This is a genomic window from Pseudomonas sp. PvP009, from assembly GCF_017832995.1.
GTDB lineage: Bacteria > Pseudomonadota > Gammaproteobacteria > Pseudomonadales > Pseudomonadaceae > Aquipseudomonas > Aquipseudomonas syringae.
The window spans coordinates 5,226,967-5,342,309 of record NZ_JAFIBG010000001.1 but is presented as its reverse complement, the minus strand read 5'-3'; the positions used below and the strand labels follow the sequence as shown (position 1 = coordinate 5,342,309).

Genomic DNA, 115,343 nt, shown 5'->3' with positions numbered 1-115,343 from the left:
AAAGTGTGCTGGGCTTTCGTGTCGCGGGGCGCATTGCCCGACGCGACGTTGACGTAGGTGCTGAGGTCAAGAAAGGCGATTTGCTCGCAACCCTCGATCCGACCGATCAGCAGAACGCCGTGCGTGCCCGGCAGGGCGACCTGGCCAATGTTCAGGCGCAGTACATCAACGCCCAGGCCAATGCCCGCCGTCAGCAGGAGCTGTTCGATCGCGGCGTCGGTGCCCAGGCGCAACTGGACATCGCCCTGACCGATCTGAAGACCGCCAGTTCGTCGCAGGAGCAAGCCAGAGCCGCGGCTCAACAGGCCCGCGACCAATTGAGTTATAGCGAGCTGCGCAGTGATCACGATGCGGTGGTCACCGAATGGAAGGTCGAAGCCGGGCAGGTGGTGACAGCCGGTCAGGAAGTCGTGACCCTGGCGCGGCCGGACATCAAGGAAGCGGTGATCGACCTGCCCGATACGCTGGCCGAGCAATTGCCTGCCGACGTGGTATTCACCGTCGCCAGTCAGCTGAATCCGGAAGTGAACACCACTGCCACCATTCGCGAAATCGAACCCCAGGCCGACCGCACGACACGTACTCGCCGTGCGCGTCTGTCGCTGGCGCAAACGCCAGCGGCGTTCAGGCTGGGCACGGCCATCAGTGTGACGCTCAGCTCGACCATCACGCCGCGCATGCGTCTGCCGATCAATGCCCTGCAGGAAGTCGATGGCAAACGCCAGGTCTGGATCGTCGACTCGCAGAGCCAGACGGTGAACCCCAGAGCGGTGACTATTGCCAGCCGTGACAGCGACTCCTTTGTGCTGACCGATGGCGTCAAAGCAGGTGAAAAAGTGGTGAGCGCGGGCGTCAACAGTCTCAAGCCGGGCCAGAAAGTCAAAGTCGATGAGGAAAGCCCGCGATGAAAGGGAATTTCAATTTATCCGAGTGGGCCATCAAGCATCAGTCGTTCGTCTGGTACCTGATGTTCGTCGCGCTGTTGATGGGCGTGTTTTCCTACATGAAACTGGGGCGCGAGGAAGACCCGTCCTTCACCATCAAGACGATGATTATCCAGACCCGCTGGCCGGGCGCGACGGTGGACGAGACCCTCGAGCAGGTCACCGACCGCATCGAGAAGAAGCTCGAAGAGCTGGACTCGCTGGACTACGTGAAGAGCTATACCCGACCGGGTGAGTCCACGGTTTTCGTGTACTTGCGTGATACGACCAATGCCAAGGCGATACCGGAAATCTGGTATCAGGTGCGCAAGAAAGTCGATGACATCCGTGGCCAGTTTCCGCAGGGGCTGCAAGGCCCGTCGTTCAACGACGAGTTCGGTGATGTGTACGGCTCGATCTATGCGTTTACCGCAGACGGTTTCTCGATGCGTCAGTTACGTGACTACGTCGAGAAGGTTCGCGCCGACATCCGTGACGTGCCCGGCCTTGGCAAAGTCGAGATGATCGGTCAGCAGGACGAAGTGCTGTACCTGAACTTCTCGACACGCAAACTCGCGGCACTGGGCATTGACCAGAGCCAGGTGGTGCAAAGCCTGCAATCGCAGAACGCGGTGACGCCTGCCGGGGTGATCGAAGCCGGGCCGGAGCGGATTTCGGTGCGTACCTCCGGCCAGTTTGCTTCCGAGAAGGATCTGGCTGCCGTCAATCTGCGCATCAATGATCGTTTTTACCGTCTGAGCGACATTGCTGACATCTCTCGTGGTTACACCGATCCGCCCAAGCCGCTGTTCCGCTTCGATGGCAAACCGGCGATCGGCCTGGCCATCGCGATGCAGAAGGGTGGCAATATCCAGTCGTTCGGCAAGGCGCTGCATGAGCGTATGGACGCTACAACGGCGGAGCTGCCAGTCGGCATTGGTGTGCACAAGGTATCGGATCAGGCCGAGGTGGTGAACAAGGCCGTGGGCGGCTTCACCAGCGCGTTGTTCGAGGCGGTGATTATCGTGCTGTTGGTCAGCTTCGTCAGCCTTGGGTTTCGTGCAGGGTTGGTGGTCGCGTGTTCAATTCCGCTGGTACTGGCGATGGTGTTTGTATTCATGGAATACAGCGGCATTACCATGCAACGGATTTCCCTCGGCGCGCTGATCATCGCCCTCGGCCTGCTGGTGGATGACGCCATGATTACCGTGGAAATGATGGTCACACGGCTGGAAATGGGTGAATCCAAGGAGCAGGCGGCCACGTACGCCTACACCTCGACAGCGTTCCCGATGCTCACCGGTACGCTGGTGACCGTGGCCGGCTTTGTGCCGATCGGTCTGAACAACAGCTCGGCGGGGGAATACACGTTCACGCTGTTTGCTGTCATCGCCGTGGCGATGCTGGTGTCGTGGGTGGTTGCCGTTCTGTTTGCGCCGGTGATCGGCGTGCACATTCTGAGCGCCAACATCAAACCGAAATCCGAAGAGCCAGGCCGCATAGGTCGGGCATTCAACGGCAGCATGCTCTGGGCCATGCGTCATCGCTGGCTGGCGATTGCCATCACGGTAGGGTTGTTCGCCGCGTCGCTGTTCTCCATGCAGTTCGTGCAGAACCAGTTCTTCCCGTCTTCGGACCGCCCGGAAATTCTGGTCGACCTGAACCTGCCGCAGAGCGCCTCGATCAACGAAACGCGCAAGGTGGTTGATCGTTTTGAAGCGAGCCTCAAGGACGACCCGGACATCGAGCGCTGGAGCACCTACATTGGCCAAGGCGCGTTGCGTTTCTACCTGCCACTCGATCAGCAACTGGAAAATCCGTTCTACGCCCAGCTGGTCATTGTCAGCAAAGGCCTGGAAGAGCGTGGCGCGTTGACTGCCCGTCTGCAAAAACGCCTGCGTGATGACTTCGTCGGCATCGGGTCGTATGTGCAGGCGCTGGAAATGGGCCCGCCGGTGGGTCGTCCGTTGCAGTATCGTGTCAGCGGCGAGAACATCGACAAGGTGCGTCAGCACGCCATCGAGCTGGCCACGCTGCTCGACCACAACCCGCATGTGGGCGAAGTGATCTACGACTGGAACGAGCCGGGCAAGGTCCTGCGCATCGACATCAATCAGGACAAGGCCCGGCAGTTGGGGCTGTCGTCGGAAGACGTCGCCAAGCTGATGAACAGCGTGGTCAGTGGTTCTACCGTGACTCAGGTGCGCGATGATATCTATCTGATCAATGTGGTCGGGCGTGCCGAAGATGCCGAGCGCGGCACACCGGAAACCCTGCAGAACCTGCAAATCGTGACACCGACCGGTACGTCGATTCCGCTGCTGGCGTTTGCCACGGTAGGTTACGAGCTGGAGCAGCCATTGGTCTGGCGCCGCGATCGCAAGCCGACCATCACTGTGAAAGGCGCCGTCCGCGACGCGATTCAGCCAACTGATCTGGTCAAACAGCTGCAACCGGAAATCGACAAGTTTGCCGCAGGCCTGCCGGTCGGCTACAAGGTGGCAACCGGCGGTACGGTCGAAGAAAGCAGCAAGGCACAGGGGCCGATTGCCAGCGTTGCGCCGCTGATGTTGTTTCTCATGGCGACGTTCCTGATGATTCAGTTGCACAGCATTCAGAAGATGTTCCTGGTAGCCAGTGTCGCGCCTCTGGGGCTTATCGGCGTGGTGCTGGCGCTGATCCCGACGGGGACGCCACTGGGGTTCGTGGCGATTCTCGGGGTGCTGGCGCTGATCGGCATCATCATCCGTAACTCGGTGATTCTGGTGACCCAGATCGATGCCTATGAAAAAAGCGGTTATTTGCCGTGGGACGCCGTGGTCGAAGCCACCGAGCATCGCCGTCGTCCGATCCTGTTGACGGCTGCAGCGGCCAGCCTGGGCATGATCCCGATTGCTCGCGAAGTATTCTGGGGGCCGATGGCCTACGCCATGATCGGCGGTATCATCATCGCCACGCTGCTGACCTTGCTGTTCCTGCCAGCGCTATACGTGGCCTGGTACCGCATCAAGGAGCCAACCGACGAACAGCGTCAGGAAGCCGAAGAAAAGAACGAAGATGAAAACGCGCAGCCTGCGCATTGATGATCGTTCCAACGCTCCGCTTTTGATGATCGTCCCCACGCTCTGCGTGGGGATGCATTTCTCGACGCTCTAGCGCCGCCAGACACTCGCCAACCACGGCTGCTGCTCTCTCGGCAATCCGGCGGGGCGGTAGTAATGTTCCAGTTCGACAAAGCCTGCTTCGGTCAGCAATTCGCGCCATGATTCCAGGTCGTGATAAGCGCCGTAACGTTCGCCGTTCCAGCCTTCCTGATTCTCACCGCGCGGGTTGGAGCTGAACAGCACGCCGCCCGGTTTGAGCGTGGCATGCAACTGACGCAGAACGCGTGGCAGTTCCTGTTTGGGGATGTGGAACAACACTGCGTTGGCGAAGAGGCCATCGAAGCGGCCGTGCGGCAGGTCGAGTTCGAGGAAGTTCTGCTGCAGCACTTCGCAACCGGTCTCGGCACGGGCCATCTCGGCGAAACGTTCGGAGCCGTCGAGTCCGACCGCCACATGGCCCATCGCGGTAAACGCTTTCAGGTCGCGGCCCGGCCCGCAGCCAAAGTCGAGAATCTGCCACGGTGCCGGTCCTTCGATATGCCGCAGCAGGGCGTCGATATTCTGGCTGACGTCGTGGTCGCGGGTGCCTTCGCGGAAGTCGTCAGCCACGCTGTTGTAATTGCCGAGGGTCGCGGCGGTGATCTGCGCAAGGGTCTGTGGGTCGAGTTTCATCAAGGGCGGTCCGGTAAAGGAAGACCGCCAATATACCCTCGCTGCGTTGCGGCTGCTTAGCGCCTGTCGAAGCTGCGTGCCAATCGGTCGCCGCCCAGTTGCACCAGCGCTACGACCGCAACCAGCAAGACGATCACTGTCAGCATCACCTGCGTGTCGAAGCGCTGATAGCCATAGCGATAGGCAATATCGCCCAATCCGCCTGCACCGATGGCACCGGCCATGGCCGATGAGTTGATCATGGTCACCAGGGTAATGGTGAAGCCACCGACGATACCGGGGCGCGCTTCCGGCAGCAGCACATGCCAGATGATGTGCCAGCGCCGACAGCCCATCGCCTGCGCGGCCTCGACCAAACCATGATCGACCTCGCGCAGGCTCACTTCAGCGATCCGCGCAAAGAACGGCGTGGCGGCAATGGTCAGCGGCACGACGGCTGCCCATACGCCATAAGTGGTACCGACGATCATCCGCGTGAACGGAATCAGCGCGACCATCAGGATCAGAAACGGAATCGAGCGAAACAGGTTCACGAAGCCGCCCAGCACCCGGTTGATCCCCGCTGCTTCGTAGATGCCGCCTTTGGAACTGGTCACTAGGATCACTGCCAGCGGAATGCCCAGCAACAGTGCGATCAATGACGACACACCGACCATCAGAAATGTGTCGAGGGTGCCTTGTAGCAAGCGATCAACCCACATAACCCAATACCTCCGCGCGTGGCGCCAGTGTGCGGGCGCGCGTCAGTAGCTCGTCCCGGCTGTGCGGCGAGCCGGCAACCGACAGAATGAGATGCCCGATGGCGCGCTCCTGAATCCGCTCGACCCCGCCCTGCAGCAATTGCACCTTGCCGCCCAGCGCGGCAAACAGCGCAGCCAGATCCGGCCCTTCGTCACTGACACCGGTAAAATGCACGTCCAGCAGCAGGGCCGCATCGTGTCGTTGCGGCTGATCGCTCAGGCGCTCGGCCCACTCTTTAGGCAGCCCGGTTTGCAGCGGCGCCAGCAAGGTTTTGCTGACGTCGTGCTGCGGGTCGCCAAACACCTGCCATACCGGCCCCTGCTCGACGACTCGCCCCTGTTCCAGCACCACGACGCGGTGGCAGATGTCACGGATCACCGCCATTTCATGGGTGATCAGCACGATGGTCAGGCCCAGGCGCTGGTTGATCTCGCGCAGCAGGCCGAGGATCGACTGGGTGGTTTCCGGGTCCAGTGCCGAAGTGGCTTCGTCGCACAACAGAATCGCCGGGTCGTGCACCAGCGCGCGGGCGATGCCGACACGCTGTTTCTGCCCGCCGGACAGCTGCGCGGGATACGCCTTGTGCTTGTCCTGCAAACCCACCAGCTCCAGCAACTGCGAGACCTTGCGCGCGCGTTGCTCCTTGGGCACGCCGGCGACCTTGAGTGGCAGTTCGACGTTCTGCCAGACGGTCTTGGCCGACATCAGGTTGAAGTGCTGGAAGATCATGCCGATGCGTCGGCGCAGCTCCACCAGCTTGTCTTCGTCGAACTCGCCGATGTCCACCTGATCGATCAATACGCGACCGCTGCTGGGTTGTTCCAGGCGGTTGATGGTGCGGATCAACGAGGATTTGCCTGCGCCGCTGCGACCGATAATGCCGAAGATCTCGCCGCGCTGGACGGCCAGATCGATATTGCCCAGCGCCTCCACCGGGCCTTGCTTGCCATGATAGGTCTTGCCCAGGTTGATGAAGCGTACATGCGCGCGATTCAGCTCCGGGTGCAGTTCGGCCTGTTGCGCCCGCTGACCTGCGCCCGCTATGTCGAGTGGCCGTTGGCGTTGCGCGGTTGCGGTCATTCTTTCCACCCGGCCTGGTAAAGCTTGCCGTTGACCTTGTCCAGTGAGGCGCGGACGACGGGCGAGTGCTGGTAAATATCGACGAATTTTGCCAGACGCGGGTCATCCTTGTGATCAGGCTTGATCACGAACTGAATCACGTATTCCGGGTGGTCCATGCCGTCGAACAGGATCGCCGAGTCAGCGGGAAAGGTCTTGGCCAGACGGATGTAGGCGGGGTAGCCCTGCACCAGATCGGCATCGTCGTAGGCTCGCACCAATTGCACGGCTTCGACCTGAATGAGCTTGAGTTTTTTCGGGTTGGCCGTGATGTCTTCCTCGGTGGCCTTGTAACCAACACCTTCCTTGAGCGTGATCAGCCCGGCCTTGGCCAGCAGTTGCAGGCCTCGTCCGCTGTTGATCGGGTCATTGGCGATGGCCACGGTAGCGCCGGTCGGCAGTTCGTCGAAGCTTTTGTACTTTTTCGAGTACAGACCTACGTTGTTGATGATCCCCGGTGCGTAAGGCACCAGACCGAAGCCGGCGGCTTCGTTGGCGTTGGTCAGGAACGGGATGTGCTGAAAGTAGTTCACGTCGATATCGCCGGCAGCGAGGCTGACATTGGGCGCGATCCAGTCGGTGAACTCGACCAGCTCGACCTTCAGGCCCTGCTTGCCAGCCTCTTCGACAGCGGCTTCGAGCGGTATGGCGAAGGCTGCCGTGGTCCCGACTTTCAGGGGTTTATCGTCGGCGTAAGCGGTCAGGGTCAACAGACCGAGGGCCAGTGCAGCGAGGGTTTTGCTCATGATGCGGTCCTTTTAAAAATCCCTAAGTCTCGTCCCCACACCTTGTGCTTATTGCTCCCACAAGACCTGTGTACAACGCCAAGCGCTTCAGCGTGGGGGCGCATGTCGTCATCAAATACGGCGGCGTGCCGTCCCCGGCAGCGCCTCGCTCCCACAAGATTTGTGTACAACGCCAAGCGCTTCAGTGTTGGGGCGCATGTCGTCATTAACTACGCCGGTGTGCCGTCCCCGGCAGCGCATCGGTCCTGTGGGAGCGAGCTTGCTCGCGAATAGGCCAGTGCAGACACAAAAAACAGGGCGTCTGGACAATCGCTTTCGCGAGCAAGCTCGCTCCCACAAGATTTGTGTACAACGCCAAGCGCTTCAGCGTGGGGGCGCATGTCGTCATCAACTACGGCGGCGTGCCGTCTCCGGCAGCGCATCGGTCCTGTGGGAGCGAGCTTGCTCGCGAAGAGGCCAGTGCAGCCACAGAAAACAGGGCGTCTGGACAATCGCTTTCGCGAGCAAGCTCGCTCCCACAAGATTTGTGTACAACGCCAAGCGCTTCGGCGTGGGGTGCATGTCTTCATCAAATATGTCGGTGTGCCGCCCCCGCATGCCGTTGCGGTAAACGGTCGGTGCCTTGCGGAAACAGTTTTTTGCGCAAGCTGCCGTCCTGGTAAGCGGTCTTGTATGAGCCCCGGCGTTGCAGCTCCGGGATCACCAGGTCAATGAAATCCTCGTAACTTTCCGGGGTGACGATGCGGGTCAGGTTGAAGCCGTCCAGGCCGGTTTCCTCGATCCAGGATTCCAGTTCGTCGGCGACCTGTTCGGGCGAGCCGATCAAGGTGATGTAGCGGCCGCCCAAGGCGTGCTGGTCGAGCAGTTTCTGGCGCGTCCAGTCGTTGTTTTTCAGGTTTTTGGTCGCGGACTGAATCGCGTTGTTTTTCACGTACTGAATGGGTTCGTCCAGTTCGTATCGGGAAAAATCGATGCCCGTCGAGGCTGCGAAGTGCGCCACGCCGGCTTCGGCGCTGGCATGGCGGCGGTATTCGGCGTGTTTCTCCCGAGCCAGTGCTTCGGTGGCCGCGACGATCACGTTCAGGCCCATGAACACCTTGATGTCCTCCGGATTGCGCCCGGCCTGCACGGCACTGGCGCGCACCTTGTCGACCTGCTCGCGGGTCGCTGCCTTGTTCTGCCCGCTGATGAACACGCATTCGGCGTTCTGTCCGGCAAACTGCAGGCCGCGCTCCGAACTGCCGGCCTGAAACAGCACCGGCGTGCGTTGCGGCGACGGCTCGCAGAGGTGATAACCCTCGACCTGATAGAACTCGCCCTGATGCCTGACCTTGTGGACCTTGCCCGGCTGGGCGTAGACGCGCTGTTCGCGGTCGTTGATCACGGCATCGTCTTCCCAACTGCCTTCCCAGAGCTTGTACAGCACCTCCAGGTACTCGTCGGCTTGATCGTAACGGCGGTCGTGTTCGTTCTGCTCGCTGAGGCCCATGGCCCGCGCCGCGCTGTCGAGGTAGCCGGTGACGATGTTCCAGCCCACCCGGCCACGGCTCAGGTGATCCAGCGTCGACATGCGCCTGGCAAACAGATAGGGCGCGTCGTAGGTCAGATTGGCGGTCAGGCCGAAGCCCAGATGTCTGGTGACCCCGGCCATGGCCGAGACCAGCAGCAGCGGATCGTTGACCGGCAACTGGATCGCCTCCTTGAGGGTGACGTCCACCGAGTTCTGATAGACGTCATACACGCCCACGATGTCGGCGATGAACAGGCCGTCGAACAGTCCGCGTTCCAGCAGTTTCGCCAGGTCAGTCCAGTATTCCAGGCTGTTGAATTGCGTCGAGGTGTCCCGTGGATGGGTCCACAGGCCATGGTTGATATGGCCGATGCAGTTCATGTTGAACGCGTTGAGGAGGATCTTTTTACGCGCCATCAGATCGTCCCTCGCAAGGGAGGATTAGTGTCGTTGAGGTAGTAATTGCCGATGGCATGAAACTTCCAGCGTACCGGGTCGTGCAGGGTATGAACGCGCGCATTGCGCCAGTGGCGATCCAGGCCGTGTTCGGCCAGTGTGGATTGACTGCCCGCCAGTTCGAACAGCGTGCTGCCGGCTGCCAGGGAAATCTCCGTACTGATGGCGCGCGCTTCGGCCACGGCGATCGACGCAGCGGCGACAGTCTCGGCATTGCTGTCGGCCTGAGCGACATCCAGAAACTCACCGGCGCGCTCAAGCAGTGCTTCGGCGGCATGCAGGCGAATACCCAGCTTGCCGAAGCTGTGCAGCGTCAACGGGTCGTCCACAGCCTTTTCGATACCCGAATCGATCCATGGCCGGGTACGCGTCTGCACGAACGCCAGGGCGTCCTCGAAGGCAGCACGGGCAATACCGGTGTCGATCGCGGCGTGGAGAATCTGCGCCAGCGGCCCGACCGTGGTGGGGCGCTGGAAGGCGCTCTGGAACGGCACCACATCGCGGGCGCTGACATACACATTGTCGAACACCACCGAGCCACTGCCCGTGGTGCGCTGCCCGAAACCGCTCCAGTCATCGATGACACTGAGACCCTCGCTGTCGTGCGGCACGAACACCAGTTGCTGCACACCCTCGTCGTCAACGACCGAGGTGGGAATACGTTGCGCATACAGCGCGCCGGTGGCGTAGAACTTGCGGCCGTTGATGCGATAACCGTCCCCGTCGCGGCTCAGGCGAGTGGTGCGGTCATGTGCGGTTCTGGTCCCCAGTTCGGCCAGCGCATTGCCGAAGCGTACGCCTGCCAGTGCCTCGGCGTACAAGCGCGCCTGCTGTTCCGGACTGCCGTTCACACGCAGCACTTCCAGAGCGTAAAAATGGTTTTGTGGAATCTGGCCCAGCGAGCCATCGGCTTCGGAAATCAGCTGGATCACCTTGGCCAGGGTGATGTTGGAAACACCCGCGCCGCCAAAGGCTTGCGGCACACTGATGCCCCACAGACCGGACTGGCTGAACAGCTCGAGTTCGGCATGCGGCAAACGGCGCTCGCGATCGCGATGTGCGCTGTCGGTTTTCAATTGCAGGGCCAGTTCGCGGGCTACATGCAGGGCCTGAGCGTCACTGGTGATCAGCGCCGCGTTATCGCGCGCTTTTGGGTTGGAACTCATGAAGGGGTTTCTCCAGTGGTCTGGTTCAGATCCAGGAATGGCGAGCAGGCAGGGTGCCGTTCAAATGCCAGGTGCCGACCGCGTGGTATTTCCAGCGCACCGGGTCATGCAGGGTGTGGACCCGCGCGTTGCGCCAGTGGCGATCGAGATTGAACTCGGCCAATGTCGCGCGGCTGCCTGCCAGTTCGAACAGCTTCTCGCTGGCCAGCAGCGAGATCTCGGTGGTCAGTACCTTGGCTCGCGCCACCGCGATGGAGGCGCGGGCTGCCGAGTGCTCATCGATAGGCGCAGCGCTGATCTCGTCGAGCTCCTGGCCCGCCTTGCGCAGCAGGGCTTCTGCCGCGTGCAGTTCGAGTTTCAGCTTGCCGATGTCGGCGATCACGTAGAGGTCATCGCTGGCGCGCTCGACGTTGGCGTCGATCCATGGACGGGATTTCTCGCGTACAAAAGCAATCGCATCGTCGATGGCGCCGCGCGCGATACCCGCGTCGATCGCGGCCTGGATCAGTTGCGAAACCGCGCCCTGAATGTTCGGCGTCAGTGACAGGCGCCAGTTATCGACCACCAGCGCAGCGTCCACCGGCACGTTGTCGAGCAGTACCGTGCCACTGGCGGTGGTGCGCTGGCCAAAGCCCGACCAGTCATCAACGATGCGCAGGCCCGGAGTGCCACGCTGGACGAAGGCCATTATCTGCCGCCCCTGGTCATCCAGCGCCTTGACCGCAACCCAATGTGCGAACAACGCACCCGTGGAATAGAACTTCTGTCCGGTGATGCTCAGACGGTCACCGTTGGTGGTGATCCGTGCCTTGAGTTCCAGGGTATTTTTGGTGCCACGCTCGGGCCCTGCGTTGCCGATGCGCCAACCGTTCAGCACGCTCTGGAACAGCGTTTTCTTCTGCTGCTCGGTGGCGCTGCTCTGCAGCAAGTGCAGAATGCCGAACTGGTTTTGCGGAATCTGTCCCAGTGCCGGGTCGGCAGCAGAAATGATCCTGAAGACTTCGGCTACCGTGACGAACGACACTTGCGGGCCGCCGTACGCGCGCGGGATGGAAATACTGCCCAGTCCACTGCGGGTGAACTGTTCGATTTCAGCCCATGGCAAGGCGCGTTGTCTGTCGCGATTGGCGGCATTGATCTGCGCGGCCGCCGCCAGGTCGTGGGCTGCTGCAATGGCTTGCGCGTCGTTTTGCAACACGGTTGCCTTCAGCAGGCGGGGGGCAACGTCAGGTTCTTGTGGAGCCTCGACGCGGTGGGTCGCTACCGTTGCCGGATCAGACTCGCGTCGCTCACCGTCAATCGATACGACCCTGGGTTTGTCCACAGGGGTAGTTGTGAAAGGGACCATCGGAACCTCGTAGCAGTAGGCCGCATCAGGTGCGGCTGGAAAACATCACGATGTCCGGTGGTCCGGTGCATATACCCTAAGCGTGTATAAAAGTTTTTAAAACGTGCTTTTTGGAATAAGCATAGATGGTTATTGTCAGTCGCCAATGCCTGTTTATGTACTCACCTTGCGTAACACAACCTGTTAGACGCCTGCGCAGAAGCAAGTGTGGATGAAACATGGCGTATGCCGAAGCGACGTTGAACTTTCTTACCCGCGTGGCCAATGTTTAATACACGTAATGAGCGTGAATAAATAACGCTGCGTTTTTAGAGTGTTCCGTGCGGTGCTGTCCATTGAACAGTATCGTGGAGTGACGCGGTTTATCCGACTGGCCGTCGTCAGGTATTCAATGCCCCAGCGGTTGGATCTTTATTATCCGGGGCGGTGCCCAAAGCGAGTTGTTGCCCACCCGGTCGATGACACAGTAACTCACTTCCAGCCGTTGCTCGTCTCCGCCTTCGCGTATCAACTCAGGCGGTACAACCAAATCGACCGGCTCACCGACATCGTCGGCGGTGAGCGGCGGCAGGTCCATACGCAGATCGCCCCAACGTATGGTGATCTCGTCGTGAACAGCCATGTTCAGATAAGGCTCGATGGTCATCGGCAAGCCGCCCTCCAGGTGTCTGCGCGAAAGGCCGTGGCGTATGACCGAAGGCGCCACATAGAGTGGCGCCAGCCCCTGGTTTTCTTCCGTATTGGCGCTGACCAGCTGTCCTCCCGGTGCGTTGAGCTTGACCCATAGCTTGCGGCAGGGCGAGGTCACGGGTACTCCGCCTATCTTCATGACCCGGTAGTAGGTTCTCGCCTTGCCATTCTGCAGAAAGCTTTCCGGCACACGTAGGATGACCGGCTTGCCGACGTCGGATGCCTTCAAAATTGTTGACGCGACGTAACAACCGTCCCAAAACAGTTCGATCAGATCGCCTTCTTCCATGCTGCCGTAGGGATCAACATGAACAACGAGTTGAGAGGCGTTCCTCACGCCTATGCCATGCCGGCTCGCCAGCGGTACAGAAGGGATCGGCAAGCTCAGGGGGTGGGCGTTGCACGTGCTTTGATTCATGTCGGGGTGCTCCTGATAATCAATAGTTCAAGTAAAGAATCGTCATAAGTTGTCATGTTCAAGTAATAAAGTGTGCGGTTCAGGCAGGGGGATAAGTACCTTAAATATCCAAGTTATGGCAAACATTACAAACGGTATGAATTGTGTACTTGAAACTTTGCTGCCTCACTGGAATGTGTGAAGTAGATGAGCTAATGGGCTTTGCGGGCGCTTGTCAATGTGCGAAGTGCATTTAAGGCTTGTTTACTTGAAAACCGGATACTTCCTACGCTGTATGTTTGGAACCGTTGACTCCCCACTAAACAACTGTCCTACCACAAAGTATCAATGGCAACAGACTGTAACCGACGGGATTAAGGCTGTAAGGGAACGTCTGGCAAGACGGGCACGCAACGGCGCAGCCGGCCACGGATCAGGGCGCAGAACGGACGTACGCTAATTTTATTATTTCGATGATTTTTCGGAAAATTACGCGGGAATTCAGCAAGGATATTGAACGATCAATCCTTCCAGAAATGTAAGAAAAAAGCAGCGCGACTGAATACACGCTGCTTTTTGCGCAGGCTGATCTTCCTGATCAGGAGCGGGTACGCTCAAGAAACTGCCTTGTGCGTTCTTCTTTCGGGTTGGCAAACAGCGCTTTGGCTTCGCCTTGCTCCACGATCACTCCCTTGTCGATGAAGATCACCCGGTTGGCGACGTCCCGGGCAAAGCTCATCTCGTGAGTGACGATGACCATGGTGCGGTTCTCTTCAGCCAGAGCGCGAATGGTGGTCAGCACCTCGCCGACCAGCTCCGGGTCCAGGGCCGAGGTCGGCTCGTCGAACAGGATCACTTGCGGCTCCATCGCCAGCGCCCGTGCAATCGCCACGCGCTGTTGCTGCCCGCCGGAAAGGCGTCGCGGGTAAGCGTCTTCCTTGCCGCTGAGGCCTACCTTGGCGAGCAGCTTTCTGCCCAGCGCCTCGGCGGCTTCGCGGGCCACCTTCTTCACCACCACCGGGCCTTCGATGACATTTTCCAGTGCGGTGCGATGCGGAAACAGATTGAAGTTCTGAAACACGAACCCGACCTGCTGACGCAACTGGCGGATCAACCCCTGCTGCTGGTTCATGGAGCGAGTGCCATCAATCTCGATGTCACCGACCTTGATTCTGCCACTGTCAGGGGTTTCCAGCAGGTTCAGGCAGCGCAGCAGGGTGGTCTTGCCCGAGCCGCTGGGCCCGATGATGGCCACCACTTCCCCGGCTGCGATACGCAGATCAATGCCCTTGAGCACCTGATTGCCTTTGAATGCCTTGGTGAGTTTTTCAACCACTATCATGTGTCAGGTCTCCAGATCGTGCCGGTTGACCCTGGCTTCCAGCTTGTTTTGCAGGTGCGAGAGCGCCGTTGCAAGGATCCAGTAGATCAGTGCAGCGGCCAGGTACATGGTGAATATTTCGAAGGTGCGTGCGGTGATCAACTGCGCCTGACGGAACAGCTCCGGGACCTGGATGGTGGCTGCCAGCGCCGTGTCCTTGACCAGCGAGATAAAGCTGTTGCCCAGTGGCGGCAATGCGGTACGTGCGGCCTGCGGGAGGATCGCCCGACGCATGGTCTGCCAGCGGGTCATGCCGATACTGGCCGCTGCCTCCCACTGGCCGCGCTCCACCGAACTGATGGCCGCGCGCAGGATTTCGCAGGCGTAGGCGGCCATGTTCAGGGAAAAACCGATCAGTGCGGCGCTCAGCGGTTCGAGCTGGATACCCAGCTCCGGCAGGCCGTAATAAATCACGAACAGCTGCACCAGCAAGGGCGTGCCGCGAAAGAACGACACGTAGATACGCGCTATCCAGTTCACTGGTTTGATACGCGAGAGGCGCATCAACGCCAGACCGAAGCCCAGCAGCAAACCGAAAAACATCCCGCCAATACTGAGGAAAACCGTGTAGTACGCGCCCTTGAGCAGGAAGGGCGCGGAGTCCAGCGCGAGCTGAAGGCTCTCTTCAATCATTTGGTGACGTCAGCGTTGAAGTACTTTTCCGACAACTTCTTCAGCGTACCGTCGGCACGCAGCTTGTCGATTGCCTTGTCGATGGCCGCCAGCAATTCAGGCTCGCCTTTACGCAGGGCAATGCCCGATTCCTGGCGGGAGAATGCGTCGCCCGCCGGGACGAGTTTGTTTTTTGTCTTGGCAGCCATTTCCAGAGCGGCCAGACGGTCAACGAGGATCGCATCAATACGACCGACACTCAGGTCCTGGATCTTGCTCGGGTCATCGTCATAGGTTTTGACGATTGCGCCCGGAACGTTTGCCTTGAGCCATTCCTCGTAGTTGGTGCCCAAACCTACACCGACCTTTTTACCCGTCAGGTCTTTGGCGGACTTGATCGCGTCTTCGTTCTTCTTCAAAACCAGCGCCTGAATACCGGACACGGTGTAGGGCTCGGAGAAGTCGTACTTCTTCTTGCGCTCGTCGGAAATGGTCACCTGGTTGATCACCACGTCCAGACGCTTGGAATCCAGAGCGGCCAGGATGCCATCCCATTTCGACGGCTGGATCTTGGCCTTCACACCCAGTTCCTTGGCCAGCGCTTCGGAAAACTCGACTTCGAAGCCGGTGAGCTTGCCGCTCTCATCCACAAAGCTGAACGGTGGGTAAGTGCCTTCCAGGCCGACATTGAGCGTACCGCTGTCCTTGATTTTCTGCAGTTGCTCGCCAGCCATGGCTTGCCCGGCGATACCGGCACTGAGCATCAAGCCCATTGCCGAGAAAAGAAACGTACGACGAATAGCGGAAATGTTCATGCGAGCCCCTTGTTGGTATGGAAGTGTCTGGCCATTTTCTGACCCGACTCGAGCAACTTCGTGCTGATTATTCAGCTTTTTTTCAGGCAGTTACGTCAGGTGTAAGGTTAAGCGTTGTGGTCTGTCGGGCGCGACTATATAGCCATCTACTTATGAGGAAAAATAACAAAAAAAGTTATTTTCCCTCTGGAAAGGCATAAAAGCCGCGTGGGCTAGAACGTCACTGGTCGAACGCATCCGGATAGGCAAACAGCGCTGGCGCACCGCCGGTGTGCAGGAAGATCAGCGGGCCGTCGTTGAAGCGTTGACGGCCAATGCCATCGAGCAGCCCGGACATGGCCTTGCCGGTATAAACCGGGTCGAGCAACAGCCCTTCGTGGCTGGCCACCAGCTTGATGGCTGACAGCGTGCCGGCGTTCGGTTCGCCGTACCGTGGGGCGAAATACTCATCCCACAGTTCGACCTTGAAGTGGTCAGGCAGCGCAACGCCGAGCAACTCTGCGGTGCGCTCGGCCAGGCCCTGCACCTTGGGCAGCTGTGCTTCTTCACTGCGCGATACGGTCACGCCGATGACCGGCAATTGCGGCAGTTCGTGAGCCAGTGCCAACGCCAGACCACTGTGCGTGCCGGCACTGCCGGAGGCCAGAACGACAGCCGCAAAATCGATACCGGTCTGTTTGATCTGCTCGGCCAGTTCCAGCCCGGCGCGCACATAACCCAGCGCACCTACCGGGCTTGAGCCGCCGATGGGGACCAGATAAGGCTTTTTGCCGCTGGAACTCAGGCGCGCAGCCAGGGCCTGGAGTTGCTCGTCGGCGTTGTCGAGGTTTTCCACCAGCTCTACCTTGGCATCGAACAACTCCAGCAGCAGGCGATTGCCGTTTTTCAGGTAACTGGGGTCTTCGGTGCCGATAGGGTTTTCCAGCAGCGCCACACAGCCAAGGCCCAGGCGCGCGGCCAGTGCAGCGGTCTGGCGGACATGATTGGACTGGATGGCGCCGGCGGTGATCAGTGTGTCGGCACCTTGGGCCAGCGCATCGGCGGCCAGGTACTCGAGTTTGCGCACCTTGTTGCCGCCCAGGGCCAGCGTGGTGGTGTCATCCCGCTTGATGTAGATATCACGATCTGCCCACACCGACAGGCGCTCGAGCTTTTCCAGAGCCGTTGGCGCGCTGATCAGGTCCAGGCGATTGAAGCGGGCAAGCTGATTTTTGATCATGGTCGTCGATAAGCCGTGTAAAGAGTCACCGGACTATAGGCAGACGTTTCTCGCACGGCAACTTATCTGTGCGCACGGCGCTCTTCGCGTATTCCGACAGAAATTGTTGTTTTTTTCGTCTGAATGTTTGCCGTAGAGTGGTAACAGCAGCGGCCCTTACTGTCGGTCGCCACCCTTCACATCAAGGAGAGTCAAGCGTGAGCGATATTCCAGAAGCGTCCGCCGACGGCCGCTCCAGCCATTGGCAGTTGCAGCGCATCGTCAGCCAGTTGCGTGGCGCGCGTGAAGACTGGCGGGCTCGCAACAGGCGGGTGAGCGGTGAGCACGGTGGACGTGAGCTGCCTTCGCGTGCGGCCATGGGCGAGATTCTTGAAGCCTTGAGCGGTGCACTGTTCCCGATGCGCCTGGGCCCGGTGGACCTGCGTGAGGAAAGCGAGGACTTCTATGTCGGCCATACGCTCGATGTGGCGCTCAATGCGCTGCTGGCCCAGGCCCGGCTTGAATTGCGCTACGTGGCCCATCAGCAGGGTGGTGACCTGAACAGCATCGATGCGCGAGCGCTGGAGCTGATCCAGGGTTTCGCCATGGCCCTGCCCGGTATTCGTTTGCTGCTGGACACCGACGTGCTGGCTGCCTATCACGGCGACCCTGCGGCGCGCAGTGTCGATGAAGTGCTGCTGTGCTATCCCGGCATTCTGGCGGTGATCCACCATCGGCTGGCGCATTATCTGTATCGCGCCGGTTTGCCGTTGCTGGCGCGTATCAGCTCGGAAATCGCTCATTCAGCGACCGGTATCGATATTCATCCGGGTGCGCAGATCGGCCCGAGCTTTTTCATCGATCACGGAACAGGCGTGGTCATTGGCGAAACCGCGATCATCGGCGAGCGGGTGCGGATTTATCAGGCCGTAACCCTGGGCGCCAAGCGCTTCCCGTCGGACGAGGACGGCCAGTTGCAGAAAGGTCATGCACGGCATCCGATCGTTGAAGACGACGTGGTGATCTACGCTGGCGCGACGATTCTGGGGCGTATCACCATCGGCAAAGGTTCTACAATCGGCGGCAATGTCTGGCTGACGCGCAGCGTACCGGCAGACTGCAACCTGACCCAGGCCAACCTGCTGCAACAGGACGACTGCAGCCGCAAGTAATCTGCCTTTGCGTCAGATCACCTTCACCGCCCGGCCGATGAACTGAATCGGCCCGGTGGGTTTGCCGATTGGCGAGCCAGTGGATTTCTCCAGTGTCAGCTCGAACAACTGATTGGGTTGCAGCGGCGGCAGTTTATCCAGCGGCACATGCAGGCTCTCTCCCGGCTTGACCAGGCCAAGCGAAACCGGGCCTTGCCAGTCGTCACCCTTGGTCCAGAACTCCAGCGCCCTGTCGGCCGGAACCTCGAACACCCCCAGCGGGATAAGCTGTATTTCCTGCGAGTTACTGGCCTGCACGACCCAGCCGGGAGCCTTGTCCTGCGGTCCTACGAGGACCACCAGATAAGACGGTTGCGCCGGTGCGCGGGTCAGCAGCGTCATGCCCAGTACCAGCGAAGCAGCCAGGCCTGCTCCGGCGAGGCCGCGCCAGATCGACAGGTTGTCCCACCAGCGAACGCGCGGTTTTTGCGGCGTGCTGGCAGGCGTGGTCATGTCCAGCAGGTTACGTTCGATGCGATCCCACAGGCCAGGCGATGGCGTCACCGGTTCGGCCAGCTCGGTCAGGGGCAGCAGACGCTGCTCCCAGGCATTGACGGCAGCCTGCAGGTCGGGCTCGCGCGACAGGCGACGCTGTACGTCGAGCCGCTTCTGCGCCGAGAGCGTGCCGAGTACATACTCGCCAGCCAGCTCGTGAATGTTGTCGTCTAAAGGCCGGGTCATCCCATGCACTCCCGCAAAGCCGTCAGGCTGCGCTTGATCCAGGCTTTGACCGTACCCAATGGCGCGCCAATTTTCTGCGCGATTTCCTGATGCGAATAACCGTCTACGTAAGCGTGAAAAATACAGTTTCGTCTTACTGGTTCCAGTTGCTCCATGCATGAAGTAATCCGTCCTGGATTGACCCGCCAATCGAAGGCATCGCCGATTTCCTGCCAGCCTTCCAGTGTCGCCTGTTCCTGATGATCTTCACTGCCGTCGTCTTCGACACGCACCTCGCGAGCCGTGTTGCGCAACGTGTTGAGCGCCAGGTGGCGGGTCACGCTGAAGATCCAGCCACGTGCCGAACCACGCGAGGCATCGAAGCTGGCCGCGTGGGACCAGATTTTCAGGAACGCGTCATGCACGATGTCTTCGGCCAGCGCGCGGTCACGCACCAAGCGCTGAGCGACGCCGAGCAACCGGGCGCTTTCCTGTTGATAGAGACGCTGCAAGGCCTGCTTTTCACCGCGAGCGCAGGCCTGCAACGTGGCTTCGTAATCAAAGAGAGATTCGTGCGAAGACAAGATGATCCGCCATCAATGGAAGACTGCTGCCTCGTTGATATCACGAGGCTCCCGCCCAGCAGCATAGCTTAATGCTGAGCGGTCACCCGGTTAGTGATGGCTATCAGCTTGCGGTCCAGAACAAGTAGTCGGCCTGATACTTGACCACTTCCTTCGCGCCCTTGTTGCTCTCTGCGCAGGCTTTGGCCGGGGCAACGCCGCCTTTCAGGGCCACACGCTGAATGTACGTGACGCCGGTCATTGCGCCCTTGCCTTCGGCCGGGTTGGCCTTGACCAGTTGGTACGGCAGGTTGCCAGCGCTCGAAGGGGCCACGGCAACCTGGGTGCCGGTTATTTTGGAACCGTCTTTGGCTTCCCAGGTAGCAGGCGGGCCGTAGTAGGTGCCGACCTGTTTGCCGCTCTTGTCGTTGAGCACTGCTTTGGGGCCGACGAACGCCCACTCCATTTCGTTGGGCATGTTGGCCTTGGCGCGGCACTCGTAGGTGATCTCGCCAACCCCGGTGGTTTGCATGCCGACCTTGTTGCCAGCCGGCACACGGACGCTTTCGGGGAGGTCGGTCTGAGCCATGGCAACAGACGACAGGCAAGTGAAGGCCAGGGTGGTACCAGCAAGGCAGAGCAAGCGTTTTGCGTTCATGCAGAAATCTCCAGAAGGTTTGACCGCGCTCAGCAACTCGAAGTGGCTGCTGAATGTACTACCCGCGAGAAACCCATCTGGATGCAGTGATTTGAAAATATTTTTTCAGGCCCGACTGAAACGGCTGCGCAGCAGCACAATTCCGGCAATAGCGGCCAGCCCCGAGCCGATCAGTACGCCGACCTTCACCTCGTCGATCAGGTGTTGCGAGCCGGGGAACGCCAGGTTGCCGATGAACAGGCTCATGGTGAAACCGATGCCGCACAGAATCGCCACGCCGTACAGCTGCACCCAGTTGCTGCCCTCCGGCAATACTGCCAGCCCGGCGCGGATGGCCAGCACGGCGGCGAGAAACACGCCGATCTGCTTGCCCACGAACAGTCCCAGCGCAACGCCCAGTGGCACAGGATCGATCAGGTTGCCCAAGGTGATGCCGGCCAGCGACACGCCAGCGTTGGCAAAACCAAAGATCGGCACCACGGCGAAAGCCACCCAGTAGTGCATCTTTTCTTCGAGGAACAGCAGGGGCGAGCGGGCTTCTTCCTCGGGCTTGCCCATCGGGATGCACAGCGCCAGGGCGACACCGGCCAGCGTGGCATGCACACCCGATTGCAGGACGAAGAACCACAGCAGCGCGCCGAGCAGCAGATAAGGCAGCAGACGGCGCACGTTCAAACGATTCATGACGATCAGCACCGCCAGCGTCACGAAGGCGGCGGCCAGCATCGGCAGGTTCAGACCGGAGCTGTAGAAGAAGGCGATGATCGTCACGGCGCCCAGATCGTCGAGGATCGCCAGCGCGGCCAGAAACACCTTCAGCGAGGTCGGCACCCGATTGCCGAGCAGCGACAGCACGCCGAGGGCGAAGGCGATGTCGGTGGCTGCCGGGATCGCCCAGCCGCTCAGGGTCTGCGGATTGCCCCAATTGATCGCGATGTAGATCAGCGCAGGCACCAGCATTCCGCCTGCGGCTGCAAAGCCGGGCAGGGCGCGTTGCCCCCAGGTCGCCAGACCACCGGCGAGGACTTCACGTTTGATTTCCAGGCCGACCATCAGGAAGAAGATCGCCATCAGCCCGTCGTTGATCCACAGCTCGACCGAGAGGCCCAGCCAGACGCTGTGCAGGATCGAGAAATAGCCGGCAGACAAAGGAGAGTTGGCAACGATCAATGCCGCCAGCGCAGCGGCCATCAACACGATGCCGCCGGCTGATTCGGAGGCGAGGAAGCCGGCGAGGATGGCAATGCCTCTGGGCGTTTCCCGGTTCGGAACTTGAGTCATGGTCGTCCTTGAACGAAAAGCTGTTTTTATCAGATGTGCAGATAAGCGCTTACTGGCCTGTGGCGGTGAGCTCGATCAGGCAGCAACGGCTGGCGCGAGGTGATTGCAGTTCGACTTCAAGCAGACCGCCAGCGTTGTCCACCTGAGCGCAATCGTGTTTGCCGAGGACTTCCCACGGCTGACTGTCGACGCTGATCGCCACTTGCTCGGCCATGCTGAACAGCACCAGGGTGCTGGCTGAACTGAACAGGCGTTGCGGGTGACGCACGTCTATCCAGTGCAAGCGTGCAGTGTAGCGGTGTGGGGCATAAATCAGGTTGAAATCGCGAATCGGCCCGTCCAGCAAGGTGCAATTGACCTGGCTGTCACCGCTGAATGCAAACGGGTCCGATGGCAGCAGCGGACGACTGCTCAGCCCATCCACGTCCAGCGTCATGCCCGCGCCCTGAAGGACCGTGATGATGCGCTGATAACCGGCAAACACCGAAAAATCGCCCGAGGTTTCGATGTCGGCAATCGACAGCCGCCAGCCGAAGCCGTCCAGGTCCTGGCCTGCGTCGCGAGCGATTTCTTCCGTGCTGCCTCCGCCGTTCTTCCACGGCATGCGCGGGTAGTCGACGGCGCGCAAAATGCGGGTCTGGCTCATTTGGTAAAGCGTCCTTCCAGGCGATGGCGGGAGCCGGGGTGGATCAGGCGCGCGGCGGTGACCGGCTGACGGCCTGACCAGGTACGGCGGCGAATCAGCAGGCAGGGTTCTCCCGCCTCTATCTGCAACAGCCTGCATTCATCGGCTTCGGCGAGAATCGCCTCGACCACATGCTCGCCTTCGGTGAGCGGCGCAACCTGCGACAGGTAGGCGTAAGGCGTTTGCAGGGTAAAGTCCTGCCGGAGGTAGTCCGGAGCGACCTGGGCGTTCACGAAGCGGTCCTCGATCTGCACCGGGATGTCGTTCTCGTAATGCACGATCAACGAGTGGAAGACCCGCTGGCCTTCACGCATGTCCAGCGCCAGGGCGCGCTCGGAGCCAGCGGCTTCCTCCTTGAGGACCATGACCTTGCAGGTATGGCGATGGCCACGCGCGGCGATCTCGTCGGCAATGTTGTGCACTTCGAACAGCGCCGACTGGCTCTTGGGTTCGGCGACAAAGGTGCCGACGCCCTGCATGCGTACCAGCAGGCCCTCGGCGGTCAGCTCGCGCAGTGCCCGGTTTATGGTCATGCGGCTGAAGCCCAGTTGCGTCACCAGTTCGCTTTCCGACGGCACACGGTGGTGCGGCGGCCAGGTGCCGTTCTGGATTTGCAAGGCGATCATCTGTTTCACGCGGGCGTACAAGGGTGCAGGACTTTCGCCCATCTGGGCTGCCAGGGAAGAAGCGGCGGGCGGAGTCGACACGTGGGAGTCCTTGTTGTTCGAGACGGTGTTTTCGAGAGCATTCAGACGCTGCAAAGCGTCCACGCTAACCATTAACCAGCTGCTCGGCAAGCATGCAGAAGGTTTACCGGTCACTCAAACGTCTGTATATGTATATACAAATTACAGTGATGAGGTGTGAAGTCAATGTCAGCCTTCTTTGCCGAGCGCGCGTTACTCTCCGACGGCTGGGCCAGCAACGTTCGCCTGGAGGTCGGTCAGGACGGTATTTTGACCCGCGTCGAGGCCAATGCCGAGCAGCAGGGCGCCGAGAAGGTTCACGGACCTTTACTGCCTGGCATGCCGAACCTGCACTCCCACGCGTTCCAGCGCGCAATGGCCGGGCTGGCGGAAGTGGCGGGTAACCCTAACGACAGTTTCTGGACCTGGCGCGACCTGATGTATCGCCTGGTGGGGCGCATCAGCCCGCAGCAACTGGGCGTTATCGCTCGCCAGCTGTACATCGAGATGCTCAAGGGCGGCTACACCTCGGTTGCCGAATTTCATTACGTGCATCAGGACAGCGATGGCAAACCCTATGCCGACCCTGCCGAGCTCGCGCTGCAGATCAGCCAGGCAGCCGGTTCGGTCGGTATCGGCCTGACCTTGCTGCCGGTGCTGTACAGCCATTCCGGTTTTGGCGGGCAGGCTCCCAACGAGGGCCAGCGGCGTTTTATCCACAGCACCGACAGCTATCTGGATCTGCAGGCTCGTTTGCGTCCGGTTCTGGCGGCTCAGTCTGCGCAGCAGCTGGGGCTGTGCTTCCACTCGCTGCGCGCGGTGACGCCGCAGCAGATCAGTGAGGTGCTGGCGGCCAGTGACCGGCAGTGTCCGGTGCATATTCATATCGCGGAGCAGCAGAAGGAAGTCGATGACTGCCTGAGCTGGAGTGGTCGACGCCCGCTGCAATGGCTGTATGAAAACGCGCCAGTGGATAACCGTTGGTGCCTGGTCCATGCGACCCATGCCGAGGCGGATGAAGTGGCCCTGATGGCGCAAAGCGGCGCGGTGGCAGGGTTATGCCTGACCACTGAAGCCAACCTCGGCGACGGGATCTTTCCGGCGGTGGACTACATTGCTCAGGGCGGTCGCTGGGGGATCGGTTCGGACAGTCACGTCTCGCTCAGCGTAGTCGAAGAACTGCGCTGGCTGGAATACGGCCAGCGTCTGCGCGATCAGCGCCGTAACCGGCTATATCGGAGCGATCAGCCCATGGTTGGTCGCACGCTATACGACGCTGCACTCGCCGGTGGCGCGCAGGCATTGGGGCAGCAGATGGGTACGCTGCAAGTGGGGCAGCGCGCGGACTGGCTGGTGCTGGATGGCAACGACCCGTACATCGCCACGGCTTCGGACGACGCCATCCTCAACCGCTGGCTGTTCGCCGGCAGCGATCGGCAGATCCGCGACGTGGCGGTCAACGGGCGGTGGGTCATACGCGAAGGGCGACACGCCGCAGACGAACAAAGCAACCGCGAGTTCGCGCAGGTGTTGAGGGAGTTGCTGGGCTGATGCAAGGGAGGACGCAGAGCACTCGGCGTTATCCACGAGTCCGCTTCTGCTTCTGGCCGAAGGCCGTGCGAGCGGACTTGTTCGCGAAGGGGCCGGAAAGCGTTCTGAAATTTATCGTTTGAACGACCGTCTTCGCGAACAAGTTCGCTCCTGCCGGGCTTAGCCAGAATCCCGATTCGGTTACTTCTCGCCTTTGCCGATCTTCGAGTCATCCTCACGCCAGATCAGGCGTGAGGTGTCGTAGCCTTGCTGGCGGGCCTTGCTGAGCATGTCTTCTCTGACCGAGGCAGACACGGTCGGTGTACGCGACAACAGCCACAGGTACTTGCGATCCGGGTTGCCGACCACGGCGGTACGGTAGCCTTCGCTGACGTCCAGAATCCAGTAATCACCCTTGGCAACGCTCGGCAGCAGGCGCGAGAACCAGTTGTCGAACACAACCCACAGCTTGTCGGTCTTGCCTGGAACCTGCGGTGAGGCGGTCCCGGTGGCTTCTTCCCACTTGCCTTCAATCGTGCGGCAGCGGTTGGTCACCGCGATGTTGCCGTCGTCCTTGAGCGTATAGCGTGCCTCGGACTGAGCGCACTTGCGCTGGAAGAACATCGGCAGGCGGGCGATCTCGTACCAGGTGCCCTGATACTGCTTGAGGTCGACGCTGTCGACAGTCTTGGGCTCGAGATTGTCAGCCGAGTGGGCAAAACCGATGGCCAAAAAGCTGGCCATGACACAAATTCCAAAACGTACCAGTACCTTGATCATGTGTTATTTCAGACCCTGGCCCGAGAACAGCACAACCTTGTCCGCTGCGTACTGCACGCTGATAAAGGTGTTCTGGTCGCCCCAGGTGCAGCTCGACATGCCCAGCGCACCGGAACATTCCGTCGGGCTGCCGAGCAAGGACTCGACTTGAGCCTTAGGCATGCCAGCGGACAGTTTGGAGTAGTTTTCCTGAGTGATCTTGCTGCAGGCAGCCAGCAGGACGCAGAACGAGATTAACGCGACAGAACGCAAGGACATGGATGTAGCTCCTGAACGGAAGGGGGTCGCGTCGCAGTGCAAGCCGGTGCAGTCTGGCGCTGGCGCAATACCGCAAGCTTAGAAGAGAAAAAGGGAATCTGGTTCCCGCACGGCGCAAGGATTTATGCCGTGGATCAGACAGTTGGCCCGCAGAAGGGGCTGGCAGAAGGGCGGACTGCTGGTTTTTTCAAGTATCTGTTCACTCGGTAGTGATCGAGCATGGCCCGATCACTACTGGTGCAGACGACGTCTTATGCCTTGTGATACGCGGTGGCGCGCTCGACTTCTTCCTTGGAACCCAGGTACACCGCAACGCGCTGGTGCAGGCCTTCAGGCTGAATGTCGAGAATGCGCTGATGGCCGTCAGTGGACGCACCGCCAGCCTGTTCGACCAGGAAGGACATCGGGTTGGCTTCGTACATCAGGCGCAGCTTGCCCGGCTTGGAAGGCTCGCGGCTGTCGCGCGGGTACATGAACAGGCCGCCACGGGTCAGGATACGGTGTACGTCGGCCACCATCGCCGCGACCCAGCGCATGTTGTAGTTCTTTTTCAGCGGACCGTCTTCACCGGCCAGCAGCTCGCTCACATAGCGCTGTACCGGGGCTTCCCAATGGCGCTGGTTGGACATGTTGACCGCGAACTCCTGAGTGGACTCCGGGATGGTGATGTCTTCGTGGGTCAGCACGAAGCTGCCCATCTCGCGGTCCAGGGTGAAGCCTTTCACGCCATCGCCCAGGGTCAGGACCAGCATGGTTTGCGGGCCGTAGATGGCGTAACCGGCGGCGACCTGTTCGGTGCCTGGCTGCAGGAAGGCCTTCTCATTCAGCGCTTCGTTCTGGCTCAGGTATTCGTTCGGGCAGCGCAGTACCGAGAAGATAGTGCCGACCGGTGCGTTGATGTCGATGTTCGACGAGCCGTCCAGCGGGTCGAAAACCAGCAGGTAGGCACCCTTCGGGTATTTGCCCGGGATCTGGTAGGCGTTGTCCATTTCTTCGGATGCCATACCGGCCAGGTGACCGCCCCACTCGTTGGCTTCGAGCAGAATCTCGTTGGAGATTACATCGAGTTTTTTCTGCACTTCGCCCTGAACGTTTTCGGTGCCCATGCTGCCCAGTACGCCGCCCAGCGCGCCCTTGGAGACGGCGTGACTGATTTCCTTACATGCGCGCGCCACAACTTCGATCAGGAAGCGCAGATCGGCAGGGGTGTTGTTGCTGCGAGTCTGCTCAATCAAGTAACGACTTAGTGTGACGCGGGACATGGATAGCTCCGAAAATAGGGGGTATGAAAACCCGCGCAGTTTAACGCGAGTGGCGACGTAATACTGCTATGAGACTGGCTTAAGACTGTTTCAGTTCAGATGTCAGGCGAACCGCGCCTGACAGGCCGCCTGTTTCAGCGTTTTGCAGCGCGCAGCGTGCTGAACGCCATCCAGCCAAGGAACACCACGCCAAGCAGCAGCACGGCCCAAAGCCCCAAGCGTTTGAAGTCAGTACTTTGTTGCACGGCGATCGGCGCAGCGGACATGTTGGCCACAGCCGCTGTGGCTGGGCTCGCCGTGCCGAGAGTCGCGAGCTTTTCCGCACTCAGGTCAGGAATCAGCGTGGCCAGCGACAGGTTGGCAGCCTTGACGCTCGGGTTGCCGATTGCCAGGGTGAATGGCCCGTTACCGCGCGCCAGGAACACCACCTCCGTGGCAGGCACGGCCACACTCAACTGCGGCGCTTCACTGCCCAGTCCGCCGCCACGATCATCCACCACCAGCTTGAGCTGCTGAACGATGCGTCCGGACAGTTGCAGCTGGTCCTGCAAAACGTCGCTGTTGTTCTGCGACAAGCGATACAGCAGGCCGCTGCTGATCGGCTGCCAGGGCTTCCCGGCATCGAGCCGGCCGTAGAGCGTCGCCGGTGCCAGGCTGTTGGGCTGGGTGATGTCGATTTTGACGCGGCCTATCGGCAAGCCGGTGGGCAGTTGCCAGACATACTCGTTGGGGCTTTCGACGCTGCCCTTGACCGGTGGCGACCAGGTCAGCGGTGTGGCCGGAGTGTCGCTGCTGGCGCTCAGCAGGTGCGCAGAGATCAGCAGCGGCGCGCTGTGCGGGGAACGCCACAGCAGGCGCAGATAGCGGGCGCTCTGGCCGGGCAGGCCGACTTCGCGCTGTTCGACCACTTCGTCGGCAAACGACAGCCGCGCAACCTGTCCTTCGCCCCAGTTGCGCCAGTGCTGCAGGTCGTCACTGGCTTCGATACTGAAATTCTGGAAGCCCTCCCGCTCGGTGCTCCAGTCGATGACCAGTTGTTCAAGCGGTGCCTTGATTGCGCTGGTGTCCAGCAACCAGCCGCGCAGCACTTCTTCGCCTGCTTCGATATCGCTTTGTGGCTGGACCTCGATCACGGCGCCGTTGCTGGAGCGCTCGATACGGATGACCGGTGCGGTGTCGCCTGCCTCCTGTGTGCTGTACAGGGCAAACCAGTTGACCTCGATCGGCGTCGGCTCCCGTTCGGGGGCGGGCTGGCGCGGCGTGATCGAGTAAGCCTGCGGCTGGCCCTCTGCATTGAACACGCGTACATCGCTCAGATCGGTCTGCCGGGCATTCAACTGGACGGCAAGCGGCAACTCGATGCGATACCACGGTCCTTCGCCGCTCAGGCTTAGCGGCGTCTGGCTGGCGAAGTCCGCCGGTTTGTCCTGGGCGAGGGCGGTTATCGCCGTGCACAAGGCCAGGCCAAGCACGGCGATCTTCATGGCAGGATGACTCAAGAACGGTTTCCTCATAGCGTGTCCGGTGCGGCAGTCGGGCCTGGGCCGGGTTTTTCGCCGACCTCTGTGACAGAGTGTTTCGGCGGTAAAGGTGCGAAATATCCCACCACCAATAGCAAAATGCCAACGCCGATGAACGAGACGATGCGCTCCATGCCGCCGCGATTGCTCAGCTCGACGAAGAACAGCTTGACCACCACCACCCCGATCAACGCTGCACCGCCCAGCCACAGCTGGCGGTTGGAGCGCATGTGACCGCCGATCATCAAGGCCAGTGCCATCAGCGTCCAGACTATCGACAACCCGGCCTGAACGCGCATGGAGTCGAGCAGCGCCCCGGTGTTCCATGGCACATCAGCCCAATGATGCGCCGTGCGCATGACCATTGCCGTAACCAGCGCGAAGAGTGACGCGCCAGCCACCAGCAAGGCAGCGTTACCAAGGCGCATGACGTGTTTGCGTAGCCACAGGCAGACCCCTGCCAGTGACAACAGCAAACCGATTTCCAGCGGGTTGAGCAGCGGAATATACGGCAGTGGATCCGCCGCGCCGTCGCTGAAGGTATTCGCCAGCCAGAACCACGCCATCATCAACACCGCCAGCGGCGCAGCGGCCCCGAGGTGATAGGCCTCGGGGCAGGCGTTTACCGGCCACGGCCATTGGCGCGTCGAGCTCATCGCCAGCAGGAACAGGCTCGGCACAATCGCCCAGCCCAGCCAGCGCCAGGCGTTGTAATGTTCGGACAGTTGCAGCAGGCCGAAGCGCAGTTCCAGTGCCAGCACGGCGATGATCAGCAGGCAGCCCACGGTGTGAGCGACGCGTCGGGCGAGGATGGATTGCATGCCGGTCAGAAAGCGCAGGGTCAGCAGATGCACGGCAAACACCAGCAGCCAGGCCAGCCAGCCCAGGCGCCCTGCGGGATGGTTGTGCAGGTCCACCGAGATCATCAGCAAAGCGGCGCTGAGTGGCGTCAGTACGCTGCACAGCGCGGCGAGATCCGGCCAGCGCAAACGGATGGCGATTGCCGCCCAGAGCGCCACGCTGAGCGCAAGGGCTAGCAAAAACGCTGCAGCCAGATAGGCCTCTGGCGCGTGCAGCATCACAGCGCTGGTCAGTGAGACCATCCACCAGAACGCGCCCCAGATGATCAGCAGTGTTCGAGCGGTGCGCTGATCGATGAGGGTCAGCGAATTGAGGCGGAACACGCACCAGGCACTGACCATGGCTGCGACCGCCAGGATCATCGGCGTCCAGTAATCGTTGGCAAAGGCTTGCGGCGAGCTGTCGGTACCGCCGCTGATCAGAATCGCGCTGGCGCCCAGTTGCAGCAGCAGGCCGAAAGCCTGTGCCAGCCTGAGCTGTTGGCGCAAGCCCAGCCAGAAAATCGCCGCGCCTTCCACGGCCCACGCGCTGGTTGTCCACTGCGAACCCAGGCCCAGCGGGATCGCCAGCGTGGCAAACACCACGCCCAGCGCCAGGCAGGTTTCCATCAGCAAGGCGGTTTGGCCTGGCGCACGTGCTGCCAGCCAGCGTGCCAGCGCCATGTAGATCAGGCCGAGCGCAAGCGCGCTGAACGCAGCGCCGAATTCCAGATGCTCGACCAGCGCATATTGCAGGCCGAACCCGGCTATCGGCGTGCCCAGCAACAGCGTGCCGTCGACGTAATCGCACTGGCGGGCAGCCCAGCGCAGCATGGCTTCGCGAGTGTGGTCGGGCGGCGCGCTGTCCAGCTCCAGCAGTTTGCGGCGGGCAAACAGCAGACCGATGGCCAGATACATCAGGAAGAACACCATCAGAAAGGGCTCGGTGCTCCAGAACAATGCCGGTGTGTAAGCCTGCAGGCCCCAGGCGAAGCCGATGCCGAAGGTGCCGAAGAAGCCGATCAGGTTGAGAATGCGCCAGGCCTTGAACCAGGCGATGGCGATGATGCCTGCATTGAGCAGGGCAAAATAACTGAACAGCGAGATATGGCTGCCTTGCCCGGTCGAAGCCAGCAACGGTGCCGCAAAGCCGCCCAGCGCTCCGGCGCATGCCAAGGCCAGTGAATTCTGCGTCAGCGCCAGAATGGCCGAGAAGCTGGTGATTGCGACCAGCAGCGCGAAGCCCAGCGTCGGGTCCAGCAGGGTGTGCAGTTTCATCGCGGCGAACACGGTCAGGTACAGCACCCCAACGCCGGTGCCTTGCAGCATCAAGGCGTAAGGACCGTTGCGCATCCGCAGCCACCAGCCCAGACCGAGCAGAGCCATGGCGCTCGCGGCCACTGCGGCGTAGCGCGCTTCAAGCGGCACGACCATGCCTTCGGTGGCATAGCGCAGCAAAAACGCCAGGCCGAGGAACAGCACCACGACACCCACGCGCAATACGGTATTACCGCCCAGCAGCCAGTCTTTTGCGGCGTTGATCGCGCTGTCCAGCGGATTGGCTTTTGCTGTCCTGGTTGGCTGGAGTATCTGTGGTGCGGGCTCGGCAGGCGTTGTTGTCTGCGGCGCTTCGTCCGGTAGGTCCCAGATCAGTTCGGGGCCGTCGGTGGGCGCTTCGACGATGACTGCATCGAGTGGAAGCGGTGCAGGGGCCTGCGCAGGCGGCACGCCGGGCGCGGACTGACGTTCGAGTGCGCTCAGGCGCTGCTGAAGGACATCGAGGGATTCGCGGGTTGCGAGCAGTTGCTGCAGCTGATCGGCGGATTGCCTGCCAAGCAGACGCACGCGAATGCCGGCCCAGAAAACCCAGCCCATGACTGCACCCATCAGCGTACCGGCCCACTCGTCATAACTGAGCGAGTAGCCCAATAGCGCACCGCCCACCACCAGACAAATCCAAAGCACGCGACGACATCCTTTTCGGTGTGTAAAGGTTTATCAGGCGCAGTATATAGGGGCGGGCGGACATCGCTTGTAATGTTTTGAGCCGGGGGCACCAGAGTCTCTGCAGGACTGAGACAGATCCTTGTGGCGCTTGTGGGAGTGAGCTTGCTCACGAAGACGTTGGTTCAAACGCCTTCTTTTCCGAGGCATTACTGGCCTCTTCGCGAGCAAGCTCGCTCCCACACTGCGTTTTTTCGAACTTTAACGTCAGTCCAGCGCCTTCCAGATGTCTCCGGCGTACTCGCGGATGGTCCGGTCCGAGGAGAACCAGCCCATACGTGCGGTATTGAGGACCGCCGAGCGCCACCATTCCTTGGAGTCGTGCCAGCGCTCTTCGACCTTGGCCTGGGCCGCCCAGTACGAGTCGAAGTCAGCGCAGACCAGGAAGCGGTCATAATCCAGCAACTGATCGATGAGGCCCACATAGCGGTTCGGATCATCCGGCGAGAACACACCACCCCGGATCGCCTGCAGCACATCGTTCAAGCGTCCGGAAGCAGCCACATCGTCATGCGCGCTGAATTCACCTGCCTGCTTGCGGGCTTCGACCTGTTGCGAAGACATGCCGAAGATGAACATGTGCTCCAGCCCGACCTGCTCGCTCATTTCCACGTTGGCACCGTCCAGCGTACCGATGGTCAGTGCGCCGTTGAGGCCGAACTTCATGTTGCTGGTCCCGGACGCTTCCAGGCCTGCGGTGGAAATCTGCTCGGACAGGTCGGCCGCCGGAATGATGCTCTCCGCCAGGCTGACGTTGTAGTTGGGCATGAACACCACTTTCAGCAGACCGCGTACGGTCGGATCGTTGTTCACGGTTCGCGCGATGTCGTTGGTCAGCTTGATGATCAGTTTGGCCGAGTGATAGCTGGCCGCCGCCTTGCCGGCGAAGATCTTCACCCGTGGCACCCAATCGGTACCTGGCTCGGCCCGAATGGCCTGATACAGGGCGACGGTGTGGAACAGGTTCAGCAACTGGCGCTTGTACTCGTGGATCCGCTTGACCTGAACGTCGAACATCGCGGCAGGGTTGACGGCAATGCCCAAACGTTCATGAATGATCGCCGCCAGCGCACGCTTGCTGTGCAGGCGTTGATCGGCCATCTGCTTGCGGAACGACGACTTCTCGGCGAACGGCTCGAGCTCTTTGAGGCGCGTCTCGGCGTTGTCCAGAACATCCTCGCCGAGCGACTCGACAAGCATCTCGGTCAGCTTCGGGTTGGCCTGGAACAGCCAGCGGCGGAAGGTGATGCCGTTGGTCTTGTTGTTGATCCGCTCTGGATAGATCTTGTGCAGCTCGGCGAACACGGTCTTGCGCATCAGTTGCGTGTGCAGCGCCGAAACGCCGTTGACGCTATGCGAGCCGAGGAACGCCAGGTTGCCCATGCGTACCCGACGACCGTTGTCTTCTTCGATCAGCGACACGGCACGCAGCACGTTGACATCGTCGACGCCCTTGGCACGCAGTGTGTCGATATGCTGCGCGTTGATCAGGTAGATGATCTGCATGTGGCGCGGCAACATCCGCTCCATCAGGCCCACCGACCAGGTCTCCAGTGCTTCAGGCAGCAGAGTGTGGTTGGTGTAGCCGAGGGTGCCGACGGTGATTTTCCAGGCGGTGTCCCACGGGATGTTGTGGTTGTCGATCAACTGACGCATCAGCTCGGCCACGGCGATCGAGGGGTGCGTGTCGTTCATCTGAATCGCCGCATGCTCGGACAGATCCGTCAGTGTGGCGTGCTGGTTCAGATGGCGGCGCAGCAAGTCCTGCAGCGACGCGGAAACGAAAAAGTATTCCTGACGCAGACGCAGTTCCTGACCCGCTTCGGTCGCATCGTTCGGGTAAAGCACGCGGGAGATACTTTCGGCGCGCACCACTTCGGCAACCGCGCCGAAGTGATCGCCGGCGTTGAAGCGCTCCAGGTGCAGGTCTTCTACCGCACGGGCGCGCCACAAGCGCAGGGTGTTGACGCTCTTGCCGCGCCAGCCCACCACCGGGGTGTCATAGGCGATGGCCCGAACGGTCTCGCCCGGACGCCATACCTGACGCGAGTCGCCTGCTTCGGTCGGGACGGTGTCGACACTGCCGCCGAAGCCGATGGAGTACACCACCTCAGGGCGTTCGAATTCCCATGGGTTACCGAAGTCCAGCCAGTTCTCGGTCTGCTCCTGCTGCCAGCCATCGACGATGCCCTGACGAAACAGGCCGTGCTCGTAACGAATGCCGTAACCATGACCCGCAATGCCCAGGGTCGACATGCTTTCCATGAAGCACGCAGCCAGACGACCCAGGCCGCCGTTACCCAGTGCCGCATCCGGTTCAAGCAGGCGGATACGCTCGATGTCCACACCCAGCTCGGTCAGCGCCTCGCGAGCGACTTCGAGCAGGCCCAGGTTACTGAGGCTGTCGTACAGCAGCCTGCCTATCAGGAATTCGAGAGACAGGTAGTAAACGCGTTTCTGAACCTTGCGATAGATCTGCCGCGTATGGTCCATCCAGTGTTCGACCATATGGTCGCGGGCGGCAAGGGCGACAGCTTCAAACCAGTCATGCTCAAACGCATGGTCGGGGTCCTTGCCCACCGAGTAGGTGAGTTTGGCGAGCACAGCGGCGCGAAAAGCGGCCACATCAGCGTCACGAACAAGTGGTTCCTGAGACATCGGTAAAACCTCAAGTAGTCTGACGAATGGAAAACGGGATTCTTAGACTGTAGGCGTGTCGTCAATTATTTCCTGAAAAAAAGCGAAATAATTCATGGCATAGCTCTCGCTTCGACCCAGCGCAACGGCTCTGGTTCGCGCACCGGTGAAATTGGCAAAACGCTTGCATCGTTCGTTCCATCCTGATCAATGACGTGCAGCATGCTGATTCTTCGTTTCGGGTTTATGATGCCCCACGGCAGAATAATAGAAGCCTCTGAACTGGACTTATGGAGCACTTATGCAGACTTTGTACCCGCAGATCAAACCCTACGCCCGGCACGATCTGGCCGTGGAACAACCGCATGTGCTTTACGTCGATGAAAGTGGCTCGCCAGAGGGGTTGCCGGTGGTGTTCATCCACGGCGGCCCGGGTTCTGGGTGCGACGCGCACAGTCGCTGCTATTTCGATCCCAACCTGTACCGCATCGTCACCTTCGATCAGCGCGGTTGCGGCCGTTCCACACCGCATGCCAGCCTTGAAAACAATACCACCTGGAAACTGGTGGAAGACCTCGAAGCGATTCGCGAGCACCTCGGGATCGATAAATGGGTGCTGTTCGGCGGTTCGTGGGGTTCGACCCTCGCTCTGGCCTATGCACAGACCCATCCCGATCGCGTGCACGCGCTGATCCTGCGTGGCGTATTCCTTGCCCGGCAACAGGAAATCGACTGGTTCTATCAGGCGGGGGCCAGCCGTTTGTTCCCGGACTATTGGCAGGATTATGTCGCGCCGATCCCGCTGGACGAGCGTGACAACATTCTGGCTGCCTTCCACAAGCGACTCACCGGTCCGGATCAGATCGCCCAGATGCACGCCGCCAAGGCCTGGTCGACCTGGGAAGGGCGTTGCGCAACCTTGCGCCCCAATCCGCAAGTGGTGGATCGCTTCGCCGAGCCGCACCGTGCGTTGTCTATCGCGCGCATCGAATGCCACTACTTCATGAACAACGCTTTTCTGGAAGACAACCAGCTCATTCGCGACATGCCGAAGATCGCGCACCTGCCGGCAATCATTGTGCACGGTCGTTACGATGTCATCTGTCCGCTGGATAATGCATGGGAGCTGCACCAGAACTGGCCTGGCAGTGAGCTGCAGGTGATTCGCGAGGCCGGGCATTCGGCAGCCGAACCGGGTATCGCCGACGCGCTGGTACGGGCCGCTGCAGAAGTTGCGCGCAACCTGCTCGACCTGCCGCCCGAAGAAGCGTAACAGTCATCCGGTATTGGTTTTGAGTCTGGAAAGGCATCTATGAAAGGTTTGTTGCAGCGCGTGCGAAGTGCGCGCGTCGAGGTCGGCACCGAGGTCGTGGGTGCCATTGAACAGGGCATATTGGTGTTGGTGGGAATAGAGCCTCAAGACACCCGCGCCAGTGCCGATAAGTTGCTGCACAAGTTGCTCAATTATCGAGTGTTCAGCGATGCCGAGGGCAAGATGAATCTGTCTTTGCGCGAGGTGGGGGGCGGCTTGTTGCTGGTTTCCCAGTTCACACTGGCTGCGGACACCAAAAGCGGGTTGCGTGCGGGCTTCTCTAAAGCCGCACCTCCAGCGCTGGGTGCCGAGCTGTTCGACTATCTGTTGAGTCAGGCCAGAATCGCGCATCCTACGGTAGCTGCGGGCCAGTTTGGTGCAGACATGCAGGTGCACCTGATAAATGATGGCCCGGTGACATTTTTGTTTGATACATAAGCTACGATTTCATGTTGTTCCCCTGAATTCATCTGTCTTGCAGGGATAAATTTCTTTGTCATACCTGATGCGTTGTGGCGCGCGCTACTGGATAATCGCGCGCTACGGGGATCGACACTGTTGGTCCATTTGGTATGACAAAAGCGGTTCTGACACCTGGTTGGGGAATCATTAAGCCCATTCGGAGTCGGAACAATGCTCGCCAACCCGGCATTGATAGCTGGCCGTTGGTTTTTTCATCTGTTTTTCGGCGAGGGTTGCTCGTGATTGTTAGTCCCTGTGATGCTCCAAAGACACCTGTCAAGCGGTTGCGTAGTGCACTTCTGGCAAGCTCGGCCCTTGTATGCCTGTTCAGTGCAGGTCAGCTATGGGCGTTCAACCTTGATGATGTAGCGGCGAAGGCCAAAGAAATGGCCGGGCAGAAGTTCGAGGCTCCGAGGAGCAATCTGCCGAACGAGCTGCGCGACATGAAGTTCGCCGATTATCAGAAGATCCGCTTCCGTGATGACAAGGCCGAATGGGCGGGTGAAAAGACTCCGTTCAAAGTGTCTTTCTACCACCAGGGCATGCACTTCGATACGCCGGTCAAAATCAACGAAGTGACCGCGACCAGCGTCGACGAGATCAAGTACGACCCGAATCGTTTTGACTTCGGCGATCTGAAGATCGACCCGAAATCCACCGAGAAACTGGGTTATGCCGGTTTCCGTGTCCTGTATCCGATCAACAAGGATGACAAGCAGGACGAAATCATGACCATGCTGGGCGCGAGCTACTTCCGCGTGATCGGCAAAGGTCAGGTTTATGGCCTTTCCGCGCGCGGCATGGCGATCGACACTGCCTCGCCGTCCGGTGAAGAATTTCCGCGCTTCAAGGAATTCTGGATCGAGAAGCCAGGCCCGGATGACAACCATCTGGTGATCTTTGCACTGCTCGACTCGCCGCGTGCCACCGGTGCCTATCAGCTGACCCTGCGTCCGGGTACCAACACTCTGGTTGACGTGAAGTCGCGCATGTTCCTGCGTGACAAGGTCAACAAGCTGGGCGTTGCTCCTCTGACCAGTATGTTCCTGTTCGGCGCCAACCAGCCGTCGCGTGTGCCTAACTACCGTCGTGAACTGCACGATTCCAGCGGTCTGTCGATTCAGGCGGCCAATGGTGAGTGGCTGTGGCGTCCGCTGAACAACCCTAAACATCTGTCCATCAGCAGCTTCTCGGTCGAGAACCCGCGTGGTTTCGGTCTGCTGCAACGTGGCCGCGACTTCAGCCAGTACGAAGACCTGGATGACCGCTATGACAAGCGCCCAAGTGCCTGGATCGAGCCGAAGGGCGATTGGGGCAAAGGGACTGTCGAGCTGGTCGAAATTCCGACTGCCGACGAGACCAACGACAACATCGTAGCTTACTGGAAGCCTGAAACGCTGGCAGAGCCTGGCCAGGAAATGGCGTTCGACTACCGTCTGCACTGGACCATGCAGGAAAACTCGATTCACTCGCCGGATCTGGGCTGGGTCAAGCAGACTCAACGCTCCATCGGTGACGTGCGTCAGTCCAACCTGATCCGTCAGCCGGACGGCAGCCTTGCCTTCCTGGTCGACTTCGTAGGCCCGGTGCTGGCCGCACTGCCGGAAGACAAGACCATTCGCAGCCAGGTGACCACTGACGACAACGTCGAGCTGGTGGAAAACAACCTGCGCTACAACCCGGTCACCAAAGGATACCGCCTGACCCTGCGGGTAAAGGTCAAGGACTCCAGCAAGCCGACCGAAATGCGCGCCTACCTGTTGCGTGAAATCCCTGCCGAACCGGGCAAGGAACCTGCGCTGCTCGTGGCTGACAAAGCCGAAGAGAAGAAGGCCGCCGCCAAGGAAGCTGCCAAGCCGGCAGTTGCCAAGGAGTCCGCCAACGACCAGGTAGAAATCGCCAAGGCCGACGCGCCGAAGCCGGAAGTTGCCAAGCCTGAGACTGCCAAGTCTGAAGCTGGCAAGGCTGACGCAGCAAAAGCTGACGCAGCAAAAGGCAAAGGCGAAGTCGCCAAGGCCGATGCAAGCAAAGCCGACGCATCCAAGGCTGACGTAGCCAAGGACAAGGACGGTAAGGAAATTCAGCAGCCTGAAACCGAGGCAGCACCCACCCATCCGGAACCGGCCAAGACGTTGCAAGTCATGACCGAGACCTGGAGCTATCAGTTGCCGAGCGATGAGTAATTCTCTACCGGTGCCAATGTCTCTGAACGAGTACCTGGCGCATTTACCGATGAGCGACGAGCAGCGGGCAGAACTTGCCGGCTGCACGACCTTCGCCGAGTTGCATGAGCGACTTTCCGCGCAGCCGGTCAATGACCCTGCCGAGGCCGCTCAGGCTTCGGTGGGTCGTCGTCTGACGCTGACCACCGCAGATCAGCTGGAGGACGCCGAGATGCTCGGCGTCGACGCCAGCGGTCGCCTGTGCCTGAAGGCTACACCGCCGATTCGCCGGACCAAGGTCGTGCCAGAGCCATGGCGCACCAACATTCTGGTGCGCGGCTGGCGTAGCCTGACCGGCAAAGGCAACCCGCCCAAGCCCGAGCATGATGATCTGCCGCGTGATCTGCCGAAGGCGCGCTGGCGTACCGTCGGTTCGATCCGTCGCTACATCCTGCTGATCCTCATGCTGGGTCAGACGATCGTGGCGGGCTGGTACATGAAAGGTATCCTGCCGTATCAGGGCTGGTCGCTGGTTTCGCTCGACGAAATCACGCGTCAGACCTTCGTGCAGACCGCCTTGCAGGTCATGCCTTATGCCTTGCAGACCAGTATTCTGTTGTTGTTCGGGATTCTGTTCTGTTGGGTGTCGGCCGGTTTCTGGACCGCGCTGATGGGCTTCCTCGAGCTGCTCACCGGTCGCGACAAATACCGTATCTCGGGTGCCAGTGCTGGCAACGAGCCGATCGAAAAGGGCGCACGTACTGCGCTGGTCATGCCGATCTGCAACGAAGACGTGCCGCGGGTTTTCGCCGGTCTGCGCGCTACGTTCGAATCGGTAGCTGCCACGGGTGACCTGGATCGTTTCGATTTCTTCGTGCTCAGTGACACCAACGAAACCGACATCGCCGTTGCCGAGCAACAGGCGTGGCTGGACGTGTGCCGCGAGACCAAAGGCTTCGGCAAGATCTTCTATCGTCGCCGTCGCCGCCGCGTAAAACGCAAAAGCGGCAACCTCGACGACTTCTGCCGTCGCTGGGGCGGTGACTACCGCTACATGGTCGTTCTGGACGCCGACAGCGTCATGAGCGGTGAGTGTCTGACCAGTCTGGTTCGCCTGATGGAAGCCACGCCGGACGCCGGTATCATCCAGACCGCGCCACGTGCGTCGGGCATGGACACGCTGTATGCCCGCATGCAGCAGTTCGCTACCCGGGTCTATGGTCCGCTGTTCACCGCCGGCCTGCACTTCTGGCAGTTGGGTGAATCCCACTATTGGGGTCACAACGCGATCATCCGCATGAAGCCCTTCATCGAGCACTGCGCCCTGGCGCCGTTGCCCGGCAAAGGCGCGTTCGCCGGTGCGATCCTCTCCCACGACTTCGTCGAAGCTGCGCTGATGCGTCGTGCCGGCTGGGGCGTGTGGATTGCCTACGACCTGCCAGGCAGTTACGAAGAGTTGCCGCCCAACCTGCTGGACGAACTCAAGCGTGACCGTCGCTGGTGCCACGGCAACCTGATGAACTTCAGGCTGTTCCTGGTCAAGGGCATGCACCCGGTTCACCGTGCGGTGTTCCTGACCGGTGTGATGTCTTACCTGTCGGCGCCGTTGTGGTTCTTCTTCCTCGTGTTGTCCACGGCCTTGTTGGCAGTGAACACGCTGATGGAGCCGACCTACTTCCTTGAACCACGTCAGCTGTATCCGCTGTGGCCACAATGGCACCCGGAGAAAGCCGTTGCGTTGTTCTCGACCACCATTGTCCTGCTGTTCCTGCCTAAACTGCTCAGCGTCATTCTGATCTGGGCCAAGGGCGCGAAAGGCTTCGGTGGCAAGTTCAAGGTCACCGTTTCGATGCTGCTGGAAATGCTCTTCTCGGTGCTGCTGGCTCCGGTGCGCATGCTGTTCCACACCCGCTTCGTACTGGCCGCTTTCCTGGGCTGGGCCGCGACCTGGAACTCGCCGCAACGCGACGATGACTCCACGCCGTGGATCGAAGCAGTGAAGCGCCACGGTCCGCAAACCCTGTTGGGCGCGTGCTGGGCCTTGCTGGTGTTCTGGTTGAACCCGAGCTTCCTGTGGTGGCTTGCACCGATCGTGGTGTCGTTGATGCTGTCGATTCCGGTGTCGGTGATTTCCAGCCGTACCAATCTGGGCGTCAAGGCGCGTGACGAGAAGTTCTTCCTGATTCCTGAAGAGTTCGAGCCGCCGCAAGAGCTGATCTCGACGGATCAGTACACCTACGAGAACCGCTGGCATGCGCTGAAACAGGGCTTCATCCGCGCTGTGGTCGACCCGCGACAGAACGCCCTGGCTTGCGCCCTGGCAACGTCGCGTCACCGCCAGGCTCAGCCGATTGAAGTGGTGCGTATGGAGCGTGTCGATCAGGCACTCAAGGTTGGTCCGGCAAAACTCGGCAATCAGGAACGCCTGATGCTGCTGAGCGACCCGGTTGCCCTTGGCCGCTTGCACGAGCGTGTCTGGAGCGAAGGTCACGAAGAGTGGCTGGCCGCGTGGAGAGCTTCCATCGAAGCCGATCCACATGCGCCTTTGCTGCCTTTGCAACCTGTCGGTAAAGCATCGGAGCCGGTCCCGGTCTAAAACCGCCCGGCTACGAAAAGAGCCCCTGACGCTTAGCGCGTCGGGGGCTTTTTTATTGCGTCTAGTGGTAAAGACCCGCGCAAGCGAGGGGTAGGAGCGAACGTGTTCGCGAAGACGGTCGCTCAGGCGATGCATGTCCGGAAAGCTTGGCGGCCCCTTCGCGGACAAGTCCGCTCCTACGCCCGTTGGGCAGAATCAAAAACGGCCTCCTGCCCGAGGAGTAGGAGCGAACTTGTTCGCGAAGACGGTCGTTCAGGCGATGCATGTTCGAAGGCTTGGCGACCCCTTCGCGGACAAGTCCGCTCCTACGCCCGTTGGGCAGAATCAAAACGGCCTCCTGCCCGAGGAGTAGGAGCGAACTTGTTCGCGAAGACGGTCGTTCAGGCGATGCATGTTCGGAAAGCTTGGCGGCCCCTTCGCGGACAAGTCCGCTCCTACGCCCGTTGGGCAGAATCAAAAACGGCCTCCTGCCCGAGGGGTAGGAGCGAACTTGTTCGCGAAGACGCTCGCTCAGGCGGTACATTTTTGGAAACCTTAACGGCCTTTTCGCGGACAAGTCCGCTCCTACGCCCGTTGGGCAGAATCAAAAACGGCCTTCTGCCCGAGGAGTAGGAGCGAACTTGTTCGCGAAGACGGTCGTTCAGGCGATGCATGTTCGGAAGGCTTGGCGACCCCTTCGCCGACAAGTCCGCTCCTACGCCCGTTGGGCAGAATCAAAAACGGCCTTCTGCCCGAGGGGTCGGGGCGAACTTGTTCGCGAAGACGGTCGCTCAGGCGATGCGTTGTTGGAAAGCTTGGCGACCCCTTCGCGGACAAGTCCGCTCCTACGCCCGTTGGGCATAATCAAAAACGGCCTCCTGCCCGAGGGGTAGGAGCGAACTTGTTCGCGAAGACGGTCGCTCAGGCGATGCGTTGTCGGAAAGCTTGGCGACCCCTTCGCGGACAAGTCCGCTCCTACGCCCGTTGGGCAGAATCAAAAGCAGGCTGGTGTATAACGCCAAGCGCTCCAGCGTCGGAATCCTTGCGTCGCAGATCTATCAACCCACCCTGAATTTCCCCACCAGTGTCTGCAGGTGCGTTCCCAGTCTGGCGAGTTCGATGCTGGAGGCGGCGGTTTGCTCGCTGGCTGCGGCGGTCTGTTCGGAAATGTCGCGTACGCTGATAACGTTACGGTTGATCTGTTCGGCGACCACGCTCTGCTCCTCGCTGGCGGCAGCGATCTGTTCGTTCATGTGCTGGATCGTCGCCACGGTGCGGGTGATCTGCTCCAGTGCGCCTCCCGCACGACGGCTCAGTTCAACCGTGTTGTCGGTCAGGGTACGGCTGTTATCCAGCGTAGTTGCGACCTGTTGAGTGCCGGTTTGCAGGGCGGCGATCAGCTCTTCGATTTCCTCGGTGGACTTTTGCGTGCGTTGCGCCAGCCCCCGAACTTCATCGGCAACCACCGCGAAACCGCGCCCGGCCTCTCCCGCGCGGGCTGCTTCAATGGCCGCATTGAGGGCCAGCAGGTTGGTCTGCTGTGAAACAGACTTGATCACGTCTAGAACGCCGACGATCTTGTTGCTTTCCTGCTTGAGCGCGCTCATCGACTGCGTGGAGTTCAGCACCTCGCGAGCCAGCTGCTCGATCTGAATGATCGCCTGCCCGACCACTTCATCGCCACTGCGTGCCTGTTGATCCGCCTGAGCGGCCGCCTGCGACGCTTCCTGCGCATTGCGCGCGACTTCCTGCACGGTGGTGGCCATTTCATTCATGGCCGTCGCCACTTGGTCTGTTTCGTCTTTCTGACTGGTGACCCCGGTGCAGGTCTGCTTGGTCACCGCTGACAACTGCTCGGCCGCGCTGGCGATCTGCGATACGCCCTCGCTGATGCCGCCGACCAGTTCGCGCAGGCTGACGGTCATGGTCTGCATGCTGCCTTGCAACTGACCCATTTCGTCACGGCGCGTGACCGATATGTCCCGGCTCAGATCGCCCTGAGCGATGCGTGCTGCGGCCCCCAGAGTCTGTTGCAACGGTACGGTGATCTGCCGGGTCATGATCCAGGCAGCAAGCAATCCGATCAGCAGTGCCAGGCCTGCAACACTGCTCAGCATGGCGCTGGCGTTGGCCGCCTCGCTGTCGCGCTGGGCGGTTTGCAGACGGTTCAGCGCCGCGACGGAGTCCAGTAGCGTTTCGCCAAGACCCGCCATGATTTCCTGATCCGCTTCAGCCTTGGTCTGTATCTGCTTGAACTCGCCTAGCCGTTCCCGATAACTCTGCAGGGCGGCAGTCGCCGGCGTCAGGCCCTGAAGACTTTCGTTGCCCTGATCCTGCGCGATCTGCCCGATTTCCTTAAGCGCTTCGTCGATGGCCGCAATGGCTGCGCTTTCATCCGCGTCGCGCGTGGTGAAGGTATACGTCTGCACCTGATAACGAGCGGTCTGGACCTGCTGCCTCAGTTGGGAAATGTTGGTGAATTCCTCCATCCGCTCGCTGCTGTCCTGTTCCTGGCTGACGCTTTTGAGTACCTCTACTTCAACCTGCGCGATGGCCTGCAAGGCCTGTTCGGAGGTTTGCTCCAGGCGCGTACGTATCTGGTTGCGGGTCTGTCGGTTGTCGCGAACGTCCGCGAAGGTCTTTTCGAGCCTGTTCAGCATCTCGAACTGGCCGTTGAGCAGCTTGATGGTTGCCTCCTCCTCACTCTGTGTGTGCAGCAGGGTGAGCTGGGCTTTCATTTCATTGAGCTTTTCTGTAACCAGCGCCGTGCTCTCCGGGGTTTTCTGGACGCGGTCGGTGATTCGCTCGGCGCGCAGGTCTTTGGTCAGACCGTTGAGCTGGGCGATGTCCGAGAGCGACTCCGAGCGGTCGATCATGGTGTACAGGCCATGCCAGCCCGTCAGTGTGATGATCAGCGTCAATAGCAGCACCAGGCCGAAACCCAGGGACAGCTTGAATCTGACGTTCATGTTGCCGAGCGCTTGGTTGATCAATCGGAACATTGGAATCTCCTGCAATGAGCGAACAAAAGCACGTTCCCAACTCGTCGGGACGTGCGTTGTGAGCGCATCGGCGTGGCGATTCATTGCGTGACCTGAGAAGGTCGTAGGAGATTTCCGAGCACGAAGGAGGGGTGAAGGGTGTCACATTTTGTCGAAAAAAATGCCCCGCGCCGTTTGCTGGCGCGGGCCGTGTCCTGACAGGTCAGACGGTGAAACGGCTCACCAGCACCTGAAGGTGGTTGCCCAGTCTGGCCAGTTCTACGCTGGACGCCGCGGTTTCTTCACTGGCCGCAGATGTCTGTTCGGACACGTCACGGACATTGATGATGCTGCGGTTGATCTCTTCGGCGGTCGCGCTCTGTTCTTCGGCGGCAGCCGCAATCTGTTGATTCATCGCCTGGATCGCCGAGACGGTTTTGGTGATGCTCTCCAGCGATCCACCGGCCCGACGAGTCAGCTCCACGCTGCTGGTGCTCAACTCGCGGCTGCTGTCCATGACGGTTGTGGCCTGCTGTGTACCGCTTTGCAGACGGGCAATCAGTGCTTCGATCTCTTCGGTGGATTTTTGCGTACGCTGCGCCAGACTGCGCACCTCATCGGCAACCACCGCAAAGCCCCGACCGGCTTCACCGGCGCGTGCTGCCTCGATAGCGGCGTTCAACGCCAGCAGGTTGGTCTGCTCGGCGACCGATTTGATGACGTCCAGCACGCTGCCGATCTTGTCGCTTTCCTGTTTCAGCGCGCCCATCGCTTCGCTGGAGTTGCCCACCGCAGAGGCGAGGCGCTCGATTTGTGCGATGGCCTCGTTGACCACCCGTTCCCCGTCACGGGCCTGACGGTCTGCCGTCACCGCTGCTTCCGAAGCTTCCTCGGCGTTGCGTGCGACCTCCTGAACGGTCGCCGTCATTTCATGCATGGCAGTGGCGACCTGATCGGTCTCGACCTTCTGGCTGTTGACCCCGGCACTGGTCTGCTCGGTAACCGCCGACAGCTCTTCCGCTGCGCTGGCAATCTGGGTGACACCATCGCGAATCCCGCCAACCAGTTCGCGCAGGCTCACCGTCATGCGCTGAATCGTGGCCTGCAGCTTGCCCAGCTCGTCCTTGCGATCAACGTTGAGGTTGCGGCTCAGGTCGCCCGAGGCCACCCGCTCTACGACCTCGAGGGTCTCCTGCAGCGGGGTGGTGATCTGGCGAGTGATGACCCACGCCGCGAGAATGCTCAGCACCAATGCCAGCGCAGTCGCTGCGGCGATCATCGTGACCGACTTGGCGCTGTCTGCGTCGCGGCTCTTGTTCTGTCGGGTAATCAGGTCGTTGCTGTTGGCGAGCATGCTGGCGCCCAGCGTGGTCATTTTATCCAGTGCGGCCTTGGAGGCGGCCTGGGCATCGCGGTAGCGGCCTACAGCCGCGCGGTAGCCATTCAGCCCGGCGATGGCCTGTTGCAGCATGGGCGAATAAGTGGAAGAAATGTCGCCAGCCAGCGTGTTGATCCCGGTCCCTGCGTCATCGATGGCCTTATTGGCGTCCTTTTCGAAGTCGGGACGGCCGCTGTAGGTGTAACCACGTACCTGAAAGCGCGCCTGCTGAATCAGTTTGCTGACGCCGACGATGCCATTGAAGGCCAGGATGTTATCTTCCTTGAGCAGTTCGGCTTCGATCCTGTTGGCCTGATCCACTGCCTTGTCGGCGTTTTCGCCCATCTGGCTGCGGCTCGCTTCGCGGGTTTCGATCGCCTTGCTCATATCTTCGAACGACTGGCGGTAGTCCCGCGTTGCCTGAATCTGGACATCCAGCAACTGCAGGTTCTCGGGGGATCGCAGCAGGTTTCTGGCGGTTTGCAGTGCAGCGTCGAGCTCATCGAGTGTACTTCTGACTTGCGCTGCGGTCTCTGCGTTGTACAGATCCTCGTAGCGCATACGGTTGATGCGCAACTGAAGGGTCAGCTCATTGACCTCTGCAATAGCAGTGACACGGTCCCCACGATCGATCAGCGCCTGATTGCTGAACCAGCCGGTGGCTGAAATCATCAGCGTCATCAACAGCACCAGGCCAAACCCTATCGCCAATTTCAGACTGACACTCGCATTGGCGAGGCTTTTGGATAACCCACGAGACATGATCACTCCTTGACGTCTTTTGTCCTAAGTATCCGACTGCATCGGCCAGTTATCGGTTAACTGAAGCGATTGAGTCGACATTGACAGCTCAGAACAAGCGGGCGAGAAGGGCCGTTACAGCGGTTTCGACGCGCAGGATGCGTTCGCCCAGTTGCACGGGCTGCAAACCTGACTGACGCAACAGATCGATTTCGTAGGGTATCCAGCCACCTTCAGGGCCGATGGCCAGTGTGACTTGATCTGTGATCGCACGCGGGCAGGCGGGGAAATCACCGGGATGGCCAACCAGGCCCAGTGTATCGAGCGCGATCTGCGGCAAGCGATCCTCAACGAAAGGCTTGAAGCGCTTTTCGATCACGATTTCGGGCAGCACCGAATCGCGCGCCTGCTCCAGGCCCAGAATCAGTTGCTCGCGGATGGCCTCGGGCTCTAGAAACGGCGTCTGCCAGAAGCTTTTTTCCACCCTGTAGCTGTTCAGCAGAATGACTTTCGGCACGCCCATGGTCGCGACGGTCTGAAACACCCGGCGTAACATCTTGGGGCGTGGCAACGCCAGCAACAGGGTAAGCGGCAGTTTTGCCGGAGGCGCACTCTGTAGCTCGACACGCAGCTCTGCTTCATGGGGGTCAAGGCGCAGCAGTTCGGCATTGCCCAGCAGGCCGTTGACCCGGCCCACCCGCACACTGTCGCCGACCTCTGCGCGGTGCACCTCCTGCATGTGCTTCAGGCGGCGGTCACGCAGGACCACCCGGTCAGCCGCAATGAAATCGGCTTCCTCAAGCAGCAGCAGATTCACGGTGTGGTCGCGGGCGGCTGGTCCTGCTTGTCAGCGTCCTCGACCTGGTCGTCCGGATGTTCACCTCGCTTCTTGATCATCGTGCTGCACAGTACGCCCAGCTCGAAGAGCAGCCACATCGGCACTGCCAGCAGCGTTTGCGAGAAGATGTCCGGCGGCGTCAGGATCATGCCGACCACGAAGCAGGCGATGATCACGTAAGGGCGGATCTTCTTCAGGTACTTGACGTCGACGATGCCGATCCACACCAGCAAAACCACGGCCACCGGGATTTCGAAGGCCACGCCAAAGGCGAAGAACAGCGTCATCACGAAGTCCAGGTAGCTGGCGATGTCGGTCATCATCGACACGCCTTCCGGCGTCACGCTGGCGAAGAAGTGGAAAATCAGCGGGAAGACCAGGAAGTAGGCAAACGCCATGCCTGCGTAGAACAGGATGATGCTCGACACCAGCAGTGGCACCGCGACGCGTTTCTCGTGCTTGTACAGGCCCGGCGCGATGAAGCCCCAGATCTGATGCAGGATGACCGGCATGGACAGAAACAGAGCGACCATCATGGTCAGCTTGAACGGCGTGATGAACGGCGAAGCCACATCGGTGGCGATCATCGTCGCGCCTTCAGGCAGATAGACTCGCAGCGGCGCCGAAACCAGTGTGTAGATCTTCTGCGTGAAGTAGAACAGGCCGGCGAAAATCAGGAAGACTGCCGCAACACAGCGCAACAGACGTGTACGCAACTCGGTGAGGTGCGAGATCAGCGGCATTTGCTGATCGTTTTCCGGGATATCAGCGCTCATGGTGCTCGCGGTGGCAATGACGAATCGTGGTCGGAAGGCGTCGGGACCGGTGTGCCGGCGTCAGCCGGTTTCGCGGTTTTCTCCAGCGACAGCGCGGTCTTCGGTGCCGCAGGTTGTGCAGGGCCGATTTCGTGGTGTGCGGCTTCATCGTGCGCGGGACTTGCGGCTTCGGCCGCTGCCGGTGCTGGCGACGGATTTACCGGCTCGGAGCTGTTTTCAGGCGGTTGATTGGGCGCGAACATTTTGCGCGCTTCGTCTTCCAGCGAGAGAATGTGCTCATTGTGCAGCTGCCGACGAATCTCGTCAGCCCCGATTTCACGTTCAACTTCCTGTTTGATCGCATTGAAGCTGCGCTTCAACCGGCCGATCCATAAGCCTGCGGTGCGTGCAGCACCCGGCAGGCGCTCGGGACCCAGTACCAGCAAGGCAACCAGGCCGACGAGCAGCAGTTCAGAGAAGCTGATACCGAACATGGGCTTAAACCTGGTCTTTGCGGATCGGCTCGTCGACTTTGTGCGCTTGAGCGTCGATGGTATGTGGCTGATTCAGCGGCGAGCCCTGTGGGGCTGGCTGGGCCTGTTGGGGTTGAGGCGCAGGCTGTTCGGCTGGCTTGTCGTCATCATTCATTGCCTTGCGAAAGCCTTTGATCGATTCGCCGACGTCGCTGCCCAGGCCCTTGAGTTTTTTGGTCCCGAAAACCAGTACAACGACGATCAGGATGACGATCCAGTGTTTCCAGTCAAAAATACCCATGAAACAGTCCTCGTAAAAGATTTCAAGCTTGAAAGGGGAGAGCGTTACTCTGCCGTGCGAGCGGCTTTTTCCGCGTGGCCGGACAAGCCGAATCGGCGGTCCAGTTCATCGAGCACGGCCTGTGGGTGCTGACCCAGCGCGGCGAGCATCACCATGCTGTGGAACCACAGGTCAGCGGTTTCATAAATCACGTCACTGCAATCACCGCTGACCGCAGCGTCCTTGGCCGCGATGATGGTCTCGATCGACTCTTCGCCGAGCTTTTCCAGAATCTTGTTCAGGCCCTTGTGATACAGGCTTGCGACATAGGAGCTGTCGGCAGCGGCGTCCTTGCGGGATTCCAGCACTTCGGCCAGACGGGACAACGTATCAGTCATGTTCAATGGCCTGCATGGTAAATAGCATCAGGATCTTTCAGAACCGGGTCTACGGTCTTCCAGCCTGAATTTTCATACACTCGGTAGAAGCAACTTTCGCGGCCGGTATGGCAAGCGATGCCACCGATCTGCTCGACCATCAGGATAATGACGTCGGCGTCACAGTCCAGGCGCAGTTCATGCAGCTTTTGCACATGACCCGATTCTTCACCTTTGCGCCAGAGTTTGCCACGCGAACGCGACCAATAGATGGCACGGTTCTCGGACGCCGTCAGGCTCAGGGCCTCGCGATTCATCCAGGCCATCATCAACACCCGGCCGGTCTTGTGATCCTGAGCGATTGCAGGCACCAGACCGTCGCTGTTCCAGTGAATCTCGTCCAGCCAGTCTTTCATATCTACTCCGGCAGCCGGCTTTCATGCCCGGCGGATTGAACAGTGTGCCAGCGCCGTTCGCTGCTGGCTATCGGCGAACGATCAGATACAGCCCGGCGATCAGCATGATCGCCGCCGGCCATGCGGTGAGCGTCAGCAACTGGGTAGCGGCCTCGCTCATCACCCAGCCCTGTATCGCGCCGCCGACCAGCAATGCCGCACCAATCAGCCGCAGGACCGGCTCGTCCTTGCGATCGTGCCATGGGCGCGGCGGATCCGAGGCGTGCGGGCGGGACATGCGCTCCAGCAGATCACGGGTCATGCCCGCGATGTGCGGCAATTGCTCGACCTGTGATTGCAGATTGCCCAGCAGGGTTTTCGGGCTGACCCGTTCACGCATCCAGCGCTCCAGATAAGGCTGCGCGGTGCTCCACAGGTCCAGTTCAGGGTACAACTGACGACCCAGCCCCTCGATGTTGAGCAGGGTCTTTTGCAGCAGGACCAGTTGCGGCTGAACTTCCATATTGAAGCGGCGCGCGGTCTGGAACAGACGCATCAGCACCTGACCAAAGGAAATATCCTTGAGCGGCTTTTCGAAAATCGGCTCGCAGACCGTACGGATGGCCGCTTCGAATTCATTGAGCTTGGTCTCTGCCGGCACCCAGCCCGAATCGATGTGCAGTTGCGCAACGCGACGATAATCACGTTTGAAAAAGGCAAACAGGTTACGCGCCAGGTAATCCTGATCTTCCGGGGTCAGGCTGCCGACAATTCCGCAGTCGATGGCAATGTACTTCGGCGCCCACGGGTTGACCGTGCTGACGAAAATGTTGCCGGGGTGCATGTCGGCGTGGAAGAAACTGTCGCGAAAAATCTGCGTGAAGAAGATTTCCACGCCGCGCTCGGCGAGCAGTTTCATGTCGGTGCGCTGATCCGCCAGCCCGGCCATGTCGGTGACCTGAAGGCCGTAGATGCGCTCCATGACCAACACTTTCGGGCGGCACCAGTCCCAGTAGACTTGTGGCACGTAGAGAAGGTCAGAGCCTTCGAAGTTGCGTCGCAACTGGCTGGCGTTGGCCGCTTCACGCAGCAGGTCGAGTTCGTCGTAGATGGTCTTTTCATAATCCATCACCACCTGCACCGGGTGCAGCAGGCGGGCATCGGCGGAAACGCGCTCGGCGGTGCGGGCCAAAATGAACAGCCACGCCAGGTCCTGACCGATGATCGGCTTGAGGCCGGGGCGTACCACTTTGACTACGACTTCTTCGCCGGTCTTCAGGCAGGCGGCATGCACCTGAGCGACCGAAGCGGACGCCAGCGGCTTCTCGTCGAAGCGGCTGAACACGTCACAGATGCGCGCGCCGAGCTGTTCTTCGATCAGCTTGATCGCCAATTGCTGATCGAACGGCGGCACGCGGTCCTGCAGCAGCATCAGTTCGTCGGCGATGTCCTCGGGCAGCAGATCGCGCCGTGTAGACAGCAGTTGCCCGAACTTGATGAAAATCGGCCCCAGGTCCTGGAGCGCCAGACGAAAGCGTACGCCCCGGCTCAGCTCGGATTTGCGCCGTGGCAGCCAGCGCCAGGGCAGCACGAAACGCAGCGCGAGCATCCACCACGGAAGGGGCAGGGCGAACAACAGGTCATCAAGGCGATAGCGGATAACGACACGTTGAATGCGAAACAGACGGCGGACGGCAAGCAGCTTCATGCGTTATCGCTGGTATTGAGGGAGTGGGCAAGGCGGGCAAAGCGCGCCTCGAGGCGTTCCAGATCGAGCTTGATCTGATCGAGTTCGGCGAATCGTGCTTCGGCTTCGTGCTTGCCTACAAGGGTGCGCGATTCTTCGCTGAGGTAGTCGGCAACGTTCTGGCTGAGGCTGTTTAAGCTTTCCCGTGTCCAGCGCCCACTGTTGCGCAGGTGACTGCTGAACAACTGGCTGGCCACCGGGCCGATCCAGTTGGACAGCTCGTGCTCCCAGTCCAGCTCCAGGTCCTGAAGAATGCCGACCAGTTCCAGCAGCGCGCCGCTGTCACCGTCGAGTTCGACGTCCGGGCCGTGCAGCACAGCTGTCTTGTCCTTGCTCAGTGCCAGGCGCACCAGGCTGGAAGCTGGCGCGCGCAGGGTGCAGTCAGCCTCGGCAGCCCAGTCAGCGGCGAGCAGCAAGCCTTCGTCGCTGGGCAGGATGAACAGCTTCAGGGACGGATCGCGACAGTCCACCGCAATGACACGCCCGGACAGACGCGCCATGCGTGGCAGCGCGGTGCTGTCCAGGCGCAGCACCCGATTGATGCCGTGCTCGATACTGGCGAGCAGCCCCCGGAGCAACATCAGGGTTTGATACCGCGATGCAGGGCAACGACGCCGGCAGTCATGTTGTGATAGGTCACGCGGTCAAAACCGGCTTCTACCATCATCGACTTGAGGGTTTCCTGGTTGGGGTGCATGCGGATCGATTCGGCCAGATAGCGGTAGCTTTCCGAGTCATTGGTGACCAGCTTGCCCATCAACGGCATGAACGCGAACGAGTAGGCGTCGTAGGCCTTGGACATCAGCTTGTTGGTCGGCTTGGAGAACTCCAGCACCAGCAGACGACCACCCGGCTTGAGCACGCGCAGCATGGAACGCAGCGCGTCTTCCTTGTGCGTCACGTTGCGCAGGCCGAACGCGATGGTCACGCAGTCGAAATGATTGTCCGGGAATGGCAGTTTTTCGGCGTCTGCCTGGACGAACTCGACGTTGCCCGCCACACCCAGGTCCAGCAGGCGATCACGGCCGACCTTGAGCATGGAAGCGTTGATGTCAGCCAGGACCACCTGGCCGGTCGGGCCGACCAGGTTGGAGAATTTGCGGGTCAGGTCGCCCGTGCCGCCAGCAATGTCCAGCACGCGGTTACCGGTGCGGACGCCGGACAGCTCGATCGCGAAACGCTTCCACAGGCGGTGCATGCCGCCGGACAGCAGGTCGTTCATCAGGTCGTACTTGGCCGCCACCGAATGGAAAACCTCAGCGACTTTTTCTGCCTTCTGGCTTTCCGGTACATTTTTGTAACCGAAGTGAGTCGTAGGTTCGGCATCGCTGCCTTTGCGCTGATCGTTCATATCGCTTCACCGGAATAGAGTGCGGGTCATTCTAATCGCCAAGGCCGGCTTTGTCTTGACAAGGCTCACCTGCAACGCTTTCTTGGATGCGGGCGGGTGTATATAGTTGCGCCGCATTTCATATGACGATCAAGGAAGCCTCCGATGGCCAAGATAACCGTTGAACGCCCGCACGCCCTAGGCCTCGAGAAGGCTCGCGAAAAGGCCGAGCAACTGGTCGAGAAGCTTTCCACCCGATACGGACTGGCTCACGAATGGGCTGGCGATACCGTAAAACTGGAGGGCAAGGGCGCCAAGGGCGAGGTCGAGGTCGAAGAGGCTTTGATCCGCGTCAACATCGAGCTGAACTTCATCCTGTCGGCCATGAGCGGTTCGATCAAGACAGAAGTCGAGCGCGTTCTGGACAAGGCGCTCGCTGCCTGAACGCCGTATGCAGACCTGCTGATTTTTCTTCGCCCTCCGTATGTTCATGCGCTCTTTTATGAGCGCAAATCGACAGAATCGAGCGTGCTTTCGACCTTCGAGTCGCAAAGGCCTTGAACCGGGTCGGTATCCCGTCTAAACATGATGTAGACACGCTCTTTGCCAGGCTCGATCAGCTGAGGGCATTGCTTGAGCGTGTCGGGCCGATAAAAGCTCGAACGCTGCGTGCCGAAACGACTCGGGCGTTCCAAGTCTGGACGATAAGGAGAACAGGATGGCTGGCAAGAAAAAAACCGACAAAGATGGCAGCTCCTGGATGGGCGAGGTTGAGAAGTACTCTCGTCAGATCTGGCTGGCTGGTTTGGGCGCGTATTCCAAGATCAGCAATGATGGCAGCAAGCTGTTCGATACCCTGGTGAAGGACGGCGAGAAGGCCGAGAAACTGACCAAGGTCGAAGCGCAGAAACAGCTCGATGACGTCAAGAACACCAGCAAGTCGGCCAAGTCCCGCGTGGACGACGTGAAAGACCTCGCGGTTGGCAAGTGGAACGAGCTGGAAGAGGCTTTCGACAAGCGCCTGAACGGCGCGATTTCGCGTCTGGGTGTGCCGAGCCGCAGTGAAGTACAGGCGCTGCACAGCAAGGTCGACCAGCTGACCCGGCAGATCGAGCTATTGGTGGACGCGAAAGCCAAACCGGCTGCTTCGCGCACTGTGGCGGCTAAACCGGCAGCGGCGAAAAGCGCAGCGAAACCGGTGGTCAAGGCTGCGGCCAAGCCTGTCGCCAAAGCGGCGGACAAGAGCGTAGCGGCCAGGCCAGCCGTCAAGAAAGCAGCGGCCAGGCCCGTCGAGGCTACCAACAAGCCTGCCGCTGCGAGCACCGGCAAAACCAGCACCGCGACCAAACCTGCAGCAGCAAAAAAGCCAGCGGCAAGAAAGCCGGCGGCCAAACCTGCTACCAAGCCCTCTACGCCGGCCGCATCGGAAAAACCCGCTATTCAGTCCTGATACCCGGCTGCAACAAACCAGACCGGACGCGGAGCGTCCAGAACTGCATACCCACGCGGAGTGGGCACGATGGTGTTCTTGCGGGCACCTGCGAGGCGGTTCAGAGCATCAGTTTGATGACGTGTTCGGAAGGGTCGCGGGACTTGCCGGCTTTTTCGAGTTCCTGCAAGTAGTCTTCCCACAGCGACGCCTGGCGTGTGGCCAGTTCGTACAGGTATTCCCAGGTAAACAGGCCGCTGTCATGGCCGTCATCGAAGGTCAGTTTCAGCGCATATTGCCCGGCGGGCTCGACCTTGGTCAGGCCGACTCCCAGTTTGCCGAATTGCAGGATCGGCCGGCCGTGGCCCTGAACCTCGGCAGAAGGGGAATGCACCCGCAGAAATTCGGCGGGCAAATGGTATTCCTCATCCGGCGCGTATTTCAGTGTCAGGGTTTTGGAGGCTTTATGCAGTTGGATGGCGGTTGGGAGCATTGAGAACAGCCTCAAGTTTTAAGCTGCAAGCTTCAAGCAGAAGCAAAAAAGCTGCAAGCGTGGACAACCGCTTGCAGCTTGCAGCTAATAGCTTGCAGCTTCAGAGAATATAACGTGACAGGTCTTCGTTTTCTGCCAGATCACCGAGGTGGCTGTTGACGTATTCCGCGTCGATCTCGATCGGCGCTGCGTCAGGGCTGATGGCCAGGTCACCGGCGCTGAACGAGACTTCCTCAAGCAGGCGCTCAAGCAGCGTGTGCAGGCGGCGGGCGCCGATGTTCTCGGTCTTCTCGTTGACCTGCCAGGCAATCTCGGCCAGGCGCTTGATGCCTTCAGGCTTGAACTCGATCTTCAGGCCTTCGGTCTTGAGCAGCTCGCGGTACTGTTCGGTCAACGACGCATGCGGCTCGCTGAGGATGCGCTCGAAGTCCTGAGGCGACAGCGCCTTGAGTTCAACGCGGATCGGCAGACGGCCTTGCAGCTCGGGGACCAGATCGCTGGGTTTGCTCAAATGGAACGCACCCGAGGCGATAAACAGGATGTGGTCGGTCTTGACCATGCCCAGTTTGGTATTCACCGTGCAACCTTCGATCAGCGGCAGCAGGTCGCGCTGCACGCCTTCACGGGATACGTCGACACCGCCCGAATTACCGCGTTTGGCAACTTTGTCGATCTCGTCGATGAACACGATGCCATGTTGCTCGACCGCTTCCAGGGCCTTGGCTTTCAGCTCTTCTTCATTGACCAGACGGCCCGCTTCTTCTTCGCGTACCAGCTTGAGCGCTTCCTTGACCTTGAGCTTGCGGCTCTTGGTCTTGCCCTTGCCCATGTTGGCAAACAGGCTCTGCAACTGATTGGTCATCTCTTCCATGCCAGGCGGCGCAGAGATATCGACACCAACCGCTTCGTTGATCTCGATCTCGATTTCCTTGTCATCCAGCTGGCCTTCGCGCAGGCGCTTGCGGAACAGCTGACGGGTATTGGAATCGCTGCTCTGCGCCGGATCTTCGTTGAAGCCGACCCGGGCCGGTGGCAACAGGGCATCGAGGATGCGCTCTTCGGCGGCATCTTCGGCACGATGACGCACCTTGACGATTTCCTGTTCACGCAGCAGCTTGATCGCGGCATCGGCCAGATCACGGATGATCGACTCTACATCGCGACCTACATAACCCACTTCGGTGAATTTGGTGGCTTCGACCTTGATGAACGGTGCGTTGGCGAGCTTGGCCAGACGACGGGCGATTTCGGTCTTGCCGACACCGGTCGGGCCGATCATCAGAATGTTCTTGGGGGTTACTTCGACACGCAGTTCTTCAGGCAACTGCATGCGGCGCCAGCGATTGCGCAGGGCAATGGCCACGGCGCGCTTGGCATCGTCCTGGCCGATGATATGGCGATTGAGTTCATGGACGATTTCGCGGGGAGTCATTGACATGGTTATTCACGGTCCTCTGTTGCGGGCAAGTCGATGGGGCCGCAGGGTGTGCGGCCCGGCAGCGGCTTAGCCAGCGAGGTCCTGCTCCTCAATGGTGATGTTGTGGTTGGTGAACACGCAGATGTCGCCGGCGATATGCAGGGAAGTCTCGGCAATTTCGCGGGCCGACAGGTCGGTCTTGAGCAGCAGGGCGCGTGCTGCGGCCTGAGCGAATGCGCCGCCGGAGCCCATGGCGATCAGGCCGTCCTCGGGCTCGACCACGTCACCGTTGCCGGTGATGATCAGCGAGGCGTCCTTGTTGGCGACGGCCAGCATGGCTTCGAGACGGCTCAGCGAGCGATCGGTGCGCCAGTCCTTGGCCAGTTCGACGGCTGCACGAACCAGATGCCCCTGGTGTTTTTCCAGTTGGGCCTCGAAGCGTTCGAACAGCGTGAATGCATCGGCGGTCGCGCCAGCGAATCCGGCGATCACTTCACCGTGATACAGGCGGCGTACCTTTTTGGCGTTGCCTTTCATGACGGTGTTGCCCAGAGAAACCTGGCCGTCGCCAGCCATGACGACTTTACCGTGGCGGCGCACTGAAACGATGGTGGTCAAGGGAGAGTCTCCACACTGCGGGGCGAAAATGCCCTGATGCAAACTCATATGGGGGTGTGGGTGAGTATTTCAACCTTGGGGATGAATCGGGGGGGATGACCGTATGATTCTTGTCCCAACTCTTTAAGCGGACCGGGCGACGCTTCGTTTGTCCGCGATCTCCCGGTTTTTGTAGCGGACAGAAGGCCGTTTTGATTCTGCCCAACGGGCGTAGGAGCGGACTTGTCCGCGATGGGCTGCGCAGCGGCCCCCAAACAGGCTGCCTCGGCTGGGTCTGATACACCGATGCGGCTGGTTTTGCTGCCGGTTCCCGGCAGCTCGCGGACAAGTCCGCTCCTACGCCCTTCGGGCAGAAGCTCCGTTCTCCGTACTCATCGAAAACACGCGATGAGCACGGAAACAGCGGCGCTTTGGCTAGCGGCTCTGACGCTGTTGCAACAACAGGTTACTAAATCCGCCGCTTGCCAGTTGTTTCTGGGCGGTGGTCAGCTGTTCGCGGTTGCTGAACGGGCCGACCAGTACGCGGTACCATGTTTCATCCTTGACGGTGCCCGACTCGACGGTAGAGGTCTGGCCCAGCAGGATGATTTGCGCGCGGACTTTCTCGGCGTCAGCCTGTTTGCGGAACGAGCCCGCCTGCAGGAAGAACGTCGTCACCGCTGCCGGCTTGGTCGTCGCAACTGCGGGCGCTGGCGGAGGCGTCAGGCCGCTGAGGGCTGCCTGGGCGCGTGCGGTGTCGATCTTGGCTGCTTGTTCCGGCGAGACCGGTGCTGTCGGTGCCACGGGCGGCGGGGTCTTCTCCGGCACGGCTTCGTTCGGCACGATCACTTCCGACTCCGGCAGCAATGTGTAGAAGTCGTACTTGGGTTTGACCGGCGCCGTAGGGCTTGGCGGTGTCTTGTTAGCTTCGGCGATCTTTGCAGCCTTGGCGTCTGCCCTGACCCGCTTGACGTCATCACCACCGGGTTCGAGCTTCATCAAAAAGACCACGAACGCGCCCACGGTCAAGCCAATCGCCAGCCACAACCATCCTGGAATAGGCTTCTTCGCGGGTGCCTGATAACGGCTGGCGCCCCGCTTGGGTGCCGGTTTCTTCTTCGCAACTGCCAACTTACATACGCTCCAGAGTTTCCAGACCCAACAGGTCCAGGCCTTGCTTGAGGGTGCGGCCGGTCAGTGCAGCCAGCCGCAGACGGCTCTGTTGCTGATCGGGGTTTTCCGCACCAAGGATCGGGCAGTTTTCGTAAAAGCTCGAAAACAGACCCGCAAGGTCATACAGGTAAGCACAAAGTACGTGCGGCGTGCCTTTTTCTGCGACGTTGTTCAGTGTTTCGGTGAACTGCGCCAGACGTGCGGCCAGTTCCTGTTCCTGCGGCGCGGCGAGGACAATCTGGCCCTTGCTGGCGTCAAACGCGCTGCCCAGCTTGCGGAACACGCCGGCCACACGGGTGTAGGCGTACAGCAGATAGGGCGCGGTGTTGCCTTCGAAACTGAGCATCTGATCGAAGTTGAAGCTGTAATCGCTGGCGCGGTGCTTGGACAGGTCGGCGTATTTCACCGCACTGATGCCCACGGCCTTGGCAATGCTGCGCAATTCCGCTTCGGCGACTTCCGGGTTCTTTTCCTTGACCAGTGTGTAGGCGCGCTCTTCGGCTTCATCGAGCAGGTCGATGAGCTTGACCGTGCCGCCATCGCGGGTCTTGAACGGGCGGCCATCGGCGCCGTTCATGGTGCCGAAGCCCATGTGTTCCAGTTGCATGCCGTCATGCACGAAACCTGCGCGGCGCGCCACTTCGAACACCTGCTGGAAGTGCAGGGCCTGACGCTGGTCGACGAAATACAGCACGCGGTCGGCCTTGAGCACCTTGCTGCGATAGCGGATCGCTGCCAGGTCTGTGGTGGCATACAGATAACCGCCACCGGCCTTCTGCACGATGACCGGCAACGGTGTGTCATCGGCGGTGCGGAATTCTTCGAGGAACACGCATTGTGCGCCATTGCTCTCGACCAGCAGGCCCGAGGCTTTCAGGTCGTTGACCACATTGGCCAGGTCATCGTTATAGGCGCTTTCGCCCATCACGTCGGCCGGGGTCAGCTTGACGTTGAGGCGCTCGTAGGTTTCCTGGCAGTGCGACAGCGAGATGTCCTTGAAGCGCGTCCACAGCGCCAGGCACTCGGCATCGCCGGCCTGCAGCTTGACCACCAGACCACGAGCACGCTCGGCGAACTCTTCAGACTCGTCAAAGCGCTGCTTGGCGGCGCGGTAGAAGTTTTCCAGGTCGGACAGCTCGTCGCTGGTCGCCGGCTTTTCCTGCAGATAGGCCAGCAGCATGCCGAACTGGGTGCCCCAGTCGCCCACGTGGTTCTGACGAATGACCGTGTCACCGAGAAACGTCAGAACGTTCGCCACGCCGTCGCCAATAATGGTCGAGCGCAAATGGCCAACGTGCATTTCCTTGGCCAGGTTCGGTGCCGACAGATCGACGACCACGCGCTGTGCAGCGCCCGCCTTGCGCACCGACAGGTGCGCGTCGGCCAGTGCAGCGTCGAGGCGTGCGGCCAGCGCGGCAGTGTTCTGGAAGAAGTTCAGGAAGCCCGGGCCGGCAATTTCGACCTTGCTGACCTGCTCGTCGGCCGGCAGCGCGGCGATCAGCTTTTCAGCCAGATCGCGCGGTTTCATGCCGGCAGGCTTGGCGAGCATCATCGCAATATTGCTGGCGAAGTCGCCGTGCGTCTTGTCGCGGGCGTTTTCCACCTGGATCGCCGGCGTCAGCCCTTCTGGCAAGACGCCCTCGGTGACGAGACGGGTCAGGGCTTGTTGAATCAGCTGGCGAATCGTGTCTTTCATGGTGCTCTCTTCGACCGCAAGCGCGGTGGCGCTTCGATGCGCGGGTGGAAAAACTCCGCATTATCCGTTGCTCAAGCCTGCTTGCCAACGGCGTGACTTAATAAAGATCCACAGGATCCACATCCAGCGACCATCTGACCTGCCGACCGCTGGGCATTTGCTCCAGCGCGAGCAGCCAGGTGGCTAGCAATTTATGCAAGGGCGCGCGGGCGCTGGACTGCACCAGCAGTTGCGCGCGATAACGCCCGGCGCGGCGTTCCATCGGTGCCGGAACCGGGCCCAGCAGCTCGATGCCGCCCAGCGCCATCTGCGCGACTAGTTGCTCCGCATCGCTGCAGGCCTGATCGAGAAAGGCCTCGGCCTGTCCCGGCTTGTGCGCTTCAGCGCGCAGCAGTGCGAGGTGTGAAAACGGTGGCAGACCCGCCGAACGGCGCTCGCTCAAGGCCTGTTCGGCAAAGGCGAAATAACCCTGCTCGGTCAGCTGGATCAGCAGTGGGTGGTCGGCCAGGTGGGTCTGGATGATCACCTTGCCAGGCTCTTCGGCGCGCCCGGCACGACCTGCCACCTGCACGATTAATTGCGCCATGCGCTCGCTGGCGCGGAAGTCGCCGGAAAACAGCCCGCCGTCGGCGTCCAGAATCGAGACCAGCGTGACCCGGGGAAAGTGATGGCCCTTGGCGAGCATTTGCGTGCCGACCAGAATGCATGGCTGACCGCGCTGGATCGTCGTGAACAGCTGGTTCATGGCGTCCTTGCGCGACGTGCTGTCGCGGTCGACACGCAGTACGGGGTAGTCCGGAAACAGAATCGCCAGGCGCTCTTCGGCGCGCTCGGTGCCGGCGCCTACCGGGCGCAAATCCACCTTGCCGCACGACGGACACTGACGCGGTACGCGCTCGACATACCCGCAGTGATGGCAGCGCAGCTCGCCCGAGCGCTGGTGCACGGTCATGCGTGCATCGCAGCGCTGGCAGCCGGACATCCAGCCGCAGTCGTGGCACAGCAAGGTTGGCGCAAAGCCGCGACGGTTGAGGAATACCAAGACCTGCTGGCCTGCCGCGAGCGTCTGGCCGATGGCCTGCTGCATGGGCCCGGAGATGCCGCTGTCCAGCGGTCGGCTCTTGACGTCCAGGCGCATGAAACGCGGCTGCTGTGCGCCGCCCGCGCGCTCATTCAGGCGCAGCAGGCCATAGCGGCCGGTGTAAGCGTTGTGCAGGCTTTCCAAGGACGGTGTGGCCGAGCCAAGGACAATCGGAATGTTTTCCTGACGCGCCCGCACCAGGGCCAGATCGCGGGCGTGATAGCGCAGACCTTCCTGCTGTTTATAGGAGCCGTCGTGTTCTTCGTCGATGATGATCAGGCCGGGATTTTTCATCGGCGTGAACAGCGCCGAACGCGTGCCGATGATGATGTCCGCCTCGCCATCGCGAGCTGCCAGCCAGGCATCCAGCCGTTCGCGGTCGTTGACCGCCGAGTGGACCAGCGCAATGCGCGCATTGAAGCGTTGCTCGAAGCGCGCCAGGGTCTGCGGGCCGAGGTTGATTTCCGGGATCAGCACCAGCGCCTGCTTGCCGGCTTCGAGGGTTTCGCGGATCAGTTGCAGATAGACTTCAGTCTTGCCGCTGCCGGTGACGCCGGCCAGCAGAAACGCATGAAAGCTGTCGAACCCGGCGCGGATCGCTTCGTAAGCGGCGCGTTGTTCGGTGTTGAGCGGCAATTCAGGCTGGGCCAGCCAGTGCTCATGGCGTGCGCTGGGTGCATGGCTGCGGACCTCGACGTACACCAGCTCCTTGGCCAGCAACAGGTTGAGGCTGTCCTTGTTAAGCATCAGCTTGCTGAGCAGTTGATGCGCCACCCCGTGCGGGTGCTGGGCCAGGGTGGTCAGGGCCTCGCGCTGCTTGGGTGCGCGGGCGATGCGCGGATCGTCGACGCTGGCGCCCGGGGCCACATGCCAGAAGCGCTCCTGGCGACTTTCGGCCAGTTCGCCCTGACGCAACAGTACCGGCAAGGCCCAGCTCAGTGTGTCTCCGAGGCTGTGCTGGTAGTACTGCGAGGTCCACAGGCACAGCTTGAACAGCGCGGGTGGCAGCGGCGCTTCGCTGTCGAGCAGGGCGATCGCCGGCTTGAGCTTGTCGGCGGGCACTTCGCTGTGATCGACCACTTCCACCAGAATGCCGATCATTTCCCGGCGTCCGAACGGCACTCGCAGACGCATGCCCGGCTGCAAGGCGCTGCGCGACACGCCCGCTGGGGCGCGGTAGTCGAACAGGCGGCGAAGCGGCGAGGGCAGGGCAAGGCGCAGGATGGCGTCGGGCACGCGGTGTTTCCCTGTGGTGATAAGTGATGACGGAGGCGCGATCTTAGCAGACGACCGGTGTGAAGGTTCGCTTGCGTCGTTGCGATTGTCTGGTACTATCCGCAGCCTATTTCCGTGCGGTATTCAACAATAGTGTTGAGTGGCGGCGCGTTAGACCGAGGAAGTACCGATGAAAGCTGATATCCATCCAGTTTACGAAGCCATTGACGCTACCTGCAGCTGCGGCAATGTCATCAAGACCCGTTCCACCCTGGCCGCTCCTCTGAGCCTGGACGTGTGCAACGAGTGCCACCCGTTCTACACCGGCAAGCAGAAGACGCTTGACGTTGGCGGCCGTGTCGACAAGTTCAAATCCCGTTTCGGTGCGTTCGGCGCTACCAAAGCGAAGTAAGACTGGCTGCCCGATGGGCATCTCCAGGCTGCTTGAAAAGGCGCTCCTTGTGGGCGTCTTTTTTATGCCCGCGATTTGGGTGTCCGGCGCGCAGGCCTTCTGCCCGGCACCTGCCTCGTTGCCGGTCGCGCAGGTACAGCGTGTGGTCGACGGCGACACCTTGAAGCTGACCGATGGCCGCAGCGTGCGGATGATCGGGCTCAATACGCCTGAAACCGGCAGGAAAGGCCGGTCTGCCGAACCGTTTGCCGAGTCGGCCAAAAAACGCTTGCAGACGCTGGTCAATGAAAGCGGCGGCAAGGTCAGGCTGCGTATCGGCCAGCAGGGCAAGGATCATTACGGCCGCACGCTGGCCAACGTCTATGACCGTAAAGGCGCCAACCTTGAGGCGCAGTTGCTCAGCGAAGGGCTGGGCTATCTGGTGGCCGTTGCGCCTAATGTGACTCTGGTCGATTGCCAGCAGGTCGCGGAGCGTCAGGCACGTCAGGCGCGGCTGGGTGTGTGGCGCAATTCGCCGGTGCAGTCCTCGGCCCGACTGAGCAAAAGCGGTTTCGCGATTGTGTCCGGTCAGGTCAAGCGTGTGCAGCGCAACCGCGGCGGCATCTGGATCGAGTTGCAGGGCTCGCTGGTCCTGCGTATCGCGCCTGCCCACCTGAGTGCATTCGATACGGCGATGCTCAAGCGCCTCGAAGGGCAGCAGGTCGAAGCGCGTGGCTGGGTGGTCGATCGCTCCCGGCGTGGAGGCCTGAAAAAGGGGCAGTCCCGCTGGCTGCTGCCACTGACCCATCCCGCAATGCTGGACCTTTCACGCCGTTAGAAGCGCCCTTCAAACCGGTGATCTGACGAGCGTGACCGAGTGTTCACGTTTCAGCCCTCTAAGCGTAAAGTCTAAGCCCGAGCCTATTGACAGCAGTGACTGGCCAGTCTTGTTAGGACTATGCATCTTGCGTATCCTCGGCGGTCCGTCTGTCCCACAGTAAAAAAAGCGGAATCCAATACATGTCAGATCTGAAAACTGCCGCGCTCGAATACCATGCCAATCCTCGTCCGGGGAAGCTGAGCGTCGAACTCACCAAGCCGACTGCAACCGCTCGTGACCTGGCTCTGGCCTACAGCCCTGGCGTTGCTGAACCCGTGCGTGAAATTGCCCGTGACCCCGAGCTGGCTTACAGGTACACCGGCAAAGGCAATCTGGTAGCAGTTATTTCCGATGGCACCGCGATTCTCGGCCTCGGCGATCTGGGGCCATTGGCTTCCAAGCCGGTTATGGAAGGTAAAGGGGTTCTGTTCAAGCGCTTCGCCGGTATCGACGTTTTCGATATCGAAGTCGATTCCGAAAGCCCACAGGCGTTCATCGACACCGTCAAGCGTATCTCCATCACCTTCGGTGGCATCAACCTGGAAGACATCAAGGCGCCTGAGTGCTTTGAAATCGAGAAGGCGCTGATCGAACAGTGCGACATCCCGGTTTTCCACGATGACCAGCACGGCACCGCTATCGTGACGGCTGCCGGCATGATCAACGCACTGGAAATCGTCGGCAAGACCCTCGATTCGGCGAAGATCGTCTGCCTGGGCGCTGGCGCTGCGGCCATCTCCTGCATGAAGCTGCTGGTGAGCATGGGCGCGAAGATCGAAAACATCTTCATGGTCGACCGTACCGGCGTTATCCACTCCGGCCGTACCGACCTGAACCAGTACAAGGCTGCATTCGCTCACGCGACCGAGAAGCGCTCGCTGACTGACGCGCTGGATGGCGCTGACGTATTTGTAGGCCTGTCCGGTCCTAACCTGCTGAGCGCTGAAAACCTCAAGCTGATGGCCAAGGACCCGATCGTGTTCGCCTGCTCGAACCCTGATCCGGAAATCTCCCCGGAACTGGCTCACGCCACCCGCAGCGACGTGATCATGGCCACTGGTCGTTCGGACTACCCGAACCAGGTCAACAACGTGCTCGGCTTCCCGTTCATTTTCCGTGGTGCTCTGGACGTTCGCGCCAAGCGCATCAACGAAGAAATGAAAATCGCCGCGGCCAACGCCCTGCGCGAACTGGCCAAGCTGCCTGTGCCACAGGAAGTCAGCGACGCCTACGGCGGTATCAAACTGGAATTCGGTCGTGAGTACATCATTCCGAAGCCAATGGATACCCGCCTGCTGGGCCTGATCTCCGATGCAGTGGCCAAGGCCGCCATCGAGACCGGCGTTGCCACCCTGCCGTATCCGAAGCACTACCCGCTGACCAGCGTGGATGACGTGTTCAAGGGTTGATCCCTGACCCAATAAAAAACCCCTGCAGCGATGCAGGGTTTTTTTATGCCTTGGATACCCTGCACTTGTGGGGCATTTTCAGGGATTGAACTAGCCTCTTCGCGAGCAAGCTCGCTCCCACATAGCCCCGGATCATCCCCGAGTCCGTGGGAGTGAGCTTGCTCACGAAGAGGCCTGTGCAGCCGCTGAAAATCTACTGACCCACTAATACGCCTTCGCGAGCAAGCTCGCTCCCACAAAGCCCCGGATTATCCTGAAAGTCCCCGAGTCCGTGGGAGTGAGCTTGCTCACGAAGAGGCCTGTGCAGCCGCTGAAAATCTACTGACCCACTAATACGCCTTCGCGAGCAAGCTCGCTCCCACAAAGCCCCGGATTATCCTGAAAGTCCCCGAATCCGTAGGAGTGAGCTTGCTCACGAAGAGGCCTATGCAGCCTCTGAAAATCTACTGATCCATTAAGTCTGTGCTATCAGAACAAATCGATTGGCGCTGACTCATCTGCCGGCAACGGGCTGCCCGGTGCGCTGCTGCCGCCCAGTTCGTTGACGCTTGGCGGTGTGTCTTCGCTTTTGAACAACTCGAAGAATGCGTTCGGCGTGCTTGGCGTGGCGGCGCGGCCACTCAATGGGTCGACGCGCAGGCTGAGAATGCCTGGCGGTTCGGCCTGCTGATGCGGTGGCTTGTCCTTGAGCGCGGCGCTCATGTAGTCCATCCAGATCGGCAGCGAGACCGTCCCCCCGAATTCGTGACGGCCAAGGCTTTCAGGCTGATCGAAACCACTCCACACCGTCGTCACGTAGTCCGCGTTATACCCGGAGAACCAGGCATCCTTGGAATCGTTGGTGGTACCGGTCTTGCCCGCGATGTCCGGTCTGTTCATGGACAGCGCGCGGCGCCCGGTGCCGCGCTTGATCACGTCCTGCAGCATGCTGTTCAAAATGTACGTGGTGCGGCCATCGACAATGCGCTCGGCAACGGCAGGCGCTTGCGGCTGGGCGGGTGCGCCCGGTGGACCCGCAACGACGCTCGGGCTGTCATGCACGGCAAACGTCGACGTATTGGGCGCTGTGTTCACATCGTTGACCGGAACGCTTGGCGGGTTGGCGACAAACAGGGTCTGACCGTCACGGTTCTCGATGGTCTGGATCAGATAAGGGCTGACCTTGTAACCACCGTTGGCGAAGGTCGCCCAGCCGGTGGCGATTTCCATCGGGGTCAACGTCGCCGTACCCAGTGCCAGCGACAGGTTGCGCGGCAAGTCCTGCTTGGAGAAGCCGAAGCGGGTGATGTAGTCGATGGTGCTGTCGATGCCGAGGGCCTGGAGCAGGCGGATCGATACCAGGTTGCGAGACTTGTACAGCGCCTCGCGCAGGCGGATCGGCCCAAGGAAGGTGTTGGTGTCATTTTTCGGACGCCATACCTTGTCCAGATATTCGTCGACGAACACGATAGGCGCGTCGTTCACCAGGCTGGAAGCGGTGTAACCGTTATCGAGTGCGGCACTATAGATGAACGGCTTGAAGCTCGAGCCCGGTTGGCGTTTGGCCTGCATGGCGCGGTTGTAGTTGCTCTGCTCGAACGCGAAGCCGCCGACCAGCGAGCGAATGGCACCGTTCTGCGGATCAAGCGATACCAGCGCGCTTTGCGCGACGGGAATTTGACTAAATTTCAGCGAGCCATCGTCCTGGCGCAGCAGACGGACGAGGTCGCCAACCTTTGCAACATCACCCGGCTGCTTCGGATTGGCGCCCAGGCTGTTGGTATTCAGGTAAGGCCGTGCCCACTTCATAGTGGCCCAGTCGACGGTTTCTTCCTTCTCGCCGTTGTGGGTCAGAACACGCAGACCGGTCTTGTCGACCTGCGTCACGATGCCGGGCTCAAGGCCGTTGATCGTGCGCTGTTTGGTCAGTTCCTGTACCCAGTTGACTCGGGTCATGCCCGGGAAGCGGCTTTCCGGACCACGGTAACCGTGGCGCTGGTCGTAATCGATCAAGCCCTGCTGGATGGACTTGTTGGCGTGTTCCTGAAGGTCACTAGGTACCGTCGTGGTGACGCGGAAGCCTTCTGTATAGGCCTCGCTACCATAACGGCCGACCATTTCTGCCCGCGCCATCTCAGCGATGTACGGCGCATTCACTTCCGGCGTCGGCACGTGATAGCTGGCGTTGAGCGGCTCACTCAAAGCGGCCTGGTAAGCGGTCTGGTCGATCTTGCCCAAGCGATACATACGGCCGAGGATCCAGTCGCGACGTTCCTTGGCGCGGGTCGGGTTGGCCAACGGGTTGAAACGTGACGGGGCCTTGGGCAGACCGGCAATCATGGCCATTTGCGCAAGGCTTACATCGCGAATCGATTTGCCATAGTAGACTTGCGCCGCCGCTTCGATCCCATAGGCGCGGTTACCCAGATAAATCTTGTTGACGTACAGCTCGAGAATCTCGTCCTTGGTAAGTTGGCGCTCGATTTGCAAGGCCAACAGAATCTCGGTGGTTTTGCGCGAAAAGCTGCGCTCGCTGGTCAGGAAGAAGTTTTTCGCGACCTGCATGGTGATGGTACTGCCGCCTGACTGAATATGGCCGCTCTTGACCAACTGAGTGGCGGCGCGCATCAGGCTGCCTGGGTCGACGCCATAGTGGTTGGCGAAGTTGTCGTCTTCGGCCGACAGCAGTGCGTTGATGAAATTGGGCGGGATTTCCGCGAAGCGAATCGGCGTGCGGCGCATTTCACCGAACTCGGCAATCAGCTTGCCGTCGCTGGTGAACACGCGCAGGGGGATTTGCAGTTGAATGCTTCGCAGCGCATCAACGGATGGCAGGGTCGGGCTCAGGTAAAGAAACGCGCCGCTCAGGCCAAGCAACAGCGAGCAGAATACCGCGACGAGGGACCACCAGAAAAACTTCAGCAGGCGTATCAAGGCTTTTGGATTTCCAGAAAAAATAATGGGTTAAGCGCAGGCATTTACAAATGAACATGCCTTGAAGCTTTGTTAAATGAAAAAAACGCTGGGCATTATAAGCATTTTTCGTCCCCAAGCGTGATTTGCGCTACTGTCAAGGCTGTCGACAGTGACGTTGGCCCGAAATAACTCCGTAAGTGACGGAAACTCATAGGAATCAGGTTGTGTTCGAACTCTTCAGTAAGAAGGCCAACACCCTTCTAGGGATCGATATTAGCTCCACCTCGGTAAAACTCCTGGAATTGAGTCGTTCCGGCACCCGTTACAAGGTCGAGTCTTACGCAGTAGAGCCATTGCCGGCCAACGCGGTCGTCGAAAAGAACATTGCCGAACTCGAAGGGGTCGGGCAGGCATTGTCACGCGTGCTCGTCAAGGCCAAGACCAGCGTCAAGATCGTGGCGGTTGCCGTGGCCGGTTCGGCGGTGATCACCAAGACCATCGAGATGGACGCCGGGCTTTCCGACGATGACATGGAAAACCAGCTCAAGCTTGAAGCTGACCAGTACATCCCCTATCCGCTGGAAGAAGTCGCCATCGATTTCGAAGTGCAGGGCTATTCGGTGCGCAACCCCGAGCGCGTCGAGGTGTTACTGGCTGCCTGCCGCAAGGAAAACGTCGAAGTCCGCGAGGCCGCGCTGGCACTGGCCGGGCTGACCGCACGCGTCGTCGATGTCGAGGCCTACGCCCTTGAGCGTTCGTTCGGTTTGCTGGCGGCGCAACTGGGCAATGGCCATGACGAGCTGACGGTGGCCGTGGTCGATATCGGCGCCACCATGACCACCCTGAGCGTGCTGCATCATGGCCGGATCATCTATACCCGCGAGCAGCTGTTTGGTGGGCGCCAGTTGACTGACGAAATCCAGCGCCGCTACGGGCTCTCCATGGAGGAAGCCGGGCTTGCCAAGAAGCAGGGCGGCTTGCCCGACGATTACGTCAGCGAGGTGCTCGAGCCCTTCAAGGAAGCGCTGGTGCAGCAGGTTTCCCGATCCCTGCAGTTCTTCTTCGCGGCCGGTCAATACAACTCAGTGGATCACATCATGCTGGCAGGCGGCACGGCCTCGATTTCAGGGCTTGAGCATCTGATCCAGCGGCGCATCGGCACGCCGACCATGGTCGCCAACCCGTTTGCCGACATGGCACTGAGCTCCAAGGTAAATGCCGGCGCCCTGGCCAGTGATGCGCCGGCGCTGATGATCGCGTGCGGCCTGGCGTTGAGGAGCTTCGACTGATGGCGCGGATCAACTTATTACCGTGGCGCGAAGAGCTTCGCGAAGAACGAAAGAAACGCTTCCTGACCGCACTGGTCGGCGTGCTGGTGGTGTCAGTCGGCATTCTGTTTCTGATCGATCGTTACGTCAGCAATGGCATCGAGCATCAGATGGCGCGCAATGCCTTTCTGCAGACGCAGATTGCTCAGCTCGATATCCGCATCAAGGAGATCAGTGATCTCAAGGCCCGTCGCAAACAGTTGCTCGAGCGCATGAAGATCATTCAGGACCTGCAAGGCAACCGCCCGATCACCGGACGCGTCTTCGATCAACTGGCGCGGACCCTGCCGGACGGCGTTTATTACTCGCAGGTCAAAATGACCGACAAGCTGATTGCCATCAGTGGCGCTGCCGAGTCGAACAACCGGGTTTCCGACCTGATGCGTAACCTTGAAGCCTCTGACTGGCTGGAAGCGCCGAGCCTCACCGAGGTCAAGGCCACTACGGCCGGTGCTGTGGATCAAGCCAACGTCTTTCAGCTGACCGTACGTCAGACTCAGCCCCCGGTTGCCGCTGTCCCTGCCGCAGGAGCCAAGCCATGAATATGTCCGAATGGCTGGAAGGGCTGCGCAAGGTCGATCTGAGCGAGCTGGACCTGAACAACCTGGGCTCATGGCCCGCAGCGGTCAAGGCCATTGCCGGGCTGCTGGTTGCGGTCACGATTTTCGCACTGGGCTATTTCTTCTTTATCCAGGACCTGGAAACCCAGCTGGAAAGTGCCCAGAGCAGCGAGGTGACGCTCAAGGAGCAGTTCTCCAACAAGGCCTTCCAGGCGGCCAACCTCGAGCCGTACAAAAAGCAGATGGAAGAAATGGAGAACACCTTCGGCGCGCTGCTGCGGCAATTACCCAGCGACACCGAAGTGCCCGGCCTGCTTGAGGACATCACGCGCACCGGGTTGGGAAGCGGACTCGAGTTCGAGGAAATCAAGCTGCTGCCCGAGGCGGTCCAGCAGTTCTACATCGAGCTGCCGATACAGATCACCGTGGTCGGGGGTTATCACGACCTGGCGACCTTCGTCAGCGGCGTAGCCAGCCTGCCGCGCATCGTCACGCTGCATGATTTCGAGATCAAGCCGGTCGATCCCAAAGTGCCAACCAAATTGCGCATGAGCATTCTGGCCAAGACCTACCGTTACAACGATGAAGGGCTGAAGAAATGAGGGCGGCGCGATTGCTGTGCGTCAGTGTGGTTCTGGCAGGGCTCGCCGGTTGCGGTAATGACAATGATTTTGCCGATCTGTCTGAATTCATGGATCAGGCCAGAGCCCGCCCGAGTGGCAACGTCGAGCCGCTCCCCAAGTTTCGGCCGTATGAGGCGTTCACCTATAACGCCTCCACGCTGCGCAGTCCGTTTCAACCGCCGGTCAAGATCGACCTGCTCAACCGGCAGAAGGGTTCACGCCTGGTGGCGCCGGACGAACACCGGGTCAGGCAGTTCCTTGAAGGCTTCAATATCGAGTCGTTCGAGATGGTCGGCACGATTGGCAACGAGTCAGGGACCTTTGCCCTGCTGCGCGGTGCCGGAGGTGTTCATCGCGTCAAGGTGGGCGACTACCTGGGGCGTAACAACGGCCGGGTAGTGTCGATCGGCGACGCGCAGGTTGATGTCATCGAAATTGTTCCTGATGGAGAGGGGGCGTGGCTGGAAAGGCCGCGCACGATCGCCCTCAAAGAACGCTCATGAAGTGGGCAAGGCCAAGTATGCACAGTAGCGCTCAACGGAAATTGATCATGACCCGGATTCTCTCGATTATCGGCGTGTCGTTATGCATCGCGATGCTGTCGCCGGTTCTCCAGGCTGCCAATCTCAAGACCCTGGATGTCGCCGCCCTGCCGGGCGATCGCATCGAGCTGAAGCTGGCATTCGATGCCCCGGTGCCTGCACCGCGCGGTTACACCACGTCGCAACCGGCGCGCATTGCGCTGGATCTGCCGGGTGTTACCAGCCAGCTGGCGACCAAAAGTCGTGATCTGGGCAGCGGCAATGCGCGCAGTGTGGTTGTGGTTCAGGCTCAGGACCGCACTCGGGTGATCATCAACCTGACCACGCTTTCGCCTTACAGCTCCCGCGTCGATGGCAACAACCTGTTCGTGGTCATCGGCCAGGGTGCCGGCGCCGCGCAAGCCTCCCAGCCGACCACTGCGATGGGCGCGCAACGGGTCGCGGTGCCGCCGCCCACGCCGGCATCCGCCAGGCCGTTCATCCCCGCTGGCGTCAAGGCCATCAGGAATGTCGATTTCCAGCGTGGCGAGCTGGGTGAAGGCAATGTGGTCATCGACCTGAGCAACCCCAGCATTGCCCCGGATATTCAGGAGCAGGGCGGCAAGATCCGCGTGGACTTTGCCAAGACCCAACTGCCCGAACCGCTGCGCGTCCGCCTGGACGTCAAGGACTTCGCCACGCCGGTGCAGTTTGTCAGTGCTTCGGCGTCGGGTGACAAGGCCAGCATTCTGATCGAGCCGTCGGGCGCCTTCGACTACTCGGCGTTTCAGACCGAAAACAAGCTGACGATCAGCGTGCGTCCATTGACCAACGAGGACGTCGACCGCCGCGCCGCTGACAAACCGGCGTACACCGGTGAAAAGCTGTCGCTGAACTTCCAGGACATCGACGTGCGTTCGGTGCTGCAGCTGATTGCCGACTTCACCAACCTCAATCTGGTGGCCAGCGATACGGTCCAGGGTGGTATCACCCTGCGTCTGCAGAATGTGCCGTGGGATCAGGCGCTGGACCTGGTGCTGAAAACCAAGGGCCTGGACAAACGCAAGGTCGGCAACGTGCTGCTGGTTGCGCCAGCCGATGAAATTGCCGCCCGCGAGCGTCAGGAGCTGGAGTCGCTCAAGCAGATCGCCGAGCTGGCGCCCCTGCGCCGTGAGCTGTTGCAGGTCAATTACGCCAAGGCTGCCGACATCGCCAAGCTGTTCCAGTCCGTGACCAGTGCCGAGTCCAAGGCCGATGAGCGCGGCTCGATCACGGTGGACGACCGAACCAACAACATCATTGCCTACCAGACCCAGGAACGGCTCGACGAGCTGCGTCGTATCGTTTCGCAACTGGACATCCCGGTACGCCAGGTGATGATCGAGGCGCGCATCGTCGAGGCCAACGTCGATTACAACAAGCAGCTCGGGGTTCGCTGGGGCGGCTCTACGAACACCAGCGGTAACAGAAAATGGACAACCTACGGGCTTGACAATAATGGCGACGAGGCCGGTAACACCAGCGGCAACCTGACCCCCAACGTGCCGTTCGTGGACCTTGGCGCAGCCGGCGCCACCTCGGGTATCGGCCTTGGTTTCGTGACCAACAACACGTTGCTGGACCTTGAACTGAGTGCCATGGAGAAAACCGGCAACGGTGAAATCGTCTCCCAGCCCAAGGTGGTCACTTCCGACAAGGAAACCGCCAAGATCCTCAAGGGTACGGAGATCCCGTATCAGGAATCCAGCTCCAGCGGTGCGACCACCGTGAGCTTCAAGGAGGCTTCCCTGTCGCTTGAAGTGACGCCGCAGATCACGCCGGACAATCGCATCATCATGGAAGTGAAGGTCACCAAGGACGAGCCGGACTACCTGAATGCGGTACTGGGTGTGCCGCCGATCAAGAAGAACGAGGTCAACGCCAAGGTACTGATTTCCGACGGCGAGACCATCGTCATCGGTGGTGTGTTCTCGAATACGCAAAGTAAAGTTGTCGATAAAGTGCCATTTCTTGGCGATGTACCGTATCTTGGCCGGCTTTTCAGGCGCGATGTGGTATCTGAGTCCAAATCCGAGCTGTTGGTATTTCTGACTCCGCGTATCATGAACAACCAGGCGATTTCTGTGAGTCGTTGATTTTGTGCGAAATTTAATACTTGTGGGGCCGATGGGTGCTGGCAAGAGCACCATCGGCCGCTTGCTTGCCAAAGAATTGCGACTGCCGTTCAAGGATTCCGACAAGGAAATCGAGCTGCGTACGGGCGCCAACATTCCCTGGATCTTCGACAAGGAAGGCGAACCGGGTTTTCGTGATCGCGAGCAGGCCATGATTGCCGAACTGTGCGACGCCGATGGCGTGGTTCTGGCGACCGGCGGTGGCGCGGTCATGCGCAGCGAAAATCGCCAGGCACTGCGGGCCGGCGGGCGCGTGGTTTACTTGCACGCCTCGATCGAGCAGCAGGTGGGGCGCACCGCGCGTGATCGCAATCGTCCTTTGCTGCGTACCGCTGATCCTGCCCGTGTGCTGAGCGAACTGCTGGCCATCCGCGACCCGCTTTATCGGGAAATCGCCGATATCGTGATTGAAACCGATGAGCGGCCACCCAGAATGGTGGTTCTCGAGATACTGGCGCGACTGGCAGAGCTTCCTCCCCGTTAAAGCGCAGGCGAAAATGCGCTATTCTCGTCGCCCAGCAAAACAGCGTCGGTTCGTGGCCTTGCGTCATGACCTGCTGAAGCACAAACCGTCCAATCGGTAATCAATGTGGGGACACATGCAGACACTTAAGGTCGAGCTTGGTGAGCGTAGCTACCCGATCCATATTGGCGAAGGCCTGCTGGATCAGCCCGAGCTCCTGGCCCCGCATATCGTCGGGCGTCAGGTGGCTATCGTCTCCAATACGACAGTGGCACCGCTGTACCTGGAGCGCCTGACGCAAACCCTGGCCGGTTACAACGTTCTGCCGATTGTTCTGCCCGATGGCGAAGCATTCAAGAACTGGGAAACCCTGCAGACCATTTTCGATGGCTTGCTGACCGCCCGTCATGATCGTCGCACCACGGTCATCGCCCTGGGTGGCGGGGTGATCGGCGACATGGCCGGGTTCGCTGCCGCCTGTTATCAGCGCGGCGTGAACTTCATCCAGATCCCGACCACACTGCTGTCTCAGGTGGATTCGTCGGTTGGCGGCAAGACCGGCATCAACCATCCGCTGGGCAAGAACATGGTGGGTGCCTTCTATCAGCCGAGTGTGGTGCTGATCGATACCACCTCGCTCAATACCCTGCCCGAGCGTGAGCTGTCCGCCGGGCTGGCGGAAGTCATCAAATATGGCCTGATCTGCGACGAGCCCTTCCTGACCTGGCTCGAAGAGCACGTCGATGCGCTGCGCGGGCTGGACCAGGCGGCGCTGACCGTAGCCATCGAACGGTCCTGCGCCGCCAAGGCGCTGGTGGTCGGCGCCGATGAGCGCGAGTCCGGTGTTCGTGCGACATTGAACCTGGGTCACACATTCGGGCACGCCATCGAGACGCATATGGGCTATGGTGTCTGGCTGCATGGCGAGGCGGTTGCTGCCGGGACGGTCATGGCGCTGGAAATGTCCTCGCGCCTGGGCTGGATCAGCACACAGGAACGGGATCGCGGCATTCGCCTGTTTCAGCGTGCCGGGCTGCCGGTCGTGCCACCGCAGGAGATGACGGAAGACAATTTCCTCGAACACATGGCGATCGACAAGAAAGTCATCGACGGTCGCCTGCGTCTGGTGCTGTTGCGCCGGATGGGTGAAGCGGTTATCACAGACGAATATCCAAAAGAAGTATTACAGGCCACCCTGGTTGCGGATTATCGCGCCTTGGTGGATCAGCTCAGAGGTTAACGGAAACCCCATGACTAGTTTGCATGCCGACGAGGCCTTCCTCGGCCATTATCAGTTGAGTCATGACCCCTTTGCGGCGCGGGTACCTGGCTTCAAATTCTTTCCTGCCCAACGCAAGCCTGTGCTGGGTCAGCTTCATCATCTGGCGCGCTACAGTCAGTTGCTGCTGGCGGTAACCGGGCCTCAGGGCAGCGGCAAGACCCTGCTGCGCCAGGCACTGGTGGCAAGCACCAACAAGCAGTCTGTGCAAAGTGTCGTGATTTCTGCGCGCGGTGCCGGCGATGCCGCGGGCGTGCTGCAGCAGGTCGCGCAGGCGCTGAGCGTCGCACAGGCTGAAATGCAGTCGATCCTGTCGCAGGTCGTGCAACTCGGGCTGACCGGCCAGGAAGTCTACTTGCTGGTTGACGATGCGGAACAACTTGGCGATTCGGCGCTCGAAGCGTTGCTGGGTCTTGCTGCGGGAACGCCTGAGGGGCGTCCGCATGTATTCCTGTTCGGAGAGCCATCGCTGCTCGATCGTCTCGATCAGATGTGTGCCGACCTGCAGGGCGATGTTGAAGGCGAACGCTTTCACGTCATCGAGCTGCAACCCTATACGGAAGAGGAAACCCGGGAGTATCTGGCTCAGCGTCTGGAGGGTGCAGGGCAGGGAATCGCGTTGTTCACCGCCGACCAGATCACCGATATTCATGAACAGTCCGATGGCTGGCCTGGCGCAATCAACCAGGTAGCCCGCGATTCAATGATCGAGGCGATGATCGCGAGTCGTTCCGCGGTCAAGCGTCCAAGTGTGGGGTTCAAAATGCCGAAAAAACACGTATTGGCCTTGGGTGCCGTTGTCATAGTGGCCGTGGCAGCAGCCGTGCTGATCCCGGGTCGCGGCGACAAGACGGGTACACCCGCCAATGCCCCGGCTTCCGCTCAGGCGCAACTGCCGCTGGGTGAAGGCAAGCCAACTGCTCAACAATCCAACAACGGCAGCCCGGCCATCGAATTCGCTGGCAATTCCCAGCCGATGCCTTTGCCGATGAATGGCAACCAGCCGGTGATGCGCGGTCCTCTGGCCGAAGCCGCCGGTTCCAGTGATTCCGACGAAGACGCCGTGCCGACAGGTTCGCCTGCCCAGCCGCCGACCGTGACCACTACTGCGCCGCCAGCCGGTGTTCCGGCAGGTCAGGCCGCAGCGCAGACGCCTCGTTCGTCCATCCCTGCACCGACCCCGGCGCCAGCTGCCAAGCCGGCACCTGCGCAAACTCAGGTCGCCACAGCCAAGCCAGCCCCGGCTCCTGCGGCCAAACCGGCTGAAAAACCGGCAGCGGCCGCGGCCAAACCGGCTGCCGGCGGTAGCTGGTACAGCAGCCAGGCACCAGGCCACTATGTGGTGCAGATTCTCGGCACCAGCTCCGAAGCGACGGCGCAGGCCTACGTTGCAGAGCAGGGTGGTGAGTATCGTTATTTCAAGAAAACCCTGCAGGGCAAGCCGCTGTACGTTGTGACGTATGGCAACTTTCCTGACCGTGCTGCCGCCCTGGCAGCCATCAAGGTATTGCCAGCCAAGGTTCAGGCTGGTAAACCTTGGCCTCGTACTGTCGCCAGCGTCCAACAAGAGCTCGGCGCCACTCGTTAAAGTCGCAGCGGCCCTACCCGGGCCGCCGCCGACCTACCTGACTTAACCCGCCTGCGCGCGCGGCCTATCGGCCCGTGCCTTGCGGCGTCTGCGTTACAAGCGCCCTACAGTCTCCCGTCGCGTCAGTCAGATTCACGAAGAAATACTTTGACTAGCACAGCGACCCGTTTTAAAACTTTCATAATTGCGACATTGATTATCAGCCAATCGTCGTTAAATTTGTTAGCCCTTGTGTCGCTGTGTACAATGACCTCCGTTTTGCCTGTCCGAAGCTGGCGCACGTTCGGCGTGACAGGTAATTGGTTGAATTAAAAGGAAATTTGCCTCGCATAGAGGCAGCCTGGTGAGAAAGTGTCTATGAAAGCAGGTCTGTACCAACCAGATGAATTCAAGGATAACTGCGGCTTCGGCCTGATCGCTCATATGCAGGGCGAGCCCAGTCATCACCTGTTGCAGACGGCCGTTCAGGCCCTGACCTGCATGACCCACCGTGGCGGTATCAACGCCGACGGCAAGACCGGCGACGGTTGCGGTCTGTTGATTCAGAAGCCCGATGGCTTCCTGCGTGCGATCGCCAAGCAACACTTCGACGTCGATCTGCCCCGCCAATATGCTGTGGGCATGGTGTTCCTCAATCAGGACGACGCCAGGGCCGACGCCGCGCGCGAAAACATGAACCGCGAAATCCTCGCCGAAGGCCTGGATCTGGTGGGCTGGCGTCAGGTGCCGATCGATACCAGCGTTCTGGGTCGCCTGGCGCTGGAGCGCCTGCCGAAAATCGAGCAAGTATTCATTGGCGGTGAAGGCCTGAGCGATCAGGAATTCGCCATCAAACTGTTCAGTGCGCGTCGCCGCTCGTCTGTGTCCAACGCCGCAGATACCGATCACTACATCTGCAGCTTTTCGCACAAGACCATCATTTATAAAGGCCTGATGATGCCGGCCGACCTCACGGCCTTCTTCCCGGACCTGAGCGACGAGCGTCTGCAGACCGCTATCTGCGTGTTCCACCAGCGCTTTTCCACCAATACCCTGCCGAAATGGCCGCTGGCGCAGCCGTTCCGCTTCCTCGCCCACAACGGCGAGATCAACACCATTACCGGCAACCGCAACTGGGCACAGGCGCGGCGCACCAAGTTCACCAACGATCTGATGGATCTGGACGAACTGGGCCCGCTGGTCAACCGCGTGGGTTCTGACTCATCGAGCATGGACAACATGCTTGAGCTGATGGTCACCGGCGGCATCGACCTGTTCCGTGGCGTGCGCATGATCATTCCGCCTGCGTGGCAGAACGTCGAGACCATGGACCCGGACCTGCGGGCGTTCTATGAGTACAACTCCATGCACATGGAGCCGTGGGACGGCCCTGCGGGCGTGGTCATGACCGAAGGTCGTCATGCGGTCTGCCTGCTAGACCGCAACGGCCTGCGCCCGGCGCGCTGGGTCACGACCAAGAACGGCTACATCACCCTCGCATCGGAAATCGGCGTGTGGGATTACAAACCCGAAGATGTCATCGCCAAGGGCCGTGTCGGTCCGGGGCAGATCTTTGCCGTGGACACCGAAACCGGTCAGATCCTCGACACCGATGCTATCGACAACCGCCTCAAGTCGCGTCATCCGTACAAGCAATGGCTGCGCAAGAATGCCCTGCGCATTCAGGCGACCATGGAAGACAATGACCACGGTTCGGCTTTTTACGACAGCGAGCAGCTCAAGCAGTACATGAAGATGTATCAGGTCACGTTCGAAGAGCGTGATCAGGTGCTGCGTCCGCTGGGCGAGCAGGGTCAGGAAGCCGTAGGCTCGATGGGTGACGACACGCCAATGGCCGTGCTGTCGCGTCGTGTGCGCTCGCCTTACGATTACTTCCGTCAGCAGTTCGCGCAGGTGACCAACCCGCCGATCGACCCGCTGCGTGAAGCCATCGTCATGTCGCTGGAGATCTGCCTTGGTGCCGAGCGCAATATCTTCCAGGAGTCGCCGGAGCATGCCTCGCGCGTGATCCTCAGCTCGCCGGTCATTTCGCCAGCCAAATGGCGCTCGCTGATGAACCTGGAGCGTCCAGGGTTCGAGCGCCATATCATTGACCTGAACTACGATGAAAGCCTGGGCCTTGAAGCCGCTGTGCGCAGCGTTGCCGATCAGGCCGAAGAAGCCGTGCGTGCCGGTCATACGCTGATCGTGCTGAGCGACCGACACATCGCGCCGGGCAAGCTGCCGGTGCACGCCTCGCTGGCGGTCGGCGCGGTTCACCACCGTCTGACCGAGCGGGGTCTGCGCTGCGACAGCAACATCCTGGTCGAAACCGCAACGGCGCGTGACCCGCACCATTTCGCCGTGCTGATCGGCTTCGGCGCCTCGGCGGTCTATCCGTTCCTGGCCTACGAAGTGCTGGGCGACCTGATCCGTACCGGCGAAGTACTGGGCGATCTGTACGAAGTCTTCAAGAACTACCGCAAAGGCATCACCAAGGGCCTGCTCAAGATCCTCTCGAAGATGGGCATCTCGACCGTTGCGTCCTACCGTGGCGCGCAGTTGTTCGAAGCCATTGGCCTGTCCGAGGAAGTCTGCGACCTCAGCTTCCGCGGTGTACCGAGCCGCCTGAAGGGCGCGCGCTTTGTCGACATCGAAGCCGAACAGAAGGCGCTGGCTGCCGAGGCCTGGAGCCCGCGCAAGCCGATCCAGCAAGGCGGCCTGCTCAAGTTCGTGTTTGGTGGTGAGTACCACGCCTACAACCCGGACGTGGTCAGCACCCTGCAGGCCGCCGTGCAGCAGGGCGACTACAGCAAGTTCAAGGAATACACCTCACTGGTGGACCAGCGTCCGGTGTCGATGATTCGTGACCTGCTGCAGGTCAGGACAATCGATCAACCGCTGAACATCGACGAAATCGAGCCGCTGAGCGAAATCTTCAAGCGCTTCGACTCGGCCGGTATTTCTCTGGGCGCTTTGTCGCCCGAGGCCCACGAAGCGTTGGCCGAGGCGATGAACCGTCTGGGCGCGCGATCCAACTCCGGTGAGGGTGGCGAAGACCCGGCCCGTTACGGCACGGTCCGCAGTTCCAAGATCAAGCAGATTGCGACGGGCCGCTTTGGCGTGACGCCCGAGTATCTGGTCAATGCCGATGTGCTGCAGATCAAGGTCGCGCAGGGCGCCAAGCCGGGCGAGGGCGGGCAACTGCCGGGCGGCAAGGTCAATGGCCTGATCGCCAAGCTGCGTTATGCAGTACCGGGCGTGACGCTGATTTCGCCGCCTCCGCACCACGACATCTATTCCATCGAAGACTTGTCGCAGCTGATTTTTGACCTGAAACAGGTCAACCCGGCGGCGCTGGTCTCGGTAAAGCTGGTGGCAGAAGCGGGCGTCGGCACCATTGCCGCCGGTGTCGCCAAGGCCTATGCCGACCTGATCACCATTTCCGGTTACGACGGTGGCACCGGCGCATCGCCGCTGACCTCGATCAAATACGCCGGCGCACCGTGGGAGCTAGGGCTGGCCGAAACCCACCAGACCCTGCGTGGCAACGACCTGCGCGGCAAGGTTCGGGTACAAACCGACGGTGGTCTGAAAACCGGCCTGGACGTGATCAAGGCCGCCATCCTCGGGGCCGAAAGCTTCGGCTTCGGCACCGCGCCGATGATCGCGCTGGGCTGCAAATATCTGCGTATCTGCCACCTGAACAACTGCGCCACCGGCGTAGCGACCCAGAACGAAAAGCTGCGCAAAGACCACTACATCGGCACCGTCGACATGGTGATCAACTTCTTCACCTACGTGGCGGAAGAAACCCGCGAGTGGCTGGCCAAGCTGGGTGTTCGCTCACTGGAAGAGCTGATCGGCCGCACCGACCTGCTGGACATCCTGCCGGGCGAAACCGAGAAGCAGCAGCATCTGGACCTGACACCGTTGCTGGGCAGCGACCACATTCCGGCCGACAAGCCTCAGTTCAGCCTGGTGGATCGCAACCCGCCGTTCGACAAGGGCCTGCTGGCCGAGAAGATGGTGGAGATGGCCAAGCCGGCCATCGAGTCGCTCAGCGGCGGCGACTACGAACTGGATATCTGCAACTGCGACCGTTCGATCGGCGCGCGCATCTCTGGCGAAATCGCCAGACTGCACGGCAACCAGGGCATGAACAAGGCACCTGTCACCTTCCGCTTCAAGGGCACTGCCGGTCAGAGCTTCGGGGTGTGGAACGCCGGTGGCCTGAACATGTATCTGGAAGGCGATGCCAACGACTACGTCGGCAAGGGCATGACCGCTGGCAAGCTGGTAATCGTGCCGCCCAAGGGCAGCCCGTTCAAGACCAACGAAAGTGCGATTATCGGCAACACCTGCCTGTACGGCGCAACCGGCGGCAAGCTGTTTGCGGCAGGTACGGCAGGCGAGCGTTTCGCCGTGCGTAACTCCGGTGCTCATACTGTCGTTGAAGGCACTGGCGATCATTGCTGCGAATACATGACGGGTGGTTTCGTCTGCGTACTGGGCAAGACCGGCTACAACTTCGGTTCCGGCATGACCGGCGGTTTCGCCTACGTGCTCGACCTGGACAACACCTTCGTTGACCTCGTTAACCATGAACTGGTCGAGATCCAGCGTATCAGCGGCGAATCGATGGAGGCTTACCGCACTCACCTGCAAAGCGTCCTGAATGAGTACGTCGCGGAAACCGACAGTGAATGGGGCCGCAATATCGCGGAAAACCTGGACGACTACCTGCGTCGTTTCTGGCTGGTCAAGCCCAAGGCTGCCAACCTGAAATCGCTGCTGTCCAGCACTCGGGCGAATCCGCAGTAAAAGCAGCTGCTAGCGGTTAGCTTCAAGCCGCAAGTTTGCCACCCTGTGAATTGAACTGAATTGATTTCTTGCAGCTTGAAGCTTGTCGCTTGAAGCTGCCGCAAAGAGGCTCCAGAGAATGGCTGAACGTCTCAGTAACGACTTCCAGTTCATCGACGTCGGACGTAAAGACCCGAAGAAGAAACTGCTGCGTCAACGCAAGAAAGAGTTCGTGGAAATCTACGAGCCTTTCAAGCCCCAGCAGTCCGCCGATCAGGCGCACCGCTGCCTGGGCTGCGGCAACCCGTACTGCGAATGGAAGTGCCCGGTGCACAACTTCATTCCCAACTGGCTCAAGCTGGTCGCCGAGGGCAATATCCTCGCGGCTGCGGAATTGTCGCACCAGACCAACACCCTGCCGGAAGTCTGCGGCCGTGTGTGCCCGCAGGATCGCCTGTGTGAAGGTGCCTGCACACTGAACGACGGTTTTGGTGCGGTAACCATCGGTTCGGTCGAGAAGTACATCACCGATACTGCCTTTGCCATGGGCTGGCGTCCGGACATGTCCAAGGTCGTGCCGACCGGCAAGCGCGTCGCGATCATCGGCGCGGGGCCTGCGGGCCTGGGCTGTGCCGACGTGCTGGTGCGCGGCGGCGTGACCCCGGTGGTGTTCGACAAGAACCCGGAAATCGGCGGTCTGCTGACCTTCGGCATCCCGGAATTCAAGCTGGAGAAATCCGTGCTGAGCCATCGCCGTGAAGTGTTCACCGGCATGGGTATCGAATTCCGTCTCAACACCGAAGTCGGCAAGGATGTCACCATCGATCAACTGCTCGCCGAGTACGATGCGGTGTTCATGGGCATGGGCACCTACACCTACATGAAAGGCGGCTTCCCCGGTGAGGATCTGCCGGGCGTGCACGATGCGCTCGACTTCCTGATCGCCAACGTCAATCGCAACCTGGGTTTTGAAAAGGCGCCGGAAGACTTTGTCGACATGAAGGGCAAGCGGGTCGTGGTTCTGGGCGGTGGCGACACGGCGATGGACTGCAACCGCACCTCGATCCGCCAGGGCGCCAAGTCAGTGACCTGCGCCTACCGTCGCGACGAAGAAAACATGCCTGGCTCGCGCAAGGAAGTGAAAAACGCCAAGGAAGAAGGCGTGAGGTTCCTCTACAACCGTCAGCCTATCGCCATCATTGGCGAGGGCAAGGTTGAAGGCGTGAAAGTGGTCGAGACGCGCCTGGGCGAACCGGATGCCCGTGGTCGTCGCAGTCCCGAACCGATTCCGGGCTCCGAAGAGATCATCCCGGCAGAAGCCGTGGTCATCGCCTTCGGCTTCCGCCCAAGCCCGGCGCCCTGGTTCGAGCAGTTCACCATCAGCACCGACAGCCAGGGCCGCGTCGTGGCCCCGGAACAGGCGCAGTACAAGCACCAGACCAGCAACCCGAAGATCTTCGCGGGTGGCGACATGGTGCGCGGCTCCGACCTGGTGGTGACCGCTATCTTCGAAGGCCGTAATGCGGCTGAAGGGATTCTGGATTACCTGGGCGTCTGAGCCTTGTGTTGCCAGAGCGTGCCGCTACTCAGGCGCGCTCTGGCAACAAGCGTCTACCCATCACGGGTAATTTACCGATTTCTCTGACATCCCTTCTGCCCCCTCCTTCCTAAGCTTGGTGTAACTCGCTCAAGACGAGCGTTTTATCAACCAGGGAAGGACATCATGAACAATCAGTTTGGTTTCTGTCTCGCGCTCTCGATAGCGCCCTGCACATTTGCCAGCCAGGCGTACGCCAACTTCGATGGACCGGTTTTCGGTTCGATCATCGAAAACAAGGCGGTTTACTTTGAGTCCAGTGTCGAGCTCCAGCGACGCATGAGCGCAGGCAGCCTGACCTCTGCCGGGCTGGTGACAGACCTGCTCCAGCGCATCGAAGTGCTGAACAAAAATGGCCCGGCGCTTAACGCCCTCATTGAAATCAACCCCGACGCTCTGCAGATAGCCGCGGAACTGGACGGGGAGCGTTCCCGTGGGGAGCAACGTGGGCCGCTGCATGGCATCCCCATCGTGATAAAAGACAATCTCGATACGGCCGACAGGATGCAGACGACTGCGGGTGCGCTCGCTATGGTCGGGGCGCCTGCGCCCCACGATGCTTTCGTGGTGCAGCGGCTTCGCGAGGCCGGCGCGATCATCATCGGCAAAGCCAATCTCAGCGAATGGGCGCATTTTCGTGGGTACGAGGTGCCGAGCGGTTGGAGTGGTCGCGGCGGGCAGACGCGTCATCCCTATGACTTGAACGCTGATCCGCTTGGCTCCAGCTCCGGTTCGGCAGTGGCTCTTGCGGCTGGATTTTCACCCCTGGCGGTGGGCACCGAAACCAATGGGTCGATCATCCAGCCTGCAGCCACGAGTGGTGTCGTAGGGCTGAGGCCTACGCTGGGCCGGCTCAGCCGTACCGGCATGATTCCGCTCTCCAGTCGTCAGGACACCCCCGGGCCCATGGCGCGAACGGTCACGGATACCGCCATCCTGCTGACGGCGATGAGCGGTACCGACCCTCTCGACGAAGCCACCGCCCGAGCCTGCGCTGACACCGTGAACTATGCCGATCAGCTCAGAGCGGACGCGTTGAACGGCAAGCGCCTGGGCTATTCGAGCCGCACCCATGACGGCATGCTGATGGACGACGATCCTGAATTCCAAAAGGTGAAGAGTCGTTTGAGTTCGGCCGGGGCGATACTGGTTCCAGTCGACGTTCCGTCGATTGATAGCACCCCGGAGTATCGAGTGCTGCTGCATGACTTCAAGCGTGAGCTTAACGCTTACTTGAGCACACGCACCGGGCTGGGGGTCAGCACGCTGGATGACATCATTGCATTCAATACCGCGTCTGATGGCGCGCAAGCCTATGACCAGGATTTATTGATTGACTCCTCGGGCGCGACTCTCGATCAGGAGGATTACCTGTCCATTGCAACCCATTTGCGCACTGCTCATCGGCAATTGATCGATGGGCTCCTGCAACAGCACTCGCTTGACGCGCTCATTGACTGGTCAGAGGTTTCGTTCAAAGCGGTTGGCGCAATCGCGGGATATCCGGGAATAACCGTGCCCGTCGGGCTCGAAGAGAATGGCCTGCCAAGAGGGTTATATTTTCTTTCCACTGCCTGGGATGAAGCTGATTTGCTGAGCTATGCCTACGCACTTGAACAGGCGCTAGCAGCATCTGCAGCTTCGGGGCATTCGGGTATCAGTCAGGATAATTGATTCCATATTCCAGCGTGGCCAAGGTCATGCCTGGATTGGGGGGCCTGGGAAAACGGTTTCGTGACGTTTTGAAATAACCTGATCCCGGTATTGAAAAGCGCTTTTCATTAAGTTTCACCGCCCTGCCACAGGCGGTGTATCAAGGTTTCAATCCCTCTTTTGAATGCCAATCAAAGCCTGTTGCAGTGTAGGTGACAGGTGATTGTTTACAGCTGTTTTCCGCCCCCTTTACCGACGCCTGAAAAGGATTACGCTCCTGATCCTCATCGGGAGCTCATCGCCTTGGATACTCCCTCCATCCATGTTGCTATAAGGAAATAGCCATGTTGAACGCAGCACCCATGGGCAAGCTTGCGCGCTCCACTGAACAGCAATCTCTCGGCCCGGACAGGTTCACGCCCAGTAGCGTTGCCGTCCGCGAACACCGCAACCGTGAACGGGCAGACCGGATAATCGACCAGTTCGTCGAGCGCTTCACAGAGAAAGACTTTTTCCCGGATGACGGCGATGAGGCTTTGTTTGCCTTACTGGTTCAGTTGCCTGAATGGCCTGCAGACCTGTCGATCCGGATTCACAACGAGAACGACGAAGTCCTCGCGATTTTTTTGAAAGGCAACGATGAAAGCGTCGTTCAGAACAGTGTTGTCCTGATGCAGAACGCTGATGCTTATATCGTTCCGGATAATATTCCGGTCGCCGATGACGAGCCATTGCTGCGTTGGGTGTTCAGTCAGTTGCCGGTAGGTTCCAGGGTCGGAATGGGCGGCAACTTTCCCGGTAGTCACAGTGATAGCGGACGAATCGTCACCCTGCGCGAGCAAATAGCGGGGCTGGCAAATGACCAGAGGCCGCTGTTATTCGATGCACTTGTGGCGGCCGGTGAGGGCGCCTCGAAGGTTCAGCTGGATACCCGCACACGAAATCCCTTCCTGCCCCTGTGGATTCGTCAGCAGACTCTGCTTTCCGCTGCTCTGAGCGAACTGTGCGCTTTATACCCACAGGTTCCCGTCGGACGTCTTGAAGAGCTGCTGGAGCAGTTGCCGCTGACAGTGCAGGACGACGCTGACTTTCTGGATAATGGTGTTCTGCCAGACTCTTTCGACGAGGCCTTGAACATTTCTGTGCAGGAATGGAGCAGCAGTCTGGCTATCGACGGCCTGTCGCGAACACGGAGCTTCAACGCCTGCACCGATGAGCTGGCCCGCGAGATCACAAGCGAATTGCTGGCTGCTGAATCGGGGCGAGCGTTGCTGATCTTCGAGCCCGGCGATAGCGAGTCCTTCCCGGCAGACCCTGACGATACCCGTATCGTTTTGCGGCATGACGGCTACGGTAATTACAGTGCACGGGACGCCGAGAACGGTGAGTTTGTCTCATTCAAGCCGGGTACCGACAGCTTCTATCTCGCGATCGGTTCGCAATTGAAAACCGAAGAGCGTTCTGCGCTGGGCATGCAGTTCGAGCAGGATGTGAAAGGGATTCGCGACGTTCTGACCCGGCGTGCCATTGAGAAAAATCGCGGTTGGTTTGACCCTGAGCAACCCACTGAAATCGAAAGCGATTGTCTGCCTGACTGGTTCGCGAACGCGACCGATGTCGAAAAACAGCGCTGGAAAGTGGCGGTGCAGGACTACAGTCAGGCCTTGCTCGAAGCCCAGGCACCTGACCTGCTGGATCCTTCCATTTACGGACAGCCGGACCGGTTGCGTCACTACGCCCGGGCGAGGCTACAAGAGCGAATTTTGCTCGACCACGGTGTGACAGTGGATCCTGACCTTATCACCGTCCATACCATCAGCGTCGAGATTGATCCGGGTGTCGGCATTGATATCGATTACGAATATGTCGGCCCTTCCGAGCTGGAGCCGCATTACGAAACTCAAGAGCGCAGCCTTACAGATCTGTCGCTGGAAAACATTGCCTTCACCAATATCAACTTTCTACTCACCAGTCGCGCGTTTGACGATCAAGGGCAATTGGTCCGTTTCCTCAACGCTGGTTATCTGTTTAGCCTGATTCGTGATCTGAACATTGGTGAGAGTTACTCCAGATACCTCAGCACGGTTCTGTCCACGTCGGCGGCAGGACAATGGCACTGTGAGCGTTATGCACGCGTCATGCGCGCACAAATGCGCCTCGACGCGATCGAGGCGAAGATGGCGGGCGACTTTCTGGGCGATGGCGGGCTTCCTCCCGAGCTGGCGAACAGAGGCTACAAATGGGTTGCCGCGGTGCTTGATCATCCAACTGACAGTGATGATCGCGCAATGGTGGAGGGGCATCGCATTCAGGTCAGCCAGTTACTCATCAATGGTGTTTCATTGAGTGGTGTATTGGTGATCGGCACAGAGTCGCGCTCCAGCGTCGCCACGCTGATGGTCTTTACCCCGCAGGCTCCTGACGGAATATGCTTTCGGGAGATGAGCAATTCGCAGGAGTTTCGGCAGCGGATCCTGCTTGAGCCCGATTTTCTGGACTATCTGGTGGGCAAGGCACCTTTGGCCGCCCAGGCCGATGTCAGGCATGTGCTGACCGCTGGCCGTGACACGCTGTTCATGGATCTGCAGCCGTGTACCGGGAATTTTCTCGAGGCGGTCTATGAGTCTGAAGTCGCTCGGGTGATTTCTGCCGTCGATGAACAGACCAATACCAACTGGGAAACCTACTGGGAAAGTGCCTGGGAAATCACCAAAGTCGTGGGCGACATCGTCCTCATCTTCACGCCTTTCAAAGTGCAGTTGCCGATCGCTGCCCTTCGCAGTTTTTACGCCATCTGGCAGGGCGTTGGAAAGAAGTCCAGCGAACAGGGTATCGCTCCGTTGTATTTCGTTCAGGCGGCGCTGTTGTTGGCCGATGCACTGACGCTGTCAAAAGGGCGGCGGGTCAGAACGTCTTCTGCGGCAAAGACAGGCCGCTCTGTGCTTGACCCGAAAACAGCCGTATCCAAAACGCCTGTCGGTTTGAAAATGCGCGACGACGGGATTTACCGGGGCATCCATGAGAAAGCTCAAGAGGGTGTGCCGAGCCGCTTTTATGCCGTGCAACAGGAAAAAGCCTATGCCGTCACATATGACTCCGACTCGGCAGCGTGGCGGGTTATCGATTCGCGGCGGCCAGATGCTTACTACCAACTGCCGATCCAGCTTGACGATCAAGGTGTCTGGGTGCATGCGTCGACCGGTTTGCGCGGCGGTGGCAGACACCGCATAACCAAACTGCCCATGGAATCAGCAGGCGGTGCCGGTACGCCGGGCAAGAGCGCTGGAAAGCTCAGGTACAAAATACACATGAATGATTTTTTCGACACTGCCGAGTTCAAAGCGGCGTATGAGCATATACAGGCCAAGGATCTGGAAGCCTCAGTCAAGAATGCTGTTGAGAAGTACGTTCTTGATGGCGCTGCTCACCTGCATAAATGGAAGCCCACTGCAAAAAATAAACTGGATAAAAACGGAAAGTTTTATTTCCTGGACCTGACTTCCATTGGCGATAGCACTGGGAGAGGGGATTGGCGTCTGGGGCTCAAGCGGGTGGAAAAAGGCATGCTTGAGCCTTTCGATATCGTCAACCATAAGAACATGTGAGAGAAATCGGCCGGTTCTGAAGGCGCATGACCCTGTATAACCACAGCAAATCGCCTCGATAGACAAAAGGCACGGCTCCCGCCGTGCCTTTTGCGTCGAGCTCTGAGAAAATGCCGGCACTTTTATTGCGGATGCCGACATGACTGCCCTGAAGAACGACCGTTTCCTTCGCGCTTTGCTCAAGCAACCCGTAGACGTCACGCCGGTATGGATGATGCGTCAGGCAGGTCGTTACCTGCCGGAGTACCGCGCCAGCCGCGCCAGTGCCGGGGACTTCATGAGCCTGTGCAAGAACCCGCAGTTCGCCTGTGAAGTCACCATGCAGCCGCTGGATCGCTACCCGCTGGACGCAGCGATTCTGTTCTCCGACATCCTGACCATTCCCGATGCGATGGGCCAGGGGCTGTACTTTGAAACCGGCGAAGGTCCGCGCTTCAGGAAAACCGTCAGCACGCTGGCCGACATCGAAGCGTTGCCGATCCCTGATGCACAGCAGGATCTGGGTTACGTGATGGATGCGGTCAGCACCATTCGCCGCGAACTCAATGGTCGTGTACCGCTGATCGGTTTCGCTGGCAGCCCATGGACGCTGGCGACCTACATGGTCGAGGGCGGTTCGTCGAAGGACTTCCGCAAATCCAAGGCCATGCTTTACGACAACCCGCAAGCCATGCACCTGCTGCTCGACAAGCTGGCGCAGTCAGTGACTTCCTACCTCAATGGCCAGATTCTGGCCGGTGCGCAGGCCGTGCAGATCTTCGACAGCTGGGGCGGCAGCCTGTCTTCGGCGGCGTATCAGGAGTTCTCGCTGGCCTACATGCGCAAGATCGTCAACGGCCTGATTCGCGAAAACGACGGGCGCAAGGTGCCAGTGATCGTGTTCACCAAAGGCGGCGGCCTGTGGCTGGAAAGCATTGCCGACATCGGTGCAGACACCCTCGGGCTGGACTGGACTTGCGACATCGGCGAAGCGCGTCAGCGTGTCGGCAGCAAGGTTTCGCTGCAAGGCAACATGGACCCGACCGTGCTGTACGCGCGCCCGCAAGCCATCCGCCAGGAAGTCGCACGCATCCTTGCCAGCTACGGCAGCGGCACCGGCCACGTCTTCAACCTCGGCCACGGCATCACCCCTGAAGTCGACCCGGCCAATGCCGGTGCGTTCATCAACGCGGTACACGAGTTGTCGGCGCAGTATCACCAGTAGTTGCCGAGCCAACGAGGCGTCGATACCTCAAGACGCATCTGTTGATTTCAGCGCCGACGACTACGTCGGCGCTTTCGCATCCGCAAAGCCTTCGCGCAGCGAACCGCTGCGGGGCAGGAATCGGCCCTGTCGCTCGCCATGCGGTTTGCCGTCGGCATAGCTCAAGCGGCCGTTGACCCAGACACCGTCGATGCCTTGCGCCGCTCGCTGAGGGTCTTTGAAATCCGCGATATCGCGCACGGTTTGTGGATTGAACAGCACCAGGTCGGCCCAGTAGCCCTCGCGAATAAGACCGCGCTCGTGCAAGGCGAAGCGCGCGGCCGACAGCCCGGTCATTTTGTGTACGGCGGTGTGCAACGCAAACAGCCCCTTGTCGCGGCTGAAATGCCCGAGCACTCTGGGGAACGCGCCCCACAGGCGCGGATGGGGAAACGGGTCTTCCGGAAGACCATCGGAGCCGATCATCGCCAGCGGGTGAGACATGATGCGCTCGACGTCGCCCTCATCCATGCCGTAGTACACCGCGCCTGCAGGCTGCAACTTGCATGCGGCGTCCAGCAATGACAGCCCCCAGTCGGCGGCAATCTCCTGCAGATCCCTGCCGCCCTGATCCGGGTGCGGCGTAGACCAGGTGATGGTGATGCGGAACGCGTCTGTAACTTGTTTGAGGTCCAGCGTCGAAGAGCTGGCCGCATAGGGATAGCAGTCGCAACCTACCGGATGGTCCTGCGCGGCTTTTTCCAGGGCTGCCAGCAGTTGCGGGCTGCGTCCCCAGTTGCCGGCACCAGCGCATTTCATGTGCGAGATGATGACCGGTGAGCGCGCATGGCGACCTATATCGAACGCTTCCGCCATGGCCTCCAGCACCGGCTCGAATTCGCTGCGCAGGTGGGTGGTGTAAATCGCGCCGAACGCGCTGAGTTCTTCCGCCAGTTGTTTGACCTCGCTGGTTTCGGCCGAGAACGCAGAGGCGTAGGCAAGGCCGGTCGATAACCCCAGCGCGCCCGCTTCCAGGCTGTCACGCAACTGCACGCGCATGGCGGCGATTTCTTCCGGGCTGGCGCTGCGTAACAAGTCATCCATGTGGTTGCTACGCAAGGCGGTATGGCCGATCAGGGCCGCCACGTTGACGGCGGGCCGGGCGTTCTCGACGGCGGCGCGGTAGTCGGTGAAGCGTGGATAGACGAACGCAGCCGCGTCGCCCAGCAGGTTCATGGGGTCGGGAGGATTGCCCGTTAGCGAAACCGGCGACGCGCTGATCCCGCAGTTGCCGACGATGACGGTCGTCACGCCCTGGCTGATTTTCGGCAGCATTTCGGGTTTGCGGATGACCACCGTATCGTCGTGGGTGTGCACATCGATAAACCCGGGTGCCAGTACGCGACCGGCCGCATCGACTTCTTCCCGGGCACTGGCATCGCGCAGACTGCCGATGCGCTGGATGCGTCCGTCGCTGATTGCCACATCGGCGCGCACTCCCGGTGTGTCACTGCCGTCGATGACCAGTGCGTCGCGAATGATCAGGTCATAAAGCATGGTTCAGTCTCCCAGCGGCAGGCCATCTTCGCCGCCACGGTATTCATCCAGCGCAAGCTTGATCCGGCGCAGTCGCTCCTGATTGTCTTCAGGGCTCGCCAACGCCAGTTCGGTGGCCAGCACATCGATGGTTAGCAGCATGCCGTAACGCGCTGCGGTGGGTTTATAGATGAAATTGGTTTCAGCAATTTGTAACGGCAGCACGACCTCGGCCAGTTGTGCCAGTGGCGAATCAGGCAGCGTAATGGCCAGCACGCGGGCACCGTAGCTGCGCGCCAGAGTTACGGCGTCGAGCAGTTCCGGTGTGCGTCCGCTGAGCGAGCAGACAATCAGGCTGTGTTGCGGGCCAAGCGTGGCGGCGACCATGCGCATCATCACCGGGTCGCGGCAGGCGGCCACCGGGTAACCCAGGCGCACCAGCCGGGTTTGCAGTTCCTCGCTGCACAGGCTGGAGCAGCCGCCCATGCCGAATGTGTGAATCATGCGCGCATCGGTGACACAGGCGATGGCGGCGGTAAAGCGCGTTGCATCGAAGCCGGCCAGGTGCTGGCGCAGGGTGGCTTCGATGTCGTCGACGATCCGGGTGAAAAACGCCGACTGCTCCGGCGCCGGTTCTGGATGTAGAAAGCGGCTGCCGACGCCGCTGGCCTGGGCCAGTTGCAGGCGCAAGTCGCGCAGATCCCGGCAACCGATACTGCGCGCGAAGCGTGACAGCGTCGCACTGCTGACTTCGGCGCGGCTGGCCAGCTCATCCAGACTGGCACTGGCCGCGAAGGCGATATCGCTGAGCAACAGCCTGGCAATTCGTCCTTCTCCCGCGCTGAGGGAATCCTGACGGGCACGTATCTGGTACAGAATGTCCACTCAAATCACCTGCGCCAGGCCCAGCGTCAGGGCGAAAGCGACGACCGAAATCAGCGTCTCCAATACCGTCCAGGTCTTGAATGTTTGCGCGACGGTCATGTTGAAATACTCCTTGATAAGCCAGAAACCACCGTCGTTGACGTGGGAAAAGATCACCGAGCCTGCGCCCGTTGCCAGCACCAGCAATTCGGGATGCGGGTAACCCAGCCCCAGTGCGACAGGTGCGACGATGCCCGATGCCGTGGTCATCGCCACCGTTGCCGACCCCGTCGCAACCCGCATCAGTGCCGCGAACAACCAGCCCATCAGCAGGGGCGACAGATGAAAGTCCTGCGCCAGACCCACGATCTCATTGGTCACGCCGCTGTCGATCAGAATGCGGTTCAAGCCGCCACCGGCACCTACCAGCAACGTAATGCTCGCGGTCGGTGCCAGGCACTCGTTGGTGAATTTCAGGATCGAGTCGCGGTTGAAGCCCTGCGCGATGCCCAGTGTCCAGAAACTCAGCAGGGTGGCCAGCAGCAGGGCAATCACCGAGTTGCCGATGAACAGCAGAAAGCTGTTGAACGCGCTGCCCGGTGTACTGATCAGGTTGGCCCAGCCCCCCAGCAGCATCAGCACCACCGGCAGCAGAATCGTGGCCATGGTCAGGCCGAAGCTGGGTAGCTTCTGGCGTGGCTCGCGGTCGAGAAACTGCTTGGCCAGCGGGTTTTCAGCTGGCAAGTGGATGCGCGGCACAATGAATTTGGCATACACCGGACCGGCGATGATTGCCGTAGGGATGCCGATCAGGATGGCGTAGAACAGCGTTTGCCCCACCGACGCCTGATACGCCTGCACGGCGAGCATCGCAGCAGGGTGCGGCGGTACCAGCGCATGCACCACCGACAGACCGGCAACCATCGGCAGGCCGACCATCAGAATCGACACCCCGACACGCCGGGCCACAGTGAAGGCAATCGGTACCAGCAGAACGAAGCCTACTTCGAAGAACAGTGGCAAGCCCACCAGAAACGCAATGCAGACCATGGCCCAGTGCGCGTTGCGTTCGCCAAAGCGGTCGACCAGGGTGCGCGCCACCTGCTCGGCACCGCCAGACTCGGCCATCATCTTGCCAAGCATGGTGCCCAGTGCCACGACCAGCGCGATATGCCCCAGCGTTTTGCCAACCCCCGCTTCATAAGAGGCGACCACGCCACTGGCCGGCATTCCGGCGACCAGGGCCAGACCGACCGAAACAAGCGTAATGACGATAAACGGATTGAGGCGATAACGCGCGATCAGCACGATCAAGGCGATGATGGCGACAGCGGCGTAGACCAATAGCGAAAGACCGGGTGACGGCGACATAGCGACGGTTCCTTGCAAAGTGGGTAGGCGAGGGCGCAACACCAACAGCTGAAGCTGTCAGCCTGAAGGCGACTCGGGAGTACTCGGCAGGGACGACGCAATAAGGTGGAGCAGAAGCGTTTCAGGGCGATCACAGGTATTCATTATTTTTATCTCTGTTTTCGTGATGAAAATAAATTACACGAAAATGAAATATAAACAAATATATGAAAATAACTTTCTTTTCCTGTCTTCTTTTGAGTATGCGCAGGTAGGCGCACATCCTGAGTCGCCTCTGCATCGGCGCTGACAGGCCGGTGTTATGAGACAGGCCTGACGCAGCGCTTTGGGAAAGAAATTGTTCGAAAGCTTCACAAGCCGCAGAAGACGATCTGGGTTAGCTTGAAGAGAGTTGATGAGTGCCTGGGCGAGTTTTCTATCATGCAATCGATGCTGCGTTTGATGACCCTCGTGTGTGCGTTGCTGGTTTATTCAGGCCAGGCCTGTGCCGATGAAGCAGTACGTGAACAGCAACTCCTTTTGCCTATTCACATCGACGCCCACCGTGAAAAAGTCGAAGCATTGATTGTCCGTCCTGCGCGCGCCGGAAAGTTCCCTGTTGCATTGATCATTAATGGCTCAGCCGCACAGCCTTCGTCTGTACATGCCGACTGGCTCGCTCACATCGCTCATGACTTTGCGCACCGGGGCTGGCTTGCCGCATCGATTGTGTGGCCCGGTTATGGCCGCTCGACCGGACGCTTCATGGATGAAGCCGGCAACTGCACCAACCCCGATGTGGCTCGATTTCTGGATACACATGGAGAAGAGCTTGGAGCCGCATTGGCAGCTCTGCGCAAGCGTCCGGATGTCGATCCATCCTTGGCACTGGGTGTAGGGATTTCGATCGGCGGAGCTTCCATGCTGGACCTGGCCGCTCGACCTGATCATCCATTGGCAGCGGTGATCAACATCTCCGGCGGTGTTTATCACTACTCCACGATGGGTTCTCCTGAAGCTGACTGCTCACTGTATCAGGCGGATCTGGTACGAAACTTCACCACCTTCGGCACAAATAACCCGACGCCGACGCTCTGGATGTATGCTGAAAATGATCCGTATTTCAGCCCCGACCTGGTTACACGGATGGTTGCTGGCTATCGCTCGCAGGGTGGTCACGCAGATTATGTGGCGCTGCCACCGTTTGGTCAGGATGGTCATACACTTTATAAAAATGGGGCCAATAAACTGTTGAAACCCCACATCGAGGACTTCTTAAGCGCCAATCGTCTTCCTGGCATGGATGATGAAGCATTAATGCCGATGCTTTCCAAACTGTCCCCCGCCGACCGTGCAGAAGCTAATGCGTATCTGCTGAGTGTTACCGAGAAGGCCATGGCAAAGTCCGCAGAAGCAGATGGGCTCTTCTGGTTTTACGGCGCGCGTTCAATCAAGACAGCCCGACAAAGAGCGCTCGGCAATTGCCGCGTTGCAACGGGTAAAGCCTGTCGAATCGTTGCTCAAAACATGCAATTGGTTAATGGCTGGCAAGCTACAGTAGCGCCCACCAAGAAATAACGAATGCATTAAGACACGCTGTGAAAGAATCTCCGCAGACGCCGATTTTTACGATCAACAGCCCATGCAGGGCTTGCCCGCCAGCATAGGCGGATGCGTCAGTGCGCTCTGGTTCAACCCACCTGCCATCGCCCGATGTGCGTCTAAACCTTCGCCCCCAGCGGCTGCAACCTTGCCAACCTCAACGCCACACCAAGGGCGATCAGCAGCAACACGCCGATAAACAGCCCGATACCGTTCCAGCCCGCGTAGTGCCAGAACACGCCGCCGCCGGTTCCGGCCACGCTCGAGCCTGCGTAGTAACAGAATAGGTACAGGGACGCGGCCTGGCCTCTGGCGGTGGTGGCTCTGCGTCCGACCCAGCTGCTGGCCACTGAATGTGCGCCAAAGAAGCCGAAGGTGAAGATCAGTACGCCGACGATCACCAGCAGCAGTGGGGTGAACAGGGTCAGCAGCAGGCCGGCCAGCATCATCACGATCACCGCCCACAGCACCTGCCGGCGGCCAAGGCGGTCAGCCAGTGAGCCGATCTTTGCCGAGCTGTAGATGCCCGACAGGTACACCACGGAGAACACGCCGACCACGGCTTGGCTCAAGTTGTAGGGTGCGCTCAGAAAGCGGTAGGCGATGTAGTTGAACAGCGTGACGAATGCGCCCATCAGCAGGAAGCCGGTCAGAAACAGTAGCGGCAAGCCTGCATCGCGAAACTGCACGACAAACCCGTCGAGCAGACTGCGAGGGTGCAGCGAGCGCGGGCGGAAGTTGCGCGACGCCGGCAGGATCCTCCAGAACACCGCTGCGGCGATCAGCGCCAGCCCGCCGACCACCAGCATCGCCGCGTGCCAGCTGACGTAGTCGATCATCACCCCGACGATCAGCCTTCCGCTCATGCCACCGACGGCGCTGCCGCCGATATACAGCCCCATCGCCAGGCCCAGATGGGTGGGGTGGATCTCCTCGCTCAGGTAGGTCATCGCCACTGCCGCCAGGCCGCTCAGTGACAGGCCCACCAGGGCGCGGGTTATAAGTACGCCCTCCCAGCTGGGCATCAAGGCACTGGCGATGGTGAACAGCGAGGCACAGAACAGCGCCATGACCATCACCGGCTTGCGCCCTAGCCGATCAGATATCGGCCCGGTGATCAGCAGACCGATGGCGAGCATTGCCGTGGCCACGGACAGGATCAGGCTGCTTTGTGCCGCTGTCAGGGAGAACTCGCTGGACAGCGTCGGCATCATCGGCTGAACGCAGTACAGCAGGGTAAAGGTCGAAAACCCGCCAGCGAACAGCGCCAATGCCGTGCGTTTGAAAAGCGGCGTGTTCTTTTCGATGTAGGTATCGCCCGGCAGTGTCGACGACTGTACGGGCGAGGTGTTCAAGTCGGGGGTCGACGGGGCAACGGCAGGGTTCACAAAGACCTCAGGGCACGGTTGAGCAGGCAATGAAAAAATCATATAGCTCGCTAATCATTCCATCCAATATATTGTTCGACCTGTTTGATAGGTAAAACGACTTAATGAGGGCCGCATGGAATTGCGTCATCTGCGTTACTTCATCGCGGTTGCCGAAGAGCTGCATTTTGGCCGCGCAGCGCAGGCGCTGGGGATTTCTCAGCCGCCGCTCAGCCAGCAGATTCAGACGCTGGAGCAGGAACTGGGCACGCGTCTTTTCGAGCGCACCAACCGGCGCGTCGAGTTGAGCGAATCCGGGCGGCTGTTTCTCGACGAGGCACGGCTGGTGCTGGCGCAGGTCGACAAAGCCACCGACGTGGCCCGGCGCGCGCAACTGGGTGAAATCGGCGAGCTGAAGATCGGCTTCACTTCGTCTGCGCCGTTTACGTCGAGTATCCCGCAGGCGATTTTCGCCTTCCGCCAAGCCTACCCGGACGTGCACCTGACCCTGACCGAGATCACCAGTCAGGAAGTGGCGGCAGGTCTTGAGGACAAGACCATTCAGGTCGGCATCATGCGCCCGCTGGCATTGCCCGACTCGCTGGTGGTGTTCGAATTGCTGAGTGAGCCGCTGGTGGCGATCATGCGTGCCGACCATCCGCTGGCGGCAGTAAGCGAGGAGGGGATCTACATGGCGGCGCTGGCCGCCGAGCCGTTCGTGTTCTTCCCGCGCACTTATGGCAGCGGCATCTACGCGCAAGTCCTGAGCCTGGCGCGCGCCGCAGGGTTCAGCCCGCTGATCACCCAGGAAGCGGGCGAAGTGATGACCATCATCGGCCTGGTCGCAGCAGGATTGGGCGTCACCGTACTGCCTGCGTCCTACCGGCGAATGCGCATCGACGGCGTGGTCTACCGCAACGTCCTCGACCCAGGCGCAACCAGCGCGGTGTGGCTGGTGCAACGCAAGGACGAACAATCGCCCATGGCCAAGGCGTTCACCGAGCTGTTAACGCGTAACGTCGGGTGAATGCCTGGCGTATATCCGGTACTCACTATCATTATTGACAGTAGGCAGATCAGTGTTTTTTGCGTTGAATCTCATGTGCACCTGATGCTCCAGGACGGAATGACAGGAACAGGGAGAGAAGCATGCGCAAACAAATATGGCTGATGGCTTTATTGAGCCTGTCGCTGACAGTGGCGGCAGACGAGAAAATTATCGGTGGTACGCCCGCACCCGCAGGTGCTTATCCATTCTTCACTTCATTGACCAAGGAGGATGGCCAGCACCTCTGCGGGGGCGCATTGATCGCTGCGCAATGGGTGCTTACGGCGGCACACTGCATACGTGGTCAGTCGCCTGCGTTTGTCCAGATTGCTATAGAGAAGTACGGGCCTCCCGTCGTCAGCCGGGACAAGATCAGGATCGCTGAAGCGTTTATTCCTGCGGATTTCAAAGGCTGGCAGGTTTACTCTAAAACAGGCGACGAAAAGGGATCGGGGCTTTACGACATTGCGCTATTGAAACTTGAGCGTCCAACCGAAAGTAAAGACATCCTCAAGCTGGACGGCATTGATCAGGTGGTTACGCACGAAGTCGGGATGCCCGTCACGCTGGCAGGCTTCGGAATGAGAGAAACCGGCACCATGCCGAACGAGCTTTATCATGTTGACGGCTCGATTCTGGAAGATCGCAAATGCATAGACGTGCCGCCGGGCTATCCACCTACCTACTTTGATCCTCTCTTGAATGTGTGTTCGAGCAAGATTTCTGGCGGCGGCGATTCAGGCGGGCCGTTGCTCTTCAAAACGCAGAGCGGCTACTTCGGCGTTGCGCTGGTAAGTCGTGGTTTGCTCGACGCTAGTCAGATGACTCGAATTTCGTTCTACAAGGACTGGATCACGAACATCATTGCAAATGACAAGTGCGGCCAGCAGGAGAAGCCTGAAGGTACTGTTTCTGTGCGTTCTGTCGGCTTTTCTGGCTGTTGACCACTGAGCGCCAGGACTCAGCCGTCACTGACGTCGCACTCTGCGTCGTCGGTGCCACTGTGAGAAAAAAGCGCTTTTGTGTGCAGTGATTACAGGTAAAGCATGACTTTGCGCTGCTGCGTAGGGAACGATAGGTGCTCGGGAAGGCGCCGCTCAACCCCAACGCCTGAAGATCAGCGAGGTGTTCACGCCGCCAAATGCGAAGTTGTTGTTCATCACGTATTCGTTGCTCATGTGCCTTGGTTCGCCGACGATGTAGTCCAGTTCACCGCACTGTGGGTCGATGTCGACCAGGTTCAGCGTATGCATATAGCGATCGCTGTTGAGCATTTCGATGCTGAACCATGACTCCAGCGCGCCGCACGCTCCCAGCGTGTGACCGAGAAAGCTTTTCTGCGAGCTGAGCGGCATGCGCGGGCCGAACAGGCTGCTGGTGGCCAGGGTCTCGGCGATGTCGCCCTGTTCGGTGGCGGTGCCGTGACCGTTGACGTAACCGATGGCGTCAGGCGAAAGGTCGGCGTCTTCGAGGGCCAGCTCCATCGCGCGGCGCATGGTGGCCTGCTCGGGGCGAGTGCTGTGGGCGCCGTCGGCGTTGCTGCCGAAGCCGACGATCTCGGCGTAGATGTGCGCGCCACGTGCCTGGGCATGCTCAAGCTCTTCAAGCACCAGCATGCCGCCGCCTTCACCGATCACCAGGCCGTCGCGTCCGCTGTCGTAGGGGCGTGGTGTGGTGTGTGGCGCGTCATTCTTCAGGCTGGTGGCGTACAGCGCGTCGAAGACCATGGCCTCTGTCGGGCACAGCTCTTCGGCCCCGCCCGCCAGCATTAGCGGCAGACGGCCGAACTTGATCGCCTCATAGGCATAGCCGATGCCCTGACTGCCACTGGTACAGGCGCTGGAGGTCGGAATCAGGCGTCCGGTCAGGCCGAAGAAAATGCTGATGTTGGCGGCCGTGGTGTGCGGCATCATCCGCACGTAGGAGTTGGCGTTCAGGCCCACAGCCACCGAATTGATCAGCATGTTGCCGAAGGCCTTGATCTCGTCGGTGCTGCCGGTGGACGAGCCGCAGGCCGTGCCCATGCGGCCATCGCGAATGATCGGGTCATTCAGCAGCCCGGCGTCGATCAGGGCCTGCTCCGCAGCCGCCACGGCCAGACGTGACACGCGGCCCATGCTGCGCAGTTGTTTGCGCGTCCAGTGCCCCGGCACGGCGAAATCGTCGATGGGGCCAGCCAGGCGGGTATTGAGCTCGGCAAAACGGTTCCACTCGTCCATCCGGCGAATGCCGCTGCGATTGGCCGAGAAGCTGGCATCGATAGTCGGCCAGTCGCTGCCCACCGAGGTGATGCCGGACATGCCGGTCACTACCACACGCTTCATCAGCACAGTCCCCCATTGACGGCCAGAACCTGACGAGTGATGTAGCTCGCTTCGGCCGACATCAGAAAGTTCACCGCACCCGCCACTTCCTCGGGCGTGCCCATGCGTTGGGCCGGGATCATTTTCATCAGTTCGTCCACGGGCACGTTCTCGTCCAGCATGGCCGTATCGATCAGCCCCGGCGCGACGCAGTTGACGGTGATCTTGCGCTTACCCAGTTCGATGGCCAGCGCCTTGGCGGCACCGATCAGCCCTGCCTTGGAAGCGCTGTAATTGACCTGGCCGCGATTGCCGATCAGCCCGGAAACCGAGGTGATGCAGACGATGCGCCCTGCTGCACGACGGCGAATCATCGGCATCGTCAACGGATGCAGCACGTTATAGAAGCCGTCCAGGTTGGTGCGCAGCACCTGATCCCAGTCATCGTCGCTGAGCGCCGGAAACGCGCCGTCGCGGGTCAGTCCGGCGTTGAGTACCACGCCGTAATAGGCGCCGTGCGTCTCCACGTCCTCTTCCAGAATGGCCTTGCAGGCGGCCCGGTCCGAGACATCGAATTGCAGCACGCGTGCCTGGCGGCCCAGCGCAGCGACTTCGGCCTGCACCGCTTCGGCTTCGCTGCGGCCGGTGCGGCAATGCAGGATCAGGTCGTATCCGGCCTGCGCCAGACGCAGGGCGATGGCGCGGCCGATGCCACGGCTGGAGCCGGTGACCAGTATCGATTCAGTCATGCCGGGGCTCCTTCAGCCAGGTAGTCAGCAGTGTTGGGCGGGCAATATACATTGAGTCGGGCAAAAGCCTCGATACCCGGTCCGGTGAGGGTGCATTCGAACATGCCCATGCCGTTGTCGTCCTGCAGGGAGCGCACGGCATGGATGTGCAGTTCACTGCCCAGCGGGAAGCGCGTCACGTTGCAGTCGAACTTGCGACTGCCAAGCAGAAAACCCAGCTTGACCGCTTCGCCCTTGTTGCGCGCCTTGCAACCAGCATAGGCCGCGACGCTCTGCGCCATCAGCTCTATGCCCAGCCATGCCGGCAGGCTGCCGTCGGCTTGATTGAACAGGCCGTCGGCGCGTACGGTCAGGCGGGTTCGAATCTGTTCTTCGTCAACGCTCAGCACCTGATCGATGAGAATCATGTCGCCGGCATGGGGGATGAGTTCGGCGAGCGGCCACTCGGTCATGGGGCATCTCCGATAATCAGGCTGATGTTGTTGCCACCGAAGGCAAACGAATTGCTCATCATGTAACGAGCGTTTTCAGGTGTGAGGCGCGAGCCTGCGTGTGTCCATTGCAGCGCAGGCAAGAGTGGATCGGCCTCGCCGTCCCACAGGTGCGGGGGCAGGGCCTGTTCGGTGTTCTGCGGTGCCAGGCTCAGCCAGCAAAACGCCGCTTCCAGCGCGCCCGCCGCGCCCAGGGTGTGGCCGCTGAGCGGTTTGGTCGACGAGCAGGGCACGCCGCCGGGAAATACGCCCTGCACGGCCAGGCTCTCCATCGCATCGTTGTGCTGCGTGGCGGTGCCGTGCAGGTTCAGATAACCGATCTGCTCCGCCTCGAGCCGGGCGTTACGCAACGCTTGCAGCATGGCATCACGCGCACCACGTCCGGTGGGTTCGGGGGCCGAGATGTGGTGAGCGTCGCAGCTGGCACCCGCGCCCAGCAGGGCAATCGAGTGCCTGCTGTCGGCTTCACGAGTCATCAGGAACAGCGCCGCCGCCTCGCCGATATTGATCCCGTTGCGGTTGTTGGAGAACGGGTTGCAGAGTTGCGGCGACATGGCCTCGAGTGCCGAGAACCCCTGCAGAGTCAGCTTGCACAGGCTGTCGACGCCGCCGCACAGCACGGCATCGCACAGGCCCATGTCCAGCGCCCGACGTGCACTGAGCAACGCCCGCGAACTGGACGTGCAGGCTGTCGAGATGACGTAGGCCGGGCCGCTCAATTGCAGCCAGGCGGCGAGAAAATTCGCCGGTGCGCCCAGTTCCTGTTGCCGATAATCGTAATCGTCGGGGAAGGTCCGCTCACGCAGCCAGACGGCCATGCTCTCGCTCGCTTCATCGATGCCCGAAGTACTGGTGCCGATGATCACGCCGATCCGCCCGGCACCGAAGCGGGTGATGGCCTGGCTGATGTCCTCCTCGATCTGCAAGGCGGCGGCCAGCAGCAACTGGTTATTGCGGCTGCGATGCAAATGCACGGCAGGCGGAATGGGCGGCAGCACGGATTTGACTGCACCGACCGGCAACGCGCGTTCCGGCACCCAGCCGCTTTCGAACACCATGCCCGAGCTGTCGCCTGCGAACAGCCTGCGCGACACCTCTTCACGGCTGTCGCCCAGCGAGCAGATCAGGCCCAGCGCGTTGAGGTAGGCGGTCATGGCAGGCTCTCGTTGTTCAGCGGTGTGACTTTGTAGCTCAGCCTGTCCTTGAGGCGGATAGTGAACGCGTTGGCCGACTGGTATTCGACCAGCCAGCGGTCATCCAGGCGACGCTGCATGCCCTGGCGGTAAGCCGTCGGGTAGCGGCCATGCATTTCCAGGTCCGGGGTCATGGCGAACATCAGCGCAGCGAACAGCTCGCGGGCTTCCGGATTGGGCGGCAGCAAACCATCGGCCTGCCATTTTCCGTCGATCAGCAACTGGCGCGCCTGGGGAATGCCCAGCGGGTCCATCATTGACCAGCGCAATCCGCCGTTTTCGCGCTGGATGATCAGCAGCCAGTCCTGATGCTGATCGGCCTGGCGACGCTCGATGTGCAGTTGCATCGGCAATTGCATGGTCGGTGCATTGGTCGGCAGCGGGGCTTGTGCCGCACAGCCGCCGAGCAGCAGGAAGGCTAAAAACAGTACGCGAATCATGATGCTCCAACTTCCAGGGGTTTGCGGGCCACGACATTGACCAGCGTTTCCTCACGTTGCCCGAATGGCCTGGGCTTTTGCAGTTTCAAGACTTCGAGCAGGCCGAAGTCCCTGGCGCGGCTCCACCACAGGTAAGGGTACGAAACATTCTGTGCATCGAACTCAAAACCCTGGTCGCGGATCATCTGCAGATACTGCGCCGCGCTTTTCTGAACATGCATCGGGTGGCGGAACAGCCAGCGAATCACCCAGGTGTCGATGTACGCTTCGGTCGACTCGGCGAACAGCAGATAACCGCCCGGTTTGAGTACACGGTAGAACTCGGCCAGCGCCTGTTCCTGATCGACCAGATGATGGAAAGTCTGGTGGCAGAACAGCAGATCGACGCTGGCGTCGGGTACTTGCAGGGCTGCGCAGTCGCTGCCGATCAGCTCGACCTCTACGCCTCTGGCCCGCGCCTCTTCACGACTCATGTCGAGGCTGTGCGGATCGGCGTCGACACCGATGAGCCTGGACGGCTGAAAAACCTTGTTCAGCTGCTGAAACGACCGGCCTTGCCCGCACCCTGCGTCGAGCAACACCGGCGCAACCGGCGGCGGGCTGGTGAACAGGCTGCGCAAGTCGTCTATCGCCACGCGCAGCACGCGGTACTGCCAGATGTTGCTGCGCAGAAACCACAGGCCGAAGCGGGTTTCCTCAACATAACTGTCACTCAGGAACGGTCGATTCATGGGCCACTGTCCGCGCAGATTTCCGAGAGCGTGCGCAGGCGGCGCTTGGGCTCGCTCACAAATGGATTGCGTTCGTCCCAGGCATAGCCGGCCAGAATCGAGCTGATCATACGGCGGATGTCCGGAGCGCTGCCGGGGTAGAAAATCACGTTCTGGAACGTCCCGTCGTACCAGCCCTCGACATAGGCGCGAAAGGTGTCGACGCCACGTTTCAACGGCACCGCGAACTCGCTCTCCCAATCCACGTTTTCGCCCTGCAACTGCCGGCTCAGCACGCCAGCCGCCATGCTCGCCGAGCGCATGGCGATGGTCACGCCCGATGAAAACACCGGGTCGAGGAATTCCGCCGCGTTGCCCAGCAGCGCAAAGCCCTTGCCGTGCAGGGTCTTGACGTTGGCCGAGTAGCCGCCGATGGTTCTCGCTGGCGTATCCCAGATCGCGTTTTTCAGCACGCTGGCCAGTTGCGGTGTTTCATCGATAAAGGCGCGTAAGCAGGCATCCAGATCCTCGGGCTTGTCCTTGAAGCGTTCGGCCGAGGCGACCACGCCTATCGAACAGCGGCCTTCGCTGAACGGAATCGACCAGAACCACACATCGCTGTGCTGCGGATGGATGCTGACCAGAATCTTGCGGCGGTCGAAGGGCGGGCTTTCGATGCGGTCTTCGATATGGGTGAACACCGCCTGGCGCACAGGGAAACCTGACGGCGCTTCCAGATCCAGCAAGCGCGGCAGCACGCGGCCATAGCCGCTGGCGTCGAGTACGAAGCTGGCCTGCACGCTGTATTCGCTGCCGTCCTCACGCCTCACGCGCAAAACCGGCTGCGGGCCATCGAAGTCGGCGCTGACGATCTCTTCCTGGTAGCGGATGTCCACGCCTTGCAGTGCGGCCTGATCGGCGAGCAGTTTGTCGAACTCGCTGCGCTGCACCTGAAAGGTCGTCGGCTTGCCGTTGCTGAACGTATCGCTGAAGTCGAAATCGCTGTATTGCTCGCCACGCGCGAAGGCTGCGCCATTCTTGGGCTGGAAACCGGCGGCCTGCACGGCCTCCAGCATCCCGGCTTCTTCGACGAAGTCCAGGCAATGGCACAGCAGGCTCTCACCGATGGAGAAGCGCGGAAACAGCTGGCGCTCGATGATCAGCACGTCATGACCCTGGCGTTTGAGCAGGGCAGCCGCTATTGAACCGGCCGGGCCGGCACCGATGACGACGACCTGACGAATTTCCCTATCAGTGATGGGCACAGGTATTCCTTTTCGGTTGGGCGGTGGCAGGGAGTGACGACAGCGCTGCAAGATTCATGCGTGTGGCCCTTCAGCATTGGCTGGCGAATGAAGCGCTTTACGCGGGCTGGCCCAAGGCGCCAGCAGGAAGCTGAACGCCAGCCCCAGACTGACCGACAGGCCGAAGTTGCTGATCGCCGGGGTGCTGGAAACGGCCAGCAGGCCGAACGACAGCCAGGTGGTGAGCGCTGCCAGCAGCGTGCCCAGCAGGCTGACCGCTGCGCCGCCTATCTGCTCGCGCATCAGGATGGCGTAATCGACGCTGATCGCCGTGACCAGCAACAGGCCGAACAGGCTGAATAGAGTCAGCGGCTGACCGAGCCAGCCCAGGCTGGCGAGGCTGCACAGCGCCGCCAGCAGGGGCAGGGCGACGATGCGCAACGCACCACCGAAGCCAAACGGAGCGATCAGCAGCAGGACGATCAGGACGCACGATGCCAGCTTCAATTGCGCTGCGCTGATCTGCGTGTGGGCAAACACCTCGTTGAGCTCACCCAGGCGGTCGACCAGTTGCACGCCCTCCAGCCCTATGGCCTGCACGCGCAGCAACGCCATGCTGTTCATGCCGCGCAGGCTGACGATGCTGGCGACACCTTGATCGCCGTTGTCATCGCGGGTCGGTCCCAGCCAGAGCGTGCGCCACGGTTCGCTCAGCGGGCCTTGAAGCGCGTGATCGATATCTTGCGTCGGCAGTGCCTGCAATTGGGCCAGTTCAGCCTTCAAGGCAGTGGCCGGAACGCCAAGTTCTACCAGCGGCGCCCAGTATTGCGGCAATTTGCCCAGTGCATCACGGGTGGCCTGTTGTTCGGCAGGCGAATCGAGCAGCTGATTGAGCGCCATGTAGCCTTGCAGCTTGTCCATGCTGACCAACTGGTCGAGCCGTTGGGTCAATTCGGACTGCCGATCCAGCAACTGCTGTTGGTCCTTGCCGCGCACCAGAAAGAACTGGCTGGTGGGCTGATAACCGGTGATCCGTGCGATGGCCTGGGCTTCATCGGTCAACGCCTGAGGTGCTGCCACCCATTGGCGGATATCGTTCTTGGTGGTCAGGTGCCAGAGTCCGCCGCCACAGAAGGCCAACAGCAGCACCAGCAGGATCGGTGTGCTGATGCGCAGCAGCAAGGCGGCGCGGCAATCGAGCATCAATTGCGCCAGTTTCAGCGGCCACTGGGCAGGGCTGATCTCGACTTTTGCGAGCAGCGCGGGCAGCAGGCACACCGCCGTCAGGTAGGCGCCGATCAAACCGGCCGCCGAGAACACCGCAATTTGCGTGAGTGCCGGGAACGGCGTCCAGGCCAGCGCCAGGTAGCCGATGCAACTGGTGATCAGGCTCAGGCTCAGGCCCGGCAGGGTCAGGCGCAAGGCGGGCCAGCTGCGCCAGGGCTTGAGGCTCCAGCTCTTGGACAGGTAATGCAGCGGGTAATCCACCGCCACCCCGATCAGGCTCGAGCCCAGCACCAGCGTCATGACGTGCATGCTGCCGAATAGCGCGACGCAGGCTACCGCGCCGAAGAGCATGCCGACCACCACCGGCACGAATGCCAGCAGCACGCTCCAGCGGCGGAAGGCGAGCAACAGCAACAACAGGATACCGAGCGTTGCGCCACCGCCGACCCAGGTGATTTCCCGGCTGGCCTGCTTCTGCCCGTCGGCAGCGTAAAGCAGCCCGCTGGCCGCGAGCAATTGACCACCTGCCTGACTGGCCTGCACCCGCGCTTGCGCCAGCAGGTCGGCAACCTGGCCGGGCAGGTGCATATCGAAGGCATCGGTTCGGGTTCGCGAACGCAGCAGTACCCAGCTTTTACCCTCGGCGCTGGCCACCAGCGCACCGCTGGCCAGATCTGCCTCGACCGAGCCCTGTTTCGGCAGGCCGTTCTGGATACGTCCGGTCAGCCCCAGCCAGTCATCCTGGCCAGGCACCAGGCTGAACCCGGCAAACGGGTCGAACAGCGTCTGTACGCGCTGTTCGATAAAAGTTTTCGGGTCATCGATCAGCAGTGTGCGATCCGCTGTCGGCAACATGGCGATGCGCCCTTGCAGCAACTGGGTGCGCAACGCGGGCAGGTCGGCCTGCAGCGACCACTGGACCTTCTCGAACAGGCCGGTCGACTGCCATTGTTCAGCCAGCGTGCGCGCCAGTTCCACGGCTTTCTGCCGATCGCTGTGGCCCACCAGCACCAGCATTTCCCGGTTGAGCGGTTCCTGCATGCGCTTTTCGGCGCTCACCACCAGTTCGTCGTTATCGGTGCCTGGCACCAGCTTCATCAGGTTGGCCGACAGCGGCGAGCGGTCGTGCCACTGCCAGCCAGCGAGCGCCAGTACGCCTGCCAGAATCAGCAGGAACAGTCGCGGCAACAGCCGCTCAGTCTTTGAAGTCATTACGCTGCGCATCGGTCAGGGTCGGAGCGCTGCTGCTGTCGATCATTTTCAGGACCGTGCTGTCGCCCTGGGTTTCCAGCAGCTCGATACGCTGTACCAGTTCGCCACCGTCGATGTTGATCTGCTTGAACACTTGTTGCAGCAGCATCGAGCGTGGCGTCAGGGTGAGGTGCCAGGCATTTGCCTCGCCCTTGAGCTGCAAGTCGAAATCCCGCTGCAGGCCGCTGCTGTCGCCTTGCAAGACCGCCAGGAACAGACGGTTCTGCTCGGCACCGGCGTTCTTGTTCGGCACCGGCTTCCAGGTGCTGACATTGCCATCGGTTTCACGACGGGCAATACCGTCGGCATTGATGCGGTAATCCTGCTTGAGCGGTGTTTCCAGCAGCCAGAGCAGCCCGAAATCCCTGGCGAGCACGAAGCGGCCCTTGCTGAGCAGCGGTTGCGGCAGGGCGCGCAGGTGTTTTTCCTGGACGAAACGACCCTGCACCACCGCAGGTTTGGCCAGTTGGTCGCTCAGTTGTTGCAGGTCGAACGCCTGCGCCAGGGAAGAAAGGCACAGCAGACCCAGCAGGATCAAAGTACGAAGCGGGCGGTTCATGGCGAGGCGCTCTCTATTGTGCTCTCAAGGGCATTTTTCACGGCATCGATGAACACCTGCGGCGAGGCCAGTTGCATTTCCCGGCTCTGGCTGTCGACGGCGACCTGCACAGTGCTGGCGCGGGTCAGGCGCTCACCGGTGTGTGCATCGGTGATCAGGTAATTGATCTTCAGACGGTTCTCCCACTCCACCAGGCTGGCGCGCACGTTCAGTGTCTGACCGAACACGGCGCTGCGCACATAGCGCAACTGCAGATCGATCACCGGCCAACCATAACCGGATTCGAGCATCTGCATGTAGTTATGGCCGATATGATCGAGCAGCGCGCAACGCGCCACTTCTAGGTATTTCACGTAGTGCCCGTGCCAGACGATGTTCATCATGTCGACGTCGAAAAACGGCACGACGATTTCAGTGTCGATGTGCAGAAAACCCTTACTGCGCATGTAACCTCCTGTGGCGACCTGCGCTGATTTTACAACGCAGCACATGATCGCCGAGCGCGATCAGCTCATGAGCCCGATTCATCGGCAGACTCCCAGAATGGGTAGAAATTGAACCACTGCTGCGGCGCTTCCAGGCAATAGTGCCCAAGACGCTCGGCATAACGTGTGGCCCATTGCTCGATGACCTGAGCCCGGTCGCTGCGCCGCCATTCGATGGCGTCGGCGAACGGTTCGAGAATCACCCGATAGCCTTTCGCGCCCTTGAGGCAGAAGAACAGGTTGACCGGGCACTTGAGCAGCCCGGCCAGCAGCCAGGGGCCTTGCGGGAAGGTCGCTGGCTGGCCGAGAAAATCGACCCGCACATTGCGCCCGCCGTGCAGCGCGACGCGGTCACCGGCGATGGCCAGCCACTCGCCTTCGTCCAGGCGCTGGCTTAATTGCAGCATGATGGCCGGGTCCAGCTCGCTGACTTGAATCAGGCGCAGATGGGTCGCGCCGGCTTCACCGAGCAGGCGATTGAAACGTTCGGCGTGTTTGGTGTGCACCAGCACATTCATGGTGACCTTTTCGCCGAGTTCGGCCAGTGCGCGGCACACTTCAAGGTTGCCTAGGTGCGCACCAACCAGCATCTGTCCGCGTTGGCCACGCAGGTTCTGGCGCAGCAGGGCCTGGTCGACGATCTCGATCTGATCAATATCCAGCCTGCCGTTCCACACGTCGAGCTTGTCGAGCAAGGAATCGGCAAATGCCATGAACTGCCCGAACACTCGACGCTGGCTGGGCCGCAGTTCGGGTTTGCGGCTCCAGTCCGCCAGGTGCTGCTGGTATTGCCAGATGCTGTGCCGGGCACGTCGGCCGAAGACAAAGAAATACAGAACGATGCCATACAGCACCGGGCTGAGCAGGCGCCGACCGAGCACCCGCATGCCCCAGGCGGTGAGTTTCATGAGCATGAAACTGCCGCGCTCCTGATGACTGGCCCAATGCTCCTTGGGCGACTTGTCGATGCTCATGGCCGCCACCGTCGCCAGAGGATCATTGGCAGGCGTAGCAGCATGCCGAAGAACAGCTTGGCGTGCATTTTCGAAATCAGGGCGTTGTCGTGAAACAGGCGGAAATGCGACAGGCCGTCCTGCGGGTAGTGAACGCGGGTCGGCAGCCAGCGCATCGGCTGGCCGCGCCAGGACAGGCGCACGAGGATTTCCGAGTCAAAATCCATACGCCTGCCGATCTGCACGCTGTCGATCAGCGCCAGGACAGGGGCCAGGGGATACAGGCGAAAGCCGCACATGGAATCGCGAATGTGCAACGACAGGGTGTTGATCCACACCCAGACGTGGGTCAGGTAACGCGCATACAGACGGCCCTTGGGCACGCTCTCGTCGAATTGCGGATAGCCGCAGATCAGCGCATCCGGGTGCTGGCGCGACTGCTCCAGAAACACCGGGATATCGCTCAGATCATGCTGGCCATCGGCATCGACCTGCAGCGCATGACTGAAACCCAGCCGGATCGCCTCGCGAAAGCCGGCCATGACCGCGCCGCCCTTGCCCTGATTGACCGGCAGGCGCAGCAGGTAGATAGCCTCACCCTGCGCCAGCTGCTGTAACACAGCTTCGCAGGCCGGGCTGCTGGCATCGTCCACCAGGATGCACGGCAACCCGGCGTTGCGCACGGCCTGGACCACGTTGGGCACGGCCCGCTCGTGGTCGAACACCGGAATGATCACGCAAGGCTTATGCATGGTCGTCTTCCAGGAGGATCCGGCCACTGGAGCAGGGCGCATTGTCGGCATTGCGAAAGGCGAAGTGCAGCTTGGAGCGTGCTGCATCGAAGCGCAATGTCAGCGTGAGGCGATCGCCGGGGCGTACCAGTTGCTGGAATTTGAGCACCTCCATGCCGGCGAATCCGGATGGCAGGTCGAGCAGTCGCTGGCCCAGGCTGATCGCCCAGTCGACCTGCACCACGCCCGGCAAAATCGGCGCCTTGGGAAAGTGGCCGCTGAAAAACGCCAGATCGGGCGGGACACTCAATTGCAGGTGCAGCTCGCCTTCGATGTTCTGTTGCTCAAGCACTTCCGGCTGTTTCGAGCGTGGCGCCAGCAGCAGCGCCTCGACGTCTGCTTGCGGCAGCTTGCCCTGGGCGTTGAGCGGCATCTGCCGCAGCAGCCGCCAGCGACGCGGCAGGGCGATGGTTTCGCAATGCGGCTGCAGGTAGTGTCGCAAGGCTTCGGTGAGCGCCCGACGGCCTTGGTTGCGCAGGGCCAGCAAGCCCGCGTCGCTCAGCACCAGCAGCGCGCCCAACGAGGCACGGTTTGCCTGCACCACACCAAGGCGCGCTTCACTCACCCACGGGTGAGCCGCGAGGGCCTGCTCGATCAGCGGCAAGGACACGCGCTTCTCTTCGAGTTTGACGATGCGGTCGAGCCTGCCCAGCAGTTCGAAGCGCCCGTCTGCACCGATCAGCGCCGCATCGGCGGTCTGCTCGACATGGCCGGGCGGCAGATAGGGCGAGCTGATGCGCAGCGCACCTTGCGCATCCTGACTCAGCTCTACGCCGTCGAAGGCCTGCCAGCGTTGTCCGCCCTGACGCCAGGCGATGCCGCCGGTTTCCGAACTGCCGAGAATCTCCGTCGGCCACTGACCGAGGCGTTGCTGCAGGCTTTGTGCGGCTTCGGCCGGCAATGCACCACCGGAAGAGAACACCCGGCGCACGGCCGCAAGCCCCGGCCAGTCGAGATTGTCGCCCATGCGCTTGAGCAGCGCGGGGCTGGCGACCCAGGCGAATGACGGGTATTCACGGCTGGCGCGTTGCAGGTCTTCGGCGAACGGCAACTGACGGCGCACGAACGGGCGTGCCGCGCACAGCGGCCACAGCAAGCGAAACAGCAGCCCGTAAATATGTTGCGTCGCCACGCTGCCGATCATGCATGCCGCGCCCAGCTCCGCGCCCCACAGTTGTTCCAGCCCGCAGACTTCGTTGGCCAGTTGCCGCAGGCGTTTTTCGATCAGTTTGGGTTCGCCGCTGGAGCCTGAGGTGCACAGGCTCAGCCGGCACTGGTCAAGGTCCAGCGCTGCCGCAGGGAGGGGCGCGGCACGCAGATCGCTCAGGTGGGTGTCACCCGGCAGGTCGGTCAGCCACAGGTCGACCTGATTCGCCCAGCGCTCGCGGGTCTGGCCCTGCAAGTCGGCGGGCAGCAACACGTGCACACCTGCGCGCCAGGCCGCGAACAACGCAATGGCCAGGTCGGCGGCATCTTCGAGGTGCACTGCAAGGTGCGTGATGCCACGCGCCTGCAGTCCAGCGGCCACGCTGAGCGCCTGATCACGAAACTGCGCGTGGTCCAGGCTCGGGGCCAGCGTCAGCAACCGGTCGGGCAGCGCATCGAGCAGCAGGTGTTCCAGGTTCAACCAGTTCATGCGATCCATTTCATTTGCCGCCCGCAGAGGGTGGGCGGACGATCCATTCGACAGCGAACAACACGCCCATCAGGCCGTAGGAAATCAGGCCGGTGTACAGCGTCCACCATGACAACGGTGCCCACAGCGTCAGGATGGCTGAGGTGAGGCCGTTGACGAGGAAGAACAGGCACCAAATCTGCGTGACTCTACGGGTGTAGCGGATACCCGCCTCAGGCAGATCGGGGCGGTTCAGGCGCGCCATCTTTTCCACGATCGGCGGGCCGTAGACCAGGCTTGAACCGAACAGGCCAAGCATGAAGGTGCTGACCAGTACCGGGTACCAGCGCAGCATCATGTGGCTGTCGAGGGCGCCGAGCACCACGCAAAAGATCAGCGCGACAATCGCCATCGCCAGGCTGCCTTGCTTGCGTTCTCCGGTCAGGGCACGCGCCAGCCACAGGCTGCCGAGTAGCAGCGCGAACTGCCAGGGGGCGAAATGCTCGGTCCCCCAATAGACGGCGAATGGATACAGCACGCCGGCCAGCACCAGAATCAGGCCAATCAGCCGCTTCATTCGGCGCTGTTGACCAGTTTGTAGACGGCCTCTACCACGTCGTTTACGGTTCTCACCGACTTGAATTCTTCAGCCGCAATCTTCTTGCCGGTCTTGCGTTTGATGTGATCAATCAGGTCCACGGCATCGATACTGTCGATTTCCAGGTCCTGATACAGATTGGCTTCAAGCGTGACTCGCTCAGGCTCCAGTTCGAACAGTTCCACCATTGCGGTGCGCAGGATTTCGAAGATGTCTTCACGGGTTTGCATGTTCAATTCTCAGGCCGGTTGTCTGGCGCTGACGAAGGCCGCAAGGCTGTCGACGCTGGCGAAATGGTTACGGGTGTCCTTTGCATCGGCATCGATCCTGATGCCATAACGCTTCTGGATGGCCAGGCCCAATTCGAGTGCATCCACCGAGTCCAGTCCCAGTCCTTCGCCAAACAGCGTCATATCGTTGCCGATATCTTCCGGGGTGATGTCTTCGAGGCCCAGGGCATCGATGATCAACAATTTAATGTCCTGGTGCAGATCGCTCATCTGAGGCGAGCTCCTTGGTGAAATAGTCATGCAGGTAATCGTTGAGCTTGCGGGACGCCAGGGGCGGTGGGCCTAGCGCACTGAAGGCGGTTGGGTCTATATCGGCACCGACGCGCAAAGTGAAGTGCACGCGGCGTTGCGGAATGCGATACCAGGGCTCGGCCTTGGTCAGGGTGGTCGGCTGGACCTTGATCGTCACCGGGGTGATGACGCTTGCGCCACGCAGCGCAATGGCGGCCGCGCCGCGGTGAAAGACCGGCGGCTGACCCGGCTGGGTGCGCGTGCCTTCCGGGAAGATGATCAGTGTCTGGCCGCTTTGCAGGCGCTCTACGGCGGCGTCGAGCATGTCCATGCTGCCATCGTTGCTGATGTAACCGGTGGAGCGCACAGGGCCGCGGGTGAACGGGTTTTCCCAGAGGCTGCGTTTGACCACGCAGTTGGCGTCACGCACCAGCCCGATCAGGAACACCACATCGATCAGTGACGGGTGGTTGGCGATGATCATCTGCCCGGGACGGCCAAGCTTTTCGGCGCCTTGAACGTCATAGGTCAGCACACGCATGCGCGCCATGATGCGGATGAACAGCCAGAACAGGCGGCTGATGGTCCGCCGCGCGCGACGCTGATGGCTGGCCACACTGCCAGGCAGGCAACCCAATACTGGAAAAACGAACAACCGCAGGCATAAACCGCTCAACCCGAACAGGGCAAAGCTGATGCCTGTTGCCAGCAGACGCCAGTAATAGGCGTCCCGACCTTTCTTCAGTGACTGCGTTGCCAGTTCCATAACCGGTTATTCCAAGGGTGCAGGCAGACGGATTGATCAGTGTGCAAGGCCCGCAGCAGGTTCAGGGCGTGAGGCCACTGAGTGCGCTTTGTGCCTTGCGTATCGGTGTTCAGAGACAGTTGCCACTCATTCCCCGGTGTCAGCAGCAAGCCGACCGCGTAGGGAAAGGGCACGTCATCAATCCATTGGGCATAGGCTTGCGGCGGCTGTTCTTCAGTCACCACAAGCAATACTGCTTCTGCTCCCTCGGCCAGCAACGCTGCGGCCTCGAATGCTCCATACTCCAGCCCGTCGCCTGTGGCGGCCAGGGCTGTCATCTCACTTGTTTCACCGCGCATGATCGACCACAGACCAATGACGGCGTTATGCACTGAAAGGCTGAACTGCGTCGGTGAAAGCGGCTCGTTGGCGGCCAGATCACGCAGGATTTCAAAGGTCCTCGGGGTCTCTCCGTGGCGCGAGACAAACACCAGCGGGACGCGCTCAAGCCCTTCAGTCAACGGCCAGCCGACAGCAAACGCCATTCTTGCCATACGGCCCAGGCGGCGGCGTTGCATCGCAGGAAGAAAAGACACGTCTGGCGCTGCGTCACTGGTTTCCAGCAACGTCGGATCGAGGCTCCATCTCTGCCAGTCTTCCGCGCTCGCCAGGCCCGGCGCCCAGGCTTGCCATCGTGCAATGTTGAAGGTGATCAAGGCTTCTCTTCCCGCCCCTGCGGGCTTGTTTCTCGCTACATCGATATCAGGTCGATATCAGCCTGGGTGCGGTAATTGACCGAGTGCGCGCATTATCCCGATGGTGCTCATTACTAGCAAATTTGTTACATAAAAACCGTTTACAGGCGTGTATTTTAAGGTTGAAGTCGTTTTTCTGTATGACAACCGGCTGGCAACTGTTTTGCGTTAAGCTCACCGTTGTCATATGCGATGTCTAGAATCGACCTCCTCTTACGGTCGTTATCGGCCACTGCTGCTGTTTCTTCATCTTTCAAGGAATCCAAAGCATGCGTCGCGTGGTATTCAATCAGAAGGGCGGTGTCGGCAAATCGAGCATCGCCTGCAATCTGGCTGCAGTCAGCGCTCACGAAGGCTATCGGACGTTATTGATCGATCTCGATGCCCAGGCCAACTCGACTCAGTACCTCACCGGCCTCACCGGTCAGGATATTCCGATGGGGATTGCCGAATTCTTCAAGAACACGCTGTCCGGCTCCCCGGTCGCCAAGAAGAACCATGTCGATATCTACGAAACACCGTTCGACAACCTGCATGTGGTGACCGCGACTGCAGAGCTTGCTGACCTGCAGCCCAAGCTCGAGGCCAAGCACAAGATCAACAAGCTGCGCAAACTGCTCGACGAGCTGAGCGAAGATTACGAGCGTATCTACCTGGATACGCCTCCCGCGCTGAATTTTTATGCGGTTTCGGCGTTGATCGCGTCGGATCGGGTGCTGATCCCTTTTGACTGCGACAGCTTCTCGCGACAGGCGCTGTACGGGCTGATGCGCGAGATCGAGGAATTGAAAGAGGACCACAACGAAGGCCTTCAGGTGGAAGGCATCATCGTCAACCAGTTCCAGCCCAGGGCCAGCCTGCCGCAGCAAATGCTCGACGAACTGATTGCCGAAGGCTTGCCGGTGCTGCCGGTGTACCTCAACGCCTCGGTAAAAATGCGCGAGTCGCATCAGGCCAACCTGCCGCTGATCCACCTCGACCCACGGCACAAACTGACGCAGCAGTTCGTGGAACTGCATCACTTGCTCGAGACCAACGCCCATCCGTGATGGGCCACGGTGAGAGCACTCGTCATACCCAAGTCCGCTCTTGATTCTGACCGAAGGCCGCAGGAGCGACCGGGGCGGCGACCCGCTTTGTTCGCGAAGGCTCGTCATGCAGAAGTCCGCTCTTGATTCTGGCCGAAGGCCGTAGGAGCGACCGGGGCGGCGATCCGCCTTGTTCGCGAAGGCTCGTCATGCAGAAGTCCGTTCTTGATTCTGGCCGAAGGCCGTAGGAGCGAACTTGTTCGCGAAGGCTATATTCCTGACGCATAAAATCCATCGACTGTAACGCCCTCTTCGCGGACAAGTCCGCTCCTACAGGGCACCGCAAACACCCGTAGGAGCGACCGTGGCGGCGATCCGCCTTGTTCGCGAAGGCTCGTCATGCAGAAGTCCGTTCTTGATTCTGGCCGAAGGCCGTAGGAGCGAACTTGTTCGCGAAGGCTATATTCCTGACGCATAAAATCCATCGACTGTAACGCCCTCTTCGCGGACAAGTCCGCTCCTACAGGGCACCGCAAACACCCGTAGGAGCGACCGTGGCGGCGATCCGCCTTGTTCGCGAAGGCTCGTCATGCAGAAGTCCGTTCTTGATTCTGGCCGAAGGCCGTAGGAGCGAACTTGTTCGCGAAGGCTATATTCCTGACGCATAAAATCCATCGACTGTAACGCCCTCTTCGCGGACAAGTCCGCTCCTACAGGACACCGCAAACACCCACAGGAGCGACCGGGGCGGCGATCCGCCTTGTTCGCGAAGGCTATATTCCTGACGCAGAAAATCCATCGACTGTGATGCCCTCTTCGCGGACAAGTCCGCTTCTACAGGGCACCGCAAACTCCCGGTTCGCCCCTAAGCCCTTTGACGTGCGTTCTACCGCGCAACTCTGGCTACGTCAGCGGCCTCAATACATCAGGCGTGAAGCTGCCGTCCTTCATCGAACGGGCCAGGTGTTCGGCATGCTGGCGGGCAGTGTTGGCCAGTTCTTCGGGGATGGTGATGGTCGCATCCATGTCGGCCTGGACATGCTCCTGCGAGGTGGTCAGCGTATTGCTGCCGGGCTCGCAGCCACACTGCACCTCATGCCCCTGAGTGGCGACCGCCACACGTTCGTCTATGTAGGTGGGGTTGCCTTGGGCGATGAAGCCAATCTGCTTGCAGGCCGGGCACCACACCGGGTCCCCCATACGCGCCACACGACGCCGTTCGATGACTTCGCTTGCCGATGCGGCCAGCACGAAACCGCCGGTGGTGGTGAGATCGCCTTCCCTGACTATAAATGACATCGCGCTACTGCCTCTGGGTTACGGAAAACCTCAAGGCTAGGCGCAAACACAGATTCCGATAGCACCCCAGGTCCTTTAAGGACCGGTCCTACGCAATTACCAGCCAGTCGTTTCGAGCATGTTGCACGCGCGCCGACGCGCCCGGCGAAATGTCCGTTCCATTATCGTTACTCCAGCCGTAATGATTCGACGCGCTGCTTGATTGATGCCCGACCGCTATCGCTCCTATGGTGGTCGACGACAGCAAAATCGTGGAGCGATCATGACAACAACAACTTCCCCCGACGCGCGCTGGACACGTCGTCGCAGCGAGAAGCAGCGGCGTCTGGAGCAAGTGCGGGCGTTGGCCGATGGTGTGGTGTTGCCGACCGACAACATCGTCGCGGCGCTGGAGGCCCTGCTGGTTTCCGGCGACCGTGTGGTGCTTGAAGGCAACAACCAGAAGCAGGCGGACTTCCTCTCCCGCGCGCTGGCCAAAGTCGATCCGGGCAAGGTGCATGACCTGCACATGATCATGCCGAGCGTCGGCCGCGCCGAGCACCTGGACCTGTTCGAGCAGGGCATTGCGCGCAAGCTGGACTTTTCGTTCGCCGGTACGCAAAGCCTGCGCATCAGTCAGCTGCTGGAAGACGGCCTGCTGGAAATCGGTGCGATCCACACCTACATCGAACTCTATTCACGGCTGGTGGTGGACCTCATCCCCAACGTGGTGCTGGCAGCGGGCTTCATGGCCGACCGGGCCGGCAACATCTACACCGGGCCCAGCACCGAAGACACCCCCGCACTTATCGAACCGGCGGCATTCAGCGACGGCATCGTCATCGTCCAGGTCAATCAGTTGGTCGATGACGTCAGCGAGCTGCCACGGGTAGACATCCCGGCCTCGTGGGTCGACTTTGTAGTGGTCGCCGATAAGCCGTTCTATATCGAGCCGCTGTTCACTCGCGACCCGCGCCACATCAAGCCGGTGCATGTGCTGATGGCGATGATGGCCATTCGTGGCATTTACGAGAAACACAACGTTCAGTCGTTGAACCACGGCATTGGTTTCAATACCGCCGCCATTGAGCTGATTCTGCCGACCTACGGCGAGTCGCTGGGCCTGAAGGGCAAGATCTGTCGCAATTGGACACTCAATCCGCACCCGACGCTGATCCCGGCCATCGAAAGCGGCTGGGTCGAGAGCGTGCATTGTTTCGGCACCGAACTGGGCATGGAGAACTACATCGCCGCGCGCCCGGATGTGTTCTTCACCGGACGCGACGGCTCGCTGCGTTCCAACCGCCAGCTCTGCCAGCTGGCCGGGCAGTACGCGGTGGACCTGTTCAT

96 protein-coding genes and 1 pseudogene (2 of these 97 only partly in view) are annotated in these 115,343 nt (G+C 60.5%); 32 read left to right on the top strand and 65 right to left on the bottom strand.

All coding sequences use genetic code 11. From position 1 onward, the window contains the following. Together JOE29_RS22900 and JOE29_RS22895 are read left to right on the top strand one after the other, a co-directional pair. Window positions 1-908 carry the 3' portion of an efflux RND transporter periplasmic adaptor subunit gene (locus JOE29_RS22900; RefSeq protein ID WP_024649145.1) on the top strand. The gene continues 178 nt to the left of window position 1, outside the view, so the window shows 908 of its 1,086 coding nt (coding positions 179-1,086); its start codon lies beyond the left edge, outside the window; the stop codon is at window positions 906-908. Further along, complete coding sequence (locus JOE29_RS22895; RefSeq protein WP_137983483.1) at window positions 905-4,006, top strand: efflux RND transporter permease subunit; 3,102 nt, start codon at window positions 905-907, stop codon at window positions 4,004-4,006. The genes JOE29_RS22900 and JOE29_RS22895 overlap by 4 nt, the downstream gene beginning before the upstream one ends. 69 nt (window positions 4,007-4,075) lie before the next feature. Here JOE29_RS22895 and JOE29_RS22890 read toward each other — a convergent pair whose 3' ends face one another. The 12 genes from JOE29_RS22890 to JOE29_RS22835 form a co-directional block, all read right to left on the bottom strand. Then, window positions 4,076-4,699 carry a class I SAM-dependent methyltransferase gene (locus JOE29_RS22890; protein ID WP_003392437.1) on the bottom strand — a complete coding sequence of 208 codons (624 nt, stop codon included), beginning with the start codon at window positions 4,697-4,699 and terminating at the stop codon, window positions 4,076-4,078. Window positions 4,700-4,755: 56 nt separating this feature from the next. Then, a complete protein-coding gene (locus JOE29_RS22885) occupies window positions 4,756-5,400 on the bottom strand; it encodes a methionine ABC transporter permease (RefSeq protein ID WP_010429748.1) in 645 nt (214 codons plus the stop codon). Then, the gene (locus JOE29_RS22880; RefSeq protein WP_024693454.1) at window positions 5,390-6,520 is read right to left on the bottom strand and encodes a methionine ABC transporter ATP-binding protein; all 1,131 of its coding nucleotides are present in this window, start codon (window positions 6,518-6,520) and stop codon (window positions 5,390-5,392) included. Before JOE29_RS22880 ends, JOE29_RS22885 begins: the two co-directional genes overlap by 11 nt. Further along, on the bottom strand, window positions 6,517-7,305 hold the full coding sequence (locus JOE29_RS22875; RefSeq protein WP_003392434.1) for a MetQ/NlpA family ABC transporter substrate-binding protein: 789 nt from the start codon (window positions 7,303-7,305) through the stop codon (window positions 6,517-6,519). The genes JOE29_RS22880 and JOE29_RS22875 overlap by 4 nt, the downstream gene beginning before the upstream one ends. A gap of 568 nt (window positions 7,306-7,873) precedes the next feature. Beyond that, window positions 7,874-9,232 (bottom strand): LLM class flavin-dependent oxidoreductase, encoded by a 1,359-nt coding sequence (locus tag JOE29_RS22870; protein WP_024649743.1) that lies wholly within the window; start codon window positions 9,230-9,232, stop codon window positions 7,874-7,876. Next, a complete protein-coding gene (locus tag JOE29_RS22865; RefSeq protein ID WP_137983482.1) occupies window positions 9,232-10,437 on the bottom strand; it encodes an SfnB family sulfur acquisition oxidoreductase in 1,206 nt (401 codons plus the stop codon). Before JOE29_RS22865 ends, JOE29_RS22870 begins: the two co-directional genes overlap by 1 nt. A gap of 25 nt (window positions 10,438-10,462) precedes the next feature. Then, window positions 10,463-11,635, bottom strand: a complete 1,173-nt coding sequence (locus JOE29_RS22860) for an SfnB family sulfur acquisition oxidoreductase (protein ID WP_003430234.1) — start codon at window positions 11,633-11,635, stop codon at window positions 10,463-10,465. A gap of 538 nt (window positions 11,636-12,173) precedes the next feature. After that, window positions 12,174-12,893, bottom strand: coding sequence for a hypothetical protein (locus JOE29_RS22855; protein ID WP_003430232.1), 720 nt, complete (start codon window positions 12,891-12,893; stop codon window positions 12,174-12,176). 577 nt (window positions 12,894-13,470) lie between these two features. Continuing rightward, entirely contained in the window at window positions 13,471-14,214 is a 744-nt protein-coding gene (gene tcyN / locus JOE29_RS22850) for an L-cystine ABC transporter ATP-binding protein TcyN (protein WP_210079890.1), read from the bottom strand. Between the two features lie 3 nt (window positions 14,215-14,217). Continuing rightward, window positions 14,218-14,886 carry a cystine ABC transporter permease gene (gene tcyL, locus JOE29_RS22845; RefSeq protein ID WP_003341471.1) on the bottom strand — a complete coding sequence of 223 codons (669 nt, stop codon included), beginning with the start codon at window positions 14,884-14,886 and terminating at the stop codon, window positions 14,218-14,220. Further along, a complete protein-coding gene (gene tcyJ / locus JOE29_RS22840; protein ID WP_003341469.1) occupies window positions 14,883-15,680 on the bottom strand; it encodes a cystine ABC transporter substrate-binding protein in 798 nt (265 codons plus the stop codon). Before tcyJ ends, tcyL begins: the two co-directional genes overlap by 4 nt. A 220-nt stretch (window positions 15,681-15,900) precedes the next feature. Continuing rightward, entirely contained in the window at window positions 15,901-16,899 is a 999-nt protein-coding gene (locus JOE29_RS22835) for a D-cysteine desulfhydrase (RefSeq protein ID WP_063313292.1), read from the bottom strand. Window positions 16,900-17,096: 197 nt separating this feature from the next. On the opposite strand from JOE29_RS22835, the gene epsC reads away from it, so the two are divergent. Then, window positions 17,097-18,050: a serine O-acetyltransferase EpsC gene (gene epsC / locus JOE29_RS22830; RefSeq protein ID WP_003341466.1), complete on the top strand. Its 954-nt coding sequence runs from the start codon at window positions 17,097-17,099 to the stop codon at window positions 18,048-18,050. A gap of 12 nt (window positions 18,051-18,062) precedes the next feature. On the opposite strand, the gene JOE29_RS22825 is transcribed toward epsC, so the two are convergent. From JOE29_RS22825 to hutC, 6 genes are all read right to left on the bottom strand, one after another. Continuing rightward, window positions 18,063-18,770, bottom strand: a complete 708-nt coding sequence (locus JOE29_RS22825) for an anti-sigma factor (protein WP_003392419.1) — start codon at window positions 18,768-18,770, stop codon at window positions 18,063-18,065. Next, window positions 18,767-19,333 (bottom strand): sigma-70 family RNA polymerase sigma factor, encoded by a 567-nt coding sequence (locus JOE29_RS22820; RefSeq protein ID WP_003414203.1) that lies wholly within the window; start codon window positions 19,331-19,333, stop codon window positions 18,767-18,769. The genes JOE29_RS22825 and JOE29_RS22820 overlap by 4 nt, the downstream gene beginning before the upstream one ends. 103 nt (window positions 19,334-19,436) lie before the next feature. Further along, complete coding sequence (locus tag JOE29_RS22815) at window positions 19,437-19,970, bottom strand: DUF3455 domain-containing protein (RefSeq protein ID WP_003365928.1); 534 nt, start codon at window positions 19,968-19,970, stop codon at window positions 19,437-19,439. A 105-nt stretch (window positions 19,971-20,075) separates the two neighbouring features. Further along, entirely contained in the window at window positions 20,076-21,251 is a 1,176-nt protein-coding gene (gene nhaA, locus JOE29_RS22810) for a Na+/H+ antiporter NhaA (RefSeq protein WP_004414562.1), read from the bottom strand. A 49-nt stretch (window positions 21,252-21,300) separates the two neighbouring features. Further along, on the bottom strand, window positions 21,301-21,897 hold the full coding sequence (locus JOE29_RS22805; RefSeq protein WP_024662163.1) for a HutD family protein: 597 nt from the start codon (window positions 21,895-21,897) through the stop codon (window positions 21,301-21,303). Further along, window positions 21,894-22,604, bottom strand: coding sequence for a histidine utilization repressor (gene hutC, locus JOE29_RS22800; protein WP_161420743.1), 711 nt, complete (start codon window positions 22,602-22,604; stop codon window positions 21,894-21,896). The genes JOE29_RS22805 and hutC overlap by 4 nt, the downstream gene beginning before the upstream one ends. A gap of 204 nt (window positions 22,605-22,808) precedes the next feature. On the opposite strand from hutC, the gene JOE29_RS22795 reads away from it, so the two are divergent. Then, entirely contained in the window at window positions 22,809-24,173 is a 1,365-nt protein-coding gene (locus JOE29_RS22795) for a formimidoylglutamate deiminase (protein ID WP_044312628.1), read from the top strand. Window positions 24,174-24,353: 180 nt separating this feature from the next. Here the strand turns inward: JOE29_RS22795 and JOE29_RS22790 are convergent, their stop codons facing one another. The 6 genes from JOE29_RS22790 to JOE29_RS22765 all read right to left on the bottom strand — a co-directional run bounded on the left by JOE29_RS22790 (window position 24,354) and on the right by JOE29_RS22765 (window position 33,473). Then, on the bottom strand, window positions 24,354-24,932 hold the full coding sequence (locus tag JOE29_RS22790; protein WP_003304589.1) for a lipocalin family protein: 579 nt from the start codon (window positions 24,930-24,932) through the stop codon (window positions 24,354-24,356). A 3-nt stretch (window positions 24,933-24,935) separates the two neighbouring features. Continuing rightward, window positions 24,936-25,190 (bottom strand): outer membrane protein assembly factor BamE, encoded by a 255-nt coding sequence (bamE, locus tag JOE29_RS22785; RefSeq protein WP_003304592.1) that lies wholly within the window; start codon window positions 25,188-25,190, stop codon window positions 24,936-24,938. A 251-nt stretch (window positions 25,191-25,441) separates the two neighbouring features. After that, complete coding sequence (locus JOE29_RS22780; protein WP_003341445.1) at window positions 25,442-26,452, bottom strand: class 1 fructose-bisphosphatase; 1,011 nt, start codon at window positions 26,450-26,452, stop codon at window positions 25,442-25,444. A 134-nt stretch (window positions 26,453-26,586) separates the two neighbouring features. Further along, window positions 26,587-27,936 (bottom strand): DUF3999 domain-containing protein, encoded by a 1,350-nt coding sequence (locus JOE29_RS22775; protein WP_210080033.1) that lies wholly within the window; start codon window positions 27,934-27,936, stop codon window positions 26,587-26,589. Window positions 27,937-27,962: 26 nt separating this feature from the next. Next, window positions 27,963-30,776, bottom strand: coding sequence for a DUF2339 domain-containing protein (locus JOE29_RS22770; protein WP_210079889.1), 2,814 nt, complete (start codon window positions 30,774-30,776; stop codon window positions 27,963-27,965). Window positions 30,777-31,022: 246 nt separating this feature from the next. Then, window positions 31,023-33,473, bottom strand: coding sequence for a glycogen/starch/alpha-glucan phosphorylase (locus tag JOE29_RS22765; protein ID WP_003427706.1), 2,451 nt, complete (start codon window positions 33,471-33,473; stop codon window positions 31,023-31,025). A 280-nt stretch (window positions 33,474-33,753) separates the two neighbouring features. Here JOE29_RS22765 and pip point away from each other — a divergent pair, with 280 nt between their 5' ends. The 4 genes from pip to mdoH all read left to right on the top strand — a co-directional run bounded on the left by pip (window position 33,754) and on the right by mdoH (window position 39,984). Further along, the gene (gene pip / locus JOE29_RS22760; protein ID WP_003365948.1) at window positions 33,754-34,725 is read left to right on the top strand and encodes a prolyl aminopeptidase; all 972 of its coding nucleotides are present in this window, start codon (window positions 33,754-33,756) and stop codon (window positions 34,723-34,725) included. Between the two features lie 39 nt (window positions 34,726-34,764). After that, a complete protein-coding gene (gene dtd / locus JOE29_RS22755; RefSeq protein WP_003317268.1) occupies window positions 34,765-35,202 on the top strand; it encodes a D-aminoacyl-tRNA deacylase in 438 nt (145 codons plus the stop codon). A 263-nt stretch (window positions 35,203-35,465) separates the two neighbouring features. Beyond that, window positions 35,466-37,409, top strand: coding sequence for a glucan biosynthesis protein G (locus tag JOE29_RS22750; RefSeq protein WP_210079888.1), 1,944 nt, complete (start codon window positions 35,466-35,468; stop codon window positions 37,407-37,409). Continuing rightward, window positions 37,402-39,984, top strand: coding sequence for a glucans biosynthesis glucosyltransferase MdoH (gene mdoH / locus JOE29_RS22745; protein ID WP_003427702.1), 2,583 nt, complete (start codon window positions 37,402-37,404; stop codon window positions 39,982-39,984). The genes JOE29_RS22750 and mdoH overlap by 8 nt, the downstream gene beginning before the upstream one ends. A gap of 1,037 nt (window positions 39,985-41,021) precedes the next feature. Here mdoH and JOE29_RS22740 read toward each other — a convergent pair. The 11 genes from JOE29_RS22740 to ubiE form a co-directional block, all read right to left on the bottom strand. Further along, on the bottom strand, window positions 41,022-42,965 hold the full coding sequence (locus JOE29_RS22740) for a methyl-accepting chemotaxis protein (RefSeq protein ID WP_210079887.1): 1,944 nt from the start codon (window positions 42,963-42,965) through the stop codon (window positions 41,022-41,024). A 202-nt stretch (window positions 42,966-43,167) separates the two neighbouring features. Further along, entirely contained in the window at window positions 43,168-45,084 is a 1,917-nt protein-coding gene (locus tag JOE29_RS22735; protein WP_210079886.1) for a methyl-accepting chemotaxis protein, read from the bottom strand. 88 nt (window positions 45,085-45,172) lie between these two features. Further along, complete coding sequence (locus tag JOE29_RS22730; RefSeq protein ID WP_198723058.1) at window positions 45,173-45,880, bottom strand: 16S rRNA (uracil(1498)-N(3))-methyltransferase; 708 nt, start codon at window positions 45,878-45,880, stop codon at window positions 45,173-45,175. Further along, complete coding sequence (tatC, locus tag JOE29_RS22725; protein ID WP_003316630.1) at window positions 45,877-46,677, bottom strand: twin-arginine translocase subunit TatC; 801 nt, start codon at window positions 46,675-46,677, stop codon at window positions 45,877-45,879. Before tatC ends, JOE29_RS22730 begins: the two co-directional genes overlap by 4 nt. Beyond that, window positions 46,674-47,150 carry a Sec-independent protein translocase protein TatB gene (gene tatB / locus JOE29_RS22720; RefSeq protein WP_003316631.1) on the bottom strand — a complete coding sequence of 159 codons (477 nt, stop codon included), beginning with the start codon at window positions 47,148-47,150 and terminating at the stop codon, window positions 46,674-46,676. The genes tatC and tatB overlap by 4 nt, the downstream gene beginning before the upstream one ends. 4 nt (window positions 47,151-47,154) lie before the next feature. After that, window positions 47,155-47,430 (bottom strand): twin-arginine translocase TatA/TatE family subunit, encoded by a 276-nt coding sequence (locus tag JOE29_RS22715; protein WP_003316632.1) that lies wholly within the window; start codon window positions 47,428-47,430, stop codon window positions 47,155-47,157. A 44-nt stretch (window positions 47,431-47,474) separates the two neighbouring features. Further along, complete coding sequence (locus JOE29_RS22710) at window positions 47,475-47,807, bottom strand: phosphoribosyl-ATP diphosphatase (protein WP_002551631.1); 333 nt, start codon at window positions 47,805-47,807, stop codon at window positions 47,475-47,477. Between the two features lie 2 nt (window positions 47,808-47,809). Then, window positions 47,810-48,202 carry a phosphoribosyl-AMP cyclohydrolase gene (gene hisI / locus JOE29_RS22705; RefSeq protein ID WP_003414224.1) on the bottom strand — a complete coding sequence of 131 codons (393 nt, stop codon included), beginning with the start codon at window positions 48,200-48,202 and terminating at the stop codon, window positions 47,810-47,812. Between the two features lie 67 nt (window positions 48,203-48,269). Continuing rightward, the gene (ubiB, locus tag JOE29_RS22700; RefSeq protein ID WP_003316635.1) at window positions 48,270-49,889 is read right to left on the bottom strand and encodes a ubiquinone biosynthesis regulatory protein kinase UbiB; all 1,620 of its coding nucleotides are present in this window, start codon (window positions 49,887-49,889) and stop codon (window positions 48,270-48,272) included. After that, a complete protein-coding gene (locus JOE29_RS22695) occupies window positions 49,886-50,509 on the bottom strand; it encodes an SCP2 sterol-binding domain-containing protein (RefSeq protein ID WP_099315572.1) in 624 nt (207 codons plus the stop codon). Before JOE29_RS22695 ends, ubiB begins: the two co-directional genes overlap by 4 nt. Continuing rightward, complete coding sequence (gene ubiE / locus JOE29_RS22690; protein WP_003341410.1) at window positions 50,509-51,279, bottom strand: bifunctional demethylmenaquinone methyltransferase/2-methoxy-6-polyprenyl-1,4-benzoquinol methylase UbiE; 771 nt, start codon at window positions 51,277-51,279, stop codon at window positions 50,509-50,511. The genes JOE29_RS22695 and ubiE overlap by 1 nt, the downstream gene beginning before the upstream one ends. 144 nt (window positions 51,280-51,423) lie before the next feature. Between ubiE and JOE29_RS22685 the strand changes: the two genes are divergently transcribed. From JOE29_RS22685 to JOE29_RS22675, 3 genes and pseudogenes are all read left to right on the top strand, one after another. Further along, a complete protein-coding gene (locus tag JOE29_RS22685) occupies window positions 51,424-51,702 on the top strand; it encodes a polyhydroxyalkanoic acid system family protein (RefSeq protein WP_003316638.1) in 279 nt (92 codons plus the stop codon). 65 nt (window positions 51,703-51,767) lie between these two features. Beyond that, window positions 51,768-51,966 (top strand): annotated as a pseudogene (locus tag JOE29_RS22680) (phasin family protein); the annotation flags it as partial. A gap of 10 nt (window positions 51,967-51,976) precedes the next feature. Beyond that, window positions 51,977-52,708, top strand: a complete 732-nt coding sequence (locus tag JOE29_RS22675) for a phasin family protein (protein WP_074953917.1) — start codon at window positions 51,977-51,979, stop codon at window positions 52,706-52,708. A 100-nt stretch (window positions 52,709-52,808) separates the two neighbouring features. On the opposite strand, the gene JOE29_RS22670 is transcribed toward JOE29_RS22675, so the two are convergent. From JOE29_RS22670 to JOE29_RS22645, 6 genes are all read right to left on the bottom strand, one after another. Further along, window positions 52,809-53,180 carry a DUF971 domain-containing protein gene (locus JOE29_RS22670; RefSeq protein ID WP_003392349.1) on the bottom strand — a complete coding sequence of 124 codons (372 nt, stop codon included), beginning with the start codon at window positions 53,178-53,180 and terminating at the stop codon, window positions 52,809-52,811. Window positions 53,181-53,280: 100 nt separating this feature from the next. Continuing rightward, complete coding sequence (hslU, locus tag JOE29_RS22665; protein WP_003316641.1) at window positions 53,281-54,618, bottom strand: ATP-dependent protease ATPase subunit HslU; 1,338 nt, start codon at window positions 54,616-54,618, stop codon at window positions 53,281-53,283. Window positions 54,619-54,684: 66 nt separating this feature from the next. After that, window positions 54,685-55,215 carry an ATP-dependent protease subunit HslV gene (gene hslV, locus JOE29_RS22660; RefSeq protein ID WP_003392345.1) on the bottom strand — a complete coding sequence of 177 codons (531 nt, stop codon included), beginning with the start codon at window positions 55,213-55,215 and terminating at the stop codon, window positions 54,685-54,687. Between the two features lie 414 nt (window positions 55,216-55,629). Continuing rightward, window positions 55,630-56,325, bottom strand: coding sequence for an SPOR domain-containing protein (locus tag JOE29_RS22655; protein WP_004414617.1), 696 nt, complete (start codon window positions 56,323-56,325; stop codon window positions 55,630-55,632). A 1-nt stretch (window position 56,326) separates the two neighbouring features. Continuing rightward, window positions 56,327-58,063: an arginine--tRNA ligase gene (argS, locus tag JOE29_RS22650; RefSeq protein WP_003422551.1), complete on the bottom strand. Its 1,737-nt coding sequence runs from the start codon at window positions 58,061-58,063 to the stop codon at window positions 56,327-56,329. Between the two features lie 97 nt (window positions 58,064-58,160). After that, window positions 58,161-60,380 carry a primosomal protein N' gene (locus tag JOE29_RS22645; protein ID WP_003341399.1) on the bottom strand — a complete coding sequence of 740 codons (2,220 nt, stop codon included), beginning with the start codon at window positions 60,378-60,380 and terminating at the stop codon, window positions 58,161-58,163. A 169-nt stretch (window positions 60,381-60,549) separates the two neighbouring features. Between JOE29_RS22645 and rpmE the strand changes: the two genes are divergently transcribed. The 3 genes from rpmE (at window position 60,550) to JOE29_RS22630 (ending at window position 63,039) form a co-directional block, all read left to right on the top strand. Continuing rightward, the gene (gene rpmE, locus JOE29_RS22640; protein WP_002551648.1) at window positions 60,550-60,771 is read left to right on the top strand and encodes a 50S ribosomal protein L31; all 222 of its coding nucleotides are present in this window, start codon (window positions 60,550-60,552) and stop codon (window positions 60,769-60,771) included. A 13-nt stretch (window positions 60,772-60,784) separates the two neighbouring features. After that, a complete protein-coding gene (locus tag JOE29_RS22635) occupies window positions 60,785-61,588 on the top strand; it encodes a thermonuclease family protein (RefSeq protein ID WP_044312620.1) in 804 nt (267 codons plus the stop codon). Window positions 61,589-61,770: 182 nt separating this feature from the next. After that, entirely contained in the window at window positions 61,771-63,039 is a 1,269-nt protein-coding gene (locus JOE29_RS22630) for a malic enzyme-like NAD(P)-binding protein (protein WP_210079885.1), read from the top strand. 468 nt (window positions 63,040-63,507) lie between these two features. Here JOE29_RS22630 and JOE29_RS22625 read toward each other — a convergent pair whose 3' ends face one another. Next, a complete protein-coding gene (locus JOE29_RS22625) occupies window positions 63,508-65,952 on the bottom strand; it encodes a penicillin-binding protein 1A (protein ID WP_003341396.1) in 2,445 nt (814 codons plus the stop codon). Between the two features lie 206 nt (window positions 65,953-66,158). Between JOE29_RS22625 and JOE29_RS22620 the strand changes: the two genes are divergently transcribed. The 13 genes from JOE29_RS22620 to hemE all read left to right on the top strand — a co-directional run bounded on the left by JOE29_RS22620 (window position 66,159) and on the right by hemE (window position 87,311). Further along, window positions 66,159-67,223 (top strand): pilus assembly protein PilM, encoded by a 1,065-nt coding sequence (locus JOE29_RS22620; RefSeq protein WP_003341394.1) that lies wholly within the window; start codon window positions 66,159-66,161, stop codon window positions 67,221-67,223. Continuing rightward, window positions 67,223-67,804 carry a PilN domain-containing protein gene (locus JOE29_RS22615; protein ID WP_003316651.1) on the top strand — a complete coding sequence of 194 codons (582 nt, stop codon included), beginning with the start codon at window positions 67,223-67,225 and terminating at the stop codon, window positions 67,802-67,804. Before JOE29_RS22620 ends, JOE29_RS22615 begins: the two co-directional genes overlap by 1 nt. Then, complete coding sequence (gene pilO, locus JOE29_RS22610) at window positions 67,801-68,424, top strand: type 4a pilus biogenesis protein PilO (protein ID WP_003316652.1); 624 nt, start codon at window positions 67,801-67,803, stop codon at window positions 68,422-68,424. The genes JOE29_RS22615 and pilO overlap by 4 nt, the downstream gene beginning before the upstream one ends. Then, window positions 68,421-68,948, top strand: a complete 528-nt coding sequence (gene pilP / locus JOE29_RS22605) for a type 4a pilus biogenesis lipoprotein PilP (RefSeq protein ID WP_003316653.1) — start codon at window positions 68,421-68,423, stop codon at window positions 68,946-68,948. Before pilO ends, pilP begins: the two co-directional genes overlap by 4 nt. A gap of 47 nt (window positions 68,949-68,995) precedes the next feature. Further along, window positions 68,996-71,101 (top strand): type IV pilus secretin PilQ, encoded by a 2,106-nt coding sequence (gene pilQ, locus JOE29_RS22600; protein WP_024665233.1) that lies wholly within the window; start codon window positions 68,996-68,998, stop codon window positions 71,099-71,101. 4 nt (window positions 71,102-71,105) lie between these two features. After that, a complete protein-coding gene (gene aroK, locus JOE29_RS22595; RefSeq protein WP_003341387.1) occupies window positions 71,106-71,624 on the top strand; it encodes a shikimate kinase AroK in 519 nt (172 codons plus the stop codon). 115 nt (window positions 71,625-71,739) lie between these two features. Continuing rightward, the gene (gene aroB, locus JOE29_RS22590) at window positions 71,740-72,843 is read left to right on the top strand and encodes a 3-dehydroquinate synthase (protein ID WP_003392312.1); all 1,104 of its coding nucleotides are present in this window, start codon (window positions 71,740-71,742) and stop codon (window positions 72,841-72,843) included. 10 nt (window positions 72,844-72,853) lie between these two features. After that, window positions 72,854-74,470: an AAA family ATPase gene (locus JOE29_RS22585; RefSeq protein WP_003316656.1), complete on the top strand. Its 1,617-nt coding sequence runs from the start codon at window positions 72,854-72,856 to the stop codon at window positions 74,468-74,470. A 357-nt stretch (window positions 74,471-74,827) separates the two neighbouring features. After that, the gene (gene gltB / locus JOE29_RS22580; RefSeq protein ID WP_074908055.1) at window positions 74,828-79,273 is read left to right on the top strand and encodes a glutamate synthase large subunit; all 4,446 of its coding nucleotides are present in this window, start codon (window positions 74,828-74,830) and stop codon (window positions 79,271-79,273) included. Between the two features lie 118 nt (window positions 79,274-79,391). Beyond that, entirely contained in the window at window positions 79,392-80,810 is a 1,419-nt protein-coding gene (locus JOE29_RS22575; RefSeq protein WP_003422526.1) for an FAD-dependent oxidoreductase, read from the top strand. 165 nt (window positions 80,811-80,975) lie between these two features. After that, window positions 80,976-82,523: an amidase family protein gene (locus JOE29_RS22570; RefSeq protein WP_210079884.1), complete on the top strand. Its 1,548-nt coding sequence runs from the start codon at window positions 80,976-80,978 to the stop codon at window positions 82,521-82,523. A 323-nt stretch (window positions 82,524-82,846) separates the two neighbouring features. Further along, window positions 82,847-86,107 (top strand): DUF6543 domain-containing protein, encoded by a 3,261-nt coding sequence (locus JOE29_RS22565; RefSeq protein ID WP_210079883.1) that lies wholly within the window; start codon window positions 82,847-82,849, stop codon window positions 86,105-86,107. Between the two features lie 139 nt (window positions 86,108-86,246). After that, window positions 86,247-87,311 (top strand): uroporphyrinogen decarboxylase, encoded by a 1,065-nt coding sequence (gene hemE, locus JOE29_RS22560; protein WP_210079882.1) that lies wholly within the window; start codon window positions 86,247-86,249, stop codon window positions 87,309-87,311. Between the two features lie 60 nt (window positions 87,312-87,371). On the opposite strand, the gene JOE29_RS22555 is transcribed toward hemE, so the two are convergent. The 3 genes from JOE29_RS22555 to JOE29_RS22545 are packed head-to-tail and all read right to left on the bottom strand — an operon-like array spanning window position 87,372 to window position 91,061. Further along, entirely contained in the window at window positions 87,372-88,847 is a 1,476-nt protein-coding gene (locus JOE29_RS22555; RefSeq protein WP_210079881.1) for a D-aminoacylase, read from the bottom strand. Window positions 88,848-88,850: 3 nt separating this feature from the next. Further along, window positions 88,851-89,711 (bottom strand): MurR/RpiR family transcriptional regulator, encoded by an 861-nt coding sequence (locus tag JOE29_RS22550; protein ID WP_210079880.1) that lies wholly within the window; start codon window positions 89,709-89,711, stop codon window positions 88,851-88,853. Further along, window positions 89,712-91,061 (bottom strand): GntP family permease, encoded by a 1,350-nt coding sequence (locus tag JOE29_RS22545; protein ID WP_032663013.1) that lies wholly within the window; start codon window positions 91,059-91,061, stop codon window positions 89,712-89,714. Window positions 91,062-91,481: 420 nt separating this feature from the next. Here JOE29_RS22545 and JOE29_RS22540 point away from each other — a divergent pair, with 420 nt between their 5' ends. Further along, entirely contained in the window at window positions 91,482-92,618 is a 1,137-nt protein-coding gene (locus JOE29_RS22540) for a hypothetical protein (protein ID WP_210079879.1), read from the top strand. 143 nt (window positions 92,619-92,761) lie between these two features. On the opposite strand, the gene JOE29_RS22535 is transcribed toward JOE29_RS22540, so the two are convergent. Then, a complete protein-coding gene (locus JOE29_RS22535; RefSeq protein WP_074997502.1) occupies window positions 92,762-94,030 on the bottom strand; it encodes an MFS transporter in 1,269 nt (422 codons plus the stop codon). Window positions 94,031-94,145: 115 nt separating this feature from the next. On the opposite strand from JOE29_RS22535, the gene JOE29_RS22530 reads away from it, so the two are divergent. Both JOE29_RS22530 and JOE29_RS22525 read left to right on the top strand, forming a co-directional pair. Next, window positions 94,146-95,036 carry a LysR family transcriptional regulator gene (locus JOE29_RS22530; protein ID WP_057407098.1) on the top strand — a complete coding sequence of 297 codons (891 nt, stop codon included), beginning with the start codon at window positions 94,146-94,148 and terminating at the stop codon, window positions 95,034-95,036. A gap of 122 nt (window positions 95,037-95,158) precedes the next feature. After that, window positions 95,159-96,001, top strand: a complete 843-nt coding sequence (locus JOE29_RS22525; protein WP_210079878.1) for a serine protease — start codon at window positions 95,159-95,161, stop codon at window positions 95,999-96,001. Window positions 96,002-96,154: 153 nt separating this feature from the next. Here the strand turns inward: JOE29_RS22525 and JOE29_RS22520 are convergent, their stop codons facing one another. From JOE29_RS22520 to JOE29_RS22435, 18 genes are all read right to left on the bottom strand, one after another. After that, a complete protein-coding gene (locus tag JOE29_RS22520) occupies window positions 96,155-97,381 on the bottom strand; it encodes a beta-ketoacyl-ACP synthase (protein ID WP_210079877.1) in 1,227 nt (408 codons plus the stop codon). Beyond that, complete coding sequence (fabG, locus tag JOE29_RS22515; protein ID WP_044312609.1) at window positions 97,381-98,109, bottom strand: 3-oxoacyl-ACP reductase FabG; 729 nt, start codon at window positions 98,107-98,109, stop codon at window positions 97,381-97,383. Before fabG ends, JOE29_RS22520 begins: the two co-directional genes overlap by 1 nt. Beyond that, on the bottom strand, window positions 98,106-98,561 hold the full coding sequence (locus JOE29_RS22510; RefSeq protein WP_003392291.1) for a hotdog family protein: 456 nt from the start codon (window positions 98,559-98,561) through the stop codon (window positions 98,106-98,108). The genes fabG and JOE29_RS22510 overlap by 4 nt, the downstream gene beginning before the upstream one ends. Further along, entirely contained in the window at window positions 98,558-99,754 is a 1,197-nt protein-coding gene (locus JOE29_RS22505) for a beta-ketoacyl-[acyl-carrier-protein] synthase family protein (protein WP_057407096.1), read from the bottom strand. The genes JOE29_RS22510 and JOE29_RS22505 overlap by 4 nt, the downstream gene beginning before the upstream one ends. Next, complete coding sequence (locus tag JOE29_RS22500; protein ID WP_057407095.1) at window positions 99,751-100,233, bottom strand: hypothetical protein; 483 nt, start codon at window positions 100,231-100,233, stop codon at window positions 99,751-99,753. Before JOE29_RS22500 ends, JOE29_RS22505 begins: the two co-directional genes overlap by 4 nt. Next, entirely contained in the window at window positions 100,230-100,964 is a 735-nt protein-coding gene (locus tag JOE29_RS22495) for a class I SAM-dependent methyltransferase (protein ID WP_058445378.1), read from the bottom strand. Before JOE29_RS22495 ends, JOE29_RS22500 begins: the two co-directional genes overlap by 4 nt. Further along, window positions 100,961-102,208 (bottom strand): NAD(P)/FAD-dependent oxidoreductase, encoded by a 1,248-nt coding sequence (locus tag JOE29_RS22490; RefSeq protein ID WP_003392286.1) that lies wholly within the window; start codon window positions 102,206-102,208, stop codon window positions 100,961-100,963. The genes JOE29_RS22495 and JOE29_RS22490 overlap by 4 nt, the downstream gene beginning before the upstream one ends. Window positions 102,209-102,262: 54 nt before the next feature. Continuing rightward, window positions 102,263-104,626 (bottom strand): hypothetical protein, encoded by a 2,364-nt coding sequence (locus tag JOE29_RS22485; protein ID WP_210079876.1) that lies wholly within the window; start codon window positions 104,624-104,626, stop codon window positions 102,263-102,265. Further along, complete coding sequence (locus tag JOE29_RS22480; RefSeq protein ID WP_003346305.1) at window positions 104,610-105,224, bottom strand: outer membrane lipoprotein carrier protein LolA; 615 nt, start codon at window positions 105,222-105,224, stop codon at window positions 104,610-104,612. Before JOE29_RS22480 ends, JOE29_RS22485 begins: the two co-directional genes overlap by 17 nt. After that, window positions 105,221-105,670, bottom strand: a complete 450-nt coding sequence (locus JOE29_RS22475; RefSeq protein ID WP_003316680.1) for an acyl-CoA thioesterase — start codon at window positions 105,668-105,670, stop codon at window positions 105,221-105,223. Before JOE29_RS22475 ends, JOE29_RS22480 begins: the two co-directional genes overlap by 4 nt. 65 nt (window positions 105,671-105,735) lie before the next feature. Continuing rightward, window positions 105,736-106,683: a glycosyl transferase gene (locus JOE29_RS22470; protein ID WP_210079875.1), complete on the bottom strand. Its 948-nt coding sequence runs from the start codon at window positions 106,681-106,683 to the stop codon at window positions 105,736-105,738. Continuing rightward, complete coding sequence (locus tag JOE29_RS22465; RefSeq protein WP_003422491.1) at window positions 106,680-107,414, bottom strand: glycosyltransferase family 2 protein; 735 nt, start codon at window positions 107,412-107,414, stop codon at window positions 106,680-106,682. The genes JOE29_RS22470 and JOE29_RS22465 overlap by 4 nt, the downstream gene beginning before the upstream one ends. After that, a complete protein-coding gene (locus JOE29_RS22460; RefSeq protein ID WP_058445394.1) occupies window positions 107,407-109,089 on the bottom strand; it encodes an acyl-CoA synthetase family protein in 1,683 nt (560 codons plus the stop codon). Before JOE29_RS22460 ends, JOE29_RS22465 begins: the two co-directional genes overlap by 8 nt. A gap of 10 nt (window positions 109,090-109,099) precedes the next feature. Then, complete coding sequence (locus JOE29_RS22455) at window positions 109,100-109,645, bottom strand: hypothetical protein (RefSeq protein WP_003346314.1); 546 nt, start codon at window positions 109,643-109,645, stop codon at window positions 109,100-109,102. Then, a complete protein-coding gene (locus JOE29_RS22450; protein WP_003316687.1) occupies window positions 109,642-109,896 on the bottom strand; it encodes an acyl carrier protein in 255 nt (84 codons plus the stop codon). Before JOE29_RS22450 ends, JOE29_RS22455 begins: the two co-directional genes overlap by 4 nt. 9 nt (window positions 109,897-109,905) lie before the next feature. Next, a complete protein-coding gene (locus tag JOE29_RS22445; RefSeq protein WP_003316688.1) occupies window positions 109,906-110,166 on the bottom strand; it encodes a phosphopantetheine-binding protein in 261 nt (86 codons plus the stop codon). Beyond that, window positions 110,141-110,953, bottom strand: a complete 813-nt coding sequence (locus JOE29_RS22440) for a lysophospholipid acyltransferase family protein (RefSeq protein ID WP_003392280.1) — start codon at window positions 110,951-110,953, stop codon at window positions 110,141-110,143. Before JOE29_RS22440 ends, JOE29_RS22445 begins: the two co-directional genes overlap by 26 nt. Then, window positions 110,929-111,648, bottom strand: coding sequence for a beta-ketoacyl synthase chain length factor (locus JOE29_RS22435; protein WP_024662404.1), 720 nt, complete (start codon window positions 111,646-111,648; stop codon window positions 110,929-110,931). The genes JOE29_RS22440 and JOE29_RS22435 overlap by 25 nt, the downstream gene beginning before the upstream one ends. A gap of 308 nt (window positions 111,649-111,956) precedes the next feature. Here JOE29_RS22435 and JOE29_RS22430 point away from each other — a divergent pair, with 308 nt between their 5' ends. Then, window positions 111,957-112,736, top strand: a complete 780-nt coding sequence (locus JOE29_RS22430) for a ParA family protein (protein WP_003304810.1) — start codon at window positions 111,957-111,959, stop codon at window positions 112,734-112,736. Between the two features lie 882 nt (window positions 112,737-113,618). Here the strand turns inward: JOE29_RS22430 and JOE29_RS22425 are convergent. Next, window positions 113,619-114,014 (bottom strand): PAAR domain-containing protein, encoded by a 396-nt coding sequence (locus JOE29_RS22425; protein WP_024649807.1) that lies wholly within the window; start codon window positions 114,012-114,014, stop codon window positions 113,619-113,621. Window positions 114,015-114,276: 262 nt separating this feature from the next. Between JOE29_RS22425 and mdcA the strand changes: the two genes are divergently transcribed. Next, window positions 114,277-115,343, top strand: partial view of a malonate decarboxylase subunit alpha gene (gene mdcA / locus JOE29_RS22420; protein ID WP_003402963.1) — the 5' portion only. The gene runs 610 nt beyond the window's last position; only the first 1,067 of its 1,677 coding nucleotides appear in the window; it begins with the start codon at window positions 114,277-114,279; its stop codon lies off the right edge, out of view.

What these genes read in the sequence shown, in the direction of transcription:
- JOE29_RS22835 (WP_063313292.1), bottom strand. Translation starts at nt 16,899, where the DNA reads ATGATCAAAAATCAGCTTGCCCGCTTCAATCGCCTGGACCTGATCAGC.
- JOE29_RS22470 (WP_210079875.1), bottom strand. Translation starts at nt 106,683, where the DNA reads ATGAGCATCGACAAGTCGCCCAAGGAGCATTGGGCCAGTCATCAGGAG.
- JOE29_RS22480 (WP_003346305.1), bottom strand. Translation starts at nt 105,224, where the DNA reads ATGAACCGCCCGCTTCGTACTTTGATCCTGCTGGGTCTGCTGTGCCTT.
- JOE29_RS22440 (WP_003392280.1), bottom strand. Translation starts at nt 110,953, where the DNA reads ATGGAACTGGCAACGCAGTCACTGAAGAAAGGTCGGGACGCCTATTAC.
- JOE29_RS22735 (WP_210079886.1), bottom strand. Translation starts at nt 45,084, where the DNA reads ATGTCTCGTGGGTTATCCAAAAGCCTCGCCAATGCGAGTGTCAGTCTG.
- JOE29_RS22865 (WP_137983482.1), bottom strand. Translation starts at nt 10,437, where the DNA reads ATGAGTTCCAACCCAAAAGCGCGCGATAACGCGGCGCTGATCACCAGT.
- fabG (WP_044312609.1), bottom strand. Translation starts at nt 98,109, where the DNA reads ATGACTGAATCGATACTGGTCACCGGCTCCAGCCGTGGCATCGGCCGC.
- JOE29_RS22450 (WP_003316687.1), bottom strand. Translation starts at nt 109,896, where the DNA reads ATGCAAACCCGTGAAGACATCTTCGAAATCCTGCGCACCGCAATGGTG.
- JOE29_RS22775 (WP_210080033.1), bottom strand. Translation starts at nt 27,936, where the DNA reads ATGAAGATCGCCGTGCTTGGCCTGGCCTTGTGCACGGCGATAACCGCC.
- aroB (WP_003392312.1), top strand. Translation starts at nt 71,740, where the DNA reads ATGCAGACACTTAAGGTCGAGCTTGGTGAGCGTAGCTACCCGATCCAT.
- tatB (WP_003316631.1), bottom strand. Translation starts at nt 47,150, where the DNA reads ATGTTCGGTATCAGCTTCTCTGAACTGCTGCTCGTCGGCCTGGTTGCC.
- gltB (WP_074908055.1), top strand. Translation starts at nt 74,828, where the DNA reads ATGAAAGCAGGTCTGTACCAACCAGATGAATTCAAGGATAACTGCGGC.
- pilP (WP_003316653.1), top strand. Translation starts at nt 68,421, where the DNA reads ATGAGGGCGGCGCGATTGCTGTGCGTCAGTGTGGTTCTGGCAGGGCTC.
- bamE (WP_003304592.1), bottom strand. Translation starts at nt 25,190, where the DNA reads ATGTCCTTGCGTTCTGTCGCGTTAATCTCGTTCTGCGTCCTGCTGGCT.
- argS (WP_003422551.1), bottom strand. Translation starts at nt 58,063, where the DNA reads ATGAAAGACACGATTCGCCAGCTGATTCAACAAGCCCTGACCCGTCTC.
- JOE29_RS22460 (WP_058445394.1), bottom strand. Translation starts at nt 109,089, where the DNA reads ATGAACTGGTTGAACCTGGAACACCTGCTGCTCGATGCGCTGCCCGAC.
- JOE29_RS22635 (WP_044312620.1), top strand. Translation starts at nt 60,785, where the DNA reads ATGGGCATCTCCAGGCTGCTTGAAAAGGCGCTCCTTGTGGGCGTCTTT.
- JOE29_RS22500 (WP_057407095.1), bottom strand. Translation starts at nt 100,233, where the DNA reads ATGATTCGCGTACTGTTTTTAGCCTTCCTGCTGCTCGGCGGCTGTGCG.
- JOE29_RS22575 (WP_003422526.1), top strand. Translation starts at nt 79,392, where the DNA reads ATGGCTGAACGTCTCAGTAACGACTTCCAGTTCATCGACGTCGGACGT.
- JOE29_RS22790 (WP_003304589.1), bottom strand. Translation starts at nt 24,932, where the DNA reads ATGATCAAGGTACTGGTACGTTTTGGAATTTGTGTCATGGCCAGCTTT.
- JOE29_RS22880 (WP_024693454.1), bottom strand. Translation starts at nt 6,520, where the DNA reads ATGACCGCAACCGCGCAACGCCAACGGCCACTCGACATAGCGGGCGCA.
- JOE29_RS22505 (WP_057407096.1), bottom strand. Translation starts at nt 99,754, where the DNA reads ATGACCGCCTACCTCAACGCGCTGGGCCTGATCTGCTCGCTGGGCGAC.
- JOE29_RS22555 (WP_210079881.1), bottom strand. Translation starts at nt 88,847, where the DNA reads ATGCTTTATGACCTGATCATTCGCGACGCACTGGTCATCGACGGCAGT.
- pilQ (WP_024665233.1), top strand. Translation starts at nt 68,996, where the DNA reads ATGACCCGGATTCTCTCGATTATCGGCGTGTCGTTATGCATCGCGATG.
- pip (WP_003365948.1), top strand. Translation starts at nt 33,754, where the DNA reads ATGCAGACTTTGTACCCGCAGATCAAACCCTACGCCCGGCACGATCTG.
- ubiE (WP_003341410.1), bottom strand. Translation starts at nt 51,279, where the DNA reads ATGAACGATCAGCGCAAAGGCAGCGATGCCGAACCTACGACTCACTTC.
- JOE29_RS22740 (WP_210079887.1), bottom strand. Translation starts at nt 42,965, where the DNA reads ATGTTCCGATTGATCAACCAAGCGCTCGGCAACATGAACGTCAGATTC.
- JOE29_RS22455 (WP_003346314.1), bottom strand. Translation starts at nt 109,645, where the DNA reads ATGAAGCGGCTGATTGGCCTGATTCTGGTGCTGGCCGGCGTGCTGTAT.
- hisI (WP_003414224.1), bottom strand. Translation starts at nt 48,202, where the DNA reads ATGAAAGACTGGCTGGACGAGATTCACTGGAACAGCGACGGTCTGGTG.
- tcyL (WP_003341471.1), bottom strand. Translation starts at nt 14,886, where the DNA reads ATGATTGAAGAGAGCCTTCAGCTCGCGCTGGACTCCGCGCCCTTCCTG.
- JOE29_RS22795 (WP_044312628.1), top strand. Translation starts at nt 22,809, where the DNA reads ATGTCAGCCTTCTTTGCCGAGCGCGCGTTACTCTCCGACGGCTGGGCC.
- JOE29_RS22540 (WP_210079879.1), top strand. Translation starts at nt 91,482, where the DNA reads ATGCAATCGATGCTGCGTTTGATGACCCTCGTGTGTGCGTTGCTGGTT.
- JOE29_RS22695 (WP_099315572.1), bottom strand. Translation starts at nt 50,509, where the DNA reads ATGTTGCTCCGGGGGCTGCTCGCCAGTATCGAGCACGGCATCAATCGG.
- JOE29_RS22485 (WP_210079876.1), bottom strand. Translation starts at nt 104,626, where the DNA reads ATGACTTCAAAGACTGAGCGGCTGTTGCCGCGACTGTTCCTGCTGATT.
- JOE29_RS22895 (WP_137983483.1), top strand. Translation starts at nt 905, where the DNA reads ATGAAAGGGAATTTCAATTTATCCGAGTGGGCCATCAAGCATCAGTCG.
- tatC (WP_003316630.1), bottom strand. Translation starts at nt 46,677, where the DNA reads ATGAGCGCTGATATCCCGGAAAACGATCAGCAAATGCCGCTGATCTCG.
- JOE29_RS22565 (WP_210079883.1), top strand. Translation starts at nt 82,847, where the DNA reads ATGTTGAACGCAGCACCCATGGGCAAGCTTGCGCGCTCCACTGAACAG.
- JOE29_RS22670 (WP_003392349.1), bottom strand. Translation starts at nt 53,180, where the DNA reads ATGCTCCCAACCGCCATCCAACTGCATAAAGCCTCCAAAACCCTGACA.
- nhaA (WP_004414562.1), bottom strand. Translation starts at nt 21,251, where the DNA reads ATGACTCAAGTTCCGAACCGGGAAACGCCCAGAGGCATTGCCATCCTC.
- ubiB (WP_003316635.1), bottom strand. Translation starts at nt 49,889, where the DNA reads ATGAAGCTGCTTGCCGTCCGCCGTCTGTTTCGCATTCAACGTGTCGTT.
- JOE29_RS22890 (WP_003392437.1), bottom strand. Translation starts at nt 4,699, where the DNA reads ATGAAACTCGACCCACAGACCCTTGCGCAGATCACCGCCGCGACCCTC.
- JOE29_RS22675 (WP_074953917.1), top strand. Translation starts at nt 51,977, where the DNA reads ATGGCTGGCAAGAAAAAAACCGACAAAGATGGCAGCTCCTGGATGGGC.
- JOE29_RS22570 (WP_210079884.1), top strand. Translation starts at nt 80,976, where the DNA reads ATGAACAATCAGTTTGGTTTCTGTCTCGCGCTCTCGATAGCGCCCTGC.
- hutC (WP_161420743.1), bottom strand. Translation starts at nt 22,604, where the DNA reads ATGGGCGAAAGTCCTGCACCCTTGTACGCCCGCGTGAAACAGATGATC.
- JOE29_RS22765 (WP_003427706.1), bottom strand. Translation starts at nt 33,473, where the DNA reads ATGTCTCAGGAACCACTTGTTCGTGACGCTGATGTGGCCGCTTTTCGC.
- JOE29_RS22520 (WP_210079877.1), bottom strand. Translation starts at nt 97,381, where the DNA reads ATGAAGCGTGTGGTAGTGACCGGCATGTCCGGCATCACCTCGGTGGGC.
- JOE29_RS22495 (WP_058445378.1), bottom strand. Translation starts at nt 100,964, where the DNA reads ATGAATCGACCGTTCCTGAGTGACAGTTATGTTGAGGAAACCCGCTTC.
- JOE29_RS22875 (WP_003392434.1), bottom strand. Translation starts at nt 7,305, where the DNA reads ATGAGCAAAACCCTCGCTGCACTGGCCCTCGGTCTGTTGACCCTGACC.
- JOE29_RS22545 (WP_032663013.1), bottom strand. Translation starts at nt 91,061, where the DNA reads ATGTCGCCGTCACCCGGTCTTTCGCTATTGGTCTACGCCGCTGTCGCC.
- JOE29_RS22825 (WP_003392419.1), bottom strand. Translation starts at nt 18,770, where the DNA reads ATGACCCGGCCTTTAGACGACAACATTCACGAGCTGGCTGGCGAGTAT.
- JOE29_RS22885 (WP_010429748.1), bottom strand. Translation starts at nt 5,400, where the DNA reads ATGTGGGTTGATCGCTTGCTACAAGGCACCCTCGACACATTTCTGATG.
- JOE29_RS22685 (WP_003316638.1), top strand. Translation starts at nt 51,424, where the DNA reads ATGGCCAAGATAACCGTTGAACGCCCGCACGCCCTAGGCCTCGAGAAG.
- hslU (WP_003316641.1), bottom strand. Translation starts at nt 54,618, where the DNA reads ATGTCAATGACTCCCCGCGAAATCGTCCATGAACTCAATCGCCATATC.
- tcyJ (WP_003341469.1), bottom strand. Translation starts at nt 15,680, where the DNA reads ATGAACATTTCCGCTATTCGTCGTACGTTTCTTTTCTCGGCAATGGGC.
- JOE29_RS22780 (WP_003341445.1), bottom strand. Translation starts at nt 26,452, where the DNA reads ATGTCCCGCGTCACACTAAGTCGTTACTTGATTGAGCAGACTCGCAGC.
- JOE29_RS22585 (WP_003316656.1), top strand. Translation starts at nt 72,854, where the DNA reads ATGACTAGTTTGCATGCCGACGAGGCCTTCCTCGGCCATTATCAGTTG.
- JOE29_RS22615 (WP_003316651.1), top strand. Translation starts at nt 67,223, where the DNA reads ATGGCGCGGATCAACTTATTACCGTGGCGCGAAGAGCTTCGCGAAGAA.
- JOE29_RS22815 (WP_003365928.1), bottom strand. Translation starts at nt 19,970, where the DNA reads ATGAACGCAAAACGCTTGCTCTGCCTTGCTGGTACCACCCTGGCCTTC.
- hemE (WP_210079882.1), top strand. Translation starts at nt 86,247, where the DNA reads ATGACTGCCCTGAAGAACGACCGTTTCCTTCGCGCTTTGCTCAAGCAA.
- JOE29_RS22710 (WP_002551631.1), bottom strand. Translation starts at nt 47,807, where the DNA reads ATGACTGATACGTTGTCCCGTCTGGCCGAAGTGCTGGAATCCCGCAAG.
- JOE29_RS22715 (WP_003316632.1), bottom strand. Translation starts at nt 47,430, where the DNA reads ATGGGTATTTTTGACTGGAAACACTGGATCGTCATCCTGATCGTCGTT.
- JOE29_RS22510 (WP_003392291.1), bottom strand. Translation starts at nt 98,561, where the DNA reads ATGACCGAGTGGCCGCTCGCCGAACTCATCCCCCATGCCGGCGACATG.
- JOE29_RS22805 (WP_024662163.1), bottom strand. Translation starts at nt 21,897, where the DNA reads ATGAGCCAGACCCGCATTTTGCGCGCCGTCGACTACCCGCGCATGCCG.
- JOE29_RS22475 (WP_003316680.1), bottom strand. Translation starts at nt 105,670, where the DNA reads ATGCGCAGTAAGGGTTTTCTGCACATCGACACTGAAATCGTCGTGCCG.
- pilO (WP_003316652.1), top strand. Translation starts at nt 67,801, where the DNA reads ATGAATATGTCCGAATGGCTGGAAGGGCTGCGCAAGGTCGATCTGAGC.
- JOE29_RS22445 (WP_003316688.1), bottom strand. Translation starts at nt 110,166, where the DNA reads ATGAGCGATCTGCACCAGGACATTAAATTGTTGATCATCGATGCCCTG.
- JOE29_RS22465 (WP_003422491.1), bottom strand. Translation starts at nt 107,414, where the DNA reads ATGCATAAGCCTTGCGTGATCATTCCGGTGTTCGACCACGAGCGGGCC.
- mdoH (WP_003427702.1), top strand. Translation starts at nt 37,402, where the DNA reads ATGAGTAATTCTCTACCGGTGCCAATGTCTCTGAACGAGTACCTGGCG.
- rpmE (WP_002551648.1), top strand. Translation starts at nt 60,550, where the DNA reads ATGAAAGCTGATATCCATCCAGTTTACGAAGCCATTGACGCTACCTGC.
- JOE29_RS22525 (WP_210079878.1), top strand. Translation starts at nt 95,159, where the DNA reads ATGCGCAAACAAATATGGCTGATGGCTTTATTGAGCCTGTCGCTGACA.
- dtd (WP_003317268.1), top strand. Translation starts at nt 34,765, where the DNA reads ATGAAAGGTTTGTTGCAGCGCGTGCGAAGTGCGCGCGTCGAGGTCGGC.
- JOE29_RS22855 (WP_003430232.1), bottom strand. Translation starts at nt 12,893, where the DNA reads ATGAATCAAAGCACGTGCAACGCCCACCCCCTGAGCTTGCCGATCCCT.
- JOE29_RS22430 (WP_003304810.1), top strand. Translation starts at nt 111,957, where the DNA reads ATGCGTCGCGTGGTATTCAATCAGAAGGGCGGTGTCGGCAAATCGAGC.
- JOE29_RS22530 (WP_057407098.1), top strand. Translation starts at nt 94,146, where the DNA reads ATGGAATTGCGTCATCTGCGTTACTTCATCGCGGTTGCCGAAGAGCTG.
- JOE29_RS22630 (WP_210079885.1), top strand. Translation starts at nt 61,771, where the DNA reads ATGTCAGATCTGAAAACTGCCGCGCTCGAATACCATGCCAATCCTCGT.
- JOE29_RS22870 (WP_024649743.1), bottom strand. Translation starts at nt 9,232, where the DNA reads ATGGCGCGTAAAAAGATCCTCCTCAACGCGTTCAACATGAACTGCATC.
- JOE29_RS22425 (WP_024649807.1), bottom strand. Translation starts at nt 114,014, where the DNA reads ATGTCATTTATAGTCAGGGAAGGCGATCTCACCACCACCGGCGGTTTC.
- tcyN (WP_210079890.1), bottom strand. Translation starts at nt 14,214, where the DNA reads ATGATAGTGGTTGAAAAACTCACCAAGGCATTCAAAGGCAATCAGGTG.